The organism is Bradyrhizobium sp. HKCCYLS3070, assembly GCF_051167575.1.
Classification (GTDB): Bacteria; Pseudomonadota; Alphaproteobacteria; order Rhizobiales; family Xanthobacteraceae; genus Bradyrhizobium.
Genome location: NZ_JBNPTI010000019.1, coordinates 1 through 82,679 on the forward strand (window position 1 = coordinate 1; position 82,679 = coordinate 82,679).

The following is an 82,679-nucleotide window of genomic DNA, read 5'->3' on the forward strand; positions in this document are numbered from 1 at the left end:
CCTCTTCAACGAAGCGCCTCATCGATTCCCCCAAAAGAATCACTGGAGAATCATAACAGCCGCGCAGCGTTTTCACATAGCCAGGGTCAAAAGCAGTCGAGCCGCCGACGACTGCGCCACGTCCGCGGCGTTCTGGCTAGCAGACATTCTCGATCTGGGCGCGATCATCGCCGGAGGCCGAGACCAAGGTTACCGTGGGGTGGAGAGGTTCACTCGCCGAATGCGACAATCGAAAGCCGCCGGAGGATGCCGGCGGCTTGATGTCGATGGGAGGCATGTGCGACGGCAATCGCGCCGCACCTGTCTTCTCTGGCGCTAACCGCCGCTTACTCCGCCGCCTCCTTGCGCGGCGGATCGAGGGCGCCGGAGTCGTGGATCTCGGCGACCTGGTGGTCGCTGAAGCCCAGCACCTGGCGCAGGATCTCGTCGGTGTGCTCGCCGAGCAGCGGCGAGCGCGTGACGTCGGCCGGGCTGTCCGACAGCTTGATCGGGTTGCCGACCGAGAGATACTTGCCGCGGGTCGGGTGGTCGACCTCGACCAGGGTGCCGGTCTTGCGCAGCGACTCGTCCTCGGCGATCTCCTTCATCGACAGGATCGGGCCGCAGGGGATGTCGAACTCGTTCAAGATGTCCATGGCCTCGAACTTGGTCTTGGTCATGGTCCACTGCTCGATCCGGCCGAAGATCTCGTTCAGGCGCGGCAGGCGGGCAGCGGGCTTGGCGTAGTTCGGGTCGGTCTTCCAGGTCGGCTCGCCGATCACGTCGCAGATCTTCTCCCAGACCGGAGCCTGGGTGATGAAGTAGATGTAGGCGTTCGGGTCGGTTTCCCAGCCCTTGCACTTCAGGATGCGACCGGGCTGGCCGCCGCCGGAATCATTGCCGGCGCGCGGCACGGCGTCGCCGAACGGCACGCCCTCGCCGAACTGGCTGTATTCCTTGAGCGGGCCGTGCTCGAGGCGCTGCTGGTCGCGCAGCTTGACGCGGCAGAGGTTCAAGACGCCGTCCTGCATCGCGGCGGTGACGCGCTGGCCACGGCCGGTGTGGGTGCGCTGATAGAGCGCGGTGACGATGCCGAGGGCGAGGTGCAGGCCGGTGCCGGAATCGCCGATCTGCGCGCCGGTGACCAGCGGCAGGCCGTCACGGAAGCCGGTGGTCGAGGCGGCGCCGCCGGTGCACTGCGCGACGTTCTCATAGACCTTGCAGTCCTCGTAGGGACCAGGGCCGAAGCCCTTGATCGAGGCGACGATCATCTTCGGGTTGATCGCCTGGATCTTCTCCCAGGGGAAGCCCATGCGATCGAGCACGCCGGGGCCGAAATTCTCGACCAGCACGTCGCACTTCTTGATCAGCTCGGTCAGAACCTCCTTGCCCTTGGGGTTCTTGGTGTCGAGCGTGATCGACCGCTTGTTGTGGTTCAGCATCGTGAAATAGAGGCTGTCCACGTTGGGAATGTCCTGAAGCTGGCCGCGGGTGATGTCACCCACGCCCGGCCGCTCGACCTTGATCACGTCGGCGCCGAACCAGGCCAGCAGCTGCGTGCAGGTCGGTCCGGACTGGACGTGGGTGAAATCGAGAATGCGAACGCCCTCGAGCGCCTTGGTCATGTCTTGCTCTCCGTAACGATTGGTCATCCCGCGACAGCGGGCATCTGATGTCCTTGCGGGTGGCCTTTACTTCTTCTTCGTCAGCACGCTCTGCGGATTGAGGTTGCCGATACGGCCGCTCTCGGATCCCGCAGCAGGATCGATCACGGCGTTGATCAAGGTCGGCTTGCCGGAATCCATCGCTTCGTTGACGGCGCGCTTCAGCTCGTCTGGCGAGGTCGCGTTGACGCCAACGCCGCCGAAGGCCTCCATCATCTTGTCATAGCGCGCGCCCTTGACGAACACGGTGGTCGCCGGGTCGTCGCCCGCCGAGTTCTGGTCGGTGCCGCGATAGATGCCGTCGTTGTTGAAGATAACGACGCAGATCGGAAGATTGTAGCGACAGATCGTCTCGACCTCCATGCCGGAGAAGCCGAAGGCGCTGTCGCCCTCGATCGCCAGCACCGGCTTACCGGTCTCGACGGCGGCGGCGATCGCCGAGCCCATGCCGATGCCCATGACACCCCAGGTGCCGACGTCGAGGCGCTTGCGCGGCTGGTACATGTCGATGACGCCGCGGGCGAGGTCGAGCGTGTTGGCGCCCTCGTTGACCAGGATCGCGTCCGGACGCTCCTTGATGATGGTGCGGAGCACGCCGAGCGCGCCGTGATAGTCCATCGGTGAGTTGTTGTTCATCAGCCGCGGCGCCATCTTGGCGACGTTGTCCTCGCGCTTCTTCTGCACCGCGCTCAGCCACTCGACCGAAGCCTTGGGCCAGTTGCTGCCCATCGCCTCGCTGAAAGCCGTGACGACCGAGCCGATGTCGCCGACCACGGGGGCCGCGATCTCGACGTTGGAGTCCATCTCCTTCGGCTCGATGTCGACCTGGATGAACTTCTTCGGCTGTTCGCCCCAGCTCTTGCCCTTGCCGTGCGACAACAGCCAGTTGAGGCGGGCGCCGATCAGCATGACGACGTCGGAGTCCTTCAGCACGGTCGAGCGCGCCGCGCCGGCGCACTGCGGATGCAGGTCGGGCAGCAGGCCCTTGGCCATGCTCATCGGCAGGAACGGCACGCCGCTCTTCTCGACGAAGGTCTTGATCGCCTCGTCGGCCTGCGCGTAGGCCGCGCCCTTGCCGAGGATGATCAGCGGACGTTTCGCGTTCTTCAACAGATCGAGCGCGCGCTTCACCGAGTCGGGCGAGGGGATCTGCGCCGGGGCCGGATCGATCACCTTGACCAGTGAGGCCGCGCCGGCTTGCGCGTTCATCACCTGGCCGAACAGCTTTGCCGGCAGGTCGAGATAGACGCCGCCCGGACGTCCCGAGACGGCGGCGCGGATCGCGCGGGCGAAGCCGATGCCGATGTCCTGGGCGTGCAGCACGCGGAACGCCGCCTTGCACAGCGGCTTGGCGATCGCGAGCTGATCCATCTCTTCATAGTCGCCCTGCTGAAGGTCGACGATCTCTCGCTCCGAGGAGCCCGAGACCAGGATCATCGGGAAGCAGTTCGTCGTCGCATGCGCGAGCGCAGTGAGTCCGTTGAGAAAGCCGGGAGCGGAGACGGTGAGGCAGACGCCCGGCTTCTTGGTGAGGAAGCCGGCGATCGCGGCGGCGTAGCCGGCGTTCTGCTCGTGACGGAAGGAGAGCACGCGGATGCCTTCAGCCTGCGCCATGCGACCGAGATCGGTGATCGGAATGCCCGGCACGTTGTAGATCGTGTCGATCCCGTTCAGCTTCATCGCGTCGATGACGAGATGAAAACCGTCCGTGAGCTCCTCGTGCGTGTCGGGTGCCTCGGTCTTAACAGCAGTCTGCGCCATGCGCCTCTCTCCCTGGTCGTCTACGAAGGCGCTTTGCGGCGTCTTCTTCTGTTTGAACCTGTCAGCTGAATAATTCCTGGCCGTGCGTCTCGACATAGGTCGCGAGGCCCAGCGTGTGATCACGGGCGCGCTTCTCGGCGAGCTCGGTGTTGCGTTCCTCCAGCGCCTCGATGATCGCGAGATGCTCGGGCAGGGAGGCCGCGATACGATCGGTGCGCCCGATCGTGAGCTGGCGATAGCCGCGCACGTGCAGCAGGATGTCGTTGGTCATGTCGACCAACACGGGCGATTCCGACAGCGAGATCAGCGCCTGATGAAACGCGATGTTCGCCTTGGAATACTCCTCGACGTGCTCCTGCGGCGGGCGGTCCTTGCCGAAGTCCTTGAAGTAGTCGCGCAGCGCCGAGATGTCCTTCTTGCGCGCGATCGTCGTGATCAGCCGCGCCGCCATGCTCTCAAGCGCCGCCCAGGCGCGGATCATGTCGACGATCTCGCTCTTGGTCCGGCGCACCACGACGATGCCACGGCGCGGCACGGTCTTCACGAAGCCGTCCTGCTCCAGCATCGCGATCGCTTCGCGAATGGGCGTGCGGCTGACACCGAGGCGCTCGGAGAGAGCGCGCTCGTCGAGCATGACAGGCTCGGGCGAGGCGTAGATGTCCATCTTCAGAATGGCTTCTTTCAAGGCCTCATAGGCCTTATTCTTGAAGCTCGTCTCCGGGGCGATGCGAGCGATCGCGATGTCGGCCTCGGCCATGATGGGCAATGCCTTGTTCGTTTTTTCTGTAGACAAGACCGTCTCCTCTCCTTGGGAGATGCTTGTTTACAGCATTTTGCGTCCAAGTTTTTTGGCATACCAGATGCCAGGATGTCAAGCTGCGAGCTTTTTCAGCGTGTCCACATCTTCGTCGCGCTTGACAAAGTTTGCGTCTGGCATACCAAATGCCATAAACGACCAGCAATCTCCAGGAGGAAGCCCCGATGTCTGACGCCATCCCGAATGCCAAGGCCACGATCCGAGACGTTCTCGATCGTGTGAAGGCGGATAAACGCACCAGCCTCACCGCGCCCGAAGGCAAGATCGTGTGCGACGCCTACGGCATTCCGGTGCCGAAGGAGGGTCTGGCGAAGTCTGCGGCCGAGGCGGCCAAGCTCGCGGGCGACATGGGTTTTCCGGTCGTGATGAAGATCGTCTCGCCGGACATTCTGCATAAGACGGAAGCCGGCGGCGTCATTGTCGGCGTCAAGACTGCCGACGATGCGAAGACAGCGTATGAGACCATTCTCGCGAATGCGAAGAAGTACAAGGCCGACGCCAAGATCGAAGGCATCCAGGTGCAGCAGATGCTGACCGGCGGTACCGAGGTGATCGTCGGTTCGATCACCGACGGTTCGTTCGGCAAGCTGGTGGCCTTCGGCCTCGGCGGCGTGCTGGTCGAGGTGCTGAAGGATGTGACATTCCGCCTCGCCCCCGCGACCAAGGACGATGCCCTGTCGATGCTCGACGGCATCCAAGCCCACGAAATGTTGAAGGGCGTGCGCGGCGGCGATGCCGTGAGCCGCGAGGCGCTGGCGGACGTCATCGTCAAGGTGTCGAAGCTGGTCAGCGATTTCCCTGAAATCGTCGAGCTCGACCTCAATCCGGTGTTCGCGACCAAGACCGGCGCGATTGCGGCCGACGTCCGCATCGTCGTCGATTTCGACTACAAGCCCCGTCCGGCGCCGCGCTCGAACGAGGAAATCGTCACCGCGATGAACCGCATCATGAAGCCCCAGGCGGTCGCCGTGATCGGCGCCTCCGCCGAGGACGGCAAGATCGGCAACTCCGTGATGAAGAACCTGATCAACGGCGGCTACAAGGGCCAGATCTACCCGATCCACCCGAAGGCCTCCGAGATCCTCGGCTACAAGGCCTACAAGAGCGTCAAGGACGTGCCCGGCGTGATCGACACGGCGGTGTTCGCGATCCCCGCCAAGTTCGTCGCCGGCGCGCTGACCGAATGCGGCGAGAAGCAGATCCCCGGCGCGGTGCTGATTCCCTCGGGCTTTGCCGAAGCCAACGAGCCGGAGCTGCAGGCTGAGATCGTCGAGATCGGCAAGAAGTACAATGTCCGCCTGATGGGGCCGAACATCTACGGCTTCTACTACACGCCGGCCAATCTCTGCGCGACCTTCTGCACCGCCTACGACGTCAAGGGCCACGCGGCGCTGTCGTCGCAGTCGGGCGGCATCGGCATGGCGATCATCGGTTTTTCGCGCTCGGCGAAAATGGGTGTGTCTGCCATCGTCGGCCTCGGCAACAAGTCCGATATCGACGAGGACGATCTGCTCGCCTTCTTCGAGCAGGACCCCAACACCAACCTGATCGCGCAGCACTGCGAGGACCTCAAGGACGGCCGCGCCTTTGCGGAAGCCGCCAAGCGCGTCTCCAAGAAGAAGCCGGTCATCGTGCTCAAGGCCGGCCGCACCTCGGCTGGCGCCAAGGCGGCCTCGTCGCACACCGGCGCGCTCGCCGGCAACGACAAGATCTATGAGGACGTGCTGAAGCAGTCGGGCGTCATCCGTGCCCGCTCGCTGCGCCAGCTGCTCGAGTTTGCCCGTGGCGTGCCGGTGCTGCCGACGCCGAAGGGTGAGAACGTCCTCATCATCACCGGCGCCGGCGGCTCGGGCGTGCTGCTGTCCGATGCCGTCGTCGACAACGGCCTGTCGCTGATGACCATGCCGCCGGATCTCGATGCCGCCTTCCGCAAGTTCATCCCGCCGTTCGGTGCCGCCGGCAACCCGGTCGACATCACCGGCGGCGAGCCGCCGATCACCTATGTGAACACGGTCAAGCTCGGCCTGTCGGACGAGCGCATCCACGCGCTGATCCTCGGCTACTGGCACACGATCGTGACCCCGCCGATGGTGTTCGCGCGCAACATGGTCGAGGTGAAGAAGGAGATGGAGGCCAAGGGCTTCGTCAAGCCGATCGTCGCCTCGCTCGCCGGCGACGTCGAGGTCGAGGAGGCCGCCGAATATCTCTACCAGAACGGCATCCCGGCCTATGCCTATTCGACCGAGCTGCCGGTCGAGGTGCTCGGCGCCAAGTACAAGTGGGCGCGCGGCGCGGGCCTGCTCTAAGTCAAATCGATGCGAATGCCGCTCCGGCGTCTCGCCGGGGCGGCACTTTCTTTGATAGCGTGACGAAGCAAGATCCGTCCGTCCGGCAACGGCGCCGCCTGTGAGGGCGGTGCAGAGAGGCGCCACGTGATCCGTCGCAAGACGATCGAGCCACGCGCGGATGCTGCGGCCGAACCCCGCGACGGCGGCGTGCAATCCGTCGGCCGCGCGCTCCAGATCCTGGAGATTCTCGCCGAAGACGACGAAGGTTATCGCCTCAGCGATCTCGCCGTCCGTGCCGGGCTTTCGACCTCGACCGTTCATCGCCTGCTGACCACGCTCGAGAAGCGCCGCTTCGTCCAGTTCGACCGCATGGAATCGAAATGGCACGTCGGCGCGCAGAGCTTTGCCGTCGGCGCGACCTTCACGCGTCGGCGCAATTTCGTCGCGTTGGCGATTCCCTATCTGCGAAGGCTGCGCGACCAGTCGCGCGAGACCGCCAATCTCGCCGTCGTCGACGATGAATCGCTGATGGTTCTGCTGCGGCTGGACAGCCGCGAGATCATGCGCTCGCTGACCAAGGTCGGGGGCCGCCTCGCCATGGTCGCCTCCGGCATGGGCAAGGCGGTGCTCGCGACCTATTCCGATGACGACGTCAACGGCATCATCCACCGCCAGGGCATGCCGCGCCTGACCGAGAAATCGATCATCCGCGCCAGCGACCTGTTCCGCGAGCTCGAGACCATCCGCCGCCAGGGCTACGCCGTCGACGACGAAGAGGCACGCCTCGGCCTGCGCTGCATCGCCGCCGTCGTCCACGATTCCTGCCGCGAGCCGGTGGCCGCCATCTCGGTCTCGGGCCTGGCGAGCCGGTTGACGGAGGATCGGGTGCCCGTGGTCGGAGGGATGGTGCGGGATATCGCGGCGGAGCTGACTGCGGCGCTCGGCGGCGTGACGCCACCGGCCGGAACGTTTCGGTAACAGGACGTTTCGGCAACGTGCAACGTTTCGATGACGGTGCATCTAACTCCAATGCACGGGCGGAGGGGTGAGTGCACCCTAGCCGGAATGATTCCCTCGTTCGTCCCTCGTTTGTCGTTCGGGGCGGCTTCTGTCCCGAATTCAGCTCAACCCTTTCCTCGCGTGCCGTTGAGCGATTTCGCGCTTCTGCTCGTTGCCGACATGCAATCTCTATGATACTCGGCTGATAGATATAATTTAAAGTTGTTGCGGCGCTTGCTAAGCTAAGCGGAGTCGGTGCGCCGACCGTCCCGCAAAACTGGAGCGTCGGGCGATGACAAATGTTGTTCGCCCTGAAGCCGGCCAACGTTCTGAAGCCGCGGCCTCATTGTGAAGGCCTTGCAAACGAAGGGAGCTCGATATGGTCACTCATGTGCGGACGAAATCGCGATCAACCAACCACGGCGACGACTTGACTGCGTGGCATCGACGAAGGAGGGGCGGGAGCATTCCGATCATCGGTGCCTTGGCCCTGGGCCTGTTATTTGCCTCCGAATCAGCATTCGCCCAGGCCCAGGCCCCAGGCCCGGGCACTTGCACAGCCGTCAAGCGTGCGCACCCGAAGGGACCTCATTGCGTCCTCACGCAAAACCATTGCATCAAACCCAACAAGCCGCACATGATGCTCACGGCAGCAGGCTGCAACTGCGTCTGCGCGCCGTAGCAGCAGTGAGCATTGCCGCGTTATGAAGGAGCGTCCATAAGGACGCTTCGGCACCGCCTGAGTTGCTGTCGAGCTCCCTTGGTCGTCGGCTCGAGCGTTGGGCAATCCGATGTTGCGGTCCGTCTCCGACGACAACGGGCATTTCGAGGGGAGGGAGGAGGGGGCTATTCACCCGCTGCTCAAGCCGTGGTCAGGGCTGCCGATCTATTTGGGCTTGTCGGGACGCGTGCATCGCGCAACCATCGCCGTGCATCGCCCAACACGTCCAGCGAGTTCGTGCCATGACCAAACTCACCCGCTTCTCGGTCGCCTCCCTGCACACCATGACGCGGCGGCTCGCCGACGTCGCATCGGGTCGCGCCGCATCCGATCTCGTCATCACCGGCGCCCGCGTGCTGTCGACCTATTCGGAGCGCATTCTCCCGAACCGCGAGCTGTGGATCACCGGCGGGCGCGTCGCGGCGGTGAAGCCGGCCGGGGCGCACAAGGCGATACCGAGCGGGTTCGCGATCTACGACGCGGCCGGCGGCATCATCGCGCCCGGCCTCGTCGATCCGCACATCCACATCGAATCCTCGATGGTGACGGCCTGCGCCTATGCGGAGGCCGCGCTGCTCAACGGCACCACGACGATCTTCTGCGACAGCCACGAGATCGGCAACGTCATGGACGTCGCCGGCGTTGAGGCGATGCTGGAGGATGCGCGGCAGGCGCCGCTGTCGATCTTCCTCACCGTGCCCTCGACCGTGCCGGCGACCTCGGCGGCGCTGGAGACGGCGGGCGGCGATCTCACGCCGGACAAGATCGCCGGCCTGTTCGATCGCTGGCCGGAGGCGGTCGCGCTCGGCGAGAAGATGGATTTCGTGCCGGTCTGCATGGGCGACGAGCGCAGCCATGCCATCCTTGCGGCGGCTTTGCAGCGCGGACGGCCGGTGTCCGGGCATGTCTATGGCCGCGAGTTCGTCGCGGCCTATGCCGCGAGCGGCGTCACCGATACGCATGAGGCGATCGACCGCGACATCGCCGACGACTTGCTCGATGCCGGCGTCTGGATTTTTCTGCGCGGTGGTCCGCCGACGACGCCGTGGCACAGCCTGCCGCAGGCGATCCGCACCGTCACCGAGCTCGGCGCCTCGCACAAGCGCACCGCCGTGTGCACCGACGATCGCGATGCCGACGATCTCATGCTGTTCGGCCTCGACTGGGTGGTGCGCGAGGCGGTGAAGGCGGGGATGTCGCCGGAGCAGGCGTGGTCGATGGGCTCGCTGCACGGCGCGACGCGCTTTGCGATGGATGGCGAGATCGGCGGTCTCGGCGGTGGCCGCCGCGCCGATCTGGTGCTGCTCGACGACGGCCTGAAGCCGCAATCGACCTGGTATGGCGGCGAGCTGGTGGTGGACAAAGGCAAGATCACGCCGCGTCTCGATCAGGCGCTGTCGCAGCGCTATCAGTACCCGAAGGCCGCCTATGCCACGGTGAAGCTGCCAAGACAGATGACGCTGACGCCGGAGCTGCCCACCAAGGCCTGCACCGTCAATGCGATCAAGACGGCGCTGCCCGGCATCACGCTGATCCACGACAAGGTCGCGATCGAGCCGGCCAACGATTGGGAGACGCTGTTTGCGCGCTACGGTCTCTGCTTCGTCGCCGTGATCGAGCGCCACGGCAAGTCGGCCGGCAATGTCGCGCACGGGCTCTTGAAGGACTTTGGCCTCAAGCGCGGCGCCGTCGCCTCCAGCGTCGGCCATGACAGCCACAACATCATCGTCGCCGGCACCAACGAGGCCGACATGCGGGCCGCCGTCGCCGCGATCGGCGCGCAGCAGGGCGGCGTCTGCGTCGTCGCCGATGGCAAGGTGCGGGCGATGGTTCCATTGCCGATCGCTGGCCTGTTGTCGGACAAGCGCGTCACCGAGGTCGCCGAGGAGGTGAAGCTGCTCAAGAAGGAATGGGCGGAAGCCGGCTGCACCATTCCCTACATGGGCTTCAATTTGATTCCTCTATCGGTCATTCCGGAAATTCGTATCACCGACAAGGGCCTCGTGCTGGTGCCGCAGATGGAGCTTGCGCCGCTGTTCGAATAGCACCATCGAACCGTCATGCTGTTAGGACATGTCAGCTGTTTGTCGTCCTAACTAACTGAGGCCACCCGTGTTTTGCCGAGCGTGCCGCATCGTGGGAAAAATCGACGACTGAATTGAGATCGCAGCCGTCAGCAGCGATCCTCGCGCATCAACCAAAAGAGGAAGCGCGAGATGGCGAAGATGCGGGCGATCGATGCTGCGGTGCGAATCTTGGAGAAGGAAGGCGTTGACTGCGCCTTCGGCGTTCCTGGCGCGGCGATCAATCCGCTGTATTCCGCGCTGCAGCGGCGCGGCTCGATCCGCCACATTCTCGCCCGCCACGTCGAGGGCGCCTCGCACATGGCCGAGGGATACACCCGCGCCAAGGCCGGCAACATCGGCGTGTGCATCGGCACCTCGGGCCCGGCCGGCACCGACATGATCACCGGGCTCTATTCGGCGATCGCAGACTCCATTCCAATCCTCTGCATCACCGGCCAGGCGCCGCGCGCGCGGCTCCACAAGGAGGATTTCCAGGCCGTCGACATCGAGCAGATCGCCAAGCCCGTGACCAAGTGGGCGGTGACGGTGCGCGAGCCCGGCCTCGTCCCGCGCGTGTTCAGCCAGGCTTTCCACATCATGCGCTCCGGCCGCCCGGGACCGGTGCTGATCGACCTGCCGCTCGACGTGCAGCTCGCCGAGATCGAGTTCGACGACGAGACCTACACGCTGCTGCCGGTCTACAAGCCCGCGGCGAGCCGCAAGCAGATCGAGAAGGCGCTGGAAATGCTCAATGCCGCCGAGCGGCCGCTGATCGTCGCCGGCGGCGGCATCATCAACGCCGATGCCAGTGATCTGCTCGTCACCTTCGCCGAGACCGTCAACGTGCCTGTGGTGCCGACCCTGATGGGCTGGGGCGCCATCCCCGACGATCATGTGCTGATGGCCGGCATGGTCGGCCTGCAGACCAGCCACCGCTACGGCAACGCCAACTTCCTGGAGAGCGACTTCGTGCTCGGCATCGGCAACCGCTGGGCCAACCGCCACACCGGATCGCTCGAGACCTACACCAAGGGGCGCAGCTTCGTGCATGTCGACATCGAGCCGACCCAGATCGGCCGCGTGTTCAATCCCGATCTCGGCATCGTTTCGGACGCCAAGGCGGCGCTCGAGCTGTTCATCACCGTCGCACGCGAGTGGCGCAAGGCGGGCAGACTGCGCGAACGGCAGGCGTGGCCGGCGGCGTGCCAGGATCGCAAGCGCACGATGCTCCGGCGCAGCGATTTCGATCAGGTGCCGATCAAGCCGCAGCGCGTCTATCATGAGATGAACAAGGCGTTCGGCCGCGACACCTGCTATGTCAGCGTCATCGGCCTGTCGCAGATCGGCGGCGCGCAGTTCCTCAGCGTCAACCATCCGCGCCACTGGATCAATGCGGGGCAGGCGGGGCCGCTCGGCTGGACCCTGCCGGCCGCGCTCGGCGTCCGCGCCGCCGATCCCAGGCGCGAGATCGTCGCGCTCTCCGGCGACTACGACTTCCAGTTCCTGATCGAGGAGCTCGCGGTCGGCGCGCAGTTCAACCTGCCTTACATCCACGTCGTCGTGAACAATGCCTATCTCGGCCTCATACGTCAGGCGCAACGCGGCTTCTCGATGGACTATCAGGTGCAGCTCTCGTTCGAGAACATCAACGCGCCGGAGGTCGGCGGCTATGGCGTCGACCACGTCGCGGTCGCGCAGGGCCTCGGCTGCAAGGCGATCCGCGTCACCGACCCGCGCCAGGCGCAGGCTGCGTTCGCGACCGCGCGCGAATGGATGGCGGAATACCAGGTGCCTGTCGTGGTCGAGTTCGTGCTCGAACGCGTCACCAACATCGCGATGGGTACCGAGATCGACAACGTCGTGGAGTTCGAAGAGGTGCTCGATCTGCCGGTCGACGAGACGCCGGCCGAGCCGGCGCGCACCTTGCAGCCGGCCTGACCGCAGCCATCGCACTCAGTCGAGGACCCATGACATGCCGCGCTTTGCCGCCAACCTCACGATGCTGTTCAACGAGCTGCCGTTCCTCGACCGCTTCGCCGCCGCCAAGGCGGCCGGCTTCGGCGGCGTCGAATACCTGTTCCCGTATGATTTCGACAAGGCCGAGCTGCGCGAGCAGCTCGCGCGTCACGGGCTGACGCAGGTGCTGCACAATCTGCCCGCCGGCAATTGGGCCGCGGGCGAGCGCGGCATCGCGATCCTGCCGGATCGTGTCGATGAATTCCGCGACGGCGTTCGCCGCGCCATCGAGTATGCGAAGGCGCTGGATTGCCGCCAGCTCAACTGCCTCGTCGGCATTGCGCCCGACGATGCCGATCCGCGCGAGCTCAACCAGGTGCTGGTCCGCAACCTGCGCTTCGCCGCGACCGCACTGAAAGCGCAGGGGATCAAGCTGCTGATCGAGCCGATCAACACGCTCGACATTCCCGGCTTTGTCCTCAACCGCACGGCACAAGCGCTTCAGCTGATCTCGGAGGTCGAGTCCGATAATCTGTTCGTCCAGTACGACATCTACCACATGCAGATCATGGAGGGCGATCTCGCCCGCACGATGCAGAAGCATCTCGCCCGCATCGCCCACATCCAGCTCGCCGACAATCCGGGCCGCCACGAGCCCGGCACCGGCGAGATCAACTACGCCTTCCTGTTCCGCCACCTCGATGCGATCGGCTATCCCGGCTGGATCGGCTGCGAGTACAAGCCGCAGACGACGACCGCGGAGGGACTTGGCTGGCTGACGGACCGGGCGATCGTTCCCGCGAACTGAGTTTACTACGTGCCATTCAGCCCGGGTTGGCCGCCGAGGAAGATGCCGCCGCTCCGGTCCCTTCACGCGAGGCTTATGGATTGCATCGAGCGCTACAGGATGGCGCAGCTTCAGTGTTGTAGCGCGTGAGTTTCACTCATGCCTTAGCAGCCACGACAGATGCCGTGAATTTTTGTGTCAATCTTCTTCTGCTCGTCGACCCACTCGGCAGGCCATTGTCCGCCTGCCCAAGGCAACTGCTTCCTGTTGGCAAAGTTGATGGGGACCGTAAAGGTGAAGCTATCGTCGCTCATCTCTGCGGGCGGCTCCGGAAATGGTTCCGCTCGCTCAATCATACTTAGGGCCGCCGTATCGAGTAGTTCGGAGCCGGCGCTTTCCACCAGTTCTCTGGAAATCAGTTTCCCCTGCCGATCAATGACAAACTTGACCTTGGCCGTGCCACTTTGACCGGCCGCCCCTGGCGGAAACGTTCTCTTGCTCACTAGCAGTATTACAATCTTCTTTTTCCACGCTTCGCGAGCGCTTGCCTGAGCGCCGACACTTTCTGTTTGCGCATATGAGAAAGACGCCGAAGCCAGTAGCAGTACGAACAGACCGGCCAGCGAAGGACTTCTAGCGTTCATAGGGAAATTTCATCACACGCGAAGATAATTCACAACCAAAAATTGCCGGTATGGCGCAGTTGCGCGAAGTGCCCGTCTCGTACGTCGCCAGCGTCGGCTGAAAAGGTCCGCGTTGGGCCAGGAGCGGCCGCGCGTTGTTCCTCAAACTGGGGCGTGCTTGCCAAGCTCGATAGTGCCCGCTATCGTCAACTCCAACATCAAGAGTTGGGCCGACGCCCAGCGCCAACCTGCTCCCCGAGCAAGGTGGCTTTCTTCCTTCGGAAGAAGATGTGGCCGGTCCGGCAACTAAACGGGACAAGCCACCACGGCGTCATGCGCTCCTCTCTTCGAAGAAGGGGACGAGAATGACTGTCGATAGAATCGAAATTGAGCCGGCCGATGCAAGGTCCCAGGACCTGATTGACCTCGTAACCGCGCTGGACGATTTCTTAAACAAGGTCTGCGGGGTGGAAAGGAATCACGGCTCTCCAATTGATCGGCTAGCGCACGACGACACGCAAATGTTTATCGCGCGGATTGCCGGACAAGCCGTTGGCTGTGCGGGGCTGCAGGTGTTCGCGGATGGTACCGGAGAGGTGAAGCGCATGTATGTCGTCACCGAGGTTCGGACAACTGGAATAGGCAGCAGGCTCTTGACGCGCGTCGTGGAAGCGGCACTGACCGCCAAGCTGCCGGTTCTGCGGTTGGAAACCACGGAATTTCTTCCCGATGCCCAGAGGCTCTATCGGGCGAAGGGGTTCGTTCCTTGCCCAGCGTATGGCCCTTACGTTTCCAACCCGATCAATTTGTACTTCGAGAGATGGCTGACGAAATGATCGTCGAGGGCGATGTGCCGACAAGGAATAGATGATCAAGTCTGCTTTTAGATTGCTCAAATTCCCATAGCGCTTGCCGCGCCAGCCCGCTCAACATGCGCGGTTTCCTCCCTTGGAGGCTTTCGGACGCCGGCCGCCCGAATATGCCGCGCCGCCAATTATGCGGCCGGCATCCGAAACCCTTCACAACAGGCGACATTGCTGCGCTGGCTTGGTATGCTGATTGAAGTTTTCGAAGCGGTGCCTGCGGAAATGGGGGTGTGGTTTGGAAGAACGGAACAGAATACTCTTGTTCGGCGGCACCAAGGGCGAGACGGCCATGTTCATGCTGTTTGACGAAAGCGATCATGCGCGCGCGCATTGTCGCCTTCGGTGCGAATATCGAGATAAGACCATTGAAAGCACTGCAACCGACTTCTTCCAAGCTCTCTGCGATGTTCGCAATCTATTAGCTCAAGATGGTCTCATCCCACTTTGCTACGGAGCAAGCCTGAACGTATATCCTTCAGGAATGGCGAGGGATATGGGGCAGGGCCTCAAGGCCTACAAGATGACGATGGGGCGGCACGCGCGAAGGGAAGACCTCGTCGATATATTTTCCGAAGGTCCCGATGTAGTACCTGCTTCAGTTGCCGCACAAGAGCAGTTTTGGCGTGACTGGCTCGTGTCGCCGCGCACCTAGGCGTAAGTTCCGGTACGGGTCAAATGCAACCATTGAGGACCTTGGTCGCCTGCCTCCGGTCGAGACCTGAAAGCGAGCCGAGCTTTCATCTGTTTGGACGGTTCGGGACGAACAGCCGACATCTTTAATGCGTCTTTTCATCTTCGATTTTGACCACCATGTGCTGCGCTAGGCCGGCGCCCGAGGAGCCGCGGAAAAAAATCTCCGGTTGCTTGTCGGCCTGGCCAACGGAGAATCGTCCTCGGAACGGACAACCGAGGGCATTGCGAGCGATGATCACTGTGTACGGAGAGGGCAGAGGCTTCCGTGTCGTCTGGTTGCTCGAAGAGATGGGGCTGCCGTACCGGCTTCGGGACGTGGATCTCCTGGCCGGGGTCGAGAACGACGCCGAGTTCCTGACGATCAATCCCGCCGGATTCATTCCGGCGATCCGCGATGGCGACGTCACGATGGTCGAGTCCGTTGCGATCATGGAGTACATCTTGGGACGCTATGGGCCGACAGCGCTGGCGCCCGCGGCACATGATGTTGCTTTTCCTGCCTATCAGCAGTTTCTCCACCTCGGTGAGGCGGGCCTCGCAGCCTCGCTTTATTTCGTTTCGGGAGCCCGGCACCTTGCGCCTGAAAGCGAGCGCAACAACTGGAGCGCGCGGCAGGCGATGGACGTGTTCACGACCCGATTGAGCCTGGTGACGCGACGGCTGGAGCGCGGGCCCTACATGGCCGGCGATGCGTTCACCGCGGCGGACATTTCGGTGGGCTACGCGCTCGAGATGGCGCGGAAGAACGTCGGTGTGGTGTTCGGTGATGCGGAGCAAGCATACATGACCCGGCTGCGAGTCCGCGCCGGCTACCAGCGGGCGCTGGAAATGTGCCAGGCCACGCGGCGCTGGTGGACCAGCTAGGTTGCGGAACGAGAGAGGCGAGTAGGTCGCCGACAATGTCTTCAACAGACGAAACGATCATTTGCATTCGACCGTCGCTCCGCGGCAGATGACGAGTGCTGGAAACCCATCCGAGGTCACCGATGTCATCTGTTGCGACCGTGTTTGCGCAATCCTTCTTCCACGGCACGCGCGCCGATCTGCGGCCGGGCGACCTGATTGCTGTCGGGTATCCGTCCAACTTCACCGAGGCGGAGCCGATGTCCTGGGTCTACTTCACGGCGACGCTGGATGCGGCGATCTGGGGCGCCGAGTTGGCTGCCGGTGACGGACGGGGACGGATCTACGTCGTCGAGCCCACAGGTCCGTTCGTTGACGACCCGAACCTGACGGACAAGAAGTTCCCGGGAAATCCGACGCGGTCTCATCGATCCCGCGCGCCGCTGCGCGTCATTGCCGAGGTCGTTCATTGGCAGGGGCACGCGCCGGATGTGGTGAGGCAGATGAAGGAGGGCGTTGCGCGCGCAATGACCGAAGGGCCGGGCATCATCGACTGAACGGCGCGGCGGCATCGCACTGCCGTCGATCCGTCGCGCCCGATGGCTGTTTGCGGATGCTGCGACGCGCTCGCCACGCGGCGCCCTCCGTCCAGAACATCGAAAAAGTCCGGTGGCAAGGTGCGTTCGAACTGGTGTCGACGCACGAAATCTCCTCCTCATGAGCCGAGCCTATCGCCGAGAGGCGAGGGTTGGACTTGGCGTCCATGATTGATCGGGGGCGCCGCTCGGCAGCGTCGCTCGCCTTTCGGCGACGGCATGGTTGAAGAGTTCGAGGACCAAGCCGAATGCCGCCAAGTCCTCTGGTTCGATGGCTCCATCGTCATAGCCCTTGAGTGTCTCGACGATGATCCCGTCGACCTCCCGTTGCCAGGTCAGCAGATCGTGTTCTGAGCCGGCATTGCGCACCTCCGAAACCACCGCAAGAATGCGGTTGCGGCCGCTGGTGTCGTCCTCCAGTTCATCCCGGTTCAGATAGCGGCGCAGCCATTCGGCGGCCGAACCGATGCCGGAAAGTACGAGCAAGGCGAACCAGAAATAGTCGCTGTACTTGTCCAGAAAGGTTCGCTCCGTGCCGTTGATCACCGCCGCGGCGCCTCGATGTACGGAAGGCTCGGTCTCCTTCTCGGTATCGGGCTTCGTGATGTGCGAAGCGCCGGCGAGGCCTTGCGTGATCGTGTCGCGGACCGCGAAAAGCTGCCGGTAGAAGGCCGCCGCCTTGGCTTCGGAAAGCTCCTTCTTGGCCAGGATCAGGTGATTGACGCTGATCGTGTCGACCTTGTCCTCCGGCCAGGCCGGTTTCGCGTTGAAGACGCTGGCTGGAATTTCCTCGGCCTCGTAGCGCGGATGCTTCAGGGCAATGGCCTCCGATGCTTCGATCGGTAGAAACGTCGGAGCTCCGCGTACTCGGGAGGTCGCGGTGATGGCGTCCACCGTGATCTTGCTGTCGAGCGGACCGACGGCGAGATACGCATCGAGGGTGGGGTCTTGCGCAAGCTTCTCGATCTCGTCTGTCCCGAATTGAGCCGTGGCAACCTTATCGGGTTGCACGCCGGACCCCTCCAGAATGGTCTGGAGCACAGCGACGTTTGCTCCGGTCCTCCCGATGATGCCGACCTTGTGACCTGCCAGATGGGCGATATCTCCGATCTTGCCGCCGGCCTTCTGCTTGGGCTCGCTGCCGCGTCGCCCGGAGGGCGACCACAGCACGACATAGTTCTTGCGCAGGACCGCCAGCGTTTGCGCGTCGGGCGGCATGCCGAGGTCACCGCGGCCGACCGCCAGATCGGTTCTGTCGGCGGCCAGCAGGGCCAGGGATTCAGCCGCTCCGCCGGTCGTGATCGGGGAGAGCCGGACGGTCCTGCTTTCCTCACCGAAGGCGTCGGCCATCGCCTGGACCACCTTGTGGTCGTCGCTCGCCGCCGGTCCGACGGCGATCCGGAGAGTCTCGGGTTGCAAGACGTAGAACAGGCCGGCCGCAGCGGCGCCAAAGGCGACAAATCCCAAGGCCAACACGATCAGCAGCCTTCGTTGACGGCGGTCGTGAGCACTCCTGACCACATCGGACGATGACATCAGCGGACCCCTTGAGAAAACGCGTGTCGGCTCCAAGCGCACTGGAACTTGGGCGAACCGGTGTCAACCCGGAATGTTCCGTCGGCTGGCGAGAGTTGATGAAAGCAAGCCTTGGTGGGTCGCTTGGGGTCAAAAGGGGCCCTGAGGCACTCCGGCGCCTACTTCCGATCGGGCCCGAGAGCGGACATTCTCAGCGCCACTCCGGAAGGTCCGGAAAGGGGCCACAAGCAGAAATCAGATTTGCGCCGTGACTTTTCGTTCTGCGCCGGAGCCCGGAGCGTATTATGAGCAGCGGCGGGTGCGAACGAGCGTCATCAAGGGCATTCGACCATGATCTTATTCTCGAACAGCAGGCCGACACGGACGTTCGCGCCGCCCTCCTTGAAGGAATCCTCGCTCGCACCCTGTGCCATCTTGCGGTCGCGATCGTTACCAATTGGCTTAGCTATCCACGCCTCGCAGTCGGCGGGGGCGCCCACGAGCTTGACCGGATGGTCCTTTGCCATCTGGAAATCGATGAAATACGAAGGATCAACTATCTCTAGAAGGAGACTTTTCGACTTCACAGGCGTCTTCAGCGGCAGCGTGAAATGGAGAGTCAGGCGGTCGCCCGCGTAGTCGAAGAAATAATCGATTGGCGCTTCAAACGTGAGCTTTCCGTTAGCCTTTAGAGATGTGAAATAGCTATGTTCCTTCAGCGCTTCGATGTTGATTTTCGCCAACGGCTGCAACTCTTCGCGGGTATAAACGCCATTGGTCTTGGTCTCCATGCCCAGCAGCGCATGGTTCGAAAAGTTATCGTCGAAGGTCCACGCGTGTCGTACGCCGGTGACGAAGCCGTCGGCCGCATAGACCAGCTCGCTTGTCGAGGTGACCCAAACATGCGGATGCGCCTCGGCCGCTCTGTCGCCAACCAGCAGCACACCGGTGAGCAGCGCAACCACGACCGATAAGACGTCCCTAGGCAGCCGCACGTTAGAGCTCCGAAAATGTTGAATACGACCGGTCCATCGGAGGCACCAACCGTTCTCTATCATATTGCGCTGCCGATGTCGCCGATGGGTCAAAACGCGCCCTCCACGCGCCCGACCGCTTGCTTCCGATTCGACCCTAACAACGGACCTCCCCCGCAGACGGGAAGGTCCGACATGGTCCGAAGCAGACATGGCAGCTTCACGAGTGAGCCCGTAATATCGCCGACAAAACGCAAGCTGCCGTTGAGGCGTAGAGCCGTCAAAATCACCGGCGTGTTTACAGTCCTCTAGCAATTCAAGACGCGGCTCGGCTTCAGAGTCGGGGTTTGAATCCGAGAACTCTTGGGTGGCCTCGAGCCCGGCCACTGCGGGATCGCCTCGTCATGGTGACCCGGCGCAGCATCATCCGTGGGCATTGGCTACCGTGGCTGGCCTCGTCCACCTTCCACATCGGTGGTGCAGGGCCGATACAGCGCTTGGAGTTGCCGGCCGCGGAGGTAGATCGCGCGCGCGGTCATGCCGCCGTGCCGCGTAATCCATTGCCTGACTGCGGGTGGGTAACGATCATAGAGCATCTGCGTGGCTTCAGGGTTGGGAATAGCCTTCCCATCGGGCCCAGGATTGTCGGCGACCCTGAAGCCGAATACGGCTCTTGGGGTCACGCAGATGCTGTCGTGGGGAATGTACGCCAGCACGAGCGTGCAGGCGCCGGCGCAGATCCCGTCGATGATGACGGACGCGCCGAAGTCGCGTAAAACTTTGAACCTGTCGATATAGTTTCCAATCCGTCCGCCCTGATCAAAAACAATGCGCACGGCAGCATGACTCGGTTGCATGCTCCCAAGCATGAACGCCGCGACCAGCGTCACCCTCACCAGCCTCATCTGTCCATCATCCGATCGACCGAACTCCATCGCCTTGCGCAATAACGGCTGCCGGTTCCACTTTGGTCAAGAGCTGTCTGCTGACCATTCCAAGATTTGCTCCGATGTGGCCTCCAGCGCGGACATCGCCGCCATCGACCGGGAAGGTCGTGACGAGCCAGAAGCGATCCGAAGGACAAGGGTTGCACGCGCTCGTCGGGCAAATCAGTCTGGGCACTTTGTGCTCACGTGGTTGAAACGAGCGCCGCCAGGGCTACGACACGCCGCATCGGACGAATCGAATTCGTCCACGAAATCAAGCTGATCTCGCGCACATCGCTGCGACGCCAAGAAATTGCTTTCCATTTTTCAGAAATCGTGCATGATGTGCGCATCCTGCCTCGCCGAGAGGGACGTTGCGCGCGATCGTCACGACACGTGGGGCAGGGATGCGGTGGCCGTGAGGTGTCGCAGCATGTGCTTGCGCATGCGGACGAACGACACATCACGGACGCGAAGTCGTGTGGTCCTGGCCTCCCGGTGCCGAGGTCAAGCGCGCGACGAGAGCTTAGCTCTCGCGCGAGCGACGGGGTCAATCAGCCGGTCCCCGAGGAGAGCGCGAAAGAAGCGTTAAGACCGCCGCGCAGGGAATGCCGGTTGATCGGCTTTGCCTGTGGTACCTGCCGCCTGCATTTTTTTCAGCAGGCGGGCCATGGGTGAGGCCTTCACCCGGCATTCCCTGCGCCCTCTCGATGTCATCGAAGGGCGATCGATCGCAGGACTCGGGGCGTGATCCGCCGCGAGAGTGCGAACCTGCGCGCGGTTGTTTGAAACGTGGATAGCAACTGAGCAATCTCTCCATCATCTCCGACGATGGTGAAGAGTTCGAGGCTTGGTTCCCTTGGCATGATGGTTCCCTTGGCATGATGAAGTTTCGGCCATTTGGAACCGGAACTGCAGGCGATCCCTTGGTGTTGAACGGCATCTCGAAAGCACTGGAGGAGAGACAATGATGAGAACCCGTCTTGCCGTTTCGCTGATCGCCACCTCGCTGCTGGCGTCGACCGCTGCGTTCGCCCAGTCCACGACCGTCGAAGGTGCCGCCAATGGTGCTGCGGCCGGCGGCGCCGTTGCCGGTCCGGTCGGCGCCATGGTTGGTGGCACGGTCGGCGCCGCCGTCGGTGCGGGCCTGGAGATTCCGAACGCGGTCATCAACTCGATCGAGGCCGAGCGCGCGCCGTCGGTGGTCGTCCATGAGCGTGTCGTGGTCGGCGAGCCGCTGCCCGCCACCGTCGAACTGCGTCCGGTACCGCGCTACACCGAGTATCGCTATGCCGTCGTGAACGATCGCCGCGTGATCGTCGATCCGCGCACCCGCCGCGTCATCAAGATCATCGAGTGATCTGACATTCTGACAGGCAGGGGCCTCGTCGCATCAGCGGCGGGGCCTCTTGTCATGCGGTTTGCGTGCGGATCTGTCGGATGAGCCAGTCGATGGCCGCGGACAGGCCGAATCCGATGCAGGCGGTCGCGGCGTCGACGACGAAGTCTTCCAGCCGTGCGTGACGCCCTGGCGCCAGGAACTGCGCGAGTTCGAGTGCACCGATCAGGATCACCGCAATCCCGGTGGTCAGCAGCCGATGACTGCGATAGGCGAGGCCGAACGCAAGGCCGATCAGGATGAAGGCGAGGGCGTGTTCGCCGTCCTGTCCAAGCTGCGAATGGGGCCTATAGCTGGGCGGGCCCAGCGTTGCGAAGGCAACGGCTGCGGCGAGCAGCCAGGCCGAGAGGCGGATCGCGATCTTCATGGACGCTGCTTAGCACGTTCCGGGCCACGAACCGGGGTCACGGTCGCTTGAGGCACCGGTTTAGTTAACGTGGCTCGGAAGCCGGAACATGGCCTTCTCATCGTACCGCGAACAGCTTTCGTCCGGCGCCTCAGATCGGCTGCCGGACTCCCAGACCCTGCATGAAGCGCTCGCGGATCTGTGCCGGATCGCGCCTGGTGGCGCCCACACCGGGCTTGTCGTCGATCTTCGCCGCAATCAGCACCGGGCCGGGCGCCTCGAACGTAACAGCGATCAAGCGTTCGAAATCTTCCTCGTCTGCGGCCCAATGGCTGGCGCCAATGCCGCAGCCGGCGGCAATGGCGACGATGTCGGCGTTCCGGGCCGGCGTCGGCTGGTTTCCGGTGATCTGGTAGACGCCATTGTCCATGACGATGATGGCCAAATTCTTCGGCGCCAGCGTCGCGATCGTGGTCAGGCAGCCCAGTTGCATCAGCAGCGAGCCGTCGCCCTCGAGCGCGAACACCCGGCGCTGCGGCTGCGCCAGGGCGACGCCGAGCGCGATCGGACAGGCAAGCCCCATGCTGCCGAGCATGTAGAAATTCTGCGGCCGCGGGCCCGCCGCCCACAGATCGAAATTGGTGTTGCCGATGCCGCCGATGACAGCTTCCTCGTGCTTGAGTTTCGCGACCAGCCGGCAGGTGAGGTCGGTGCGGTTCATGACCTTGGTGTTGCTGATGGTCGCGCTCATGCGAACACCTTTCCGCCGGTCAGCAGCGGCGACAGGATGAGCGCCACCGGCGCCTGTGTCGCCACCGCCTGCTTGATCGAGCGGTCCATGATGAATTCGAGCTCGTCGAGGCGCGTCATGGTGTGATGCTCCATCGCCAGCGCATCGAGCACCGGGCGCATGGTCCGGCACACCAGCGACTGGCCGTAGTTGAATTCGCCGAGCGTGCCACGCTCGGACACGATCATGATCAGCGGGATCTGGCAGGGCACGACCAGCGAGGCCAGCACGTTGGGCAAGGTCGCGAAGCCCGATGTCTGCATCAGGAGCGCGCCGCGGCGCCCGCCCATCCAGGCGCCTGCGAGAATGCCGACCGCTTCCTCCTCGCGCGCCGTCGCAAACGTCGTGAAGAACGGATCGTCGTGCAGGCTGTGGATCAGCGGCGTCAGGACGCGGTCGGGAACGTAGGGGATGAGGTCGACGGCGTTGCGCTTGAAGGTCTGCAGCACGATCTCGTGCCAATTCGGCACGGTGCTTGCGGATCGCGCCGCATCGGCATCGGCGGCCATTGCTGTTCCTCCGGTCGTCCCTGATGGGGGGCGCTGTTTGGCGCTGAGCTTGACGGCACCGGGACGATTGTCAACATGCCGGCCCGGCCGGTCAGGCATCCGCCTTTCAAGTCCGACATCAAGAACCAAGACACCAGGAGGTCGCCTGTTCATGGCCGCGAATTCCAAGCGCGTCTTCTACGTCAAATATCTGGCCCACCCGATCTTCAGCGAGCTGCTCGCCGCACGCCCCGACGTCCGGCTCGACCGGCTGGAGAACGAGAGCTCCGAGGCCGAGACGGCGCCGATCCTCGCGGCGGCTCACGCCTACCAGATCGGGGCGGCCCGCGACGAGCTCGCGCCGCGCTTCCATGTCGATGCAGACCTGCTGCGCCGCGCCCCAAACCTCCTCGTCGTGTCGAGCAACGGGGCTGGATACGACCCGGTCGACGTCGACGCCTGCACCGGGGCCGGCGTCCTCGTCGTGAACCAGTCCGGCGGCAACGCGCATTCGGTGGCCGAGCACACGCTCGGCATGATGCTGACCCTGTCGAAGCGCATCATCCAGTCCGACCGCCGGCTGCGGCGGGAGCGCGACGTCAACCGCAACGATCTGATCGGCAACGAGGTGCAGGGGCGGACGATCGGGATCGTCGGGCTTGGCCATGTCGGCCGCCGGGTTGCCGAGCTGTGCCGCGGCCTCCTCGGCATGGCGGTGCTGGCCTATGACCCGTATCTCTCGCCGGAGGAGATCGCGGCACGCGGCGCGGAGAAGGTGGAACTCGATGACCTGATGCGGCGCTCTGATTTCGTCTCGATCAACTGCCCGCTCACCAAGGAGAGCCGGGGCATGATCGGTGCCCGCGAGTTCGCACTGATGCAGCCGAGCGCCTATTTCGTCACCACCGCCCGCGGCTTCATCCATGACGAGGAGGCGCTGTTCACCGCCCTCAGCGAAAAGCGCATCGCCGGCGCCGGCCTCGACGTCTGGGCCAAGGAGCCGCCGCCGCCGGACCATCCGCTGCTCCAATTCGACAACGTGCTGGCGAGTCCCCATACGGCCGGCGTGACTCGCGAGGCGCGACAGAACATGGGCCGGATCGCCGCCGAGCAACTGCTCGCCACGCTCGACGGCGGGCGGCCGCCGCGCCTGATCAACCCCGAGGCCTGGCCGCGCTACAGCGCCCGTTTCCGCGAGGCATTCGGAGTGACACCCGCCTAGCCGCGAGAGGGGAATTGCGAGGAGAAGATTTCATGCGTCGCAAGCCGCGAGGTGGCGACAAATCTTCTCTCCCGGGCGGCTTCCGCGAAGTGGACATTGCTATTTTCCGAGCTGTCTCGACAGCACGATGGAGGCTGATCATTTTTCCTGTGGCGCCATGAGCTTAGGCCACGTTTTTCGCTCGGCGCGGAAGGGAAGTTGGTCCGATGCGGAGGCTGAACGCGATCCTGAAGTCGACCCACGGCCGCGTCCGTCGCGCCGTCTCGCAGTTCGTCGCAATCGCCGCGGCGAGCCTGCCTTCGGTCGGTGCCTGAGCGCCGGTTCCACGAGCTGCGTCAAATATTTGCATCGACCGCTTGATATCGGTCAACAGCGAGCTGGGAAGCGCGGTAACATCACCTCCGAGCACTCCGTGAGAGACGGGAGGTTGCATGTCGCGCTATGTCATCCATTTCATGAAGGACGTGCTGGGCGAGAACGGCCGCCAGTGCGAGATTTGCCAGAGCACGCTGGAGGTTGAGGCCGAGAGCGAAGACGAAGCCGCAGAGATCGCAAAGTCCCGGTTCTGCGAACAGCAGGAGCTGCGCGACTGGTCGCTGCATGCCGACCGCATCGAGGTGAAGGCGGCCGACTTTCCCTCCTGACCTTGCGGCTCAGCGGCGCAGCCCAGCCGGCGCGTCGCTGGCCCCGGGGCCCAGCGAGCGCTGCACCATCACGGTGTCGCACCAGCGGCCGTAACGGTAGGCGACGCCCGGAAGCAGCCCCACCCTGGCGAACCCGAAGCGCTCATGAATGCCGAGCGAGGCGACGTTGTCGGCGTCGATATAGCCGATCATCTGGCGATATCCGGCCGCTGCGGAAGCATCGATCAGCGCCTGCATCAGCAGCCGGCCGACACCACGGCCGAGATGCTCATGGTGGACATAGATCGAATGCTTGACCGCGAACCGATAGGCTGGCCGCTTCCTGAACAGGACGACATAGGCATAGCCCACGACCTCGCCGCGGAATGTCGCGACCAGATGTGGCAGCCGATGATTGCGCAGATTCTTGCGCCGCTGCTTGAGATCGTCCGGCTCGGGCGCCCCGGAACCGGCGGCGCTGTCCTCGACCCCGCGGCGGACGTGCCGCCGGTAGATCGAGAGCATGGCCTCGACATCTTCGTCGCGTGACGGCCTGACGAGGACCGGCGGCTCGGTCTCGCGAGCCGTGATCGCGCTGTCCATGGTTCGAATTACTCTGCGCAGACATAGGTATGGAGCCGGATCCGGCCGGACTCGTCGAGCTCCTTGTACAGCCCCTGGATCTCGACGTCGAAACCGGGATAGGCGTTGAACGCCCGCTCGAACATCTTGAGGTAATCGATCATCGGCTGGGCGCGTTCGGACAGCCGTTCGCCCGGAACGATGGTGGCGATGCCCGGCGGATAGACCACGAACGGCGTCGTCGCGATGCGCCCGGCGATCTGGTCGATCGGCAGGTAGTCGACCTCGTTTCGCATCAACGCACGCGCCGCCTCGCGCGGCGACATCGCGATCTCGGGCAAGTGCTGCGGCTGGAACTGCTTCGCCTGCAGCGCGCTCACCTCGGCCTCGCGGTAGAAGCGGTGCATCTCGGCGCAGAGGTCGCGCAGCCGCAGCATGCCGTAACGCGCAAAGCGCTTGCGGGTGAACTCCGGAATGGCGTCCTCCAGCAGCACGTTGTCGTCGTGGAGCCGCTTGAAGGCGACCAGACCGCTGATCAGGGTTCCGGCCTTGCTCGCCTCGACCCCCGGCGTCAGCAGGAAGAGCAACGAGTTGAGGTCGTTCTTCTCCGCCACGATGCGGTTCTCGCGCAGATATTGCGCGACGATCGGAGCCGGGATGCCGTGATCGGCATAGCCGCCGGTGGTGCGATCGAAGCCGGGGGTGAGCAGGGTCAGCTTGTTGGGGTCGGTCATGGTGAAGCCAGCGGCGAGATCCGGAAAGCCGTGCCATGCCGCCCCGGGCGCGAGCTGCCACAGCGCGGCATCGGTCGAGAGCTGGTCGGTCGAGAGCGCCTCCCAGGCCACGTCGTGGCTAGCCCCGGGATTGGCCGCATCGGGGATCGATACGCGATCCGGAACGAATGGCTCGAAGAACCAGCGCCGCGCCGGATCCTTCTCCTTCTCCTCGAATTCGCGGCGCATCGCCCGGATCTTCTTGCGCAACTCGATGCCGAGCCGGATCGTGTCGTCCCACAGCACCTCACCGGAGCGGCCCTTCATCATCTGTGCGCCGACGTCCAGCGAGGCGAACAGCGGGTAGAACGGCGATGTCGAGGCGTGCTGCATGAAGCTTTCGTTGAAGCGGCGATGCTCGATCCGCCGCCGCTGCCCCTTGATGTGGCGGTCCTTGACGTGGATCTGCGATGCCTGGGAGAAGCTCGCGAGCTGCTTGTGGGTCGATTGCGTGGCGATGATGCCGGGAGCGTCGGGCCCGAGATCGCCGAGGCCCATGGCGAAGCGGCCGGCGTAGAGCGGGTGGAATTTCATGAAGCCCGCCCAGGCCTCGTCGAACATGATGTAGTCGCAGAGGTGCCCGATCCGCTTCAGGATCATCTCGGCGCTGTGGATCGTGCCGTCATAGGTGCACTGCTCGACCACCGCGACGCGGAACGGGCGCGGCTTGCGCCAGGCGTCAGGATCCTTGACCAGCGGGTTGTCGCGGATCTGTTGCCGGAGGTGCTCCTCATCGAGCAGATCCCAGCGCATCGGGCCGATCAGGCCCCAGGGGTTGCGAACCGTTGGGACGTAGATCGGGACTCCGCCGGAGATCAGCAGCGCGCCGTGATGGGCGGCCTTGTGGTTGTTGCGGTCGAACAGCACGAGGTCGCCGTCGGTGACCAGGGCCCCGAGCACGACCTTGTTGGAGGTCGAGGTACCGTTGAGGACGAAATAGGTCTTCTCGGCGCCAAAGATCTGCGCCGCTTCCTTCTGCGCGCGCAGCGCCGGCCCCTCATGGGTCAGGAGATCGCCGAGATCGAGCACGGAATTGTCGAGGTCGTCCCGGAACACGGCCTCGCCGAGATGCTCGACGAAGACCCGGCCGATCGGGCTGCGGCTATAGAACACGCCGCCATTGTGCCCGGGGCAGGTCCAGAGCTGGTTGCCTTCCTCGGCGTAGTCGACGAGCGCGCCGAAGAATGGCGTCTTCAGTGTCTCGGCATATTGCTTCAGCCGGCTGACCAGGTTCTTGGCGATGAAGGCGGGCGTCTCCTCCGACAGGAAGACATAGCCGTCGATGAAGTCGAGCACCTCGACCGGCAGATCCTCGAACCGCTTGCGGCGGATCAGGAGGATGATCGGGAAGTCCAGTCCGCGACGGCGCATCAGGTTGATCAGCGACGCCGTCTTGCCTTCCAGGCCCTTCTTGCCCCAATCGACGACCATGCAGCCGATCGCGGCATCCGTCTGCACGGCGATCTCGGCGTCCTCCAGCTTGCGGGCGCGCACCACCTCGAAGCCCGAGCGCTGGATCTCCTCGATGATCTGGTTGAAGCGGACGCCCGCAAGGTCGTCGGTCTCGAAGACGGGCGCGGCGAACAGGAAGGTGAAACGGCGGAAGTATTCCATGAGAGTCTTTCGGGCTGCGTGGGCAGCCACCTGTCGTCACGTTCGATGACGGTTCGATGACAATAGGGCGCCTCACGGAGCTTGTCTCGGCCGCCTCGCAGTGGCAATCGTCCTGAACCCGAGTGATGCTGAAAGGATCCGTGGTGCTTCCCGAATGGATCAGCCTTGATTGTGTGGCCCCGTCCGAGCTCCATCGGCAGGCGGCGCTGGAACGCCAGGCCCAGTTGACCAAGCCGATTGGCGCCCTTGGGCGATTGGAGCAGGTGGCGGTCGAGCTGGCGGCGCTGCAGGCGTTGGAGCGGCCGGGGGCCGATAGGGTCCCGGTGGTGCTGTTCGCGGGGGACCATGGCATCGCGGCACGGGGCGTGTCGGCGTATCCGCCGGAAGTGACGGTGCAGATGCTGCACAACTTCGCGGCCGGTGGCGCGGCGATCTCGGTGCTGGTGCGCAGCCTGGGCTGTCCGCTCGAGGTGGTCGATGTCGGTACGCTGGCGGATGAGCCGGTGCCCGGTGTCGTCGTCGACAAGCCGCGGCGCGGCACGCGCGACTTCAGCACCGGGGCGGCGCTGACGCCGGAGGAGGTCGCGTTCGCGGCCGACGCCGGACGGCGCGCGGTGGCGCGGCAGGCCGATCACGCGCCGCAGCTCGTGATCTTCGGCGAGATGGGGATCGGCAACACGACGTCGGCGGCAGCCATCGCCGCCGCGCTGCTGTCATGCGCGCCCGCGGACATCGTCGGCAGTGGCACCGGGCTCGACGCCGCCGGGCGGGCGAGGAAGGCTGCGGTGATTGCCGATGCGTTGGGGCGACACGGGCTCACGGCGGGAGCGGCCGTCGCGGACGTCCTGGCTGCCGTCGGCGGCTTCGAGATCATTGCGATGGCCGGCGCGATCGTCGCCGCCGCGCAGCGGCGCTGGCCGGTGCTGGTCGACGGCTTCATCGTCTCGGTCGCGGCGCTGGTCGCCGTCCGCCTCAATCCCTCCTGCCGTCCGTGGCTGCTGTTCTCGCATCGCTCGGCCGAGCGCGGCCACGCCATCGTGCTCGACGCGCTCGGTGCCCGTCCGCTGATCGACCTCGATCTGCGGCTCGGCGAGGCCTCGGGCGCCGCCACTGCGCTGCCGATCATCCGATTGGCCTGCGCGCTCCACGGGGGCATGGCCACCTTTGCGGAGGCCGCCGTCTCGGGAGCCAAGTCCTGATGCGGATCGATCTGCTGCGGCACGGGACGACAGGACGGGACGGCCATCTCGACGGCCGCACCGACCCGCCGCTCAGCGAGCCCGGCTGGGATCAATTCCGGCGGCAGACGCGGAGTCGGATCTGGCGCAGCGTCGTCAGCTCGCCGTTGGCGCGCGCACGTGCGGCAGCGGAGGATTATGCCCGGCTGACCGGCTGCGCGCTGGACATCGAAGCGGATTGGAGCGAGCTCGATTTCGGCCTCTGGGACGGGCGGACGCATCGCGACATCGCCGCGGAGCCCGGAGGCGAAGCCTTGCTCGACACCTTCCATGCCGATGCTGAGGTCCGGGCGCCGGGCGGTGAGAGCTGGTCCGATTTGCAGGCGCGAGTGGCGCGCGCAACACATCGTATCCTTACCCGGCCCGAGCCTGCGCCGGTTCTGGTGGTTGCGCATGGCGGCGCCATGCGCGCAGCGCTCTCGCATCTGCTCGGCTGGCCGCTGCGCCAGCTGTGGAGCCTGCGCATCCGGCCCGGCACGCGGATCACGCTCGAAGCCGGGCAGGGCGGTGATGGTGTATCTTGGGGCGAAATCGTCGAGATCATCCAGCCATGAGTCTGCGTGAATTCTGGATCGCATTGCAGTTCCTGACACGGCTGCCGACACCGCGGGTCGCTGAGTCGCGACCGGACGATCTTGCACGGGCGTCGGTCTGGTTTCCGGCAGCCGGACTGGTGATTGGCGCCTGTCTGGCGCTGGTCGCCCGCCTTTTTCATGATGCCGATCCCTGGATCGTCGCGCTGACCGTGCTGGTCGCCTGGATCGGGATCACCGGCGCGCTGCATCTCGATGGGCTCGGCGACGTCGCCGACGCGTTCGGCGCCTCGCATGGCAGGCCGGAACGCTTCATCGCCGTGCTGGGCGATCCCCATGCCGGCAGCTTTGCCGTCGTCGCGATCAGCTTGCAGATCGCCGCCAAGCTGGTGCTGATCGCCGAGCTGGCGACGGGCCCGACGGCCTGGGCGCTGGTGCTGATCCCGGCCTGGGCACGCTGGGGGACTTTGATCTGCAATAAGACCCTGCTGTCGTTGAAGCCAGGGCTGGGGGCGAGCATCTCGAACAGCGTCGGCTGGAACGTCATCGTCGCCTGGGGCGGCGCGCTCGCGATCGGCGCGCTGGCCGGTGCGGTGCCGACGCTGATCGCGATCGCTCTGGTTCCGGGAATCGCGTTCTATTGGCAATGGCGGCTCGGCGGCATCACCGGCGATTGCCATGGCGCCAGCATCGAGGTCACGGAAACGCTGCTGCTTGCCGCCTGCGTTCTCGGCTAGGACGCGCTGCCGAGCGCCTGCGCCAGCCGCTGCCAGCCTGTCTCATGGCCCGGCAGGCCGAAGCGCAGCCAGCTTGTTTGAGCCGGAAAACGCCGGACATGGATGCCATGGCGGGCGAGCCGCTCGGCCAATGCGGCAGCATCCGTGCTCTCGACCAGTCTGAACAGCGGCGTTCCTCCAAGAGCCCTGGACGTAGGGGGGCCGTGAATCCTGCAGCCGGACGTGGTCAGCATCGTATCGAGGCGTTGTCCGTCTGACATCAGCCGCACGCGTGCCTCCTGCAGCCATCGGTCGTCAGCGAGAGCAAGCGAGCCAACCGCGAGCGCAGGTCCAGACACGGCCCATGGCCCCAACGCCCGGCGCAGTTGATCGGCCAGGTCCTGGCACGTGACGGCAAAACCGAGTCTCAATCCGGCCAGACCGTAAGCCTTTCCGAACGATCGCAACACCAGCGTGGCTGGCGGCAAATTCGGTATCAGGCTTGCCTCAACGGGACAGAAATCAGCAAAGGCTTCGTCCACCACGAGCAAACCGTTGCGACGGGCGAGAAACACGCCCAGCAAGTGGAGTGTGGCGCGTGGCATCAATCGCCCCGTGGGATTGTTCGGGTTGACCACAATGGCGACGTCTGCTTCGGCCAGTGCTTCGACCTTGTCGACCAGACGCACCTGGTGGCCGCAGCTGCGCCAGCAGAGCTCATGTTCTTCGTAGGTGGGCGCCAGCACGGCAACCGAACTTGGAGCGCGAAGACGCGGCAGGATCTGGAGCAGCGCCTGGGTGCCTGCGGCTGCAACGATCGATGCGGGTGTCCGCACGCCGTAGCGTGCGGCAGCAGCGGACAACAGCGCCTGCTCGTCGAGCTTGCTGGGCAACATTGCCCAGCTCTCAGCCGGGATCGCCGGCACGGGATAGGGGATCGGGTTGATTCCGGTCGACAGATCGATCCACGGCTGTGGCGCATCCGGATAGCGACGGCTGATCGCAGCGAGATCGCCGCCGTGAAGGATCGCTTCCGGCTCGTCCGCGCGCATGCTAGTCGCTCTGTCGTCCATCTCTTTCCTTTACATGTCTTTCCTTCAGCGGAGATCGATGTTCGTCTCTCTCGCGCTCACGGCGCTCCTCGTCGAGGCGGCGGTCGGTTATCCCCAGGTCCTGGTGCAGCGGATCGGTCATCCCGTGATGTGGGTGGGCGCGCTGATAGCATGGGGGGACCGCCGCTGGAACAGGGCAGCAGACGGCTTTGCCGCACGACGCGCGCGCGGCATTGCGCTCGTGTGCCTGCTCGTCGCGGGGATGATGGCCACCGGTCTCGCCGCAACATGGGTCATGCAGGCGCTCGTCGGCGAACCGGTCGCAACCATCATCCTTGGTGTGGCGGCAAGCAGCCTGCTGGCCCAGCGCAGTCTCGACACGCATGTCGCCGCGGTTGCAGAGGGACTGGGGCAGGAGGGGCTCGAGGGTGGCCGCCGAGCCGTCTCGATGATCGTCGGCCGCGATCCCGAGCGGCTGGATGAGGCCGGCGTCGCGCGGGCCGCGGTCGAGAGCCTGGCAGAAAACTTCTCCGATGGCGTCGTCGCACCCGTGTTCTGGCTCGTCGTCGGCGGGCTGCCGGGCATCCTGATCTACAAGGCTCTCAACACCGCCGACAGTATGATCGGTCATCTCTCGGACCGTCACCGCGCGTTCGGCTGGGCGGCGGCGCGGCTCGACGATCTCGTCAATCTTCCGGCCTCGCGCCTGTCCGCGCTGTGGATCGCAGCCGCCGCGGCCTGCATCCCGAGCGCCTCGGCTTCGGCCGCGGTGCGAGCCGTCGCACGCGATGCATCGAAGCACCGTTCGCCCAACGCCGGCTGGCCCGAAGCGGCGATGGCCGGTGCGCTCGGACTGCGCCTGGCGGGGCCGCGCGTCTATCACGGTCATCTCGTCACCGATGCCTGGATGGGCGACGGGCGCGCCGATCTCGACGCGTCCGACATCCGGCAGGCCTTGCGGCTGTATCGGCTGGCCTGTTTGGTTCAAGCCCTGGTCGTCGCAGGACTCGTCCTGGTCAGGATCCTGTAGCCGCCACGGGCGGCGCGGGCTTGCTCGCCAATGCCAGGATGCGGTCAACGTCGACGTAGCGCTCGAGATGCGCCGCGAGTGCATCCAACGTCGTGTCCACATCGATCTCATAGGAGAGGCCGCTGGTCGTCGCGCCGAGGCCGCGCAGCCAATGGCTGCGCAGGCCGTCGTCGGCGAACAGGCCATGCACGTAGCAGCCGGCTACCAGGCCATCAGGCGCGATGGCGCCATCGCGCCGGCCATCGGAGAAGGTGAGGAAGGAGCGCTGTGTCGCCCGTCCCTCCGTGCGGCCGATGTGCATCTCGTAGCCGCGGAACGAGAGCTTATCGTGCGTCAGCGTGCCCTGGACCTCGCGTAACGCCTTGTCATCGGTCAGTGTCGTTTCGACGTCGAGCAGGCCAAGTCCCGCGACGGAACCAGCTGCACCCTCGTGCCCATCCGGATCGCTGATCACGCGCCCCAGCATCTGATAGCCGCCGCAGATGCCGAGCACGCGGCCGTCGCGGCGAAGATGCGCGCGGAGATCAATGTCCCAGCCGACTTCACGCAAGGCGGCGAGATCGGCGATCGTCGCCTTCGAGCCCGGCAGGATCACCATCGATGCGTCGCCGGGGATCGGCGTGCCAGGCCGCAAGAACTGCAGATCGATTCCATCTTCCAGCCGCAACGGATCGAACTCGTCGAAATTGGAGATGCGCGGATAGGCGAGGATGACGACCTTCGGTCGCTGTCCTCCCGATGATCCGCGTTCAGCCAGGCCAAGCGCGTCCTCCGCCGGCAGGCGGCGCGCATCCGGAAAATGTGGAATGAGCCCGAGCGATGTCCACCCCGTCCGCTGCGCGATCTCGTTCATGCCCGACGCAAACAATGCGGGGTCGCCGCGAAACTTGTTGACGAGGAAACCCGCCACGCGCGCGGCATCGTCCGGCGGGATCACCGTCTTGGTGCCGACCAGGCTCGCAATCACGCCGCCCCGATCGATATCGCCGATCAGCACCACCGGAATCTGCGTCGCCTGCGCAAAGCCCATGTTGGCGATGTCGCCGCCGCGCAGGTTGATCTCGGAGGCGGAGCCTGCGCCTTCGACCAGCACGATGTCGGCATCCGCCGCGAGCTGATGGAAGCTGTCGAGCACGGCCGCCATCAGTTGCGGCTTCATCGCCTGATAGGCCGACGCCTTGGCGGTGCCGATGACGCGGCCCTGCACCACGACCTGCGACCCGATCTCGCTTTGTGGCTTCAGCAGCACCGGGTTCATGTGCACCGTCATCGGCCGCCGCGCCGCGCGCGCCTGCAGCGCCTGGGCACGGCCGATCTCGCCGCCATCAGCGGTGACGGCGGCGTTGTTCGACATGTTCTGCGGCTTGAACGGCGCCACCTTGAGGCCGCGCAATGTCAGCGCGCGCGCGAGCCCCGCGACGATCAGCGATTTGCCGACGTCGGAGCCGGTGCCCTGGAACATGATGGCCCGCGCGCTCATGAACTCAGTACTCGATGCCTTCCTGCGCCCTCACGCCGGCCGCGAAATGATGCTTCACGAGGTTCATCTCGGTGACGAGATCGGCGGCCTCGATTAGCTCCGGCTTGGCGTTGCGGCCGGTGACGACGACGTGCAGATCGGGACGGCGCCCTGCGAGCGTGGCGACGACGTCTGCGATATCAAGGTGATCGTAGCGCAGCGCGATGTTGAGCTCATCGAGGACGAGCAGCCGGATCGACGGATCCGCCATCAGCTCCTTAGCCTTCGCCCAGGCGCGCTCGGCCGCGGCGACGTCGCGCGCACGATCCTGCGTCTCCCACGTAAAGCCTTCCCCGAGCGTGTGCCACGACACCTGATCGCCGAACTTCTCGATCGCCTTGCGCTCGCCTGTTTCCCACGCACCTTTGCCGAACTGCACGACGCCGATGCGAAAGCCGCGGCCGAGTGCGCGCAGCATCAGGCCCCACGCCGCCGTCGATTTGCCCTTGCCCTTGCCGGTGTGAACGATCAGCAGGCCCTTCTCCACGGTCTTGGAGGCGACCTCGGCATCCTGCACCGCCTTGCGGTTCTCCATCTTCGCCTTGTGGCGTGAATCGTCGGCGCTTCCGGTCATCGGCATTTTCTCCTGGTCACTTCAACGTCAGCGGCAGTCCCGCCGCCATCAGGATCACGCGATCCGCTAAGGCCGCGATGTCCTGGTTCAGTCGCCCCTGGGCATCGCGAAAGGCGCGCGCGAGCGCGTTGTCCGGCACGATGCCCAATCCGACTTCGTTGGACACGGCCACGATCGGGCCATGCGCGTTCCTGAGCGCGTCGATCAGCTCGGCACATCTGGCCGGCACGTTCATGTCGGCGAGCATCACGTTGCTGAGCCAGAGCGTCAGGCAATCGATCAGCATCGGTACGCCCGATTCTCCGCTTGCCCGGACGAGGCCCGCGAGATCATGCGCCGTCTCCAGCGTCTTCCATCCCTTGGCGCGGCGCGCCTTGTGCTGGGCGATCCGGTCGGTCATTTCGGCGTCGAAGGCCTGCGCGGTCGCAACATAGGTCCAAGGCGCGGGAAGGGCGGTGACGAGGGCCTCGGCATGGCGGCTCTTGCCCGAGCGCGCACCGCCGAGCACCAGCGTCAGGCGCGGCAGGGCGGGATGCGGCGGGGCGGGGACCATGGGGACGATTCCGATTGACGGGCTTTGGTGCGACCCGTATCTAACAGATGACGGTTCTCCGAAAGGAGAGATTTAGGGAACACGGTGCGGGTTCTTGACCCAAGGCCGTGGCTGCCCCCGCAACTGTAATCGGCGAGTGTGAGGCCAAGACACCACTGGGAAACCGGGAAGGTGGCCCCATGCAGCGACCCGAAAGCCAGGAGACCTGCCGTCGAGATTGCTGTTGGCCGACCCGTCGCGCGGGGAGTCGCGATGCTGGTTCTGATCCCGCCGGGATGGGTGGGATGCCGTCGGATGCAGCGCATCGTCCGGTCCTCTGGGGAGCCGGCAAGCGACGGAGACGGCCATGAAGTTGACCCGTACCACGACCTTTGCAGCCGCGAGCCTGGTGCTGCTCGCCACCGATCCCGCCTTCGCGCATCACATGATGGGGGGCAAGCTGCCGCAGACGTTTGCACAGGGGATGCTGTCCGGCCTCGGCCATCCTGTCATCGGAATCGACCATCTGGCGGCGATCGTGGGCGCGGGCATCGTTGCAGCGCTTCTGGGCCGCGGCTTCGCGCCGGTGCTCGCCTTCACCACCGCGATGATCGCGGGCGTCGGCCTTCATGTGGCCAAGGCCAACATCCCGGCTGCCGAGCTGCTGGTCGGCCTGACCACCGTCGTGGTTGGGCTGGTGGTGGTGATGCGTGGCCGTTTCGGTGTGCTGCCCGTCGCCGGCCTGTTCGCCGTGACCGGTCTCGTCCATGGATATGCGCTGGGCGAATCGATCGTCGGGGCCGAGAACACCCCGCTCGGGGCCTATCTCGTCGGTCTGCTCGTGATCCAGACCATCATCGCCGCCGGCGCGTTCCTCGGCACAAGGCTGCTGTCGGCGAAGGCCAAGACGGCTGCGCCGCTGGCGCTGCGGCTCGCGGGCGCTGCCATCGTGCTGGTGGGTGGGGTCGCCGCGGCGACGGCGGCCGGCGTGATCGGCTGATTGATGACCGCATCGGAGACTGGTGAGACGACGCTGTTCGTCTGCGTCACTTGCCGTTCGCAGGGGACGGAACCTACGCCGCCTGATCAGCCGCGGGCCGGAGCCCGTTTGCTCGCCGCGATCGAGACGTTGCCGACCGCGCAGCGCGCCGGTGTCACCGTTGTCGGTGTCGAGTGTCTGTCGAACTGCAATCGTGCGTGCACGGTTGCGGTGACGGCGCCGGGCAAATGGACCTATGTGCTCGGCGCGCTCGATCCGGATCTGCATGCGCGGGATGTGCTGACATTTGCGCAACTGCATCAGCGCCATGACGCCGGTCTGCCGGCCTGGCGCGAGCGTCCCGAATACATTCGCAAGAACACCGTCGCGCGCGTGCCTGCGCTGTCTGCGCCACGCTGAAAACGAGAGCTCGCATCGCCATGACGAAGTCGTTCGCCAAGACGCCTTGCACCATCGTCACCGGTTTCCTCGGCGCCGGCAAGACCACGCTGGTGCGCAACCTGATCGAGACCGCGAACGGTCGCCGGCTTGCCATCATCGTCAACGAGTTCGGCGATGTCGGCATCGACGGCGACATCCTGAAAGGCTGCGGCGTGCCGGACTGTCCGGAGGATCGCATCGTCGAGCTGTCGAACGGCTGTCTGTGCTGCACCGTTGCCGATGATTTCGTGCCGGCGCTCAGGAGCCTGCTGGATCAGAAGGAGCCGCCCGAGCATATCGTGATCGAGACCTCGGGGCTGGCGCTGCCGAAGCCGCTGGTGCAGGCCTTCAACTGGCCGGAGATCGCGACGCGCGTCACCGTCGACGGCGTCGTTGCGGTCGTCGATGGTCCGGCGGTGGTCGCGGGACGCTTCGCCGATGATCCCGAAGCGCTCGCCGCGCAGCGCGCCACCGATGCGTCGCTCGATCACGACAATCCGCTGGAGGAGGTCTACGAGGACCAGCTGCTGTGCGCCGATCTCGTCGTGATGAACAAGAGCGACCTGATGAGCGAGGAGCAGCGCAAGGATGTCGCCGCCGAGATCGCGGCGAAGGTGCAGCGTGCCGTCAAGGTGATCGCGACGGAGCACGGCAGGCTGTCGGCTTCGGTGCTGCTCGGGCTCGGTGCCGCCGCGGAGGACGATCTCGCGGCCCGGCCGTCGCATCACGACAACGAGGCCGAGCACGATCACGACGATTTCGAGAGTTTCGTGCTCGACGTTCCGGCGCAGGCTTCGCCCGATGCGCTCGTCGACCGCATCGCGGCCGCCGTCGACGCACATGATGTGTTGCGGGTGAAAGGGTTCGTGGAAGTCGCCGGCAAGCCGCTGCGCCTCCTGGTGCAGGCCGTCGGCAGCCGCATCCAGCATCAGTTCGAGCGCCCGTGGCGCTCGGGCGAATCGCGGCAGGGGCGGCTGGTGATCATCGGCGAGCGCGGCCTCGATGCCGCTGCCATCCAGAGCCTGATCACAGGATAGTCACCGATGCACCTGCTGGCGACAACGGGCGCGGATCTCGACGACCTCGAACAGGCCGTGGATCTTGCACAGTCGCCGGCCGAGATCGTCGTGCTGTCGTTCTCGGACACCGACCTGTCGGCGCTGGCCGAAGCCTGGACCGTGTCGTCGGATGACCTGCCGAGCCTGCGCCTCGCCAGCTTGAAACGGCTGAAGCATCCGATGTCGGTCGATCTCTATGTCGACCGCGTCGTGCTGGGCGCGCGCGCCGTCGTCGTGCGCTGTCTCGGCGGGCTCGACTATTGGCGCTACGGGCTGGAGCGCATCGCATCGGTCTGCCGCAGCCGCCACATCCTGTTCGCGGCACTGCCGGGTGACGATCGCGCCGACGACAGGCTTGCTGAGCTCTCGACCTTGCCGCAGGACGCGACCTCGCGTCTCTACGGTTATCTGCACGAGGGCGGGGTCGGCAATGCGCGCGAGGCGCTGCGCTATCTCGCGACGCTGCTCGGGCGCGACGCGCAGTTTGCCGAACCGATCGCGATCGGTTCGATCGTCGGCTTCATGCCCGATCGCGGAGCCGTCGGCATCGATGATCTCTGCAGCCATGATGATGCGCGGCCGAGCGCGCTGATCGTGTTCTACCGTGCGAGCCTGCTCGCTGCCGATACGGCCGGGATTGCTGAGCTGATGCGGGCGATCGAAGCCAAAGGGCTGGCGGCAGTCGCGGTCGCGGTGACCAGCCTGAAGGATCCCAATATTGGGGATGCACTGGCGCGACTCGTCCAGCGCCGGCGTCCTGCGATCATTTTGAACGCCACCGCGTTCTCGGCGCTGCGCGACGGCGGCACCACGGTGCTCGACGTGGCCGATGCACCAGTTCTGCAAATCATCCAGGCGCAGAGCACGGAAGAGGCCTGGGCCTCGTCGGTGCGCGGACTGTCGCCGACGGACCTTGCGATGAATGTCGTGCTACCGGAGCTCGACGGCCGGCTGTTGGCGCGCCCGATTGCGTTCAAGGGCGAGGCGCCGGCGGATGAGCGTCTGCAGTTCAGCGCGATGCGCTATGTGCCTCAACAGGACCGCATTGCTTACGTCGCGCAACTGGCGGCGCGATGGGCGCAATTGCGGGGGCTGCCGGCCAGCGAGCGGCGCGTGGCGCTGGTACTCTCCGATTATCCGTCGCGCGGCGGGCGTTGCGGCTACGCCGTCGGTCTCGACACCAGCGCAAGCGCAGCCGCCATTGCGCGGTTGTTGGCGGAGGCGGGGTACGATATCGGCCGTGTAGCGCCGACTGCGGACGATATCGAAACGCTGCTGCGGGACGAGGCAGATCAGCTCGTGGTGCCGCTCGCGGCCTATCGGTGTGCTCTGGCGCCGTTGCCGGACGATCTGCAGCGTGCGCTACATGACATCTGGGGAGAGGCGGAAGCGGACCCCGCGTTCCGGGATGGCGCCTTCCATTTTCCGGTGCTGCGTGCGGGAGAACTCCTAATCTTGTTGCAACCGGATCGTGGCAGTCGCGCCGATCGCAAGTCCGGTTATCACGACACCAGCGTGCCGCCGCGGCACGCCTATGTCGCGCTCTATGCATATCTGCGAGAGGCCGAGCGGATCGATGCGCTGATCCATCTCGGTGCGCATGGCACGCTGGAATGGCTGCCGGGCAAGGCGCTGGCGCTGTCAAATGCCTGCTGGCCGGAGGCCGTGCTGGGCCCGCTGCCGGTGATCTACCCCTTCATCGTCAACAATCCCGGCGAAGCGATGCAGGCCAAGCGGCGGTTGTCGGCACTGACGCTCGGGCATCTGACGCCGCCGCTGTCGCAGGCCGGTCTGCACGGATCCCTGCTGGAGCTGGAGGGGCTGGTCGAGGAATATGCCGAGGCGGATGGCCTCGACAAACGCCGCCTGAAACTGCTCGAGGAGGAAATCGTCGCGCGGGCCTGGCAGGGCGGCCTGGCCGCCGATTGCGGGCTCGACCGTGCCATGACCGGACGCGAGGCGATCGCGCAGCTCGATGCGCAGCTCTGCGACATCAAGGAGCTCGCGGTGCGCGACCGCCTGCATGTGTTTGGGGAGGCGCCCGACACGGCGGCGACCGCCCTGCTGGCCGATGCGATCACGGCGGCGATGGGGCAGGCGGTGACGGTCGATCGCGCCGACATCGCCGCACGGATCGCCGCGAGCGCTGCGGCCGAGCGCAGCGCGTTGCTCGCCGCGCTCGATGGCCGGCGCGTTGCTGCCGGTCCCGCCGGAGCGCCGAGCCGCGGCCGTCTCGACGTGCTGCCCACGGGCCGCAATCTGACCGCGACCGATCCGCGCGCGATCCCGACCCGGACCGCGGCCCTGGTCGGCGTACGCGCGGCTGATGAGGTGATCCGGCGCTATTTGCAGGATCATGGCGACTACCCGCGCGCGCTCATGCTCGATCTCTGGGCGTCCGCATCGCTGCGCACGGGCGGCGACGATCTGGCCCAGGCCTTGGCTTATCTCGGCGCGCGGCCGCGCTGGGACCTCAACTCCAATCGGGTCACCGGCGTCGACGTGCTGCCGTTGGCGATGCTCGACCGCCCGCGCATCGATGCGACGCTGCGGATCTCGGGGCTGTTCCGCGACCTGTTCGAAGCGCAGATCGCGCTGTTTGATCTCGCCGTGCAGAAGGTGGCGTCACTCGACGAGGACGATGCCGACAATCCGCTGGCCGCGGCACGGCGGCGCGGCGAGAGCCTGGCGCGCGTGTTCGGCGGCGCGCCCGGCAGCTACGGCGCCGTTGCCGCCGACCTCGCGCTCGGGATGGACTGGACGAGCCGGTCGCAGCTCGGCGAAGCGTATCTTGAGAGCACCGCTTACAGTTTCGGCGGAGCGCATGACGGCGTGTCGGCCTCCGACACGTTCCGCGCCCGCGTCCGCAGCGCCGATGCCCTCGTGCATCCGCAGGACGATCGGGAGCGCGATCTGCTCGATGGCGAGGAGGTCGCCGACTTCGCCGGAGGCTTCGCCGCCGCTGCAGCGTCGCTCGGCGCGTCGCCCGTTCTGCTGCATCTCGACACCAGCCGTCCGGAGGCGCCCGCGGCGCGGAGCTTCAGCGAGGAGATTGCCCGCGTGGTGCGCGGCCGTCTCACCAATCCGCGCTGGATCTCGGGAATGCTCGCGCATGGCTACCGCGGCGTCGCCGAGATCGCGCAGGGCGTCGACGCGCTCTACGCCTTTGCGGCTACCTCCGACACCGTTGCCGAGCACCTGTTCGATCTGGCGCATGGCGCGCTGCTGCGTGACGAGGCCGTGCTGGACGGCATGACCGCACGCAATCCCGCGGCCGTCGCCGCGATCGTGGCGCGATTCGAAGATGCGCTGCGTCGGCAGCTGTGGGTGCCACGCCGAAATGCCGTCGCCGATGAGCTTGCGCATGCCCGCACGCGCCTGACGCAAGCGGAGAGCGCGTCATGACCGCCTCGGTCGAGATCAAGGGCTGGTGCCCGGGCGCGCGGCGGCCGATGCCGAGCGGCGACGGCCTCATCGTTCGTGTCCGGCCGCATGGCGGCGCGTTGCCGGTGTCGGCGCTGCGTGAGCTTGCCGAGGCCGCTCGGCGCTACGGCAACGGCCAGATCGACCTCACGCGCCGCGCCAATCTGCAAATTCGTGGCGTATCGTCCGAGACGCTCGCGCCGCTGTGGGAGCTGATGGCATCGCTCGGCCTGCTCGATGACAGCGCCGAGCTCGAGGCCATCCGCAACATCGTCGTCAACCCGCTGGCGGGACTCGACCCGGCCGAATGGGTCGACATGCGCCCCGTCGCCGCCGAGTTGGAGACGCTGCTGGCCTCGGATCAGGCGCTCCATGCGCTGCCGCCCAAGTTCGGCTTTGCGCTGGACGGCGGCGGCAGGCTGCCGCTGACCGGGCTCGCCGCGGATGTTCGTCTCGTCGCCTGTGGTGGTACTGAGGCGAGGCGGATCGCCGTCGGCATTGCCGGTTCGAACGACGATGTGTGGCTGGGAACGGCAGCCGTGACCGACGCGGCGTCGACGGCCGTTCACCTCGCGCGGCTGGTGCTGCAACACAGCCCGACGCAACGTTCCGCGACGTTGCAGCCGCAAGCGAGCGCTGCCATCCGCGCCGAACTGGGCCTCGATGTTTCAAACGCCGTCGCGACGGCGTCAGCAACCATTTCGCAGCGACGTTGCGGCGTCATCGCTCTGACGGATCAAACCTGCGCCGTCGGTCTCGGCGTGCCGTTCGGCCGTATTGATAGCGGCACGCTGGCGCGGCTTGCGGCCATGCTTGCGGTACACGATGTCGCCGAGGTCCGCTTGTCACCATGGCGCGCGCTGTATGTCGCCGCGGGTGCCGTGACCGCGGAGCAACTGGCGGCGGATGCCGCCCGGCTCGGCCTGGTCGTCGACGATGCCGATCCACTGATGCGCATCGACGCCTGCTCGGGCGTCGGCTGCTGTCCATCGACCGGATTGGCGACGCGACAGCATGCCGGCCTGCTCGCGGATGCGATGGCTCGGACCGGATTCAACGGCACGCTGCACGTCTCCGGCTGCGCCAAGGGCTGCGCACGCTCGGCAGCCGCGGACGTCGTGCTGGTCGGCGAGGGCAAAGGTTATCACGTCGTCCGCAACGGCACGGTGAAGAGCGAGCCCTGCGGCATGCTCGATCCCACCGAGATCGACGTCGACGGGCTGTTCGAAACGAAAGAAAAGGCCGATGTCTGAGCTGCGCGACTACATCAAGGACGGCGCCGAGATCTATCGCCGCTCGTTCGCGACCATCCGCGCCGAGGCCGATCTGTCGCGCTTCCGCGGACTGGAAGAGAAGATCGCCGTGCGTATCATCCATGCCTGCGGCATGGTCGAGATCACCTCCGACATCGCGATGTCCGAACATTTCGCCGCCGCGGCGCGGGAGGCGCTCGATCGTGGCGCGCCGATCCTGTGCGATGCCAAGATGGTGGCGCAGGGGATCACGCGGGCGCGGTTGCCGGCGAGGAACGAGATCATCTGCACGCTCGATGCGCACGAGGTGCCGGCGCTCGCCGCGCAGCTCGGCACGACCCGATCCGCAGCAGCGCTGGAGCTGTGGCGGCCGCATCTCGGCGGCGCCCTGGTGGCGATCGGCAATGCGCCGACGTCGTTGTTTCATCTGCTCGACATGCTCGATCAGGGCGCGCCGCGACCGGCGGCGGTGATCGGAACGGCTGTGGGGTTCGTGGGAGCCCGCGAGTCCAAGGAGGCGCTCGCGGCCGATGGTCGGGTACCGTATCTGGTCGTCAAGGGCCGCAAGGGCGGCAGCGCCATGGCGGTTGCGGCGGTGAATGCGATCGCGAGCGACGTCGAATGATCCTGCTCGACACCATCGCGGGCTCGGCCGATCCGGGTACGCTGTACGGCATCGGCGTCGGTCCGGGCGACGTTCGCTATCTGACCTTGCGCGCCGCTGGTCTGGTTCGGTCCGTCGACGTGGTGGCGTTCTTTGCCAAGCGCGGCATGGAAGGCAACGCGCGACGGATCGTAGCGCCGTTGATGGAATCCGGCCGCCACGAGCTGCGGCTCGAATATCCGGTCACGGAGGAATTGCCCGTCGCCGACTTGTCCTATCAGTCCCAGATCGCCGATTTCTACCGGCGCGCGTCGGAGAGCATCACCGCGCATCTGGCGGCGGGGCGATCGGTCGGTCTGCTGTCCGAAGGCGACCCGTTCTTCTACGGCTCGTTCATGCATATGTGGCGGCGGCTCGAGCGCGATCATCCGGTCGAGGTCGTCCCGGGCGTCACCGGCATGTCCGGCTGCTGGACCAAGGCCAATGTTCCCATCACCTGGGGCGACGATGTCCTGTCCGTGCTGCCGGGCACGCTGGGCGAGGACGTCCTGCATGACCGGCTGACGCGTTGCGAGGCCGCCGTCATCATGAAGGTCGGGCGCAACCTTGCTAAAGTGAAGCGCGCGATCATCAGCGCCGGATTGCTCGATCGCGCGCTCTATGTCGAGCGCGGCACGATGGAGGCGCAACGTGTCGCGCCGCTGGCCGAGGTCGAACTGGACCGCGGCCCCTATTTCTCGATGATCCTGATCCCCGGACAAGGGCGTCGGCTATGACGGGTACGCTGACGATCGTGGGCGTCGGCCCGGGGCGGGCCGAACTGATCACGCCGGCCGCCGCGGCCGCCATCGCAGGCGCGACCGATCTGATCGGCTATGGACCGTATCTCGACAGGGTGACCACGACGAGTCCGGGTCAAATCCGGCACGCCAGCGACAATCGCGTCGAGCTCGACCGCGCCCGCCACGCACTCGGGCTCGCAAGCGACGGCAAGCACGTCGCGGTGGTGTCGGGCGGTGATCCCGGCGTGTTCGCGATGGCCGCGGCGGTGTTCGAAGCGGTCGAGGCGGGACCGGCGGCGTGGCGTGACCTCGACATCCGCGTCGAGCCTGGTGTCACAGCCATGCTGGCGGCGGCGGCCGAGGTCGGGGCGCCGCTCGGTGGCGACTTCTGCGCGATCTCGCTGTCCGACAATCTCAAGAGCTGGACGACCATCCGCCGCCGCCTCGAGGCGGCTGCCGCCGCCGACTTCGTCATCGCGCTGTATAATCCGCTGTCCAAGGCGCGACCTCATCAGCTGGGCGAGGCGTTCGCGCTGTTGCGGCGGATCAAGCCGGAGTCGACCGTCGTCGTCATGGTGCGGGCCGCCGGCAGTGGTGATGTCCGACGGATCATCACCACCTTGGGCGAGGTCGATCCCGGCAAGGCGGACATGCGAACGCTCGTGCTGATCGGATCGACCGCCACGCGCCTGATCGCGCGCGAGGGAAAGGCGCCCTACGTCTATACGCTGCGCCGCGAGGTCGAGGGCGGCGCATGAGCCAGTCGTGCCTCCAGCCATTGCAACGCGGCTCGCGCGCCGTCCAGCGCGACGCCCTGCGGCTTGTCGGGTCGGGCGATCATCACCACGGGAATCGCGAGCCGCCGCGCGGCTGCGATTTTCGGATAGGTCGCGGCGCCTCCGGAGTTCTTCGACACCACGAAAGCGATGCGCTCCTGGATCAGAAAGGCTTCCTCTGTCGCCTCGTCGAACGGCCCGCGATCGTGGACGAAGCGAATGTCGGGCGGCAACGCGACGTCGCCAGGCGGATCGATGGTTCGCGCGACGTAGTGATGCTGCGAGGCTGCTGCGAAGGCTGCGAGCTCCAGGCGACCAAGGCTGAGGAACACACGCGCCGGATCTGCTCCGAGCGCGGAAGCCGCGTCGTCGGCACTGCTGACCTCGATCCAGCGGTCGCCGGCCTGACGTTGCCATGCCGCGCGCCGGATCGACGCCAGCGGCACCGACAGCGCATGGCAGGCTGCAACCGCATGTCGCGAGATCTGGTCGGCGTAGGGATGCGTGGCATCGACGACGGCGTCAATTGCATGATCGCGCAGCCAGGCTTCCAGTCCGGCGATGCCGCCGAAGCCGCCGATGCGCGTCGGCAGCGGCTGCGGTCTGGGCGAAGCGGTGCGGCCGGCGAGCGAAAGCGTCGCTGCGAACCGGTCGTCGCCGGCGAGCAGCTTCGCCAGCTCCGAAGCCTCGGTCGTCCCGCCGAGAATGAGGATGCGCATGCGGGGCAGGGTCCATGGTGAACTCGGCCGCAACTTGCAACGCGCAGCGCTGGCTGTCCATCGTCGGGATTGGCGAGGATGGTATTGACGGTCTCTCAACGGCTGCACGACGTCTCATCGCGCAGGCGGCGCTCGTGGTCGGCGGCGCGCGCCATCTCGAGCTTGCGGCGCCGTTGATTGCGGGGGAACGGCTGGCGTGGCCCAGCCCGCTGAAGCTCGCGTTCGACCAGATCGCGGCGCGACGGGGAGAGCCCGTCGTCGTTCTCGCAAGCGGCGATCCTTTCAACTACGGCGTCGGCAAGCAGCTGATGCAGCGTTTCGCGTCCGCCGAGATGCTTTGCGTCCCGCAGCCCTCGGCCTTCAGCCTCGCAGCGGCACGGCTCGGCTGGCCGCTGCAGGATGTGGCGCAGGTGACGCTGCACGGCCGCCCGCTCGAAGGGATCATCCGCCATCTCGCGCCGGCGGCGCGCATTCTGGCCCTGGCCTGGGACGGTTCCACTGCCGCACGGCTCGCCGCGCTGCTGACCTCACGCCGCATGGGACGCTCGCGCCTGACGGTGCTGGAAGCGATCGGCGGCGCGCACGAACGGGTGCGCAGCGCGTCGGCCGACGCGTTCGATCTCTCTGATATTCATCCGCTGACGACGATCGCGATCGATGTCGAAGCGGAGGTTGATGCGCCCGTGATCCCGCTGACCGCCGGTCTTGCCGATGACCTGTTCGAGCATGACGGCCAGTTGACCAAGCGCGAGGTCCGCGCCGTGACGTTGTCGGCCCTGGCGCCGCGTCCGGGCGAGCTGTTGTGGGACGTCGGGCTGGGCTCGGGTTCGGTGGCAATCGAGTGGCTGCTGCGTCATGGCTCGTTGCGCGCAATCGGCATCGAGGCGCGCCAGGACCGGGCCGACCGGGCGATGCGCAACGCGCTGGCGCTCGGCACTCCCGAGCTGACACTGGTGACGGGGCGCGCGCCAGCGGTGCTGGCGGATCTCGAAACGCCGGATGCGGTCTTCATCGGCGGCGGCATTTCGGAAGCGGGGGTGTTCGAAGCCGTCTGGTCGCGGCTGAAACCCGGCGGCCGCCTCGTCGCCAACGTGGTGTCGCTCGAAGGCGAGACGCGGCTGAGCGCGTTGTTCGGCCAGCATGGCGGTGAACTGATCCGCATCGCCGTTTCGCGCATCGAGCCGGTTGGCCGCATGCATGGCTGGCGGCAGGCCATGCCGATCACGCAGTGGCGGGTGACGAAGCCATGATCGCGCTCGGGATTGGTTGCCGGCGTGCCGCCGACGTCGCAGATATCGAGGCGGTCATCGCGCATGCGCTCTCGCTTGTGCGCCTCGCGCCCGCAGACGTGGCGGTGCTCGCCACTGCGGCTGACAAGGCCAGTGAGCCTGGCGTGATCTGCGCCGCGCAACGGCTTGGCCGTCCGCTCGTCGCCATCGCCTCTGCTGACATGGCGGCTGTTGCCGATCGCGCGATCACGCGGAGCGATCGCGTCAGGTGCTTGAAGGGTGTACCTTCGGTTGCCGAGACGGCGGCGCTCGCTGCCGCCGGCGTGAATGCCCGGCTGATCCTCGTGCGCGTCGCAAACGCCGTAGCGACCTGCGCGGTGGCGGAGGGCGACGGCGCCATTGTTGCGGAGCCTGCCTCATGACGGTGCATTTCGTTGGCGCGGGTCCAGGCGCGCCGGACCTGATCACCTTGCGCGGCCGCGACCTGATCGCGCGCTGCCCGGTGTGTCTCTATGCGGGCTCGCTGGTCCCTCGGGCGCTGCTCGATCATTGTCCACCCGGCGCGCGTATCGTCGACACGGCACCGATGTCGCTCGACGAGATCGTCGCCGAAATCGAGCGCGCCACGCTCGCGGGCGAAGATGTGGCGCGACTGCATTCCGGCGATCTCTCGATCTGGAGCGCGCTCGGCGAGCAATTGCGGCGCCTCGATGCGTTGCGGATCCCCTACACGATCACACCGGGCGTGCCGTCGTTCGCGGCGGCTGCCGCCGCGCTTGGCCGCGAACTGACCTTGCCGGGCCTCGCCCAATCGGTGGTGCTCACGCGGACGTCCGGCCGCGCGTCGGCCATGCCGGAGACGGAGCAGCTCTCGCTGTTCGCGCAGTCGCGCGCCACGCTCGCCATCCATCTCTCGATCCACGTTCTCGATAAAGTCGTTGACGAGCTGCGGCCGCATTACGGTGACGACTGTCCGGTGGCAATCGTCTATCGCGCGAGCTGGCCGGATCAGTTGGTCCTGACCGGCACGCTGGCGACGATCGTCGGACGAGCCGCGGCTTCCGCCGTGGAGCGGACCGCGCTGATCCTCGTGGGCCGCGCGCTCGCAGCCGAGGATTTTCGCGACAGCGCGCTGTACGATACCGGCTATCAGCGGCGCTTCCGCGGGAGGGGCGAATGAGCCGGTCCCTGACTTTGTCCCACCAGCCGGCCGTCACGGTCGAACACGGCGACGTCGAGGGCCATGTCGTTGTCGCCCAGCGCACGCCGCGCCGTCTTCCAGGCGGCGAGCGCGACGGCCTCGCCGGCGGGAAATCCGACCCGCTCGGCCTCCTGCAGCACCTGCAGCGCGGTGTTGGCCGTGCGCGCGCTCGTGACCAGCGTGGCCGGCGCCCCCGCGTCACGCAGCGTGTTCGCGAGCCAGCCGAGATCGACCTCGCCGGCGCGCGAATGCAGGTCGAGCAGGCCCTGGCCGAGCTTGGTCATCTTGGCGAAGCCGCCGGCCACGGTGACGCGGGCGACCGGATGCCGGCGCAGATATTTCAACATGCCGCCGGCGAAATCGCCCATGTCGATCAGCGCCGTCTCCGGCAGGCCATGGAGCTGCTGCACGGCCTTCTCGGACGTGCTTCCCGTCGCGCCGGCGATGTGCGGCAGGCCAGCCGCGCGCGCGACGTCGATACCGCGATAGATGGAGTGGATCCAGGCAGCACAACTGAACGGCACCACGATTCCCGTGGTGCCGAGGATCGACAGGCCGCCGACAATGCCGAGCCGCGGGTTCAGCGTCTTCCTGGCGAGCTCCTCGCCGCCGGGAATGGAGATCTCGACGGCCACATCGCGCGCCGCGCCGAGCGCGGCAGCGGCCTCATTGATCGCCGCCGCGATCATCTCGCGCGGCACCGGATTGATCGCAGGTTCTCCCGGCGGCAGCGGCAATCCCGGTCGCGTCACTGTGCCGACGCCGGGGCCGGCGCGGAACGCCACGCCGGAATTGTCTGCACCGCGCCGCAAAGTCGCTTTGACCAGCGCACCGTGCGTGACATCAGGATCGTCGCCGGCGTCCTTGACCACGCCCGCGGTTGCCTTGGTGCCGTCGGCCTCATGCATCGCGATCGCAAAGCCGACGCGACGTCCGCCGGGCAAGGCGATCTCGACCATGGCAGGACAGTTGCCCGTGATCAGCAGCTCGTAGGCGGCGCGCGCCGCAGCCGTGGCGCAGCTGCCGGTCGTCCAGCCACGCTTCAGCGGTTGGTTCGGCGGATCCGCAGTTTCCTTCATGTCCGTTCGCATAGCACATTTTGCCATGCCTCGGCGGCGTTGCGGCCATGACCATGGTGGCGCCCAACGGAATCATCGTCGCCGCGCCGCGTTCCGGCGCCGGCAAGACGACGGTCACGCTCGGGCTCTTGCGTGCGCTCAGCCGGCGCGGCGCGCGCGTGCAACCCTTCAAATGCGGCCCGGACTATATCGATCTTGCCTATCACACGGCCGCTGCAGGACGGACGAGCTACAATCTCGACGGCTGGGCGATGTCGGCGCGGCAACTGCTCGGGCTTGCCTGCAGCGTTGCCGCCGACGCCGATATCGCCATCATCGAGGGCGTCATGGGCCTGTTCGATGGTGCGTCACATCCCGGGCGCGCGGGCAGCGGCTCGGCCGCGGATCTCGCAGCCCTGACCGGCTGGCCAGTCGTGCTCGTTCTCGATGTCAGTGGGCAGACCGAGACGGCCGCCGCCGTCGCGCTCGGCTGCGCGCGTTTTCGCGACGATGTTCGCGTGGCCGGGGTGATCCTCAATCGGGTCGCGAGCGAGCGCCACCGAGCGCTCATCGAGCCGGCGTTCGCGGCTATCGGAATCAAGGTCCTCGGCGCTCTGGCGCGGGACGCGCAATTGACCTTGCCGGAACGTCATCTCGGCCTGGTCCAGGCCCAGGAGATCACGGCCATCGAGGTCCATCTCGAGCGTCTCGCGGCCAGCGTGACCGGATCGGTCGATCTCGACGCGCTGCTCGCTCTCGCGAACCCGATCCGCGCGCCCGATCTAGCGGCGCAGACATCCAGCCTCGGCCTCAAACCGCCCGGACAGCGCATCGCGTTCGCAGCAGATGCCGCCTTCTCGTTCAGCTATCCGCACCTCCTCCGGCACTGGCGCGCCCAGGCCGCGGAGACCATTCCGTTCTCGCCGTTGAACGACGAGGCTCCCGATCCCGCAGCCGACGCGGTCTGGCTGCCAGGCGGCTATCCCGAATTGCACGCGGGACGGTTGGCCTCGGCGCGGTCGTTCCTCGATGCGTTGCGCGCGATGGCGTTACGCGGCGTGCCGATCCACGGTGAGTGCGGCGGCTACATGACGCTGGGGACAGGACTCGAGGATGCTCACGGTGTCCGGCATGCGATGGCCGGGCTGCTGTCGCTGGAAACGTCGTTCGCGCGCCGCCGTCTGCATCTCGGCTATCGTCAAGCGACGCTCTTGGCCGACTGCAGTCTCGGCGGAAGAGGGGCCGTCGTTCACGGTCACGAATTCCACTATGCAACCATCCTGAGCGAGGCAGACGATCCGCTGATCGCGTGCCGCGATGCGTCGGGCGGCGTCGTCGCCGAGCGCGGCGCCCGGCGCGGGTCGGTGACCGGATCGTTCCTGCACGTCCTGAGCGGGGAGGGCGCATGAGCGAGCCAGGCCGAAGCCCTCCGCAGTTCGACGCGACATTCCGGCAGCGCTTTGCCGAGCTGGTGCGCTGGCGTCGCGACGTCCGCCGTTTCCGCGCCGATCCGGTCTCCCCAGAGCTGATCGAACAGTTGCTCGCGCTCGCGTCCCATGCGCCATCCGTCGGCTTCTGCCAGCCCTGGCGGTTCGTGCTCGTCGAGAGCCCTGAACGCCGCGCGACGGTCATCGAGAACTTCCAGCACGCGAACCAGGCCGCGCTCGCCGGCTATGATGGTGAGCGCCGCGCGCTCTATGCAAGGCTCAAGCTGGAAGGCTTGACGCAGGCGCCGGTCCATCTCGCAGTCTGTGCCGACGAGGGCGCTGCCACCGGTCATCGTCTCGGCCGCGCCACGATGCCGGAAACGCTCCGCTACTCGGTGGTGGCCGCGATCCAGACGTTCTGGCTGGCAGCGCGCGCGGAAGGTCTCGGCGTCGGCTGGGTGTCGATCCTGGACCCGGCGGCTGTCTGTCGTGAACTCGAGTTGCCGTCCGACTGGAGCCTAATTGCGTATCTCTGCGTCGGCTGGCCGCAGGAGGAGCATGACGATCCCGAGTTGGAACGTCACGGCTGGGAAACGCGGCTCGACCAGACCGTGATCAAGCCGCTCAAGCGCTAGTCACGATGCGAGCGCCAGCGCCGGTGCGTCAACCGTCATCGGCTCGCCGACAGCGTCCGCGGCGCGCATGAGCTGAAACCGTGTGCCGTGCAGGTTGAGGGTCAGTGGAATGCCGCGGAAATCGTCGTGAAAGGCGCGGATGCGGCGCGCCATTTCGGCCGGATCGATGTCGACGGGCATGTCGCACATGGCGGCGTACATCTGCCGGGTGCTCTTCGCGCCGCTCCAACCGGTGCCGAGTGCCGGCAGCCGGCCGGCATGGCAGGCGAGGTCGCGCGACATCCGCCAGAACAGATAGGCGAGCCGCACGAACGTCATCTGCTCCAAGCCGCGGACATCCACGCCTCGCGGGATGTCGAACGTCTCGACACCGACGATCGCGCCGCAGTCGACCCGGGCCTCCATCGCATGGGCCGTCGCGCCGAAGCGCGTCGCACCGTCGTACATCGCGAAATGGGCCGGTGCCCAGCCGGGATAATCCGGCGGGCCCGGATGAAAATTGTAGGCGCCGTGGCCGACCGCCTGAAGGATGGCGGCGGGCACGATGACGCCGGTCGTGAAGGCAAGCAGGCGGGATCTGCCGAGCACGTCGCGCTCGATGGCTTCGATGTCCTGCAGGCTGACCGCGAAACGGAATGCGAGGGCAGGGTTGTGCGCCCGCAGGAGCTCCGACAATGCGAGCTGCTGGTCGCGGCTGCCGGTGAGAAGGATGATGGTGTCGAACATGATTTGTCCTGGCTGGCGTCAGTGGCGATGGGCGTTGAAGCTGGCGGGCCGGCGCGTCGCTTCCGAGGCGGCGGTGGCGGCGAACAGATCGGCCGGCAGTTCCTGACCGGGGATGATCTCGAGCACCATGTTGTCGGCCAGCAAAGCGGCCTCCCTCGCGATGCGAACCTCCGGCGGCCACGAGCACAGCGAAAGCTCGAGGCGGCCAAAGCCGCCGCAATCGGCGACGAAGGCGCTCGTCAGCCTCTCGATGCTGTCAGCCGTTGCGCGTGCGCTACTGCGTTCGACGTCGCGCAGGATGACCGTGATGCCCCGGTCGGACTTCACTCTCGAGCGCACCACGAGCAGCGACTCCAGCGCGCCGACGCGCCCAGCCCGCCGCGGCGACCGCGCCACCTCGGCGAAGTCCGGGTCGGGACCAAGATCAGCCTTGGTCGGCTTCAGATTGTGCACGATCGTCGCGTTGCGGACCCCGGCTTCCCCTGCAACGGCATGAAAGCTGCGGGGAAGCCAGACCGTGTCGAGCGCGATCTGAGACGTTACCGCACTCCAGGCCTGGTCGATCAGATAGCCGCCCCAGACATCGGGGTATGACGAGGCGATCTCGCGCCAGGTCGTCAGCATTGTCTCGGCCGCCTTGGAGCGACCGAAATAGAGGGTGCGCGGCGACATCTCCCAGCCGTTCCACTTATGGACGGCGAAGTCGCAGCCCGTCAGATGAGGAAGGTCCGGGGCGGCTTGAAACATCACGTCTGCCTCGACGTACAACAGCGGCTCGCGGTGACGCTGCCACATCCGCGCGATGAAGTCGGCCTTGTCGGCAGCGCTCAGACGCTCGCCGGGGCGTCGATCGATCGCCTCGATGTCGAATGGGAGCCCGAACCGCTGCAGCGAGCGTCTGAGATGATAGACGTGCAGGTCGCCGACCGTCGTTGGATGGCAGGACACGACACGCATCGCAGTTGCGGGTGCCGCCTCCGGAGCAGGCCAGTCGCGGCCGCCCCACCACAATTCATGCGGACCGTCGGCTGAGGTGCCGACGGTACCGAACGCGGTCAACTTGGATTTCAGGAAATCGAACGCAGGATTTTCGCCGAAGGGGATGACCACGGCGTCATACGTTGTCAGCGAGCCATGCAGCAGTTCGGCACCCGCGCCCGTTGGCGGGTCGAGCAGGACGACCGTACGGCCACGGCCAAGCGACGGACGGTCGCCGCAGTGAATCGGCGGCCCGAACGTCCGCGACAGCCATTGGAGACGACGACCTTGCTGCTGACCGAGCTTGACGCCAAGAGCGCGCAGGGCTTGCACCGGGTCGTCGTCAATGGTCTTCGGGTCTTGTCGCGTCATGCCGGGTCCTCCTGCACAATCAAACGGACCACGTCAGCCAATCAGGCGCGTCGATCGCGCATGTGCTTGCGCTGATGAATTGCGATGATGCGCGTAGGACGAGGCTCTCGACACGGAAAACGCGAACTTCGTTTCGCAATGTTGCCGGGCGCGCCGCTCGAAACCCCAACGGTTGAATCGACATCGTGATTGCAGAAGCGGAAGTACGTGCATTCGCGTCCGGTCTGATCAAGTTAACCAGCACTGACGTGAGCGATTGGGCGCGCAAAAGCGATCGCTGTGCGGATCCCGCGCTTCACGCTGATACGTTGAACGCAACTCCGCTCCGGAGAGTCTGTATCGATCGAAACATTCAGCAACATTCGGTGACGCTATGGACATCGATGGACATCCAGGCATGTGTCGATGGCGCGCGACGCATCACGTCGTTCGCTCCATTTTGTCGCGTCATCAGCAACTACAACGTACGAACGCGACAGATCAGGCGCGTCATGTCGCAAAAATCGTCACGCGATTCAAAAATCGCGTCTGCGGCAACTGACAGAGTCGAAAAATGAGATAATTTCGTCGAGGTGATTCGGAAAAAATTGCCGGGCGAGATGATCGTTTCGCAAGAATTCCGGACCTTGCGCGAGCGCGGATTTGGCGTGCGCGGTACGCATCCACGGATGCTGTTAGTAAGCGTTGCAGCTCGCGTTTTCTGCTGAATTCGTCTTCCGGAATGAAATCCCCGCCATGCCGAACATCGGCCTTTCCTCCTCAACGACCGTCGAGCGCTCGATCCGCGTGCGGCAGAATTTGCCTGTCCCTAGGCAAAACATTCCATCTAACTACCTGAAAAGTCACAAAAAATCTTCGCCTGCTTCTCTCGATCGCAGCGTTCAACGATCGGAAGCCGTCTGCGAACTGCGTAGTCGGCATTGCGGGTTGGAGATTCGGAAATGAGCTACGCGCTGGACGTCTGGGCCCCGGCCGATGGCGTATCTTCGAAGGAGCCGGAGGCGCCGGACGTTGCGACGCTGCTGTCGAGCGAGTCGGCCAGCACCGTTCCCGACTCCGCGCCGCCAGGCGAGGCTGCGATCTTTGACGAGGACAAGGATCTGCTCGACCGGCTGGCCACTGGAGAGGAGCTCGCATTTCGTCTCCTCGTCGAGCGCCACATCGACCGCGCCTATGCGATTGCGTTGCGCATCGTCGGCAATGCTGCCGATGCAGAGGACGTCGTGCAGGATACGATGTTGAAGGTCTGGACGCACCGGGGGCGGTGGCAGCACGGCCGCGCCAAATTCTCGACCTGGCTCTATCGCGTCGTCAGCAACCGCTGCATCGACATCCGGCGCAAGCCGCGGACCGAGAATGTCGATGTGGTGCCCGAGGTTGCGGACGGCAAGCCGGATGCAGTGAGCGTCATCGAGCGTGCGGAGCTCAGCGACCTCCTGGAGGGAGCGATGCAGCGGCTTCCGGAACAGCAACGGATCGCTGTGATCCTGTCGTATCACGAGAACATGAGCAACGGCGAGATCGCCGAGGTGATGGACACGACAGTGGCCGCCGTGGAGTCGCTGTTGAAACGGGGACGCCAGCATCTGCGCGACATGCTGCGGCGTCACGAGCGCGACATTCGCGGCGCCTTCACGGATTGCTAACCATAAAAATCCCGTCGCGGGAGAATTCCCGCCTGATTCCCGCAGGCGCTTCCGTTTGATCGGTCAGACGGGGCCGATCCGCACCGTCAGTCCTTCCACGATGCGGCGTGCTTTGCCGATCACTCAGGAGTCCTCACCGTGCCCGCAATTTCCACCAACATCGCCGCCAACTCCGCCGTCCGCTACCTGAACATCAACTCCAACCAGGAGACGAGCTCGCTCTCCAAGCTGTCGAGCGGTTCGCGCATCACGTCAGCCTCGGACGACGCGGCCGGTCTCGCCATTTCGACGCGCATCTCGTCGGACATCACCACGCTGCAGCAGGCCGCGACCAACACGGCGCAGGCGACGTCGATCCTGCAGACCGCGGATGGTGGCGCATCCAACATCAGCGACATCCTGGCGCGCATGAAGTCGCTGGCCTCCGAGTCCGCATCGGGCACCACGGTCGGAACCAGCCGCACCTACATCCAGTCGGAATTCTCGCAGCTCACCAGTGAAATCTCGTCGATCGCGACCGGAACGCGCTATAGCGGCCAGAGCCTGCTCGACGGCACCAGCACCTTCTCGTCGGGCGTCTCGGTCCTGGTCGGCTCGTCCGCGTCCGACACCATCAACATCACGCTGTCGGATCTCACCGCGAGCACGCTCGGCGTCTCGTCGCTCGACGTCAGCACCCAGACCGGCGCGACCGCAGCCTTGACCGCTCTCGACACCGCGATCGACACCGTGTCGAAGGCCCGCGCCGACATCGGCGCGCAGGAGTCGCGCTTCAACTTCTCGGCCGACTCGATCTCCACGCAGACGCAGAACCTGCAATCGGCCAATTCCGCGATCAAGGACGTCGACATCGCGTCCGAGCAGGCGAAGCTGTCGTCGGCGCAGGTGAAGACCCAGGCCGCGGTGTCGGCGGAAGCCGCCGCCAACCAGATCCCGCAGTACCTCCTGAAGCTGCTGGGCTGAGCCGTGATCTGCCGGGCCGGCGCCTCGCCGGTCCGGCTTTTTCCTTGGAGGACGACGACGGATGACGGTGAGCAGCGCAACCTCGAGCACGAGCAGCACGACGTCGTCGTCTTCATCATCGTCGACGAGCTCGAGCAGCTCGCTCACGACGTCGGGCACGAGCACGACGAGCACGATCGACTGGACCGCGCTGATCGAGTCCGCCGTCAATGCCAAGCTCACCCAGGCGACCCAGATCTCGACCAAGATCACGGCCAATGAGGCCAAGATCACGGCGTATCAGACGCTGCAGACCGCGCTGAAGACGCTGTCATCTGGATTGTCGTCACTGGCGACGTCGATGGTGAACTCGCTTGCGACCAACGCCTTCGCCACGCGGGCCGCCACCATCAGCGCGACCGGCGACGTCAGCGCCTCATCGGCTCTGTCGATGTCGGTGAGCAACGGAGCCGCGACCGGCAGCCACACGCTGACGATCAGCCAGGTCGCCACGGCTCACAAGGTGACGGGCGCGACGCAGTCGAGCCAGACCGCGGCACTCGGCTATTCCGGTACGTTCTCGCTCGGCCTGTCCGGGGGCAGCACGGCCGACATCACCATCACCAGCGGCATGTCGCTGCAGGATGTCGTCGACGCGATCAACGCCCAGAGCTCCACGACCAATGTCGAGGCGTCGATCGTCCAGGTATCGAGCGGGTCCTATCAGCTGGTGCTGACGGGAACCCAGGATGCCGCGGACATCACCTATGCAAGCTCGTCCGGGGACGACATCCTCAACAAGCTCGGGGTGACCGACAGCTCGGGAGCCTTCGCGACGGTGCTGCAGACGGCCCAGGCCGCGGAGTTCACGCTCGATGGGATCAGCCTGACGCGCGATACCAACGACATCACCGACGTTCTCAGTGGCGTCACCTTCGACCTGCTGCAGGCGACCCCGTCCGGAACGACGCTGACCGTCACGATCGGGACGGACACGAGCCAGATCTCGTCGGCATTGCAGACATTCGTTACCGACTACAATGCATTCCGCGATGCCGTGATCGCGCAGCAGACCACCAATTCAGACGGGACGGCGTCCTCGAGCTCCGTCCTGTTCGGTGACGGCACCATGCGCGACATCATGAATTCGCTTCAGGCCGTGCTCGGAACCTCGGTCGGCGGGTCGACGATGGCCGACCTTGGCCTGTCGTTCAACGAGAAGAACGAGCTCGAACTCGATACCAGCACGCTGTCGACGATCCTCAGCACCAATCTGAGCGGCGTGACGACGTTGTTGTCGGCGCAGACCAAGACCTCGTCGAGCCAGCTCAGCGTGGTCAATACCGGGTCGTCGCCGCAGTCGTTCACCCTTGATCTGACGGTGGATTCGTCGGGAAATCTTTCGGCGGCGTCCGTCGGTGGCGACAGCTCCCTGTTCACGGTGAGCGGCAACACGATCGTGGGCAATTCCGGGACGATCTATGCCGGGATGGCCTTCACCTATGCCGGCTCGACGTCGCAATCGATCACCGTGACCTCCACACAGGGGCTCGCGACCCAGATCTACCAGATCGCCAAGACCGCATCATCCAGCACGGGATCGCTGCAGACGCTGATCGATAATCTGACCTCGCAGGACGACACGATGCAGGCCAAGGTCGATGACATCAAGAGCTCGGCCTCCACGTTCCAGACGCAGCTTACGGCGCAGTACGCCAAATATCAGGCTGCGATCGAGAGCGCCAACAACACGCTCACTTATCTGAAAGCCCTTCTCAACGCGAGTTCGAGTAACTGATGACCCAGAATTCGATGGCGCAATTCGCAAGTCAGGCCTATCGCGGCGCTGCGGTGGCCGTTCCGCCGCTGCGGGCCGTCATCATGCTGCTCAACGGAGCGATGATGAGCTTGCAGAAGTCGCTGCAGGCGCAGGAGGCTCGCCGCTTCGAGGAGGGGCACACCCATGTGACCCGGGCGACGGCCATTCTGCGCGGATTGAGCCTTCACCTCGATCCGACGCGCGGCGGGCCGGTCGCCGACCAGCTGTTCGGAACCTACAACGCCCTGATCGTGGCCGCGCTGCGGGCCTACGGTCGACCTCACATGCGCGAGAATTTCCAGCGGATCACTGAAAGTCTGCTGGAACTGCGGGAGGCGTGGGAGGCTGTCGAGGCGGCAACCCGGGGAAAGCGAGCGGCCGGTGATTCGGCCAACCCTCGGTAGCTTTGGCGAATCAGGCCCCTGCCGCACCGCGGAAATCTTGGGAAACGGATCAGAAACGGGCTGCATTGTCTCCCGTTTCGGTATCCAGTGCGGCCTCGCGTGCATACGGCTCCCGAAAAGTACGGAGTTTTCCGTGTCCGGTTGCGGTCGATCGCCACAATTGCCGATATCAATTTCGTTCGCGGGCTGAATGCTTTATGACCAAGCTGGAAGCGCTGGATTGGGCGGACGATGGACGTCAGGGAATTCGAGGATCTGATCGGCAGGCTGGGTGAGGACATCTCGCGCTGGCCAGCGGAGCAGCGTCAGTCAGCTGCTGACCTGCTGGCATCCTCTCCCGAAGCCGATCGATTGCTGTCCGAGGCACGTCTTGTTCGTGAGGCGCTGTCGTCGCCGCCGGCGCGTGCACCCGCGGGCTTGACGTCGCGCATCCTTGCTGCGGCCCATCGCCTGACCCAAGAGGAAGCGGCAACCGCCCCGGCCGACGCCCACCAGCCTGGCTGAGCCCTAGCCAGGGCCGAGCTTGGGCGGCTACGCTTTGGCCGGTTGGACTTCGGCGCTGGAAGCGCAACACCATCGCATCAGTCATCTCGCTCAATCTGTCGAGCTCTCTTGCGCGCGAATCCGGGCGCCCGAGTGCGGCGACGGCGAACCGTCGCGCCGATGCAGATCGGAGCCTCGCACCAGGCGATTTTTGCCCACTCAGCGCAACCGCGCGGCGGCAAATTCTGCCGTCGGATCAACTAATTCGACCGACTAATTGTGCGCCTGGAATCGGCGTTCCGGCCGTTTGATCAGCAAACGCCTTCACGACCGCGTGGTCGTGCTGTGTCCCGCCGTCGTTCGCGGCGCGAGCCGGAGTTCTGCCATGACCGTTTCTGCCGCGAGTTCGTCGACTGCGACCACCTCATCGACCTCATCATCCAGCGACACATCTCGTACGACACTCAGCTCGACCGACTTTCTTCAGCTCCTGGTGAGCGAACTCCAGAACCAGGATCCGCTCAATGCGACCAGCGTGACCGACTTCATCAACCAGATGACGTCCTACGCCAACTACACCTCGCAGCAGTCGCTCAACAGCAGCATGACCTCGCTGGCCGGCTCGTTCTCGAGCCTGGTGACGCTGAATTCGGTGAACTACATCGGTCACACCGTCGAGGCCAAGAGTGACACCGCCGTTCTCTCGAACGGCTCGGCGACGTTCGGCTATTCGCTGTCGTCGGCGGCATCGAACGTTTCGATCTCGATCAAGGATTCCTCCGGAAGCACGGTCTGGACCGGCACCGGGACCGGCAACAAGGGCGCCAATTCGATCACCTGGGACGGCACCGATTCCAGCGGCAATCAGCTCAGCGACGGCGGCCAGTACACGATCTCCGTGACGGCGACGGACTCCGCGGGCACCTCGGTCCTCAACTACACGACGGTCACCGGGACCGTAACCGGCATCGACACCTCGACCAGCACGCCCTCGCTCACCGTCGGCGGCGTTCCTGTCAGCGCCAGCAACATCATCGGCGTCACCTCCTGACGGCATTACCCGGAGTACAATCATGAGTCTTTCTGGAGCCCTGTCATCGGCGATCTCGGCGCTCAATGCGCAGAGTTCGTCGCTCGCCATGATCAGCGACAACATCTCCAACGCCGATACGACCGGATACAAGACCACCTCCGGCCTGTTCGAGCAGCTGGTGACGGCATCGAGCAGTTCGAAAGCCTATTCCTCGGGGGGCGTCTCGGTCTCCGGCCGTGCCAACATCACGCAGCAGGGGCTGCTGGCCGCCACCACCAACGCGACCGACGTCGCAATCCAGGGCTCGGGTTTCTTCGTCGCGACCAACTCGACTTCGGCCGGAGGCGAGACTTTCTACACCCGCAACGGCGCGTTCACCACCGACAATGCCGGCTATCTCGAGAACGACGGCTACTATCTCGAAGGCTGGCGCACCGATGCAACCGGCAACGTGGTCGGCAACGGCCTCGAGCCGGTCAATACGAAGGTGGCGCTGACGAATGGTGGGGCGACGACCAAGACGTCGCTTGCGGCCAACCTGCCGGCCGATGCCGCGAGCGGAGACACCTTCAGCAGCTCGATGACCGTGTACGATTCGCTGGGGCAATCGCACGCGCTCAACGTCACCTGGACCAAGGGGGCGACGGCGAACGAATGGACCGCCGATTTCGCGCCGGCGACGGCGTCGGACGGCACCGTGACGAGCGGCACCTATACGATCGATTTCAACTCTGACGGCTCGCTGAACACGGTGTCCTCGACCAATCTCGGTATCACCTGGAACAACGGCGCCGCGGCGAGCTCGATCGCGCTCAGCTTCGGCACCACCGGCGGCGGTACCGACGGCCTGACCCAGTTGTCGTCCGGCAGCACGACGCCGAGCGTCTCCAACTTCAGCGCCAATTCCGATGGCATCTCGTTTGGCACGCTGAGCAGCATTTCGGTCGGCAAGAATGGTCTCGTCGAGGCGACCTATTCGAACGGACAGACGGTTCCGATCTACAAGCTCGCGGTGGCGACCTTCGCCGATCCCAATGGTCTCGTGGCGCATAGCAGCGGCATGTACACGTCGACGGCGACGTCGGGCAATGCGACCCTGCAGGCGTCCGGCGAGAATGGTGCAGGAACCATCTACGGCAGTGAGCTGGAATCGAGCACGACCGACACCACGGGCCAGTTCAGCAACATGATCTCGGCTCAGCAGGCCTATTCGGCGGCATCGCAGGTGATCTCGGCCGTCAACAAGATGTACGACACGCTGATTTCGTCGATGAGGTGATCATGGCCGACCTGAAGAGGGAGCGGCTCGGCGAGGGCGAGGCTCTGCTGAAGAGGCTGCAGCGGCTGAGACTGCGCGCTGCGACCGCCGGCAAGGACGACCGCGCGCAACTGCTGGCCTTGATCGACGATATCGAAACGGTCCGACGAAAGCTGCTGCGTGAATGCGCGCTGCTCGACGAAGAGCTCAAGGTCGCCACCGTGAGGGTGACGGCGCTGAATACCTACGCCCGTGTCGCGCAGATCAGCCGCCGACCGCAGCGTGAACAGTAGGATGGGAGCGACAGGATGAAACACGCAATTCAGGCCGATCAGCGGCCGGCCAGCGAAGATGAAGTGCGGACCTTGATCGCGCTGATCGACGAACTCATCGCGGTGGTGTCGGAGGAGAATGCGGAGCTTGCCAAAGGGCTCCCGGCCTCGCGTTCCAAGCAGCTCGACGACAAGAATCGGCTCGCCGGGCTGTTTGAGCAGCGGGTCGCCGAATGCGCCAGGCGAACGGCGAGCCTCGACGTCCGCGACCGTGTGCTGCGCGAGCAGCTCATGGAGCACATCTTCAACCTTCGTGGCGCGATGGACGAGAACCTCGTTCGGCTGCGGGCTGCGATCGAAGCCAGCAATCGTCGCATCGAGGCGGTGATGCAGGCGATCCGCGAGCAGATCGCGAATGCCTCGCCCTATGGCGCCGGTGGACGTCGTACCGCGCGTGCGACGTCCTGTGGAACCAACGTGAGGGCGTGATGGCCAGCCAACAGCGGGAGTAGGGCAATGTCGCTCGACATAGCACGGCTGGTCGCCTTCAGCGGCATCTCGGCCACGGAGCTGCAGATCAGCGTGGCGTCGTCGAACATCTCGAACGCCGACACGAAGGGGTATACGCAGAAGACGGCCAACCAGGTCACGAACGTGACCGGCGGAATCGGGACCGGCGTTTCCATTACCGGCATTTCGAGCAATGTCGACAAGCTGCTGCTGAAATCCTTGATCGGAGCCAATTCGGAGCTCGGCGCGGCCGACACCACGAACAACTATCTGACGCAACTGCAGCAGCTGTTCGGCAGCGCGTCCACATCCGGCACCTCGACGACGGGAACGTCGCTGGCAAACTCGCTGGCATCGCTGGAGTCCGCCTTGTCGTCGCTGGCGAGCTCGCCCAGCAGTGTTTCGCTGCAATCGGCAGTCGTCAGCGCGCTGGATGACTTCGCCAGCCAGCTGCGCAGCACGTCGAGCGGTGTGCAGACGTTGCGGGCCAACGCCGACAAGGACATCGCGTCGTCGGTTCAGAGCGCCAACGACGACCTGCAACAGATCGCCGATCTCAATGTCGAGATCCGCAAGATGGCGGCGTCCGGCCAATCGACCGCCGATCTCGAGGACGAGCGCAATGCCGCGTTGCAGGACCTTTCGTCCTATATGAACGTCAGCTACTACGCGGCGTCGGACGGCGACCTTCAGGTCTATACCTCGTCGGGGCGAGCTCTCGTCGACAGCTCGGCGCACACGCTTAGCTATACGGCCTCGGCGAATGTCTCGGCGGCGTCGAGCTATGCGTCCGGCGGCTTCAGCGGCATCATGGTCGACGGCGTCGACGTCACGTCGCAGATCACGTCGGGCAAGATCGGTTCGCTGGTCACGTTGCGGGACGAGACCCTGCCGGCCGCGCAGACCCAGCTCGATCAGCTGGCCTCGCAGCTGAAATCGTCGCTGAATGCGATCACCAATGGCGCATCGGCCGTTCCACCTCCGACCGCTCTGACCGGGTCGGCGAGCGTCAGCAGTACGACGGCCCTGTCGGCGTCCGGAACGGTCCGCATCGCCGTGGCTGACCAGAGCGGCAATCTCGTTTCGTACGAGGATCTCGACCTGTCGTCCTATGCGACGGTGGGCGATCTGGTCACGGCGCTCAACGGCATCTCCGGGGTCTCCGCCTCGATCGATTCCAGCGGACACCTGTCGATCAGCGCCACGTCGTCGTCGAACGGCATCGCGATCAACGACATGACCAGCGCGGTCGGCGGCAGCGGCTTCTCCGACTATTTCGGCATGAATGACCTCGTCACCGGCACGAGCGCCGCCAATTTTGCCGTCAACAGCAGCATCCTGAGCGGCGCGGCCGGTCTGCCCACCGGCACGCTCGACGGCTCCGCGACGTTGATGACCGGCAGCCAGGTGCTGACGGCCGGCTCGGCGACGGTCATCGACGCGCTCGTTGACAAGCTGACCGGCTCGACCAGCTTCGCGTCGGCTGGCGGCCTGAGCGCAACGACCGGCTCGTTCGCCGACTACGCCGCGGCGATCGTCGCCAATGTCGCCAGCAAGGCGTCGCAGGCCTCCACTGCCTACACCGCGAAGTCGACGGCCCAGTCGAGCTATGCCAGTTCGCTGTCCTCGCAATCGGGCGTCAACCTCGACGAGGAGACGGCGCGGCTGAGCTCGCTTCAGAACAAATACGCTGCCGCCTCGCAGCTGATCTCCGTGGTCAACAGCATGTTCTCGTCGCTGCTCACTGCCGTGCAATCGACCTAGTCCGGAGTGCACATCATGACGATGCGGATTGCGACATTCTCGAACTCCGACCAGATGATCACGGGCGCGCTGCGGACGCAGGCGACCATGGCCAACCTCCAGGTGCAGGAGGCCTCGGGGCTGAAGGCCGAGTATCTCGCCGGTTACGGCGCCGACACCCAGCACGTCGTCAATCTGCAGGTCTCCGTCGCGCGGGCGCAGTCCTACATCGACGCTGCGACTCTGGCGGACAGCAAAGTGCAGGTCATGTACTCTGCCGTGGGGCAGGTGTCGGACATCGTCAGTCAGCTGCGCACGGCCCTGAGCGCTGCGAGCTCCGGCAGCAGCACGGGAACCACGTCCGCGATCAGCAGTGCGCAGCAGTTGCTGCAGCAGATGTCGGGCATTCTGAACACCCAGTACGACGGGCAATATCTGTTCGGCGGTGCGCGGACCGCGACGGCGGCGGTCGATACGTCGAGCTTCGCTTCCGGCACGGGATCGTTGACCACGACGGATACCAGCTATTTTCAGGGCGACAGCGAGCTTGCCACGGTCCGGGTTTCCGATGGGCAGTCGGTCACCTATGGCGTTACTGCCGACAACCCGGCGTTCGAGGAAGTCATGCGGGTCCTGAAGTTCGTGGCCAACAGCTCGACCCTGTCCGGAACCGACATCACCTCCGCGCTGTCGCTTGCCGATCAGGCGGTCGACGATGTCGCCACGGTACAGGCCAAGCTCTCCGATGCGGCGTCCCGGATCGAGAGCGCGAAGTCGCAGCAGACCGATTACAAGAGCTATGCCGAGAGCCTGGCGACCGACCTGACCAGCGTCGATGTGGCGGCGGTGACCGCCCAGCTCTCGACTTATCAAGCCCAGCTCACGGCGAGTTATACCGCCATCTCCAAGATCCAGAGCCTGAACCTGGCCAGTTACCTGCGTTGAGCCCCGACTTATCGCGCGGCGATGCAGGGCGCAGGGACCCGAGCAGAGCCGGATCTGCCGGGCGGGCATAGACCTTGCCGGCGGCCGGCCTTGGGATCCGCATTCCCAGCCGATTGAAACCATGCGCCGCGCCGGAGGTTTGTTGACGGGCATCTCGTCGGCGGAACTCTCATGGACCAGATAACTCAGCCTCGAAGCGACGGCCATGGCTTGCGGCCCGTGGCGGACAATGTGTGGATCGTCGACGGCGGCCGGATTCGGGCCGCCGGACTGCCGCTCTCCGTGCGCATGACGGTGATCCGCCTGTCGAGCGGTGATCTGCTGCTGCACTCGCCCACGCGCTTCACTCATGCGCTGCGGGAGGAGCTGGAGCAGCTGGGACCCATCAAATATCTGCTCGCGCCCAACGTCGCGCACTGGATGTTCCTGCCGGACTGGCAGGCGGCCCTGCCGAATGCGCAGGTCTTCGCTGCGCCGGGCTTGGCAGAGCGCCAGCAGGTTCGCCGCAGCGGCCTGCGTATCGATCGTGAGCTGACCGATGTCACGCCGGACGAATGGTCCGCAGATATCCAGTTGGTGCTCGTTGCCGCACCGATGTTCACCGAAGTGGAGCTGTTTCACGGGCCGAGCCGCACACTCGTCCTGACAGACCTCGTGCAGAACCTGGCACCGGAAGGTCTGGGCATCGTGGCGCGGACCGCGGCGAATCTGCTCGGGATCACCGCGCCTGATGGCAAGGCACCGACCCATCTGCGGATGCTGCTGCGGCTCGGCGGCCGTGCCGTCCGGCTCGCGGCGGCGCGGTTGATTGCGCTGGCGCCCGAACGCGTAATCTTTTCCCATGGCCGATGGTTCGACACCGGCGGCGCGCACCAGCTGCGCCGCGCGCTCGGCTGGCTGCTGGATGCCTCCCCCGAGGCGCGCCGGCTGATGCGTGATCTGAAGGGAACGCGCGTCGTGGTGACGGGCGCCTCGAGCGGCATCGGCCGGGCGACGGCACTCGCCTTGGCGCGGGAAGGGGCCAGCATCGTGCTGGCCGCGCGGCGCGTGGACGTTCTGAAAGATGTCGCGGCCGAATGCGAAACCCTTGGCGGGCGCGCCATCGCCGTCGGCACCGACGTGACCGATGCAGCCGCGGTCATGCACTTGGCCGATCAGGCCGTGCAGACGTTCGGTGGCATCGATGTCTGGATCAACAACGCCGGAACCGGGGTGTTCGGCGCCTATCAGGACGCCGACATCGCGCTCCACCGTAAGACCATCGAGGTCAATCTGCTGGGGACGATGAACGGTGCCTATGCGGTTCTGCCGGTCTTCCTGCGGCAGCAGCGCGGAACCTTGATCAACAACATCTCGCTCGGCGGATGGGCTCCGACTCCGTTCGCCGCCGCCTACACCGCCAGCAAGTTCGGCCTCCGCGGCTTCTCGGCGAGCTTGCGTCAGGAACTCGCCGGTCACAAGGATATCCACGTCTGCAGCGTATTCCCCGCGATGGTCGACACGCCCGGCTTCGTGCATGGCGCCAACATGTCCGGCCGCAATCTCGGTCCAGGACCGCTGCTGTATCGGCCCGAGGACGTCGCCGAGACGTTCTTGCAGTTGATCCGCGCTCCTCACGACGAAGTCGCCGTCGGCTGGCCGGCGCGGCTCGGGCAGATCTCCTATGCCCTGGCGCGCTGGCCGACCGAGCGACTCCTGAGCACGGCGTTCCGTTTCCTGTTGTCGCGCGCGAAGGGCGCACCACGCAGCACAGGTGCCGTGTTGGCGCCGATCGCCGCTGGCACCGCGGTGAGCGGCGGCTGGCTCGTGCGCAAGAAGCTGCCGCCGGCCGGGCAGCTCAGCAGAATTGGATTGGCACTTGGGCTCGGAGGCATCGCGTTGGTTGCTCTTGCGCGCGCCCGCCGGCCTTCGCGGCCATCGCGCCGACATATTACCCGCTGATCCCCGGGGGCGTCCATGCTCGGCAAGCTCGATTGGTCGGCGATCCCCTTTGGCCAGCCCATCCCGCTCGTGGCCGCAGGCCTCGTGCTGGTGGCGATCCTCGGTGTCCTCGTATGGGTCTTGGCGAAGGGGTACTTCCCTTATCTCTGGCGTGAATGGATCACCAGCGTCGATCACAAGCGGATCGGCGTGATGTACATGCTGCTCGCCTTCATGATGCTGCTGCGTGGCGGCACCGATGCGATCATGATGCGAACGCAGCAGGCGGTGGCGTTTCATTCCAACGGCTATCTTCCGCCGGAGCACTACAACCAGATCTTCTCCGCCCACGGCACTATCATGATCTTCTTCGTGGCGATGCCGTTCGTGATCGGGCTGATGAATCTGGTCGTGCCGCTGCAGCTCGGGGTACGGGATGTCGCCTTTCCCACGCTGAACTCCGTCGGCTTCTGGCTCACGGCCACCGGCGCGCTGCTGGTCAACGTGTCCCTCGTGGTCGGCGAGTTCGCGCGCACCGGCTGGCTGCCGTTCCCGCCCTTGTCGGAGTTGACCTACTCGCCGGGAGTCGGCGTGGACTATTACATCTGGGCGCTGGAGATCTCCGGCGTCGGGACCCTGGTCAGCGGCATCAACCTGGTCACCACCGTCCTCAAGCTGCGCACCCGGGGCATGAGCTATCTGCGCATGCCGATGTTCTGCTGGACCACGCTGGCAACGAACCTGCTGATCGTCGCGGCGTTTCCGATCCTCACGGCGACGCTGACGATGCTGATGCTCGACCGCTATTTCGGCTTCCACTTTTTCACCAACGAGGCCGGCGGCAACATGATGATGTTCATGAACCTGATCTGGGCCTGGGGGCATCCCGAGGTCTACATCCTGGTTCTGCCGGCGTTCGGGATCTACTCCGAGGTGGTCGCGACGTTCTCGAGCAAGTCGCTGTTCGGCTATCGCTCGATGGTGTTGGCGACCATGGCGATCTGCGTCATCTCCTTCATGGTCTGGCTGCATCATTTCTTCACGATGGGCGCGGGCCCCGACGTGAACGCGATCTTCGGCATTGCCAGCATGATCATCGCGGTGCCCACGGGCGTGAAGATCTATAATTGGCTGTTCACGATGTATGGCGGGCGGGTGCGCTTCACGACGCCCATGCTGTGGTCGGTCGGCTTCATGATCACCTTCATGATCGGCGGGCTGACCGGCGTGCTTGTCGCGGTGCCGCCGGCGGATTTCCTGCTGCACAACAGCCTGTTCCTAGTCGCCCATTTCCACAACGTCATCATCGGCGGCGTGCTGTTCGGGGTGTTCGCGGGTGTCACTTACTGGTTTCCAAAGGCGTTCGGCTTCCGGCTGTATGAGAGCTGGGGCAAGGCGGCGTTCTGGTTCACCCTCATTGGCTTCTACGTGACCTTCATGCCGCTCTATGTCGTCGGCCTGCTCGGCATGACCCGACGGATGCAGCACTACGATGTCGCGGAATGGCGTCCCTGGCTTGCGGTTGCGACGTTCGGCACGGCGCTGCTCGCGATCGGCGTCATTCTTCAGATTCTCCAACTGGTCTTCAGCATCCGCGATCGCGATCTCCTGCGCGACACGACCGGCGACCCCTGGGACGGCCGCTCGCTCGAATGGGCCACGTCCTCACCGCCGCCGGTGTTCAATTTTGCGGTGCTGCCGAATGTGACGGGGCAGGATGCGTATTGGCGGATCAAGGAAAATGCAAAAGACCAGCAGCCCCATACGCGGGAAAAGGACTATCAGGACATCGAGCTGCCAAAAAACTCCCCCACGGGATTCGTCTGCGCCTTCTTCGCCACGGTCATGGGCTTCGCGCTGATCTGGCACATCTGGTGGATGGTGGCGCTCGGCGCAATGGGCGCGTTGGCGACATTCGTCGTGTTTGCCTGGCGCGATCACGACGAGTACGTCATCCCTGCGGCGGAGGTCGCCCGGATCGATCGGGGCATCATCGAAGCGCGGCAGGGATTGTCGTCGTCAGCGGCTGCCGGGGCCTGAGACCCATCGAAGGGAAGCTGCCGGTGCGTCGGGCCAGCCGCACGCACCGGCGAATTCACATCACCAGCGATGATGGGCGCGGATCACGCCATGGCCGTGGCGGTGATGGCCCCAACCCGGACCGCGGTAATAGCCGTAGCTGTGGCGCCACGGCCGCGGGCCATAGGAATAGCCGTAGCTGCGATAGATCGGGCGCGGCACGTAGCTGTAGCCGTAGCCGTAGCCGCCGTAATAGGGGCGGTAGGCCGGGTAGTAGCCGCCATAGCCGTAGGGATAGGCAGCGTAGCGATACCCGCCGTAGTAGGGATAGGGCGCGTAGCCGCCATAGTAGGAGGGGGCGGCGATCGCCGATCCGATCAGGGCACCCGCCAACAGCCCCGCGCCGATTGCGGCACCGCCGCCCCAGCCGCCATGCCAGCCGCCGTAGCGGACCTGGACGGCATTCGAGCTTTCGGCGCCCGGTTTGGCGGCTGCCGACAGCGACGTCAGCGGCGCAGCCGATACCGAGTGCAGCGTGGATACAGAAAGTGCGCCGGCGATGGCGAGCGTCGCGGCGGCTTTGAAGGTGACCATCCTGATGTCTCCCGTTGATTCAGGCTCATACTCAACCGGACGAGACGAACTTCGTTGCATTTGTCGCAGCGGACGTTTTGTCACGCGCCATGGGTCCAGGCGGCGGCCGATGCCGGAGACCGGCATCGGCCTTGATGTCGCTACGGGCAGGAATGGCGCAGGCCGTCATTGCCGAGATAGGTGCCGGAGCCCGGGTCGTAGGACCGGAAGCGCTGGGCGCAATAGGCCTGGGCGTTGGCGGCCTCGGCGCGGCTGTTGGCGATGGCGCCACCGATGATCGCGCCGGCCGCGAGACCGCCCAGGGCGGCGGCACCCGCACCGTAGCCGTGGCGATGCCCGCCATAGCGATGGCCGTAATAGCCGTGGCGATGACCGTAGCCGCCGCGCCAGTGGCGATATTGCACCTGCTGCAGCTCGGTCGCGTTCTGCGTGGCGGCGGCCGGCGCCGGGTGGTTCGGCAGCAACGGCGCGGCGGCGAGCGGCGATGCGGCCGCGAGCGACATCGTTCCGATGGTGGCGACCGTCAAGAGTTTGCGCAGATCCATCTGCGTGCTCCTTTCTGTTCGTTGTGCCGGAGGGCAACGGCTCGCCGTCGCCCTCCGTTCCGCGCTGCAAAGGAGCATGTCGGCGGCACGAGGTCGCAGCAAAGAGCGAACCGTGACCGCAAGCTACTCGATCAGCGCGTCGAGCAGCGCATCCGGACATTCCGTCATCATCGTATGCCCCGCGCCGGGCAGCACGATGGTGCGCGATTGCGCGATTGCAGCCGCCAGCGCCTTGCCGGCCTTCAGCGGCGTCATCATGTCCTTCTCGCCGAGGATCAGCCGCGTCGGAACCTTGATCCTGGCCGCCGCTGCCAGCGCATCCTGATAGGCGTTGCAGGCGGAGAGATCGTTGAACAGCACGCCCGGCGCGCAGCGCTCCAGGGTCGCCTGCGCGCCGCCATGCATCCACAGCCCGGGCGCGCGGCTGCCGCCGAGCTCGGCGGCAAAACCGAGGCCCCAGATCGAGACCATGTCGATGGCGGCGTGATCGTTGGCTTCGGCGGCCTTCAGGAGGTCAGGTCCGACCGTCATCGCTGCCGCGGTGCCGATCAGGCTGAGCGCCGACACGCGATCGGGATGGCGCGCCGCGGCATTCAGCGCAATCAGCGACCCCATCGAATGCCCGATCAGGTGAGCGGGCTTCGCGTTCACCGCCTGCAACAGCGCGACGATCCAATCCGCCATGGCGGTGATGGTCGGCAGCGCCGGCCCCGTCGAGCGGCCATGGCCCGGCAGATCGGGCGCCAGCACGGCAAAGCCGTGATGGGCGAACCAGCGGCTGTGCAGCGCCCAGACCGAATGATCGAAGCCGGCGCCATGGATGAAGACGACGGCGGGCAGGGACGAATCGAACTCGCGGCCGCCCGTGGCAGCGAAGACCTCATGATCTCCGATCGACAGTTGCATGGGCTCACACCTTCTGCGAGGCGCGCAGCGCCTGTCCGAGATCGTCGATGATGTCGCCGGCCGCCTCGATGCCGACCGAGAGCCGGATCAGCTCCTCGCCGATTCCGGCCGCGGCGAGCTGGGCTGCGTCCATCTGCTGATGCGTGGTCGAGGCGGGGTGGATCACCAGCGTCTTGGCGTCGCCGACATTGGCGAGATGGCTGATCAGCTTCAGGCTCTCGATGAACTTGCGCCCCGCGGGACGTCCGCCCTTGATGCCGAACGAGATGATCGAGCCGGCGCCGCGCGGCAACAGCTCCTTGGCGAGCGCATGGTCCGGATGCGTCTCGAGCGAAGGATGCAGCACCCAGTCGACGGCCTTGTTGGCGGTCAGCGCCTCCAGCACCGCGCGGGTGTTGGTGACGTGCCGCTCCATGCGCAGATGCAGCGTCTCGACGCCCTGCAGCAGATGGAACGCGTTGGTCGGCGACAGGCAGGCGCCGAAATCGCGCAGGCCTTCGGTCCGCGCGCGCATGATGAAGGCGGCCGCGCCGAACTGCTCGTCGAAGACGATGCCATGATAGCCGGCATAGGGCTCGGTGAGCTGCGGGAACTTGGCCGAGGCGCGCCAGTCGAACCGGCCGCCATCGATGATCGCGCCGCCGATCGCGATGCCATGGCCGCCGAGCCACTTGGTCGCGGAGTGCATCACGATGTCGGCGCCCTGGGAAATCGGCTGGCTCAGATAGGGCGTGGCGAAGGTGTTGTCGATCAGGAGCGGCACGCCGGCCGCGTGCGCGATCGCCGAGACCTTGGGGATGTCCAGCACCTCGAGGCCGGGGTTGCCGAGGGTCTCGCCGATCAGGAGCCGCGTGTTCGGCTTGATCGCAGCGCGGAAACCGTCGTGATCCCTGGGCTTGACGAAGCTCGTGGTGATGCCGAAGCGCGGCAGCGTGTGCGCGAGCAGGTTGATGGTGCCGCCATAGAGCGAGGAGGAGGCCACGATGTGATCGCCCGCATTCAGAAGCGTGGCGATGGCCAGATGCAGCGCCGCCTGGCCGCTCGCGGTGCAGACCGCGCCGACGCCGCCTTCGAGCGCGGCGAGCCGCTCTTCGAGCACGGCCGTGGTCGGGTTGGAGATGCGGGTATAGATGTGGCCGGCGCGTTCGAGATTGAACAGCGCCGCGGCGTGCTCGGTGTCGTCGAACACATAGGACGTGGTCTGATAGATCGGCACCGCGCGGGCGCCGGTCGCGGGATCCGGGTGCTGGCCCGCGTGCAGGCTCAGGGTCTCGAAGGCGGGCGGTTTCGGCGGCGGCATGCGGATCAACTCTCCTCAAGCAGATCGCATCTTCTGCCACAGATTTCGCGGTCCGTCAGGAGCGGCGCGGCGCGCCGCCCCTGCGACATCGATCAGCCGCCGAAGCGCTGCGGGAACAGGCCGGCCGAGGCGATCTCGGCGATGGACAGGCGTGCGCTCGGCTTCTCGCGCTCCTTCAGCATGGCCGGCAGCTTTTCGCCATCGCCCTTGCGGCCGACCGCGATCGCGATCTCCACGGCGAAACCGTCGGGTACCCCGAGCGCTGCCTGTGCGGCGGCGACGTCGAAGCCGCTCATGCCATGGGTGATCCAGCCGGACAACGCGGCCTGGTTGGCGAAATTGGCCCAGGCCGCGCCGGCATCGAAGGAATGCGTGCGCGTCGGTGCCGGCTCGGTCTTGCCCGCCGGGATGAAGGTCTTCTTCGACAGCACGTAGACGATCGCCGCGGCATGCTGCGCCCAGCCGCGGTTGAACTCGACCAGCGGCGCCAGGAAGGTGTCGAACTCGGCCGAGCCGCGCAGCGCGTAGAGGAAGCGCCAGGGCTGCGAGTTGTAGGAGGAGGGCGCCCAGCGTGCCGCCTCGATGAAGGTCAGGAGCTCCGTCTCGGGAAGCGCCTCGTCGCTGAAGCCGCGCGGCGACCAGCGATCGACGAAGATGCGATGCGCCGGATGCTCGGTGATGCGGCCGGTCGGCGGGGGAAGATGGGCAGTCACGGGTGGTCTCCTTCGTTCAGGCTCGTCGTCGGGCCTCGTGCCGCGCTTCGCTGCCGGGCACAATCTCGGCTCCTGTGTGGCTCACGGCGCTTTGGGAGTCCAGATCGCCAACGCCGATGTGTCCACCTTCGCCGGCAGCACGCGCTCCGCCAGGAAAGCATCCGCGATCTTCTGCTGTTCCGACAGGCCGGCCGCGGTGACCGCGCCGACCTGGTAGGAGCGGTGGCTGTTGGCCTCCTCGACGGTGGCGGCATCGATGCCCCACAGGGCAGCGAGCTGGCTCGCCGCGGCGGCCGGATTGGCCTTCACCCATTTGCCGGTTTCGACGAGCTTGCCGTAGATGACGTTGAGGGCGTCGCCATGCCCGGCGGCGTAGTCGGCGGATGCGAGATAGTAGCGCTTGTAGCTGGCAAGCCCGTCGCTGCCGTCCGCGAGCACGCGCGCCCCTGACTGGCGGATGGTGCTGGTCAGGAACGGATCCCACGCGACCCAGGCATCGACATTGTTGCTGACGAAAGCGGTCCTGCCGTCGGCGGGCGGCAGATAGGCGGGGGTGATGTCCTTGAAGGTGAGACCCGCTTTGGCGAGCGCGGCGAGCAGCAGATAGTGGCTGCCGGCGCCCTTGGTCACCGCGATCTTCCTGCCTTTCAGCTCAGCGAGCGTCTTGGCCGGCGAAGCCGTTGCCACGAGGATCGCCTGCGCCGACGGCGAGGCGGCCTCCTCGGCGACATAAGCGAGCCTCGCGCCCGCGGCCTGCGCGAACACCGGGACGGTATCGGCGACATCGGCGCCGACATCGATGCTGCCGATGTTGATCGCTTCCAGCAGCGGCAGGCCGCTGGAGAATTCGTGCCACGACACCTTGATGCCGAGCGGCGCCAGCGCCTTCTCCAACTCGCCATGGGTTTTGAGGAGGGCGATCAGGGTCGAGGATCTCTGATAGCCGATGCGCAGCGTCTCGGCTGCGTCGGCTTGCGACGTGGCGAGCGCGCCGAGCAGGGCCGCGGCCATCATCAGGACGCCGCGACGGACGAGATGCAAGGGCCGCGCGCGACGCAGGCCGCTGAAGGACGGTGTCATTCGGCAATCTCCCAAACAGGCGGTTGCATGCAATTGTCCAGGATCATTCGCAGGATCGTCAGCCCTGCGCAATTTTGCAGATCTGTTCATATGGAGAGGAAAGTTTCTCATGTGCCCATGCCGCGAGAAGTTTTGTTTTCTTGGCGCGCGAGATCTGACGAGACAGCCGTTCGCATCCTCGCCACGCGCAGAGCGTCCGAGAGATGTCTGCCGTTCGTCCCTCCATCGAGAGAGGGCACAGGGAAGGCCGGGCGTCGACTGACACCCATGGCCCGCGTGCAAAAAAGGAAGCACGCGGCGGTTACCACAGGATCAGCCGGACATCCGGCCTTCCCTGCGCAACGGGCTTACGGCTTATACGCGTTCTCCCCGGCGCGCCGAGCTTTCTGGCCACCGTCGCCTGCGCGAAGCCGAGCCTCGTCGCAGACTTGATACTAGCATCGGAGTATCAGGACCACGCGATTTCGCCGTCCGGCTCCCATCGTTCGTCCGCGCGCTTGACGCACGCTGCGACGAGAACCGGCCATCGCATCCCGCACCAACGTTTCGTGACGTTCGCGAAGCGCCCCTCTCGATCGGGCGGGATGGGGTGATACAATCATGAATTCTGAAAAAAAGAAACAAGAATATTTTTCGTGGCGGGACTGGACAGGGCAAATCAGCCTGAGAATGCGGGCGAATTCTGTTTCGTCGTGCACGCGCGAGGAGAAGCCATTGGCTCGTCACGCAAGCCCTGGGGCTTCGGCATATCACGCCCCTCTGCCGCGACGGCATGGCAGGGCCTCGGCCCGGCCATGACGTCTTAGCGCCTCTCCGCAGCGGTCTGGGCGGGCATGTCCGATCGAACTGCCGGCCGAAATGAAGCGCGGGAGCTCACGAGCGGATTTGGCCGAAGCCCGCAGACTTGCGCGGTGCGCCGAGCCGGCAGCCATGGGGGGCAGGAGCCGCGGAGTGGGCACGTTCGGGAGGACAGCCCGTGACTAAGGCAGACCTCTGCGATCGAGCCGGCGGCATCCGCATTCAGCCTTTCTCGGACGCCCAGGAGTGAGGCGGATGATTAAGTGTCGTCATCCCGGTTTACTCTGATCCCGTTGATGACCATGACGCCGGTTGGCGGATCGAAGCTAGTGTTTGGTGCCCACTCTTCCTTGGCGAACGCCATTTCTCGCTCTAGGTAGCTAAAGATGCGGGCGGGTAAGTTGATGGACGTGCCTGCGATCATCTTGGCCGCTTCATCTGCACTATCGTAACGCCCTATGACGGCTTTCCCGAGATCAATCGTTAAAACGTTCATTGCGTCATAGAGGTCGCGCGCCATTGGAGTTCTCCAGCCTAGTGTTGGGGGACCTTTCGACCGAAGCAACGTTAGCCTGTGACGGTCACGTTGACGACGATTTCATTTAGAACCCCAGGGACCAGATTGGCCCTTTGGCTTCTTCCCGACGGAAGCAACTCGGCGTCTCAGATCGGACCGATTTGAGCCGATTTGCTGTTTCCAACTAGACCACCAGGCCAACGGCATCCGCTGATCGTTACGCATATACGGCACGAACATTCGATCTAGCGTCTCGAAGCTCTCGTCGACCATGTCGAATACGTTGACGAACTCCTCCTCCGAGAGGTTTTGCCGGAAGCCGAGGCTGCCATCACCCCGGTGCATTGCTAGACGCAGCGTGTCGAGGTACTCGTCGACTTCCGGCCCGAAATAGAAGCGGGCTCGCCTCATCGTCTGGATGAATCTTTTGTGCAATTCGACCGGAAAGTTTCCACTTCCGGAAAACTCAGCGACCATCGATACGATGTCTTCGTAAATTTCGAGGCGGTTTTCGAGAGCATCGACGGCGATCTTCTGTTTCGCGGTAAGCCACTGCATCGCGGAGATCAGAACGGCGGCAATCGCAACAATTGTCGTGATGACGGCCATGGGTTCCTCCAACCAGGTAAACCTGCCGCTAAATCGCCAAGCGTTCAAGGCGGTGATTTGGAGTCCGATAATCGCCCTTAACAGACACTCCCGGACTCTGATGATAGGTCCGTTGTTGGCTGCGGGCCCCCGACCGGCGGCGCTGCATCAAGTTAGCGGCGATCTGGGATACGACGGCATCAAGTCAACGTAGTGTCGCGGCAGCCCGTGGCCGTGCAGAGGTTCCCAGTTTGCGTGGGAGAGGCGTGGTGCGCGGGACAAGCCCGCGCATGGCGGGAGTGCCCCGAGAGGCCGCTTGACCGGAGACGCGCCGGCTCTAGGACTACCCGGCCTTACGTTTGTGAGGCTTGTTCGCGGTGGAGAGGTACGCACAGAACATGTCGGCCATCGCATCGGCATAGGCCGATATCTCGGCCCGGCTGCGCGGTGTCTCCGAGAAGTGCTTGCCGACCTGGCCGAGCGTCGTCTTGATCAGGTCGGCGACCCGCGCGCGCTCGGCCTCTCCGGCACCAGGCAGCACCTCGCGCATGAAGGCGAGCATGGCGCGGCGGCCACTGGCCCTGGCCTGGCGTGCCTCGGGCGCGTCGCGATAGAGCGGGGCGGCGTCGTCGAGCGCGCCACGCACCGCGGCTTCGTCGCACTCCGATTGCAGGAACGCGTGAACGAGCGCGCGCAATCGCGTCAGAGGCGGACGGCGCGTGTCCTCCAGAATGCCGTGCAGCAGTTTCGTCGTCTGCTGCCACTCGTCGCTCTGCAGCCTGAACAGGATCGCCGCCTTGTTCGGGAAGTACTGATAGAGCGAGCCGACGCTGACGCCGGCCTTCTCGGCGACACGGGCCGTGGTGAAACGTTGCGCGCCTTCCTTGGTCAAAACCTGAACAGCCGCCTGCAGAATGGCCGCGACGAGGTCGGCCGAGCGTGCCTGTTGCGGCAGTTTTCGCGGGGAAATCGGGGCTTTTCGAGCCGGGGCCATGGAGCGTTCCGAAATGCGATTAGCGAATGCGAATGATTATTCGTATTCTGACTTCGACGCAAACGACACGCATCGAGACCACGGAGAATATCAATGCTCACCCTGACCACCCAGCCGGTGGCGCCGCTGCTGGACCGCCTGCTTGCCGAGGCCACGTTGCTGCGGCCGGAGACGAGCCCGATCTTCGCCGGCATGGCCGAACGGGGCGCGCAACTGATGCGCAGCCGGTCCGGCCATGTCGAGCTCTACACGCAGCTCAAGGACTTTCCGTTGCCCGTGTCGCGCGACACCGGCATGCTGCTCTACATGCTGGCGCGCGGCGTCGGTGCGCGATCGATCGTCGAATTCGGCACCTCGTTCGGCATCTCGACGCTGTTCCTCGCCGCGGCGCTGCGCGACAATGGCGGCGGCCGGCTGATCACCACGGAGTTCGAGCCGTCCAAGGTCGCCCGTGCCCGTGCCAACCTCGCGGAGGGCGGCCTGGCCGATCTGGTCGAGATCCGCCAGGGCGACGCCCTGCAGACGCTGAGCGCCGATCTGCCGGAGACCATCGATCTCGTGCTGCTCGACGGCGCCAAGCCGCTGTATGGCGATATCCTGGCGCTGCTCGAGAGCCGGCTCAGCGCCGGCGCGTTCATCGTCGCTGACAATGCCGACCACAGCCCCGACTACCTCGCCTACGTCCGTTCGCCTGATAACGGCTATCTGTCGGTGCCGTTCGGCGACGAAGTCGAATTGTCGATGCGGATCGGGTGAGCGCCGGCGACGAACGGCGGACGCCCGCCACCCCATAGGCGAATGGGCCTGGAGTTGACCTTTGGCCGACGATTGTTCACGAGGAGAGCTTCGTCATCTGAGCAACCGTCCTCATGCCCCGCATCCTCCTGATCAATCCCAACAGTTCGGCCACGACCACCGCGATGATGGTGTCGATTGCGGCCGCCTGCTGCGCCGGCCGGGCTGAGGTGGTCGGCGCGACCGCGACGCGGGCGCCGGCCATGATCGTTGATGCCGAGGCGCTTGCGGCCTCGGCCGCGGAAGTGGTCGAGATCGCGCGCGAACACCTCGGCGCGTGCGACGGCATCATTGTCGCTGCCTACGGCGATCCCGGTGCGGATGAGATCCGGGCGTCGTGCTCACTGCCGGTCGTCGGGATCGGGGAGGCGTCGATGCGTGAGGCCGCGCAAAGCGGGCGGCGCTTCGGCGTCGCCACGGTGACGCCGGCGCTGGTCGTGAGCATCGCAGATGTCGCCGGGAAACTCGGACTGTCGGCGCAGTTCACCGGGACGCGGCTGACCCAGGGCGATCCGGCCGCGCTCGCCGCCGATCCGGCGCGGCTTGCGTCGGCTTTGGCTGCGGCCGCGCGCGCCTGCATCGCGGACGACAATGCGCAAGCCGTGATCATCGGCGGCGGACCGCTGGCGCAGGCCGCCGATCGGCTGCAGCGGCAATTCGCCGTGCCGATCATCAAGCCGATCGCGGCAGCGGTGACGCAACTGATGCAGCGCTTATCGGCCTGAGCCGCCTCGGCTCGGCCGGACCCATCATGGCCGGTAGCTCGCGGCCGGATGCGGTGCCGTGAGCCGGGCGCGGCCGAACAGCTTTTCGCGCAGCGTTCCCGGCTGGTAGGCCTGCTTGTAGCGGCCGCGCCGGGTCAGCTCCGGCACCAGCATGTCCGCGACATCGGCAAAACTCTCCGGCGACAGCGCAAAGGCGAGGTTGAGGCCGTCGACGCCGGTCTGCTCGATCCAGCTCTCGATGAGATCGGCGACCTTCGCCGGTGAGCCGACGAACACCGGGCCGATACCGCCGATGCCGACATGCTCGGCAACCTCGCGCACGGTCCACACCCGGTCCGGATCGGCCCGCGTGACGTTGTCCATCGCACTGCGGCCGGCATCGTTGAGCACGTGGCGGACCTGCTGGTCGAGGTCGTAGGTCGAGAAGTCGACGCCGGTCCAGCCCGACATCAAGGTCAGCGACGCCTCGTGGTCGATGTAGCGGCGATAGTCGGCGAACTTCGCCTCGGCCGCCGCATCGGTTTCGCCGAGCACGACGGTGGCGATGCTGAAGATGACGATGTCGCTGCCCGCGCGACCCGCGTCGGCGGCGGCCTGGCGGATCGCGGCGACGCGCGGCGCGATGATCTTGGCGGACGGGCCGGACATGAACACGCATTCGGCATGCCGGCCGGCGAACACGCGGCCGCGCGGCGAGGTGCCGGCTTGATACAGCACCGGCGTTCGCTGCGGCGACGGCTCGCAGAGATGGATGGCGTCGAGCTGGTAGTTCTCGCCGCGATGGCTGACACGGTGAACCTTCGTGGGATCGGTGAACACGCCGCTTGTCCGGTCGCGCTTGCCGGCGTCGTCCTCCCAGCTGCCTTCCCACAGTCTGTAGACGACCTCCATGTACTCGTCGGCGACGTCGTAGCGATCGTCATGCGCGGTCTGGCGCTCCCTGCCCATGCCGCGTGCGGCGCTGTCGAGATAGCCGGTGACGATGTTCCAGCCGATGCGGCCCTCGGTGAGATGATCGAGCGTCGACATCCGCCGCGCGAACGGGTAGGGCGGCTCATAGGACAAGGTGCAGGTGACGCCGAAGCCGAGATGGGAGGTCGCGGCGGCCATCGCCGAGATCAGCATCATCGGATCGTTCACCGGCACCTGGATGGCGTGGCGGAGCGCCGCGTCGGGGTTGCCGCCATAGACATCGTAGACGCCGAGCACGTCGGCGAGAAACAGTCCGTCGAAGCGGCCGCGCTCCAAGGTCTTGGCGAGGTCGAGCCAATAGGGCAGGCGATTGTAGTCGGAGGAACGGTCACGCGGATGCCGCCACAGGCCGGGCGACTGGTGCCCGACGCAGTTCATCGCAAACGCATTCAACCTGATGTCCGCAGCCATGATGTCCCTCGACGCTTCCTTGACACCCATCAGATGGCACGCTTCGGCTGACGTTTTCAATCGCACCCATGCGCACGGCCGCTTGCGGCGGGCGCAGGCTTGGCTATGGTCGGAAGCGATCGAGCGTGCCGCGAAGCAACGACGATGCGTGACGGGCCTTGGCCCGCAGGTGTGAGGACGACCGTGATGACGATCCGTGTGACGGCGCTGACCGCGGTCTTGCTGACGACGTCGGCCATGGCGTCCGCGCATGCGGAGGATTTCAAGGCGAGCTGCGCCACGTTGGCTCAGGGCTTCTCCGGCAGCGGCCGCATCGTCACGGCGGAATTCGTCGCTGCGGGCGGCGTGCAACTGGCGCCGCCCGCGCCTGCGGGCGCGACCGCACCTGCGCCGGATCACTGCCTGGTCCGGGGCAAGATCAACGAGCGTACCGGCATCGACGGCAAGCCCTATGCTGTCGGCTACGAGCTGCGATTGCCTGCGACGTGGAATGGCAAGGTCGTCTTTCAGGGCGGCGGCGGCGTCGACGGCGTGCTGCGCCCGGCGCTCGGCCTGCTCACCGGCACCACGCCGCCCAACGGACTCTCGAACGGCTATGCCGTGGCCTCGACCGACGCAGGCCATCTCGAGGAGCCGGGGCCGCTCGGGCCCTATCTGTTCGGCCTCGATCCGCAGGCGCGGCGCGACAAGGGCTACAGCTCGATTCCGCCGGTGGCTGCTGCCGCCAAGGCCGCGGCCGAGAAGCTGTACGGCAAGGCGCCGCGCCGGTCCTACTTCGCCGGCTGCTCCAACGGCGGCCGCCAGGCGATGGCGGTGACGCAGCGATTCCCGGAGCTGTTCGACGGCGTCATCGCCGGCGCGCCGGCCTATCGCGTGCCGCTGGCCGGCATCGATGTGATCGCGCAGGAGCAGGCGCTGCTGGCGATCGCGCCGCCCGGCCCGGACGGCAAGGCCGATGTCGGCAGCGCGCTGAGCGACGAGGACCTGAAGCTGGTGGCCGATGCCGTGACCGCGTCGTGCGATGGCGCCGACGGCGCCAAGGATGGCATGGTGCAGGACGTCATGGCCTGCCGCTTCGATCCGGCCGCGCTCGCCTGCAAGGAGGGCCAGAACTCGCAGTGCCTGCCTGTCCCCAAGCTGAAAGCCGTCAAGCTGATGTTCGACGGCAGCCGTAATTCCATGGGCGGATTGATCTATGCGCGCTGGCCGTATGATCCCGGCCTCGCCGCGCCCGGCTGGCGCGCCTGGAAGCTCGGTACGCCCAAGGCGAGTCCGCCCAATGCGCGCAACCTCACGCTCATTCCCGGCGGCGTCGCCTATGATTTCATGAGCCCGCCGGAGACGCCGGAGGATCTCGTCGCCTGGGTGCGCAACTTCGATCTCGACCGCGATCCGCGGAAGGTGATGAAGGGCGCCGGCGGCTTCGACGCCGGCATGGAATATGAGGCCGCGACCTCGACCGATCTCGACGCCTTCAAGGCGAAGGGCGGCAAGATGCTGTTCTATCACGGCACGGCCGATCCGATCTTCTCGGCGCTCGACACCGTCGACTATGTCGATCAGCTCAAGACCAAATACGGCGCCGATGCCGACGGTTTCGCACGGCTGTTCCTGGTTCCCGGCATGAACCATTGCGGCGGCGGACCCGCCACCGATCAGTTCGACCTGCTGACCGCGCTGGACCGATGGGTGGAGGGCACGGCCGCGGCGCCCGAGGCGATCCGGGCCACCGCGCGGCGCGCGCCCGATGTGCCATGGCCCGGGCGCACACGCGATCTCTGCGCGTTCCCGAAGGTGCTGACCTACAAGGGCAGCGGCAGCCTCGAGGATGCGGCGAATTTCGAGTGCCGCTGATGGGCAAGCCCGGCGCTCGCTGCCTTGCGGCGCGCACGATTGCTTGAGGACGGGTTGACGTTCGGCGTCCGCGTGCCGACTTGAACGACCGTCGAGCGGCCTGTGCTGCCCGGCGGTTCCCCCCTCAGGTCTCGAAGTTCCTCATGGTTGCCGTCAAGACGCGAGCCTTCTGCATCCTGCGCGAATTCGAACGGGCGCAGACCGAGCTGGTCGGCAAGGCTGTGGCGCTGAGCGACGGCAAGGCCGGAACAGTGGAGTACGTCCATCTTGACGAACTCCACGGTCTGCGCATCACCATCGGTGGCCATGACGGCCGCTGGCCGGTGTCGACCATCAAGTTCGCGCAGGCCTGAGTGGCATTGCCTCGTCCACTTAGGTCGCGCAACGACGTGCTGGACTGGCTCCGGACGCTGCGGCGAAAGCGCATGCTCGTTCTGCCCAGCCGCGCGCATCAGCCGATGGGATCGGGGCGGGCAGAGACCGCCCCCGGTCCACGCATCCCAGCCGTGCGAAGGAGCCGTCGGCGGCGCTGCGGCTAGCCTCGATGCTCCCGGCGCGGCCGGCCGCTGCTGCTCTGCCGCCCGGACGACGTTGGTCACGGCCGATTCACTTATGTTGATGCGCGCGGCAGCTCCTGATCTAGAGTCATCGATGCGCATCAATGAAACTGGATGCAATCCCGCATGGACGTAGAAGGTCAAAAGAAGCGGCGCCGGCGTGTCAAGCAGACGATGTCGTTGGGTGAGCGGTTGCTGGAGATGGCGCGCGAAGCGCGAGACAGGGCGAAACGTCTGCCCCCGGGCATCGAGCAGGCCAGGCAGCTGCGGCGCGCCCGCGAGGCCGAAGCGATCGTCGAGCTCGATCGCTTCCTGACGGCTCCGGCACGCAGCACTCCGCCGCGATCGCGTTGACGCCGTCTCGCGCCGGCCTCGGACGATGCGGCGCCGCGGAGGTCACCACGCAGCAGGTCACCAGACAACAATGTCGACCAGGCAACAATGCCGCGGCTGCTTTTGCTGCATGCGGGCTCGAATTGATGCTGGCATCGCTGCAACGACGCGCTCGACAGGATCGACGTCCCAAGCGACTGTAACGTCCGTGCGTTGGGCAAGTCAGTCCAGAGACGCGAGCACGATCAACCAATTCCAAGCCCGCGCTGATTGAAGCATGTTTGGTTGGTGGCGAGGGCGCCCTCGTCGGGCTGGTGGTATTTCCGGAGCTTGCGGCAACAGGGCTGACCGATCCGGCCGGGACGGCCGAGCCATTCCCCGCCGCGTCACCGCTAGGCTTGCGAATATCGCCGATCGTATCACTGGCGTCACTTCCGTGCTCGCGGTGGCGAGACCAATGCCAGTTCGCATTCGCGAATGTGTGCGACGCCGCGAACTTCGATCCCGGGCTCAGCGACCCGTTCGGTCCGGAACCATTGGCGTTTCCGCGCCGCGCCGCGATCGTCGCAGGCGGGGGAGGGGATCGCGACCCTCGAAATCGGCACCAGCAATCTCGACAGCGTCTGTCCGACCAACCTTGTCCGGCGGAAGGATCTCGTCCTGATGCCCATGCCGCACTCGCATCGTGCGCTGGTGCAACCGAAGGCGACAATTCCTGACGCTGCGCGCGCCCGCCGCTCCAAAATGGAACAGAAACGGCGTGTGAGGAGGCCGAGCGTGGGCGGCGACAGCGCTATCCACATTTCTGCACAGCCGTCGCAAAAAGTTCTTGCGCGGGATGCGGCATCGCACTATCTCACCACCACGCCAGCCGGACATCACTGATGACTGAGGCCCCCGACTTTCGGGACCAACGTTGTTTTCTTTGATGTTTCTTCTTCCGACTGGCTCCTGAGTTTTTCTTCAGAAAGGCTCTTGACGGTCTCTCAAAATCAGCTATGTGAAGCGCCCCGGCAATCGGGACTTCCACGGTGAAAGAGACCAAAGAAGTTGATGCACTAATTAGTTCGAAGCGAACTAACAAGTGCGGGCTGTTTGACAAGTGAAGATGAAGAAAGAGAAACGTGGACGGCGGAGTCCTTGCGGGTCTCGGGATTGAAGGCTTCGGCTTTTGGTTCTGGGATCGGACGAGAAGACTTCGGCGGACAATGTTTCAAAGGTAACACCATGGTATTTG

General features: G+C 65.5%; 77 protein-coding genes and 2 riboswitches. Of the genes, 47 read left to right on the top strand and 30 right to left on the bottom strand.

Going from position 1 to position 82,679, the window contains the following annotated elements:
- Positions 1-326: 326 nt before the first annotated feature.
- The 3 genes from frc to ACQR03_RS31430 all read right to left on the bottom strand — a co-directional run bounded on the left by frc (position 327) and on the right by ACQR03_RS31430 (position 4,197).
- Positions 327-1,604 (bottom strand): formyl-CoA transferase, encoded by a 1,278-nt coding sequence (gene frc, locus ACQR03_RS31420; RefSeq protein WP_315718405.1) that lies wholly within the window; start codon positions 1,602-1,604, stop codon positions 327-329.
- Between the two features lie 66 nt (positions 1,605-1,670).
- Entirely contained in the window at positions 1,671-3,404 is a 1,734-nt protein-coding gene (gene oxc, locus ACQR03_RS31425) for an oxalyl-CoA decarboxylase (RefSeq protein WP_315754568.1), read from the bottom strand.
- 61 nt (positions 3,405-3,465) lie between these two features.
- Positions 3,466-4,197: a GntR family transcriptional regulator gene (locus tag ACQR03_RS31430; RefSeq protein ID WP_315718407.1), complete on the bottom strand. Its 732-nt coding sequence runs from the start codon at positions 4,195-4,197 to the stop codon at positions 3,466-3,468.
- A gap of 188 nt (positions 4,198-4,385) precedes the next feature.
- Between ACQR03_RS31430 and ACQR03_RS31435 the strand changes: the two genes are divergently transcribed.
- The 5 genes from ACQR03_RS31435 (at position 4,386) to hyi (ending at position 13,059) form a co-directional block, all read left to right on the top strand.
- Complete coding sequence (locus ACQR03_RS31435) at positions 4,386-6,527, top strand: acetate--CoA ligase family protein (RefSeq protein WP_315754566.1); 2,142 nt, start codon at positions 4,386-4,388, stop codon at positions 6,525-6,527.
- A 126-nt stretch (positions 6,528-6,653) separates the two neighbouring features.
- Positions 6,654-7,487 carry an IclR family transcriptional regulator gene (locus ACQR03_RS31440; RefSeq protein ID WP_315754564.1) on the top strand — a complete coding sequence of 278 codons (834 nt, stop codon included), beginning with the start codon at positions 6,654-6,656 and terminating at the stop codon, positions 7,485-7,487.
- 984 nt (positions 7,488-8,471) lie between these two features.
- Positions 8,472-10,274 (top strand): adenine deaminase, encoded by a 1,803-nt coding sequence (locus ACQR03_RS31445; protein WP_315754563.1) that lies wholly within the window; start codon positions 8,472-8,474, stop codon positions 10,272-10,274.
- A gap of 171 nt (positions 10,275-10,445) precedes the next feature.
- The gene (gene gcl, locus ACQR03_RS31450; protein WP_434842232.1) at positions 10,446-12,233 is read left to right on the top strand and encodes a glyoxylate carboligase; all 1,788 of its coding nucleotides are present in this window, start codon (positions 10,446-10,448) and stop codon (positions 12,231-12,233) included.
- A gap of 34 nt (positions 12,234-12,267) precedes the next feature.
- Positions 12,268-13,059, top strand: a complete 792-nt coding sequence (gene hyi / locus ACQR03_RS31455; protein ID WP_434842233.1) for a hydroxypyruvate isomerase — start codon at positions 12,268-12,270, stop codon at positions 13,057-13,059.
- 143 nt (positions 13,060-13,202) lie between these two features.
- On the opposite strand, the gene ACQR03_RS31460 is transcribed toward hyi, so the two are convergent.
- A complete protein-coding gene (locus tag ACQR03_RS31460) occupies positions 13,203-13,682 on the bottom strand; it encodes an energy transducer TonB family protein (protein WP_316166997.1) in 480 nt (159 codons plus the stop codon).
- A gap of 189 nt (positions 13,683-13,871) precedes the next feature.
- A riboswitch (SAM-I-IV-variant riboswitch) is annotated at positions 13,872-13,981 on the top strand.
- 45 nt (positions 13,982-14,026) lie between these two features.
- Here ACQR03_RS31460 and ACQR03_RS31465 point away from each other — a divergent pair.
- From ACQR03_RS31465 to arr, 4 genes are all read left to right on the top strand, one after another.
- Complete coding sequence (locus ACQR03_RS31465) at positions 14,027-14,497, top strand: GNAT family N-acetyltransferase (protein WP_434842234.1); 471 nt, start codon at positions 14,027-14,029, stop codon at positions 14,495-14,497.
- Positions 14,498-14,816: 319 nt separating this feature from the next.
- Positions 14,817-15,179: a hypothetical protein gene (locus ACQR03_RS31470; RefSeq protein ID WP_434842235.1), complete on the top strand. Its 363-nt coding sequence runs from the start codon at positions 14,817-14,819 to the stop codon at positions 15,177-15,179.
- 272 nt (positions 15,180-15,451) lie between these two features.
- A complete protein-coding gene (locus ACQR03_RS31475; protein ID WP_434842245.1) occupies positions 15,452-16,084 on the top strand; it encodes a glutathione S-transferase family protein in 633 nt (210 codons plus the stop codon).
- A gap of 122 nt (positions 16,085-16,206) precedes the next feature.
- Positions 16,207-16,620, top strand: a complete 414-nt coding sequence (arr, locus tag ACQR03_RS31480; protein WP_315718415.1) for an NAD(+)--rifampin ADP-ribosyltransferase — start codon at positions 16,207-16,209, stop codon at positions 16,618-16,620.
- A 171-nt stretch (positions 16,621-16,791) separates the two neighbouring features.
- On the opposite strand, the gene ACQR03_RS31485 is transcribed toward arr, so the two are convergent.
- The 3 genes from ACQR03_RS31485 to ACQR03_RS31495 form a co-directional block, all read right to left on the bottom strand.
- The gene (locus tag ACQR03_RS31485) at positions 16,792-18,195 is read right to left on the bottom strand and encodes a TAXI family TRAP transporter solute-binding subunit (protein WP_434842236.1); all 1,404 of its coding nucleotides are present in this window, start codon (positions 18,193-18,195) and stop codon (positions 16,792-16,794) included.
- Positions 18,196-18,509: 314 nt separating this feature from the next.
- Positions 18,510-19,139, bottom strand: coding sequence for a DUF1007 family protein (locus tag ACQR03_RS31490; RefSeq protein WP_434842237.1), 630 nt, complete (start codon positions 19,137-19,139; stop codon positions 18,510-18,512).
- A 449-nt stretch (positions 19,140-19,588) separates the two neighbouring features.
- Entirely contained in the window at positions 19,589-20,095 is a 507-nt protein-coding gene (locus ACQR03_RS31495; RefSeq protein WP_315828441.1) for a hypothetical protein, read from the bottom strand.
- A gap of 949 nt (positions 20,096-21,044) precedes the next feature.
- Here ACQR03_RS31495 and ACQR03_RS31500 point away from each other — a divergent pair.
- Positions 21,045-21,434 (top strand): DUF1236 domain-containing protein, encoded by a 390-nt coding sequence (locus ACQR03_RS31500; protein WP_315718467.1) that lies wholly within the window; start codon positions 21,045-21,047, stop codon positions 21,432-21,434.
- 52 nt (positions 21,435-21,486) lie between these two features.
- On the opposite strand, the gene ACQR03_RS31505 is transcribed toward ACQR03_RS31500, so the two are convergent.
- The 3 genes from ACQR03_RS31505 to ACQR03_RS31515 all read right to left on the bottom strand — a co-directional run bounded on the left by ACQR03_RS31505 (position 21,487) and on the right by ACQR03_RS31515 (position 23,118).
- Entirely contained in the window at positions 21,487-21,840 is a 354-nt protein-coding gene (locus ACQR03_RS31505) for a VanZ family protein (protein WP_315718418.1), read from the bottom strand.
- 130 nt (positions 21,841-21,970) lie between these two features.
- Complete coding sequence (locus ACQR03_RS31510) at positions 21,971-22,570, bottom strand: thiamine pyrophosphate-dependent enzyme (RefSeq protein WP_434842238.1); 600 nt, start codon at positions 22,568-22,570, stop codon at positions 21,971-21,973.
- Positions 22,567-23,118, bottom strand: coding sequence for a thiamine pyrophosphate-binding protein (locus ACQR03_RS31515; protein ID WP_316184497.1), 552 nt, complete (start codon positions 23,116-23,118; stop codon positions 22,567-22,569). Before ACQR03_RS31515 ends, ACQR03_RS31510 begins: the two co-directional genes overlap by 4 nt.
- 151 nt (positions 23,119-23,269) lie before the next feature.
- On the opposite strand from ACQR03_RS31515, the gene ACQR03_RS31520 reads away from it, so the two are divergent.
- Positions 23,270-24,319 carry a hydroxyacid dehydrogenase gene (locus tag ACQR03_RS31520; RefSeq protein ID WP_434842239.1) on the top strand — a complete coding sequence of 350 codons (1,050 nt, stop codon included), beginning with the start codon at positions 23,270-23,272 and terminating at the stop codon, positions 24,317-24,319.
- A 431-nt stretch (positions 24,320-24,750) separates the two neighbouring features.
- A complete protein-coding gene (locus ACQR03_RS31525) occupies positions 24,751-24,963 on the top strand; it encodes a hypothetical protein (RefSeq protein ID WP_315718422.1) in 213 nt (70 codons plus the stop codon).
- A 9-nt stretch (positions 24,964-24,972) separates the two neighbouring features.
- Here ACQR03_RS31525 and ACQR03_RS31530 read toward each other — a convergent pair whose 3' ends face one another.
- Together ACQR03_RS31530 and ACQR03_RS31535 are read right to left on the bottom strand one after the other, a co-directional pair.
- A complete protein-coding gene (locus tag ACQR03_RS31530) occupies positions 24,973-25,545 on the bottom strand; it encodes a GNAT family N-acetyltransferase (RefSeq protein WP_315828438.1) in 573 nt (190 codons plus the stop codon).
- An 8-nt stretch (positions 25,546-25,553) separates the two neighbouring features.
- A complete protein-coding gene (locus ACQR03_RS31535) occupies positions 25,554-27,911 on the bottom strand; it encodes an Orn/Lys/Arg decarboxylase N-terminal domain-containing protein (RefSeq protein ID WP_315754541.1) in 2,358 nt (785 codons plus the stop codon).
- A gap of 143 nt (positions 27,912-28,054) precedes the next feature.
- Here ACQR03_RS31535 and cobT point away from each other — a divergent pair, with 143 nt between their 5' ends.
- The 3 genes from cobT to ACQR03_RS31550 are packed head-to-tail and all read left to right on the top strand — an operon-like array spanning position 28,055 to position 30,419.
- Positions 28,055-29,110 carry a nicotinate-nucleotide--dimethylbenzimidazole phosphoribosyltransferase gene (gene cobT / locus ACQR03_RS31540; protein WP_316203082.1) on the top strand — a complete coding sequence of 352 codons (1,056 nt, stop codon included), beginning with the start codon at positions 28,055-28,057 and terminating at the stop codon, positions 29,108-29,110.
- The gene (locus ACQR03_RS31545; protein ID WP_434842240.1) at positions 29,110-29,703 is read left to right on the top strand and encodes a histidine phosphatase family protein; all 594 of its coding nucleotides are present in this window, start codon (positions 29,110-29,112) and stop codon (positions 29,701-29,703) included. The genes cobT and ACQR03_RS31545 overlap by 1 nt, the downstream gene beginning before the upstream one ends.
- Entirely contained in the window at positions 29,700-30,419 is a 720-nt protein-coding gene (locus tag ACQR03_RS31550) for an adenosylcobinamide-GDP ribazoletransferase (RefSeq protein WP_316171915.1), read from the top strand. The genes ACQR03_RS31545 and ACQR03_RS31550 overlap by 4 nt, the downstream gene beginning before the upstream one ends.
- Here the strand turns inward: ACQR03_RS31550 and cobD are convergent.
- Positions 30,416-31,471, bottom strand: a complete 1,056-nt coding sequence (gene cobD, locus ACQR03_RS31555; protein ID WP_315754534.1) for a threonine-phosphate decarboxylase CobD — start codon at positions 31,469-31,471, stop codon at positions 30,416-30,418. The genes ACQR03_RS31550 and cobD overlap by 4 nt on opposite strands.
- 37 nt (positions 31,472-31,508) lie before the next feature.
- Here cobD and cbiB point away from each other — a divergent pair, with 37 nt between their 5' ends.
- The gene (cbiB, locus tag ACQR03_RS31560; protein ID WP_316194002.1) at positions 31,509-32,480 is read left to right on the top strand and encodes an adenosylcobinamide-phosphate synthase CbiB; all 972 of its coding nucleotides are present in this window, start codon (positions 31,509-31,511) and stop codon (positions 32,478-32,480) included.
- Here the strand turns inward: cbiB and ACQR03_RS31565 are convergent.
- Genes ACQR03_RS31565 through cobU form a run of 3 tightly spaced genes read right to left on the bottom strand, consistent with a single transcriptional unit; the run spans position 32,467 to position 35,126 of the window.
- Positions 32,467-33,960: a cobyric acid synthase gene (locus ACQR03_RS31565; RefSeq protein WP_315754531.1), complete on the bottom strand. Its 1,494-nt coding sequence runs from the start codon at positions 33,958-33,960 to the stop codon at positions 32,467-32,469. The genes cbiB and ACQR03_RS31565 overlap by 14 nt on opposite strands.
- A 4-nt stretch (positions 33,961-33,964) precedes the next feature.
- Positions 33,965-34,573 (bottom strand): cob(I)yrinic acid a,c-diamide adenosyltransferase, encoded by a 609-nt coding sequence (gene cobO / locus ACQR03_RS31570; protein WP_315718430.1) that lies wholly within the window; start codon positions 34,571-34,573, stop codon positions 33,965-33,967.
- Between the two features lie 16 nt (positions 34,574-34,589).
- Positions 34,590-35,126, bottom strand: coding sequence for a bifunctional adenosylcobinamide kinase/adenosylcobinamide-phosphate guanylyltransferase (cobU, locus tag ACQR03_RS31575; protein ID WP_434842241.1), 537 nt, complete (start codon positions 35,124-35,126; stop codon positions 34,590-34,592).
- Between the two features lie 34 nt (positions 35,127-35,160).
- Positions 35,161-35,353, top strand: a riboswitch (cobalamin riboswitch).
- Positions 35,354-35,472: 119 nt separating this feature from the next.
- Between cobU and ACQR03_RS31580 the strand changes: the two genes are divergently transcribed.
- Genes ACQR03_RS31580 through cobJ form a run of 8 tightly spaced genes read left to right on the top strand, consistent with a single transcriptional unit; the run spans position 35,473 to position 44,403 of the window.
- Complete coding sequence (locus ACQR03_RS31580; protein ID WP_315828430.1) at positions 35,473-36,105, top strand: HupE/UreJ family protein; 633 nt, start codon at positions 35,473-35,475, stop codon at positions 36,103-36,105.
- Positions 36,106-36,108: 3 nt separating this feature from the next.
- The gene (locus ACQR03_RS31585; RefSeq protein WP_315718433.1) at positions 36,109-36,504 is read left to right on the top strand and encodes a DUF1636 domain-containing protein; all 396 of its coding nucleotides are present in this window, start codon (positions 36,109-36,111) and stop codon (positions 36,502-36,504) included.
- A 20-nt stretch (positions 36,505-36,524) separates the two neighbouring features.
- Positions 36,525-37,562 carry a cobalamin biosynthesis protein CobW gene (gene cobW, locus ACQR03_RS31590; RefSeq protein WP_315718434.1) on the top strand — a complete coding sequence of 346 codons (1,038 nt, stop codon included), beginning with the start codon at positions 36,525-36,527 and terminating at the stop codon, positions 37,560-37,562.
- 6 nt (positions 37,563-37,568) lie between these two features.
- Positions 37,569-40,988 (top strand): cobaltochelatase subunit CobN, encoded by a 3,420-nt coding sequence (cobN, locus tag ACQR03_RS31595; protein ID WP_434842242.1) that lies wholly within the window; start codon positions 37,569-37,571, stop codon positions 40,986-40,988.
- Positions 40,985-42,259 carry a precorrin-3B synthase gene (gene cobG / locus ACQR03_RS31600; RefSeq protein WP_316203070.1) on the top strand — a complete coding sequence of 425 codons (1,275 nt, stop codon included), beginning with the start codon at positions 40,985-40,987 and terminating at the stop codon, positions 42,257-42,259. The genes cobN and cobG overlap by 4 nt, the downstream gene beginning before the upstream one ends.
- Positions 42,252-42,884 carry a precorrin-8X methylmutase gene (locus ACQR03_RS31605; RefSeq protein ID WP_316171921.1) on the top strand — a complete coding sequence of 211 codons (633 nt, stop codon included), beginning with the start codon at positions 42,252-42,254 and terminating at the stop codon, positions 42,882-42,884. Before cobG ends, ACQR03_RS31605 begins: the two co-directional genes overlap by 8 nt.
- A complete protein-coding gene (locus tag ACQR03_RS31610; protein ID WP_316171922.1) occupies positions 42,881-43,639 on the top strand; it encodes a precorrin-2 C(20)-methyltransferase in 759 nt (252 codons plus the stop codon). Before ACQR03_RS31605 ends, ACQR03_RS31610 begins: the two co-directional genes overlap by 4 nt.
- Positions 43,636-44,403: a precorrin-3B C(17)-methyltransferase gene (cobJ, locus tag ACQR03_RS31615; RefSeq protein WP_316184483.1), complete on the top strand. Its 768-nt coding sequence runs from the start codon at positions 43,636-43,638 to the stop codon at positions 44,401-44,403. The genes ACQR03_RS31610 and cobJ overlap by 4 nt, the downstream gene beginning before the upstream one ends.
- Here cobJ and ACQR03_RS31620 read toward each other — a convergent pair.
- A complete protein-coding gene (locus ACQR03_RS31620) occupies positions 44,367-45,140 on the bottom strand; it encodes a cobalt-precorrin-6A reductase (RefSeq protein ID WP_316184481.1) in 774 nt (257 codons plus the stop codon). The genes cobJ and ACQR03_RS31620 overlap by 37 nt on opposite strands.
- 14 nt (positions 45,141-45,154) lie before the next feature.
- On the opposite strand from ACQR03_RS31620, the gene cbiE reads away from it, so the two are divergent.
- Genes cbiE through cobM form a run of 3 tightly spaced genes read left to right on the top strand, consistent with a single transcriptional unit; the run spans position 45,155 to position 47,549 of the window.
- The gene (gene cbiE, locus ACQR03_RS31625) at positions 45,155-46,390 is read left to right on the top strand and encodes a precorrin-6y C5,15-methyltransferase (decarboxylating) subunit CbiE (protein ID WP_316184480.1); all 1,236 of its coding nucleotides are present in this window, start codon (positions 45,155-45,157) and stop codon (positions 46,388-46,390) included.
- Positions 46,387-46,791, top strand: coding sequence for a cobalamin biosynthesis protein (locus tag ACQR03_RS31630; protein WP_315718442.1), 405 nt, complete (start codon positions 46,387-46,389; stop codon positions 46,789-46,791). The genes cbiE and ACQR03_RS31630 overlap by 4 nt, the downstream gene beginning before the upstream one ends.
- A complete protein-coding gene (cobM, locus tag ACQR03_RS31635) occupies positions 46,788-47,549 on the top strand; it encodes a precorrin-4 C(11)-methyltransferase (RefSeq protein WP_316184478.1) in 762 nt (253 codons plus the stop codon). The genes ACQR03_RS31630 and cobM overlap by 4 nt, the downstream gene beginning before the upstream one ends.
- Here the strand turns inward: cobM and ACQR03_RS31640 are convergent.
- A complete protein-coding gene (locus ACQR03_RS31640) occupies positions 47,519-48,649 on the bottom strand; it encodes a cobalt-precorrin-5B (C(1))-methyltransferase (protein WP_316184477.1) in 1,131 nt (376 codons plus the stop codon). The genes cobM and ACQR03_RS31640 overlap by 31 nt on opposite strands.
- A 47-nt stretch (positions 48,650-48,696) precedes the next feature.
- Here ACQR03_RS31640 and ACQR03_RS31645 point away from each other — a divergent pair, with 47 nt between their 5' ends.
- Both ACQR03_RS31645 and bluB read left to right on the top strand, forming a co-directional pair.
- Complete coding sequence (locus ACQR03_RS31645; protein ID WP_316203069.1) at positions 48,697-50,037, top strand: cobyrinate a,c-diamide synthase; 1,341 nt, start codon at positions 48,697-48,699, stop codon at positions 50,035-50,037.
- Positions 50,034-50,690, top strand: a complete 657-nt coding sequence (gene bluB / locus ACQR03_RS31650; RefSeq protein WP_315754509.1) for a 5,6-dimethylbenzimidazole synthase — start codon at positions 50,034-50,036, stop codon at positions 50,688-50,690. Before ACQR03_RS31645 ends, bluB begins: the two co-directional genes overlap by 4 nt.
- On the opposite strand, the gene ACQR03_RS31655 is transcribed toward bluB, so the two are convergent.
- Positions 50,691-51,416 (bottom strand): formyltransferase family protein, encoded by a 726-nt coding sequence (locus tag ACQR03_RS31655; protein WP_315754507.1) that lies wholly within the window; start codon positions 51,414-51,416, stop codon positions 50,691-50,693. It lies immediately after the preceding gene.
- Between the two features lie 18 nt (positions 51,417-51,434).
- Positions 51,435-52,766, bottom strand: coding sequence for a hypothetical protein (locus ACQR03_RS31660; RefSeq protein ID WP_315754505.1), 1,332 nt, complete (start codon positions 52,764-52,766; stop codon positions 51,435-51,437).
- A gap of 941 nt (positions 52,767-53,707) precedes the next feature.
- Here ACQR03_RS31660 and ACQR03_RS31665 point away from each other — a divergent pair.
- From ACQR03_RS31665 to cyoB, 13 genes are all read left to right on the top strand, one after another.
- Positions 53,708-54,412, top strand: a complete 705-nt coding sequence (locus tag ACQR03_RS31665; protein ID WP_315754502.1) for an RNA polymerase sigma factor — start codon at positions 53,708-53,710, stop codon at positions 54,410-54,412.
- Positions 54,413-54,550: 138 nt separating this feature from the next.
- A complete protein-coding gene (locus tag ACQR03_RS31670; protein ID WP_315718450.1) occupies positions 54,551-55,375 on the top strand; it encodes a flagellin in 825 nt (274 codons plus the stop codon).
- Between the two features lie 61 nt (positions 55,376-55,436).
- The gene (gene fliD, locus ACQR03_RS31675) at positions 55,437-57,152 is read left to right on the top strand and encodes a flagellar filament capping protein FliD (protein ID WP_315754500.1); all 1,716 of its coding nucleotides are present in this window, start codon (positions 55,437-55,439) and stop codon (positions 57,150-57,152) included.
- The gene (gene fliS / locus ACQR03_RS31680) at positions 57,152-57,577 is read left to right on the top strand and encodes a flagellar export chaperone FliS (RefSeq protein ID WP_315754498.1); all 426 of its coding nucleotides are present in this window, start codon (positions 57,152-57,154) and stop codon (positions 57,575-57,577) included. Before fliD ends, fliS begins: the two co-directional genes overlap by 1 nt.
- Before the next feature lie 231 nt (positions 57,578-57,808).
- Positions 57,809-58,081, top strand: a complete 273-nt coding sequence (locus ACQR03_RS31685) for a hypothetical protein (RefSeq protein WP_315754497.1) — start codon at positions 57,809-57,811, stop codon at positions 58,079-58,081.
- 364 nt (positions 58,082-58,445) lie between these two features.
- Positions 58,446-59,111, top strand: a complete 666-nt coding sequence (locus ACQR03_RS31690; protein ID WP_315718454.1) for a flagellar hook assembly protein FlgD — start codon at positions 58,446-58,448, stop codon at positions 59,109-59,111.
- A gap of 22 nt (positions 59,112-59,133) precedes the next feature.
- Complete coding sequence (flgE, locus tag ACQR03_RS31695; RefSeq protein ID WP_315754495.1) at positions 59,134-60,372, top strand: flagellar hook protein FlgE; 1,239 nt, start codon at positions 59,134-59,136, stop codon at positions 60,370-60,372.
- Between the two features lie 2 nt (positions 60,373-60,374).
- The gene (locus ACQR03_RS31700; protein ID WP_315754493.1) at positions 60,375-60,644 is read left to right on the top strand and encodes a hypothetical protein; all 270 of its coding nucleotides are present in this window, start codon (positions 60,375-60,377) and stop codon (positions 60,642-60,644) included.
- Positions 60,645-60,659: 15 nt separating this feature from the next.
- Entirely contained in the window at positions 60,660-61,112 is a 453-nt protein-coding gene (locus ACQR03_RS31705) for a flagellar protein FlgN (protein WP_315718457.1), read from the top strand.
- A gap of 27 nt (positions 61,113-61,139) precedes the next feature.
- Positions 61,140-62,897, top strand: a complete 1,758-nt coding sequence (gene flgK, locus ACQR03_RS31710; protein WP_315754491.1) for a flagellar hook-associated protein FlgK — start codon at positions 61,140-61,142, stop codon at positions 62,895-62,897.
- Between the two features lie 54 nt (positions 62,898-62,951).
- Positions 62,952-63,821: a flagellin gene (locus ACQR03_RS31715; protein WP_315754572.1), complete on the top strand. Its 870-nt coding sequence runs from the start codon at positions 62,952-62,954 to the stop codon at positions 63,819-63,821.
- Positions 63,822-63,992: 171 nt separating this feature from the next.
- The gene (locus ACQR03_RS31720; protein ID WP_315754489.1) at positions 63,993-65,762 is read left to right on the top strand and encodes an SDR family oxidoreductase; all 1,770 of its coding nucleotides are present in this window, start codon (positions 63,993-63,995) and stop codon (positions 65,760-65,762) included.
- A 15-nt stretch (positions 65,763-65,777) separates the two neighbouring features.
- Positions 65,778-67,781: a cytochrome o ubiquinol oxidase subunit I gene (gene cyoB / locus ACQR03_RS31725; protein WP_316203067.1), complete on the top strand. Its 2,004-nt coding sequence runs from the start codon at positions 65,778-65,780 to the stop codon at positions 67,779-67,781.
- Positions 67,782-67,841: 60 nt separating this feature from the next.
- Here cyoB and ACQR03_RS31730 read toward each other — a convergent pair whose 3' ends face one another.
- The 9 genes from ACQR03_RS31730 to ACQR03_RS31770 all read right to left on the bottom strand — a co-directional run bounded on the left by ACQR03_RS31730 (position 67,842) and on the right by ACQR03_RS31770 (position 75,795).
- Complete coding sequence (locus ACQR03_RS31730) at positions 67,842-68,354, bottom strand: hypothetical protein (RefSeq protein ID WP_316176121.1); 513 nt, start codon at positions 68,352-68,354, stop codon at positions 67,842-67,844.
- A 140-nt stretch (positions 68,355-68,494) separates the two neighbouring features.
- Complete coding sequence (locus ACQR03_RS31735) at positions 68,495-68,899, bottom strand: BA14K family protein (protein ID WP_316203066.1); 405 nt, start codon at positions 68,897-68,899, stop codon at positions 68,495-68,497.
- A gap of 123 nt (positions 68,900-69,022) precedes the next feature.
- Positions 69,023-69,805, bottom strand: coding sequence for an alpha/beta fold hydrolase (locus ACQR03_RS31740; RefSeq protein WP_316203065.1), 783 nt, complete (start codon positions 69,803-69,805; stop codon positions 69,023-69,025).
- Positions 69,806-69,809: 4 nt separating this feature from the next.
- Entirely contained in the window at positions 69,810-71,105 is a 1,296-nt protein-coding gene (locus tag ACQR03_RS31745; protein ID WP_315718465.1) for an O-acetylhomoserine aminocarboxypropyltransferase, read from the bottom strand.
- Positions 71,106-71,197: 92 nt separating this feature from the next.
- Complete coding sequence (locus ACQR03_RS31750; RefSeq protein ID WP_316203064.1) at positions 71,198-71,818, bottom strand: nitroreductase family protein; 621 nt, start codon at positions 71,816-71,818, stop codon at positions 71,198-71,200.
- A gap of 81 nt (positions 71,819-71,899) precedes the next feature.
- Positions 71,900-72,898, bottom strand: coding sequence for an aliphatic sulfonate ABC transporter substrate-binding protein (locus ACQR03_RS31755; RefSeq protein WP_434842243.1), 999 nt, complete (start codon positions 72,896-72,898; stop codon positions 71,900-71,902).
- Positions 72,899-73,955: 1,057 nt separating this feature from the next.
- Complete coding sequence (locus tag ACQR03_RS31760) at positions 73,956-74,216, bottom strand: hypothetical protein (RefSeq protein ID WP_316193986.1); 261 nt, start codon at positions 74,214-74,216, stop codon at positions 73,956-73,958.
- A gap of 78 nt (positions 74,217-74,294) precedes the next feature.
- Positions 74,295-74,822, bottom strand: a complete 528-nt coding sequence (locus ACQR03_RS31765) for a hypothetical protein (protein ID WP_316193985.1) — start codon at positions 74,820-74,822, stop codon at positions 74,295-74,297.
- Positions 74,823-75,144: 322 nt separating this feature from the next.
- On the bottom strand, positions 75,145-75,795 hold the full coding sequence (locus ACQR03_RS31770; protein ID WP_316204461.1) for a TetR family transcriptional regulator: 651 nt from the start codon (positions 75,793-75,795) through the stop codon (positions 75,145-75,147).
- Positions 75,796-75,888: 93 nt separating this feature from the next.
- On the opposite strand from ACQR03_RS31770, the gene ACQR03_RS31775 reads away from it, so the two are divergent.
- Positions 75,889-76,551: an O-methyltransferase gene (locus ACQR03_RS31775; protein ID WP_316193983.1), complete on the top strand. Its 663-nt coding sequence runs from the start codon at positions 75,889-75,891 to the stop codon at positions 76,549-76,551.
- Positions 76,552-76,664: 113 nt separating this feature from the next.
- The gene (locus ACQR03_RS31780; protein WP_316193982.1) at positions 76,665-77,315 is read left to right on the top strand and encodes an aspartate/glutamate racemase family protein; all 651 of its coding nucleotides are present in this window, start codon (positions 76,665-76,667) and stop codon (positions 77,313-77,315) included.
- Between the two features lie 24 nt (positions 77,316-77,339).
- Here the strand turns inward: ACQR03_RS31780 and ACQR03_RS31785 are convergent, their stop codons facing one another.
- Positions 77,340-78,698: an LLM class flavin-dependent oxidoreductase gene (locus ACQR03_RS31785; RefSeq protein WP_434842244.1), complete on the bottom strand. Its 1,359-nt coding sequence runs from the start codon at positions 78,696-78,698 to the stop codon at positions 77,340-77,342.
- 186 nt (positions 78,699-78,884) lie between these two features.
- On the opposite strand from ACQR03_RS31785, the gene ACQR03_RS31790 reads away from it, so the two are divergent.
- The 3 genes from ACQR03_RS31790 (at position 78,885) to ACQR03_RS31800 (ending at position 81,463) form a co-directional block, all read left to right on the top strand.
- Positions 78,885-80,552, top strand: coding sequence for a tannase/feruloyl esterase family alpha/beta hydrolase (locus ACQR03_RS31790; protein ID WP_316193980.1), 1,668 nt, complete (start codon positions 78,885-78,887; stop codon positions 80,550-80,552).
- Positions 80,553-80,695: 143 nt separating this feature from the next.
- The gene (locus ACQR03_RS31795) at positions 80,696-80,905 is read left to right on the top strand and encodes a PRC-barrel domain containing protein (protein WP_315718640.1); all 210 of its coding nucleotides are present in this window, start codon (positions 80,696-80,698) and stop codon (positions 80,903-80,905) included.
- A gap of 330 nt (positions 80,906-81,235) precedes the next feature.
- Complete coding sequence (locus ACQR03_RS31800; RefSeq protein ID WP_315718641.1) at positions 81,236-81,463, top strand: hypothetical protein; 228 nt, start codon at positions 81,236-81,238, stop codon at positions 81,461-81,463.
- The last annotated feature ends 1,216 nt before the right edge of the window (positions 81,464-82,679 follow it).

Coding starts and splice junctions, on each gene's coding strand:
- ACQR03_RS31700 (WP_315754493.1), top strand. CDS start 60,375: ATGGCCGACCTGAAGAGGGAGCGGCTCGGCGAGGGCGAGGCTCTGCTG.
- ACQR03_RS31445 (WP_315754563.1), top strand. CDS start 8,472: ATGACCAAACTCACCCGCTTCTCGGTCGCCTCCCTGCACACCATGACG.
- ACQR03_RS31765 (WP_316193985.1), bottom strand. CDS start 74,822: ATGGCCGTCATCACGACAATTGTTGCGATTGCCGCCGTTCTGATCTCC.
- ACQR03_RS31585 (WP_315718433.1), top strand. CDS start 36,109: ATGACCGCATCGGAGACTGGTGAGACGACGCTGTTCGTCTGCGTCACT.
- ACQR03_RS31660 (WP_315754505.1), bottom strand. CDS start 52,766: ATGACGCGACAAGACCCGAAGACCATTGACGACGACCCGGTGCAAGCC.
- ACQR03_RS31745 (WP_315718465.1), bottom strand. CDS start 71,105: ATGCCGCCGCCGAAACCGCCCGCCTTCGAGACCCTGAGCCTGCACGCG.
- ACQR03_RS31775 (WP_316193983.1), top strand. CDS start 75,889: ATGCTCACCCTGACCACCCAGCCGGTGGCGCCGCTGCTGGACCGCCTG.
- ACQR03_RS31580 (WP_315828430.1), top strand. CDS start 35,473: ATGAAGTTGACCCGTACCACGACCTTTGCAGCCGCGAGCCTGGTGCTG.
- ACQR03_RS31740 (WP_316203065.1), bottom strand. CDS start 69,805: ATGCAACTGTCGATCGGAGATCATGAGGTCTTCGCTGCCACGGGCGGC.
- ACQR03_RS31720 (WP_315754489.1), top strand. CDS start 63,993: ATGGACCAGATAACTCAGCCTCGAAGCGACGGCCATGGCTTGCGGCCC.
- ACQR03_RS31640 (WP_316184477.1), bottom strand. CDS start 48,649: ATGAAGGAAACTGCGGATCCGCCGAACCAACCGCTGAAGCGTGGCTGG.
- ACQR03_RS31545 (WP_434842240.1), top strand. CDS start 29,110: ATGCGGATCGATCTGCTGCGGCACGGGACGACAGGACGGGACGGCCAT.
- ACQR03_RS31470 (WP_434842235.1), top strand. CDS start 14,817: ATGTTCATGCTGTTTGACGAAAGCGATCATGCGCGCGCGCATTGTCGC.
- ACQR03_RS31645 (WP_316203069.1), top strand. CDS start 48,697: ATGACCATGGTGGCGCCCAACGGAATCATCGTCGCCGCGCCGCGTTCC.
- cobN (WP_434842242.1), top strand. CDS start 37,569: ATGCACCTGCTGGCGACAACGGGCGCGGATCTCGACGACCTCGAACAG.
- oxc (WP_315754568.1), bottom strand. CDS start 3,404: ATGGCGCAGACTGCTGTTAAGACCGAGGCACCCGACACGCACGAGGAG.
- ACQR03_RS31730 (WP_316176121.1), bottom strand. CDS start 68,354: ATGGTCACCTTCAAAGCCGCCGCGACGCTCGCCATCGCCGGCGCACTT.
- ACQR03_RS31655 (WP_315754507.1), bottom strand. CDS start 51,416: ATGTTCGACACCATCATCCTTCTCACCGGCAGCCGCGACCAGCAGCTC.
- ACQR03_RS31535 (WP_315754541.1), bottom strand. CDS start 27,911: ATGGAATACTTCCGCCGTTTCACCTTCCTGTTCGCCGCGCCCGTCTTC.
- ACQR03_RS31690 (WP_315718454.1), top strand. CDS start 58,446: ATGACCGTTTCTGCCGCGAGTTCGTCGACTGCGACCACCTCATCGACC.
- ACQR03_RS31795 (WP_315718640.1), top strand. CDS start 80,696: ATGGTTGCCGTCAAGACGCGAGCCTTCTGCATCCTGCGCGAATTCGAA.
- fliS (WP_315754498.1), top strand. CDS start 57,152: ATGACCCAGAATTCGATGGCGCAATTCGCAAGTCAGGCCTATCGCGGC.
- ACQR03_RS31500 (WP_315718467.1), top strand. CDS start 21,045: ATGAGAACCCGTCTTGCCGTTTCGCTGATCGCCACCTCGCTGCTGGCG.
- ACQR03_RS31510 (WP_434842238.1), bottom strand. CDS start 22,570: ATGAGCGCGACCATCAGCAACACCAAGGTCATGAACCGCACCGACCTC.
- flgK (WP_315754491.1), top strand. CDS start 61,140: ATGTCGCTCGACATAGCACGGCTGGTCGCCTTCAGCGGCATCTCGGCC.
- ACQR03_RS31460 (WP_316166997.1), bottom strand. CDS start 13,682: ATGAACGCTAGAAGTCCTTCGCTGGCCGGTCTGTTCGTACTGCTACTG.
- ACQR03_RS31465 (WP_434842234.1), top strand. CDS start 14,027: ATGACTGTCGATAGAATCGAAATTGAGCCGGCCGATGCAAGGTCCCAG.
- frc (WP_315718405.1), bottom strand. CDS start 1,604: ATGACCAAGGCGCTCGAGGGCGTTCGCATTCTCGATTTCACCCACGTC.
- flgE (WP_315754495.1), top strand. CDS start 59,134: ATGAGTCTTTCTGGAGCCCTGTCATCGGCGATCTCGGCGCTCAATGCG.
- cobM (WP_316184478.1), top strand. CDS start 46,788: ATGACGGTGCATTTCGTTGGCGCGGGTCCAGGCGCGCCGGACCTGATC.
- ACQR03_RS31515 (WP_316184497.1), bottom strand. CDS start 23,118: ATGGCCGCCGATGCCGATGCGGCGCGATCCGCAAGCACCGTGCCGAAT.
- ACQR03_RS31665 (WP_315754502.1), top strand. CDS start 53,708: ATGAGCTACGCGCTGGACGTCTGGGCCCCGGCCGATGGCGTATCTTCG.
- ACQR03_RS31475 (WP_434842245.1), top strand. CDS start 15,452: ATGATCACTGTGTACGGAGAGGGCAGAGGCTTCCGTGTCGTCTGGTTG.
- ACQR03_RS31800 (WP_315718641.1), top strand. CDS start 81,236: ATGGACGTAGAAGGTCAAAAGAAGCGGCGCCGGCGTGTCAAGCAGACG.
- cobG (WP_316203070.1), top strand. CDS start 40,985: ATGACCGCCTCGGTCGAGATCAAGGGCTGGTGCCCGGGCGCGCGGCGG.
- ACQR03_RS31525 (WP_315718422.1), top strand. CDS start 24,751: ATGTCGCGCTATGTCATCCATTTCATGAAGGACGTGCTGGGCGAGAAC.
- bluB (WP_315754509.1), top strand. CDS start 50,034: ATGAGCGAGCCAGGCCGAAGCCCTCCGCAGTTCGACGCGACATTCCGG.
- ACQR03_RS31610 (WP_316171922.1), top strand. CDS start 42,881: ATGATCCTGCTCGACACCATCGCGGGCTCGGCCGATCCGGGTACGCTG.
- cyoB (WP_316203067.1), top strand. CDS start 65,778: ATGCTCGGCAAGCTCGATTGGTCGGCGATCCCCTTTGGCCAGCCCATC.
- ACQR03_RS31505 (WP_315718418.1), bottom strand. CDS start 21,840: ATGAAGATCGCGATCCGCCTCTCGGCCTGGCTGCTCGCCGCAGCCGTT.
- cobO (WP_315718430.1), bottom strand. CDS start 34,573: ATGACCGGAAGCGCCGACGATTCACGCCACAAGGCGAAGATGGAGAAC.
- cobD (WP_315754534.1), bottom strand. CDS start 31,471: ATGGACGACAGAGCGACTAGCATGCGCGCGGACGAGCCGGAAGCGATC.
- ACQR03_RS31620 (WP_316184481.1), bottom strand. CDS start 45,140: ATGCGCATCCTCATTCTCGGCGGGACGACCGAGGCTTCGGAGCTGGCG.
- ACQR03_RS31485 (WP_434842236.1), bottom strand. CDS start 18,195: ATGTCATCGTCCGATGTGGTCAGGAGTGCTCACGACCGCCGTCAACGA.
- hyi (WP_434842233.1), top strand. CDS start 12,268: ATGCCGCGCTTTGCCGCCAACCTCACGATGCTGTTCAACGAGCTGCCG.
- cobU (WP_434842241.1), bottom strand. CDS start 35,126: ATGGTCCCCGCCCCGCCGCATCCCGCCCTGCCGCGCCTGACGCTGGTG.
- ACQR03_RS31770 (WP_316204461.1), bottom strand. CDS start 75,795: ATGGCCCCGGCTCGAAAAGCCCCGATTTCCCCGCGAAAACTGCCGCAA.
- ACQR03_RS31785 (WP_434842244.1), bottom strand. CDS start 78,698: ATGGCTGCGGACATCAGGTTGAATGCGTTTGCGATGAACTGCGTCGGG.
- ACQR03_RS31550 (WP_316171915.1), top strand. CDS start 29,700: ATGAGTCTGCGTGAATTCTGGATCGCATTGCAGTTCCTGACACGGCTG.
- cbiB (WP_316194002.1), top strand. CDS start 31,509: ATGTTCGTCTCTCTCGCGCTCACGGCGCTCCTCGTCGAGGCGGCGGTC.
- ACQR03_RS31630 (WP_315718442.1), top strand. CDS start 46,387: ATGATCGCGCTCGGGATTGGTTGCCGGCGTGCCGCCGACGTCGCAGAT.
- cbiE (WP_316184480.1), top strand. CDS start 45,155: ATGGTGAACTCGGCCGCAACTTGCAACGCGCAGCGCTGGCTGTCCATC.
- fliD (WP_315754500.1), top strand. CDS start 55,437: ATGACGGTGAGCAGCGCAACCTCGAGCACGAGCAGCACGACGTCGTCG.
- ACQR03_RS31435 (WP_315754566.1), top strand. CDS start 4,386: ATGTCTGACGCCATCCCGAATGCCAAGGCCACGATCCGAGACGTTCTC.
- ACQR03_RS31520 (WP_434842239.1), top strand. CDS start 23,270: ATGGCCGCGAATTCCAAGCGCGTCTTCTACGTCAAATATCTGGCCCAC.
- ACQR03_RS31685 (WP_315754497.1), top strand. CDS start 57,809: ATGGACGTCAGGGAATTCGAGGATCTGATCGGCAGGCTGGGTGAGGAC.
- ACQR03_RS31715 (WP_315754572.1), top strand. CDS start 62,952: ATGATCACGGGCGCGCTGCGGACGCAGGCGACCATGGCCAACCTCCAG.
- ACQR03_RS31790 (WP_316193980.1), top strand. CDS start 78,885: ATGACGATCCGTGTGACGGCGCTGACCGCGGTCTTGCTGACGACGTCG.
- cobJ (WP_316184483.1), top strand. CDS start 43,636: ATGACGGGTACGCTGACGATCGTGGGCGTCGGCCCGGGGCGGGCCGAA.
- ACQR03_RS31760 (WP_316193986.1), bottom strand. CDS start 74,216: ATGGCGCGCGACCTCTATGACGCAATGAACGTTTTAACGATTGATCTC.
- ACQR03_RS31780 (WP_316193982.1), top strand. CDS start 76,665: ATGCCCCGCATCCTCCTGATCAATCCCAACAGTTCGGCCACGACCACC.
- ACQR03_RS31565 (WP_315754531.1), bottom strand. CDS start 33,960: ATGAGCGCGCGGGCCATCATGTTCCAGGGCACCGGCTCCGACGTCGGC.
- ACQR03_RS31605 (WP_316171921.1), top strand. CDS start 42,252: ATGTCTGAGCTGCGCGACTACATCAAGGACGGCGCCGAGATCTATCGC.
- ACQR03_RS31705 (WP_315718457.1), top strand. CDS start 60,660: ATGAAACACGCAATTCAGGCCGATCAGCGGCCGGCCAGCGAAGATGAA.
- gcl (WP_434842232.1), top strand. CDS start 10,446: ATGGCGAAGATGCGGGCGATCGATGCTGCGGTGCGAATCTTGGAGAAG.
- ACQR03_RS31755 (WP_434842243.1), bottom strand. CDS start 72,898: ATGACACCGTCCTTCAGCGGCCTGCGTCGCGCGCGGCCCTTGCATCTC.
- arr (WP_315718415.1), top strand. CDS start 16,207: ATGTCATCTGTTGCGACCGTGTTTGCGCAATCCTTCTTCCACGGCACG.
- cobW (WP_315718434.1), top strand. CDS start 36,525: ATGACGAAGTCGTTCGCCAAGACGCCTTGCACCATCGTCACCGGTTTC.
- ACQR03_RS31735 (WP_316203066.1), bottom strand. CDS start 68,899: ATGGATCTGCGCAAACTCTTGACGGTCGCCACCATCGGAACGATGTCG.
- ACQR03_RS31530 (WP_315828438.1), bottom strand. CDS start 25,545: ATGGACAGCGCGATCACGGCTCGCGAGACCGAGCCGCCGGTCCTCGTC.